Raw genomic sequence first — 101,903 nt, forward strand, 5'->3', positions numbered from 1 at the left:
CCCGCCGTAAGGGCGGAACCGTAAGCCGCCGTTACTCAAAAAACGGATATGTACCCAAAGCAAGCCCCCAGCCAACCCATTGTCGCCAAAAAACCGCCACAACATTCCCCGGTTTTATTGGGTGCACTTAGCCCAAGTCCCAGCTAATCTGCTCAAACCAAATATCCAATAAAAATGGATGTTTTTTTGACGCCAGGTCAGCAGTCGCCAGGGAGGCCTATGACAAAGGGACGTAGTGGCAGAGACAAGCGCACGCTGCCAGAGGGCACTGCAATGAGGTGGCGCCACACGTTCCAAACCCGCATTGCCGGGGTGCTGGCGCTGTTGCTGCTGGTGGTGGTGGCTGCCACCTACTTCGCGGTCAAGGCCGCCACCGGCCGCGCCGTGGAAAACCAGGCGCAGGTCCAATTGAAAACCGGCAGCCAGGTGTTCGAGCGCCTGCTGGACCTGCGTGGCCGTCGCCTGCAATACGGGCTCGACTGGCTCACCGTCGATGGGCCTTTCAAGCAAGCCGTGGCCGAGGGCAAGACCGTGCCGATCCTCGCGGCGCTGCGTCGGCATGGCACCGGTATCCGTTCCAGCGAAGTGTTTGTGTTGGGCCTCGACGGCAAAGTGGTGGTCAGCACCTTGCCGATGCTCACACGCGGCGATGCGTTCCCCTATGAAGACGCGTTGCGCAAGGCGCGGCGCAGCGGCCTGCAGATGCTGATCGTGGCCATGGACGGCCGCCCGTACTTGCTGGTGCAGGACGAAGTGCTCGACCCGATGCCCATCGCCCGGGTGATCATGGGCTTTCCCATGGACAAGCTGTTTGCCAGCGAATTGCGCTCCATGAGCAACCTGGAAGTGTCCTTCCTCAGTGTGCAGGACGGTCGTCCCGGTCCGCTGTTCAGCACCCAGCCTGACGCCTACCAGGCCACCATCATCAGTACCTTGCGCGATGCGCACCTGAACCCCGAGCCGCAGATCAATCTGTTCTACGGGCAGCGCGTGCTCAGCCAGGTGTTGCCGCTGGCCAATACCGGCGATGGCGACGAAGTGCGGGTGCTGCTGCAAAGCCCGCTGGACCACGCGCTGGAATCCTTTGCGCCGCTGGACCGGCAATTCCTGGGCATAGCGCTGGCGGTGTTGTTGGTGTCCTTGGCGGGGGCATTGTTTTTGGCGCGGCGGGTCTCGCGTCCGCTCAATGCCTTGGTGGACGCGGCCGAGCGCATTGGCGCCGGTGACTATCGGACGCCGGTGCGGGTGCGCAGCCATGATGAATTCGGCCTGCTAGCCCGGGCTTTCAATGCCATGCAAAGTGGTATCGCCGTGCGCGAGCGGCAGTTGGCGCACAACGCCCTGCATGACCCGTTGACCGGGTTGCCCAACCGCGCCCTGGCCATGGAGCGCCTGGGCAGTGCGATCAGCGCGGGCCGCCCGGTGGTGCTGCTGTACCTGGGTATTGAAAACTACCGGGTGATCAACGAAGGCTTCGGCCCCCAGGGTGTGGAAGAAATGCTGCGTGAGGCCAGCCGCTGTCTGTCCATGAGCCTGCTGGCCAGCGACACCGCCGCGCGCATCGCCGGCAGCGAGTTTTTGCTGTTGCTGGAAAACACCGAGATCGATCGCGCCGTGGCCCGTGCTGACCGCCTCTACAGCTTGCTCACCGAGCCCCAGCGCATCGGCAATGATGAGCTGCGCCATGAAGTGAGCATCGGCATCGCCGCTTACCCTGCCGATGGCCAGCAAGTGGAAGAGCTGATCAGCCGCGCCGCCATCGCCCGGCATGATGCGGCGACCTTGCCTGGTTATTTGCAGATTTATCAACAGGACCGCGACCTCGCGCACCAGCGCCAGATCACCTTGATTCGCGACCTGCGCCGCGCCGCCCTCGAAGGTGAGCTTTACCTGTGCTACCAGCCCAAGCTCGATTTGAAGCACGGCCATGTGCGCCAGGCCGAAGCCCTGCTGCGCTGGCAACACCCCACGCTGGGCCTGGTGTCGCCCGCCGAATTCATCCCGCTGGCTGAGCGCACCGGCAGCATGCGCAGCCTGACCCAGTGGGTGATCGAGGAAGCCATCCGGCAGATCGCCGAGTGGGGGCAGCGGGGCATGCATATCCAGCTGTCGGTGAATATTTCGGTGGATGACCTGGCCGACGATGACCTGGCGGTGCGTGTCACTGCACTGCTGATGCAATACGGCGTCATGGCCCAGCAGCTGATTTTCGAGATCACCGAAAGCGCCATCATGCACAACCCGCAACAGGCCCTCAGTGTGTTGGAACAGCTGCGTGGCTGTGGCATCAGCCTGTCGGTAGATGACTTCGGTACCGGCTATTCCTCCCTCGCGCAATTGCAGCGCCTGCCGGTGCAAGAGTTGAAGATCGACCAGTCATTCGTGCGCAACCTCGACAGCACCACCGGCGACGGGGTGATCGTGCGTTCCACCATCGAAATGAGCCACAACCTGGGGCTCAAGGTGGTGGCCGAAGGCGTCGAGTTCGAACCCAGCCTGAAGCTGCTCAAGCAGTGGAAGTGCGACACCGCCCAGGGCTACCTGATCAGCCGGCCATTGAATGCCATGGCGTTCGAGATGTGGATGCGCCGCGAGCGGGTGCCCATCTAGAAAACTGTTTCATCCTCCGCCAACAGCCACTTCAAAACGCCCGATGCGCTGCTTCGGGCGTTTTTCGTTGTAGTGGCCTGTTTGAGGTGCAAATAGAGCGTAAGCGCTTCATTGTGTTACTTGCGGTTGCACTAAAATACTTTGGTTGATTTTTAATCATTTAAATAACTAATTGATATTTATATATTTATTTCTATTAAATAAAAGTTAATCCTACTTGGCTCACCCTTTGCACAACACGCCGATGACGGATCACACTCATTAAAGCAGTGTGTACGCCATATAGTTGTGCCGCAAGAACGCAGGACGCTCGCAGGCGGTGCACCCCTAATCCATAACCCTTTCATGCCAAGGGTAGGCGCTCTGCTGCCCACCTTTAAGGCGCTCTATCGCCCGGAGAAAACCGCTATGTCACGAGTTGAATGGCCTGTGCGCCTGATGTTGCTGGTGAGTGCCACCGTGTTTTGCACTGCGTCACTGGCGGCGGACGATACCCCGTCGCCCAAACCGTTCGGGCACCTGAGTTGGGCCAGTGACGACGGGGCCAAGTCCCTGGATTTTGGCGGCTCGATTCGGCTCAACCATCGCTACGAAGACTGGAAAACCAGCAGCAATGACCCGGCGCGCTTGCTGTTCGACATTGCCCGTTTTGAGGTCAAGGGCAAGTGGGATCAGTTTTACCTGGACGGCGGCTACACCTTCCAGGACCGCAACCGGCGTTCGATCGAGCACGCCCTGGTGGGCTACAAATTCCAGGACGGCGATGACCTGCAACTGGGCATCGTCTACAAGCCGTTTGGCATTTACCCCTACCCGGAAAACGGCTGGACGTTCCATATCCCGTACTTCCTGGGCTATGCCGACAGCGCGGCGCCGGGCCTGAAATACAGCCACCCGTTGGGCGACTGGAACCTGCAGGCGGCGTTCTTTCCGCGCATGATCCCGGCCGACCGGCGCTACACACCGGAAGTCGGCACCTACAGCGACCTCAAGGACAACGCACTGGCCAGCCTGCACGGCCAGGACAATGAAAAGCGCAACCAGCTCGACCTGCGCCTGGCGCGGTCGTGGGGCAGCGATGGTTGGAAGAATGAATCCGGCGTGTCGCTGGCCGGCTCCCAGGTCTATAACGGCACCACCGATCGCAACGGCACCTACTGGGCTGCGGCCGCTCACACCACCTTGAGCAAGGGGCCCTGGAGCGCCCAGTTGATGGGCATTCGCTACCAGTACAACCTGCAGAACCCCGAAGGCGTGAGCGACGCCAGTGTGTTGATGGGCGCCAACGCGGCGAGCCCGGCCTACCTGGTGGCGGCCAAGGGTGATGTCGGGTTGCTGAACATCGGCTACACCGTGGACACGCCGCAGTTGGGCAAGGTCAAGAGCGTCAAGTTCTACAACGACTACAGCGTGCTGCACAAAGACCAGGCGCAATGGAACAGCTCGCAGATGGACACCCTGGGCGTGAAGCTGATGGCGGGGCCGATCATCACCTGGCTGGACCTGACCTGGGGCAAGAACGCCAACCCCTATGGCGGCGCGGAGAACGGCACCGGTTGGACCTCCACCACCTCGTCGGGCAGCAATGAGTGGTACTTCCGCACCAACGTGAACATCGGCTACTACTTCTAGTCGGATTGAAGCGTTGACCCAGGCAACATGACCTGCACATCACCTTGTAGGAGCCGGCCTGCCGGCGATAGCGGTAGGTCAGTGATTGCGTTTGTTCCTGATACACCGCCATCGCTGGCAAGCCAGCTCCTACATTTGATCTGCATCGGGCATGAAAAAAGGCGGCTACCTTCATCAGGTAGCCGCCTTTTTATTACCGCCAGTGAAGCTTAATCCGGCAGCTTGAACGCCATCACGTAGTCACCCTGCTTGGTGCCGAGGGAGCCGTGACCGCCGGCCATGACCAGCACGTACTGCTTGCCGTCCTTGCCGGTGTAGGTCATCGGGGTGGTTTGCGCGCCTGCGGGCAGGCGGCCTTCCCACAGTTGCTTGCCGTTTTTCACGTCGTAGGCACGCAGGTACTGGTCCAGGGTGCCGCTGAGGAATGCCACGCCACCGGCGGTGGTGAACGTACCGCCCAGGCTAGGCACGCCCATGGTCAGCGGGATCGGAACCGGCGAGCTGTCGCGCACGGTGCCGTTCTTGTGCATCCAGATGGTCTGGTGGGTGGTCAGGTCGACCGCTGCCACATAACCCCAGGCTGGTGCCTGGCACGGCAGGCCCATCGGCGACAGCAGCGCTTCGAGGATCACACCGTACGGCGCGCCTTTGTTCGGCTGCACACCTTCGGTTTCGCTCACGCGAGGCCCTTGTTTGGCGATGTCGGCCGCCGGGATCAGTTTCGATTTGAACGCCATGTAGCTCGGGTTCACGAACGCGATCTGGCGAACCGGGTCGACGGAAATACCGCCCCAGTCGAACACACCAAAGTTACCCGGGTAAACGATCGAGCCTTGCAGCGATGGCGGGGTGAACGGGCCGTCATAGCGCATCGACTTGAAGTCGATCCGGCAGATCAGTTGGTCGAACGGGGTCACGCCCCACATGTCGCGTTCCTTCAGGGGCGGCGGCATGAAGTTCAGGTCGGACTTCGGTTGGGTCGGGGCGGTGTGATCGCCGGCCACTGCGCCTTGCGGCACAGGAATTTCGTTGATCGGCACCACCGGTTGGCCGTTGGTACGGTCCAGCACGTAGATGCTGCCTTGCTTGGTCGAGGCCATGACCGCTTGCTTGACACCGTCAGCGGTCTTGATGTCGATCAGGGTTGGCTGGCCGCCCACGTCCATGTCCCACAGGTCATGGTGGGTGAACTGGAAGGTCCATTTCACATGGCCGGTGTCGATGTCCAGGGCGGTCAGGCCGGCGCTGTACTTCTCGGAATCCGGGGTACGGTCGCCACCGTATTGGTCGGGCATCTGGTTGCCCATCGGCAGGTACAGCGTGCCGAGTTTTTCATCCACGGCGAACATGGACCACATGTTCGGCGAGTTGCGGGTGTAGGTCTTGCCCTCGGCCAACGGAGTGGTGTCGTCCGGGTTGCCGCTGTCCCAGTTCCACACCAGCTTGCCGGTGTGCACGTCGAACGCGCGGATCACGCCGCTCGGCTCGTCGGTGGAAACGTTGTCGGTCACGTGGCCGCCGATCACCACCAGGTTCTTGGTCACGGCCGGTGGCGAGGTGGAGTAGTAACCGCCCGGGGCGAAGCTGCCAATGTTGGCACGCAGGTCGACCTGGCCTTTGTCACCGAAGTCTTCGCACATCTTGCCGGTGTCGGCGTCCAGGGCGATCAAGCGGGTGTCGGCCGTCGGCACGAAGATGCGTTTCGGGCACACGGCGCTGACAGGCGTGGCGCTTGCCGAGCCGGTTGGGCTTTGCTCGGAGGCGTACGCCGCATCATCGTGATACGACACGCCACGGCAGGTCATGTGCGCCCAGCCTTTGAAGTTCTGCGCACCTTGGGTGGTGATCTTCGGGTCGAAACGCCAGATTTCCTTGCCGGTGTCCGGGTCCAGGGCAATCACTTGGCTGTGCGGGGTGCACACGTAGAGCATGCCGTTGACCTTCAACGGGGTGTTTTCCGCCGTGGTCTCGCCCGGGTCGTTAGGGCCTGGGATGTCGCCGGTGCGGTAGGTCCAGGCTGGCACCAGTTTGCCGACGTTTTGCGGGGTGATCTGCGCCAGCGGCGAGTAACGATCACCATGGGCCGAACGGCCGTAGGCGTTCCAGTCGCCATCGGCCTGGGTCGGTGCGGCGCTGGCCATGCCCGGCACGGCGTCGCGGTCCAGTTGGCCGGTCTTGACCATTTCACCCGGGTTGGTGAATTGGCTGGCCAGGGCGGTCGCACCGGCCAATACCACGGCGATGCTCAGCGCGCCGGTGCCCAGTGGTGCAGCTTGGGTGCGCAGCAACGGACGGCGGAACCACGGCAGCAACATGACGATGCCTAGGGCGAACAGCAGTGCCAGGCGCGGCACCAACTGCCACCAGTCCAGGCCGACTTCCCACAGTGCCCACACGGTGCTGGCAAACAGCACCAGCGCGTACACGCCCAGCGCAGCGCGGTGGGTGGCCAGCAGCAACAGGCCGGTGAGGGCGATGCCGAGACCGGCCAGCAGGTAGTACAGCGACCCGCCGAGCATGCTCAGCTTGACGCCGCCCGCCAGCAAGGCCAGGCCCATGATCAGCAGCAAGACGCCTAGCAGCCTGGGCAGCAGGCGACTTGGGCTCGAGGCACCATCAGTGCTCATAGTGTGTTTCTCCGTGACGTTGGAATTATGTAACCCCGTGCTTCACTGTAGATGACGATTCGGCGCGGGCTTGGTTCAGCGTTAATTCGGTTTTTCTGGGGACAGCGGGGGTTATCCACAGGCGGGCGATTTATCCCCAGGCGCAGCGGGGTGTAAGACAGCGCTGTCTTTACGAGTAGGAATAATCGGCAAGATGGGGTCGACCGGGAGATGAAACGTTTCAGTTTGTTGCGGGCAAGGATAAAGGGAGAGGGCGCGCAGAGAAAGGGCTAATCGCAAGATGCATCATTTCAGATTTGGTAACAGTGACAGAACGTCGCTGCAAAACCAATGTGGGAGCGGGCTTGCTCGCGAATGCGGTGTGTCAGTCAATGCATGTATGACTGATCCACCGCATTCGCGAGCAAGCCCGCTCCCACAGGGGGACCGCGGTGTGGTTAGAAGGTTGTTCGAATGCCAAATTGCACGCTTCTGCCCGGCGCCGGCGCGATATCGCGCAGGATCGAACTGGCGTAACGCACAGTCTGGTTCGTCAGGTTTTCACCGTTCACAAACGCCAGCCACTGGCTGCCCCCCACGTTGAAGCGATAACCCGCGCTCGCCCCCAATGTGGTGTAGCCGTCGGTGCCACTCTCGTTATCCGGCACACGGCCTTGGCCTGCGGCATGTTCCACGTCGATACGCGCCTGCCAGCGGTCCAGCTCCCACAGCAACCCGCTGTTCAAGCGCAGGGGGGCGATGCGGGGCAAGGCTTCGCCGGTGTCCAGGTTGGTGGCGCGGGTGTAATCGCCCCACAGCTCCAAGGCGAATTTGCCGTAGGCGCTTTCACCTAGCTTCCAGTGATCCTGGGCTTCGAAGCCGGCGAAACGGGCACGCACACCTGAGTATTTGTATTCAGGAATGCCTGCAGCGTCTTCTTCGCCTTCATCGTTCAGCGTGCGGCCGGTGCCCAGCAAGCCGATGTAGTTGGAGAAGCGGCTGTAGAACACGCCAAAGCTGCCCTTGTGGGTGCCATTGTCAAAACGCAGGGCCAGGTCGCTGGACACGGCTTTCTCTTTCGACAGGTTGGCATCGCCCAACTCGTAGGTGCCGGTGGCAACGTGGGCGCCGTTGGCGTACAGCTCGTAGAACGTTGGCGCGCGCTCGGTGTAACCCAGGGTCGCGGCCAGGGACCAGACCGGCGTGAGGGTGTAGACCGCGCCCGACGACAGGCTGCCGGCGGTGAAGTCATTCGATTTGTCGGCACCGGCAAAGCGCGCGTTGCCCTTGGCATCCGGGTCGACCGTGGTGTGTTCCAGGCGCCCGCCCAGGCTGAGCTTCAGGCGTTCGGTAGCCTGCATTTCTTCAAGGATAAACAGCGCACCAGCATTGGTGTCGGTCTGCGGCACGAAGGCCTCTTCGCCCAGCGCCGAGAACTCGTTGCGGGTCACCTGGGCGCCGACCACGCCATCAAACGGGCCGATAGGTTGGTGGCGGGCTTCCACGCGGGCTTCATAGCCTTTGTTCTTGAAGATCGTGCCGGTTTCGCCGCCTTCGATTTCACGGTGCTCGTAGTCGGTGTAGCCCGCGTCGAGTTTCACCGAGGTGAACGGACCTTGCAGGTTGCGGATCTCCGAGGCAAAGGCGTAGTGATCCTGCTTCATGCGGATGCGCACATCCTGCTCGGCGGGGGAGCCGTAGTTGCTGTCGTAGTTGCTGTAGGACAGCCCGGCATAACCGTCGTCCCAGGTGTAGGAACCGCCCACCGCGCCGCCGTCCTGGCGACCGTCGCTGTTGCCCAGGCGACCGTTTTTGCCGGGGCCGTCTTCGCTCTCGGGCGCATGGCGGCTGCGGGCGTAGCCGGGGATTTTCAGGTCGTTGAATTCCCGCGCGTTGGCGTCCAGGTGCAAGGCGAAGGTGCCGTTGCCGGCTTCCAGTTTGCCGGCGCTGCTGCGGGTGGTGTCGGCGCCGCCGTAACGCAACTCACCGGCACCGTGGATGCCTTCGATGGCTTCGGTGGGGATGCGGTTGTCGAAGGTGTTGACCACGCCGCCGATGGCACTGCCGCCGTACAACAAGGCCGCCGGGCCGCGCACGATTTCGATGCGGTCGACGTTGACCGGGTCCAGCGGCACGGCGTGGTCGTAGGACAGCGACGAAGCGTCCAGCGCACCCACGCCGTTACGCAGCAGGCGGATGCGGTCGCCGTCCTGGCCACGGATGATCGGCCGGCTGGCGCCCGGGCCGAAGTACGAAGAGGACACGCCAGGCTGCTTGTTGAGGGTTTCGCCGAGGCTGCCTTTTTGTTGCAGGGTCAGGTCATCGCCTTCCAGCACGGTGGTCGGCGAGGCGAGTTGCTCGCTGCCCAGCGGGTTGCCAGTGATGACTTGGGGTTGCAGTTCCAGGGCCTGGGTATGAGAGCTGATCAACAGGGCGGCGGCAAGCGGGGACAAGCGCCACAGGGAGGAGAGGGACATCGGGACATTCCTTGGCAAATCGGCAAAAAGAGAAGGCTTAAAACGGTTTCGAGCGCGTTACTTTTCATAACAATCTGATAAGTATCGTTACAATATAACATCTCTTTTTTCGCTGAAAAGGGGAACTTTTCCCAAGGGTCTATATTCAATGGGGTGCTTCCCCCTGTACGCCCCGTCGGCTAAGGTGCGCGGCTGTATTTCCTCTTATTGCAAAAGGCCCGGCATGACCGCGACAAGCAACGACCCTCTTCACGGCGTGACCCTGCAGCACGTGCTCACCACCCTGGTGGAACACTACGAATGGTCGGGGCTGGCCGAGCGCATTGATATTCGCTGCTTCAAGAGCGATCCGAGCATCAAGTCGAGCCTGACCTTCCTGCGCAAGACCCCTTGGGCGCGGGAGAAGGTCGAAGGGCTGTACGTCAAGCTGATGCGCACCAAACGCCCGCTGGACTGAGCCCATGAAGCGGTTCGTGGCGGCTGCGGCGCTGGCCGGTTGGGTGGGGTTGGCGATCCAGCAATACCTGATCTTCTATTCACGCTGGACCAGCGGCGCCAGCCTGCTGGGCGGGCTGATCAACTTTTTCAGTTTCTTCACGGTACTGACCAACACCTTGGTGGTGGTGGTGCTGAGCTATGCGCTGGTGGATCGCGATTCAGCGGCGAAGCGCTTTTTTCTCGCCCCCAGGACCAGCAGTGGCATCGCCGTGAGCATCGTGGTGGTGAGCCTGGCCTACAACCTGTTGCTGCGGCATTTGTGGCAGCCCGAAGGCTTCCAGTTCATCGCCGACGAATTGCTCCACGACGTGATGCCGGTGCTGTTTTTACTCTACTGGTGGCGCTGCGTGCCCAAGGGCACCTTGCTGCTCAGGCACATCGGCGCCTGGGTGCTCTACCCGTTGGTGTACTTCGCGTATGTGCTGCTGCGGGGGCATTTGCTCGGGCAGTATCAGTACCCGTTCATTGATGTGGACACCTTGGGTTATCCACAGGTGTTCGTGAATGCCGGGCAGATTTTGGCGGGATTTGTGGGGATTGCGGTGGCGGTGGTGGGGCTGGATCGAGCTCTAAAACCTACACTGTAGGAGCCGGCTTGCCGGCGATCTCGGTGTGTCAGGTATACCGCCATCGCCGGCAAGCCGGCTCCTACAGGTCAGAGGTCAGGCCTGCCAGTAGCCCACGGCCTTGAGGTAGTCCTCATTGACCTTGTGGGTGTCCAGCAACACACGCCGGACCTGGCGCGACACCTTGGTTTCGGTGGCCACGAAGCTGTACAGCGACCCCCCCGGCAGCGTCAGCTTCTGCACGGTGTCCAGCAGGTCGTCCTGACCGCGAATCACCCAGATCACGTCCACATCGGCAGCGCTGCGCAGCGCCTGTTTTTCCGCCGCATTGGCGATCTCAATCACCGCCAATACAGTGCGCCCAGCGGGCAACTCTTCCAGGCGTCGGGCGATGGCGGGCAGGGCGGTTTCATCGCCGATCAGCAGGTAGCTGTCGAAGATATCCGGCACGATCATCGAACCCCGTGGCCCGCCGATGTACAGGTGCTGGCCGATCTGCACCTGGTCAGCCCAGGTGGACGCAGGGCCATCGCCGTGCAGCACGAAGTCGATGTCCAGCTCGCCGATGCTCAGGTCGTAGCGTCGGGGCGTGTAGTCGCGCATCGGCGGTTGTGGGCCGTCGCCCTTGATGGTGAAGGTCGGGCTTTCCAGGGCGGCCTGTTCCTCGGCGTTCTGCGGGAACAGCAGCTTGATGTGATCGTCGCTGCCCAGGCTGACAAACCCCGCCAGTTCCGGCCCGCCCAGGGTGATGCGGCGCATGCGTGGGGTGATGTCGACCACCCGCAGGACTTCGAGGCGGCGGCGTTTGATTTCGTGGGTCACGCGGTGGATGACTTGCGTATTCATTGGTCTTTCCCGTCGGCAATGGCTTGAGCGGTGCGATTGAGTAGCGCCGCGACACGAACGATTTCTTCCGGGCTCCAGCGCCCGTGGTGCGAGTGCAGGGCATGACGCAGGTTGTGCACCGCCTCGTGGATTTCCGGCGGCCGGTCATGGCCGCGCAACGAGCGTTTGCTCACATCGATGCGCATGCGCACGCCGTCCAGGGCCACCTGTTGCTCGCTTAAGAAGAGACGACCGGCGTCGGTGATTGTGTAGCGTTTTTTTCCGCCTTCGGCGTCGCCCTGGATCAAGTCGCTTTCTTCCAGGAAGGTCAGCGTGGGGTAGATCACGCCGGGGCTGGGGGTGTAGGCGCCGTCGAACAGGCTTTCGATGCGGCGGATCAGGTCATAGCCGTGGCAGGGCTGCTCGGCGATCAGCGCCGGCAGCAGCAGTTTCAGATCGCCGGGTGCAAATACCCGGGGGCCGCGACCGCGGCCGGCGCGCGGGTCAAAGCCGTCGCGCTGGTGAGGATGGTCTCGCATGGGTAGGCGCCTCTGTGTGTGTCTAGATATAACGTAAGATATATCTTAAAAAGCATGCAAGCGCTTCCGACAGGCGGTCAACCTCCGCGAACGACGCCACAAGGTCAGCAACCTGTGTTCTAGAGTAACGACTCAAGTGGGTTATCAAGTTGTTTTGGCCGTGCAAACATTATTGTTTTTTAATGGGTGTAATCCTATTCTTACGGATATATTCGGCACTAAAACATTCTCATTAATTAACATGTAGGGTGTGTCTTACGGCTAATTTTTAAGTTTTGGCAAAGTGCTATCTTTTTCCTCTGTGTTGTACTGATCTATGGCTACGCCATAAATGGAAACAACTGGCTTACTTTCATTTTTTTGAACTCGATACTTGTCTGGCGTTGAACAAGCCTCCGGTTTGCAATGCAAATAGTTGGAAAAACACGGTGTTTTTCAACGCTTCTAAGAACCCCTTTTAGATGACAGGTATCAACCATGTTCAAGAAACTTGCCACCGCGGTCCCGTTTGTTGCGGTCGCCCTGAGCTCCCCCCTGGCAATGGCTGCCGATGATGCGCGTTCGTCGATCAACATCAGGGCCAACATTCCGACCAAGCAGTTCCATACACAGCCTCGGGACCCGAACTTCGGTAAAGACGAAACCATGAGCTACAACCCTGTCAGCGGTGAACTCAGTTCGCTGCGGGCAACCTTCGATGTGAAAAACACCGACGGTTCGGTGCATGCCTACATCGAAGGCGGCCCGACTTCCGCTGCGCTCTATAACGGTTCGGACAGCATTGCCCTGACCAACACCTTCAATGGCGTCACCCTCACTGCCACCCCGCAGGAAGTGGTCGATGACCCTCAATCCACTCCAGGCACCCAGGCCGACCTGGTGATCACCCCGGCCCGCCCGGCCGACACTCAGAACGGCCTCTACACCGCCAGCTACACAGTGATCTTCGACGCTGTGCCGCGCGTTACCCCGTAACGCTGGTGTCATCCCCTTGGTCGCCATGACCAAGGGGCTTGAAAGGACAGGCCGGCATTTTCCTCCCTGAACGCCGGCCTGGTTCAGTCCGTACTGACGAGTATTCCGTCCATGTTTTCGATGACGCCAATTGCGGGCGCGCTTGCGCTGTTGCTGTGCGCCAGTGCCCTGGCCGCACCGGTGGCGCCCCATACTTCGCCGGGCAACCTGTTGTCCCAGTCCCAAGGCCTGCCGGATGATTTTGAACAGCACTTTTTTGATGTGCCACTGGCCGTACGAGTTGAACTGGACCAACAGTTTCTTGGCGAAGCCATGATTGTATTGAGTCGCGATGATCGCATTACCCTGCTGGAGTTCAACGATATCGGCGACAGCCCGGTATCGGCCAGCACGCGCGCCACCTGGGAGCAACTTCTGCAATCTGGCATGCCATTGGGCAGTTGCCAGCAAAGTTGTCCGCAGCAACTGTTGGCCATTCACTACAATCTGGAAAATTCCCAGGTTTCCATCCTCACCGAAAACGTCGAGCGCAACGCGCACGTCAAACAGTTTTATGACCAGCCTGAGTCCGGCAGCCTCGGTCTGATCGTCAATAACCAACTCAACCTCACCGGTGGCCAGAACGAGGAAGTTGGCGGGCGTTTCGGCCTTGAGGCCAGCTCCAGCCTTGGCAACTGGACCCAGGCGATGAACCTGCAGTTGTCCCGCGTGGGCGGCACCGACACCACGCTGTACCACGCCATGCACGAGCTCTACACCCAGCGCGAACTGGAGGGCAACTTCGTGCGCCTGGGCTATTTCACCCCAGGTGCCAACGGTCTTACCCGGCAGATCCGTACCTTTGGCGTCAACCCCGACACGGCGGTGGGGCTCATGTACGGCAGCTCCGACAGCCTGCTGATCAACAATCCCAAGCCCAGCGTGTACCCGGTGTACGTCACTGCCAGCCGCCAGGCCTCGGTGGAGATCTACCGTGCCGGCCTGCTGATCAATACCCAACCGGTCGCCGCCGGCCTGCAAACCCTTGACACCCGGCCCCTGCCCGGTGGCATCTACGAAGTGGAAGTGCGCCTGATCGAAGACGGCCTCACCACCTCCACCACCCAGGAGCTCATCTACAAACCCAACAACTGGCGCAATGCCGACGAGCGCTGGCGCTACAACACCTTCATCGGGCAAGAGACCAAGCTGCTGAGCAACTGGGACGAGCAGTCCAGCGGCTTCATGACCTATGGCGCCGGCCTCAACTACCTGGCGCACCCCCGGGTGATCCTTGGCGTCTCGACCCGCAAGGTGCGCGAACAAATGCAGTACGGCACCTCCATCGACTGGACCCTGGGCAACAGCCTCAGCCTCTATGCCAACCTTTACCAGACCCAGGACCACGGCACCGGCGTGGACCTGCAAACCCTGTACAGCTATGGCGTTGGCAGTGTGGTGTTCAGCCACAATCGCAGCTGGCTCGACACCACGCGCACCTACGAGCTGCTGCCCGACGGTACACGCATCCGCCAGCGCAACGTGTTCATCGGCCAGGCCAGCAACACTTCGCTATCGTTCAACCATCGCTTGAGCAACAAGAGCTCGATCAACTCGCGGCTGGCCTACAGCCAGGGCAACCTTCAAGGTTTCGGCCTGGATGTGGGGTGGACCGAGCGCGGCACCTTGTTGGGCAGCGACGCCAACTGGCGCCTGTCGCTGTTTGATCGGCCCGCCACTGCCAGCACCGGCGACAACCGCAACCGTGGCATCGACCTCAGCGTCAGCGTGGCCCTTGGCTCACCGCGCGAGCAGTGGGCCGCCAGCATCGGCACCCGTACCGCACGCGACGGCAGCCGCGATCACAACGGCTCGCTCACCTACACCAAGACCCTCGACGACCACCTGCTGCAAAGCGTTTCGGGCACCGCGATTGCCGACACCTACGGCGTGGGCCTGTCGGGCCGTGCGAGCTTCCAGAATGACGCGCTCTACGGCGACACTTACGTGCAACGGTCCTCGTTCAACGGTCGCCTGTCCGGTGGGCTGAACCTGGCCAGTACCGTGGCCGTCGGTGGCAGCGCCGCGGTCCTCAGCAGCCAACCCCAGGGCGGCGGGGCGGGGATGATCGTCGATGTGGACACCGACCTCGACGACATCAGCCTGCGTGCCGACGACCTCACCGGCGGCAGTTCACGCCTGCGACCGGGGCGCAACTTCGTGCCGATCACCGCCTACAAGAGCAGCACCCTGGCCTTCGACTTCGACGGTAACCACCCGCCGGCCGCCAGCATCCAGCCGGCGCGCAGCAACTACCACCTGAACAAGGGCGGGGTGGCGTACCGCAAGATCAGCGTGATGAAAACCGTGACGGTGCTCGGGCGCCTGATTGACGAAAAAGGCCAGCCGCTCAGAGGTCACCACGTAATCAACCATGCCAGCCGTGCGGTCAGTGAGGTGGACGGCTTTTTCTCCATGGAAATGACTTCCGGCGCGCCGACCCTGGAGGTGCGCCATGCCAATCAACTGATGTGCCAGTTCCGCCTGGATCCGGGTCATGTCCAGCAGGAAAGCGATGTGTTGATGATCGGGGATTTACGGTGCACGCCGGACACCTTGGCGCAAGGCCGCTCCACTCTGGCTGCGGCGGGTTGAACCATATGGGAACGCTAATGAACGTAATCACCGCCTTACGGGGCGCACGCAAAACCAAATTGTGGGTGCTGGCGTTGTGGGCCAGCCTGGCGGCTGAAAGTGTCCCGGCAGTCACCCAAGACATTACTGCTGTTTTTCGTCCGGACCCCAGCAACCCAACGGTCAACACGTTCGTCAATACCACGCCGCAATCCGGTATCTGTCCCTGGCATATTCCGACGTATTGTCAGGCGAACGGTTTATTCACTATCCGGACCTATGATTTGAGGGCCGTTGCCAATGCGCCGATCCGCGCCTTTCACACCGACCCGCGCCAGGGCGCCATGTGGAAACTGCCGACTCATTGGCGCGAGGTGGTGGTCACCCATGCCGAGACTGGGCGAAGCGAAATCGTGCAGATGCGTTTGGCCGGGTTCGGGCACCGCTGGGATGCGGTGCCTAGAGCCAGTGTGTTCAATAACCCGGTGAATGCCAATAACTGGTGGAGCAACTGGACCAATGCGCCTAGCCCTTGCCAAGGGGTTAACTACAGCGCAACCAATGGCTACTACATGGTTTTTTTCTGGCTTTTTCCCGAAAACGCCGGGGTCTGCAATCGAATACCGTCCGAAGAAATCCAGCGTTTCTCTTTCGCTCATACCGAATACGCCTATGCGATTAAAACCCCCAACCCGCTCTCCATGGCCGCCGGCGAATACACCGGCTCCATGGTCTACACGGTCGGCCCGGGGGCGGACATAGATTTTGGCGACGTGATGATCCCCAACGACAACATCCTGGCCTTCAACTTCACCCTGAGTGTTGATCACCAGTTAAAAGTCGAGGTGCCACCTGGCGGCAACGGCATCCAGCTCGAGCCACAAGAGGGCTGGCAAGCCTGGCTGAATACGGGGCGCAAACCCTCACGACTGTTCCGCGACCAGACCGTGAACCTGTGGGCCAGCTCCCAATTCAAGATGACCCTGGAATGCGCGGAGCCCATGGGCAACACCTGCAGCATGCGCAACCCGGCCGGTCATCAGGTGCCGTTCCACGTTGCTGTCAGCCTGCCGCCGGGGCTCAGGGACGGGAGCGGGCTCCCGGTCAATCGGTTGCCCTTGCGGCTGGACGGCAGCGGTACCGAGCGGTTCGAACCCTCGATGTTTATCGACCGCAAGCCCAGCACCCTGCATTTCGAAGTCAAGGCCGACGCCGTCGAGCAAATGCTTGAGCAACCCGGTAGCACCTACTCGGGGACGGCCACCGTGGTGTGGGACTCGGAAGTCTGAAGCGCTTATTTAACGAGGTTAAGTGTATGAAACGTTTATTGATGCTGTGCGCGCTGTCGCTGTTCTCCCTCGGTGCCCTGGCTGGCCCGCAGATTAATGTGGGGGTGGTGTACGACTACCTCGGCGGTGACAAAAGTACCTACATGAAACGGGTGTTCAACGGCGGCACGTCCACGGCCTTCGTCAAGGTCAATATCCTCGAAATGATCTACGACGAAGACGGCACCTACCGTGAGGTGCCCCTGCAAAACCAGGCGGGCGCCGCAGCCCGCGACGGTTTGATGGCCAGCCCCGCGCGCCTGATCGTGCCGGCCAACGGCACCCAGGGCACGCGTTTGCTGTTCATGGGCAACCGTGACAAGGAGCGTTACTTCCGCGTGCGTTTTGTACCGGTGGTGCCCCAGGCCGAGGACGACTTTGCCGTCACCGCCGCAGAGCGCGACGACTACAAGGACAGCCTGGCAGCCGGCGTGCGTGTGCTGGCCGGCTACGGCACGGTATTTTTCGTGCGGCCGAAAAACACCCGGTTCGATACCGCGATCAAGGACGACGGCACACGCTACACCCTCAACAACAACGGCAACAGCGTGGTGGTGATCGACGAGTTCAAGGACTGTGCCGCCGCTTCCCCACAAGAGTGCCGACCAACGTTGCGTCATCACATTCGCGCCGGCCATTCCTACGGGTTCGACAAGCAGCCGGGGCGCGAATACCGCTTCAGCCTGATCGAAGGCGGCGAAACCAGGAAAGTCGAGGTCAAGGGGTGAGTCTCTGGCCTATCGCGAAAGGTGAACCTATGTACAAGTTTATCGTGCTGGTGATGGTGATCATCCTGCTGGGGGTCTCGATTGCCGAGGTAGAAGCGGCCGTCGAGCGCGAGACCTTCGAGGTGTCCGTGACCATCCCCACCGCTGACTTCTATGTGCTGCCGGTGGACCCGCAACTGGTGCAGCGTGAGCAGGTGCTGGCCTACAACCCGGTCAGCTCGCAGCTGGCCACCCTGCGTGCGGCGTTCGATGTGAAAAACGTCGGCGGCGCCATCGGGGCACGACTGGATCAGGAGGCTTACCTGTTCAATGGCACCGATCGATTGGACTTGCGTGTGACCTTCAATGACGTAGTGCTCGGCCTGGTTCAAAGCGAAGTGGTGTCCACCGCCGAGGCTCGTCCCGGCAAGCGGGTGGTCCTGGAAATCGCCGCCATCAAGCCGGTGGATGACTACGGGCCCGGACACTATTTCGGCACCGTGCACATGGTGTTCGATGCGCTTGCCCCGTGAGCGGATTCACTCATCCGGGTGGCTCTCATAGACCTGCAATCGCTGCAATGCTTCCAGGGTGAGGCGCCGTGCGAGGTCATGTTCACTGGGCACTTCCTCGGTAAACCCTGCCGCGAGCAGGCGCTCGTACGTCTCGGCGCTCATCGGCTGGCCGCTGAGCACCTCGGCGTGCGGCACGTTGAGGGCGTCCGCCAGCGCCAGCAGGCGAGGCTTGAGGCGCTCGCGTTCTGCAGCGTCGGCGTTGGCCCATTGGTTCTGGGCAAACAGCAAGTCGTCGAGGGGGTCGATCAGCTCATTGGCACGGGCCAGGCTGGCCTGGAACCGTCCGGCATGGGTGGTGCGCAGGTAGCGGTCCCAGAACGGCTGCGCCAGCATGCCTTCCACCAGCCCGTCATGGGCCTCTGCGCGCATGACCGTGTCGAATGCGCTGTTGAGGTGGGTGGGGCCCACGTCGGCCGTGCTGCGGTAGTGCATGTAAGGGGTCACCCACGGCAGTTTCAGGCGGCTTTTCAAACCGGTGTGATAGGCAAGGTACACCTCCACCTCGTCCACCGTACCCGGTACGCCGTCGATCACGTCAGTGCTGAAACGCAGGCCCTGGCCGCCGTCTTGCCGGGGTTTGATGCGCTGGCGGATATCGGCCTGGGCCGCTCGGTTGAGACGGTCGAGGCGGGACTTGCCCCGCGCCAGGTGGGCCAATTTAAGCTCGCGCAACTGGCCGCGCAGGTCGCGGTCGATTTCCACCAACTGCACCTCCAGGCCCATGGCATTGAAGATATGCGCCCCGGCATCAGCGCAGGTCACCGGGTTGCTCGCCATCTGGAACAGCCGCACCCGCAGGTCGCTGTCGGCTTCCATGGCCAGCAGCATGCGCCAGACCTTGTCGGTCAGGTCGCTGCGGCCCTGCTCGTACAGCGCGGCATCCTGGTCCTCTTCAAAAAACGCTGAGGGCTCCAGGCTCTTGATGACCTCAAAAAAGCCCTGGGAGCCGTGTTCCGCTTCCACGTCATTCCATAACGCCCGCAACCAGGGATGGTGGTGCGGTTGTTCCTGCTCCAGCCAGAACCCGACATCGCCTTTTGGCGGGTAGCTGCGATAAGGGTCCAGGCCGGCTTCCAGGCGATAACTCACCAGGCGTTGTTCGGCCTCCAGGCTCAGGTGATTACGGTCCAGGCGGGCCCTTGCGAGCAGTTCGGCCTGGGGTTGCCAGGGCAAGAAATGCGGCACGCTGTGAATCGCAGTGTTTTGCACATCCAGGTAAAAGCCCCAGGGCCTGGAGCGCTCGAACAGGCCGGGGGGCCAGTTGCTGATCGCCGTGTTGCGCAGCGACAACGCTTCCAGGTGCGGCCAGCGGGTGATATCCGGTGCCTGCGTCAGCTGGCGGTTGTGTGCCAGGGACAGCTGGCGCAAATGGGTCAGACCACTGAGGTGTTCCAGGCTGTCGGCTTGCCACTGGATCGGGTTGTTCTCCAGGCTCAGGTGCGTGAGCGAGGCCATGCGCGTGATGGCGGTGGGCAGTTGGCTCAGTTGATTGTTGCGCAGGCTCAGGCTGATCAGGTGCGGGAAACTGTCGAGAAAACGCATATCGCCGTTGAGCAGTTGGGCATCGATCAAGTCCAGGTGCAGCACATGTTCGAAGTTGGCGCGCAGGCGCAAGTTGCCGAGCAGGCCGGTGAGCCGCACGCTTTGCAGGCTCAGGCGCACGCCGGTGTCGTCGGCGTCGAGGTTTTCTTCCCAGGTGCGCAGCAATGCCTTGGCCAGGTAAGCGCGCTGGTGGCCAGGGCCTGGTGGTTCGTCGGCAGGGATGGCGTTGATCCAGTTGCTCAGGTCCTCCTGCAACTCGGCCTTTTCAATCTCGCGGGCTTCGAAACGCTGCCGTTGCAGCGGGTCTTCAAGGCTGCCCAGGTAGGTGTCGATGACCGTTTGCTCGGCGTAGGGGTAAAGCGCCTTCACCCGCTGTTCCAGGGTGCCGGGGAACAGGCGGCTGCTCCATGACGGCACCGCGTGCATGGGTTTTTGCAGCAGTCGCAGGGGCTGCAGGCGTGGCTTGGGTGCAGGCTCGGCCAGTACTGTGCGTCGCGATTCGGTGCTGAGCAGGTTGCCCATCACCCAACGTTTGAGTGCCGGGCCATCGGCAAAGCGGCTGCGTTTTGCCGCGGGCAGGGCGTGGTGCACGGCGTCGAAAAAATCGCTGGCTGGCTGCAAGGGTTGGCTGTTGCCATCGTACAGCGCGTAGCGCCCGTCGGTTTTCAGTAACAGCCGTTTCTGGCTCGCCGCTTGCGGCCCGGCACTGGCGCGCAGGGTGGCGATAGGGCTGTGCTGGCGGACTTCAATTCGGCTGTCGGCCAGGCTGTCGCTGAACAGGCGCAAGGTGTCGAGCACCATTTGTTCGGTGGCCGGGCCCAACAGGTCGGGGTCGTAGAACCCTTGGAAGGCGTGAGCCCCACGGGCCTGCACCTGCAGTTCACGGGCGATGTTTTTCAGGCGCAGGGGCATGCGTTTTTCGGTGTCCATGATCGCCAGTTCATCTGCGCGTGCTTGAGCGATGACGTGTTCGACCAGGTGCCTTGGCAGGTCGGGGCAGGCCTCGCGCACGCGCAGGCCGTGTTCACTGCCGAGGTCTTCACTGTGGCGATAGAGGTAGGCAAACATCGCGCCCCGGTGCCGGACCAGTTGGTCGGCGAGACGGTTGCGCAGGGCATCGACCTGCGCCGCGCGGCCTTCGGGCAGAGTGCCGAGCAGGGTGGTCAAGTGCTGCGGGTCGAGCCCCTCTACCAGGCGTTCAGGCAAGCGGCCCTGGTTCAAGTCTTCGCGGCTGATGGCCAGGGTATGGGGGGCTTCGTGATCACCGAAACGCAGGTGGTCGCCGCTCAGATCGGCACTTTCAAACACCAGGATCGCGTGATCCTCGGGCCACCCGGGCAGTTCGCGGGCGATGTGCGGGCTCCAGTAGGTGTCGTGGTCCACCGGTTCGCCCGCACGGAGTTTTTCCGGCAACGCGGCGGCTTGCCGGTGCAGGCGAATGCGCTTGAGGGTGTCGTCCAGCAGCGGTGCCGGTTGGTCATCGGCTTGCACGGCGCGCAGGGTGCCGTGGTCGAGGCCGCTGGTGCGCAGGATCTGTTCCCCGGTCGCGGCATCGAACGGCCCGAGTGCCTGCAGGCGCCGCTCGTCACTCCAGGCGCGGGGCCCGTCATTGTGGCGGATCGGCGGCGCATACGCGTCGGGGCGTGTGGGGTGCTGGATGTGGTGGTCACCACTGGCGGCATCGAACGTGAGCGCATAGCGCGCGCCGTCCAGCGGCAGGATTTTCTGCCCGGCATGGGTATGCAGCCCCAGCGCGTCGGCACTGGACTCGGCAGACAGTTGCAGCGTTTGTTGATAAGGGCGTGGGTCGGGGTGCCACAGACGCGTCTTGCCGTTGACCTCGATGGGCTGCAGGCCGTTGACGAACGCCGATTGCGCCAGTTGGCCGCCGACGCCGAACGCCGCCAGTTGCACCACGTCGCTGACCACGCCGACGAAATGCCCGGCGGCTTCGCGTGCCTGGCCTTCGCTGAGGTCGACCACGCCCTCCACCAGTTCATCGAGCAACTGATAGGCGGTGTAGGCCAGCATCGCTTCGCCCAGCAGCGGCACGAACGGTGTGATCACCAGCAGCGCCACGTTCAGTGCGCCTTCCAGGGTTTGGCCGAGGGCGTCCCACCAGGCCCAGCGGGCGCGACGGTCGGCGTCGGCGGTGGAGACGGCAAGCGTGCGGCCGTCGTTGAGGATTTTATTCAGCGCGGCCTGGTACAGCTGTGGCCACAGGTCGCCGTCGATACGCACGGCGGCAAAGGTGGCGCGCTGCTGCACCCCGCTGAAAAATGTTGCGCGCCCGGCGTGGTCGACGAACTGGGCGAAAAAGTCACGGTAGGCCGGGGTCTTCAAGCGCTCCAGCAGGGTGCTGCGAAACGCCAGGGTGCTGGGGTAATGCTGGATCGCCCCGTGAGGGTCATGGGGGATATACAGCACCACCGGCGTAACGTCCCTGGCCAGGTCAAGGTCGGCGGCAATCATCAGGATGCCGGTCAGCAGTGTGTCTTGCAGGCGCAGCCGATAAAACTGCATGACACCGCGTTCACCCTTGACCGAGCGCTGCAGCAGTTGGAACGTTGCCGGCGGGATATCGCCCTGCAGCACTGCCAGGTGCGCGGCGTTGTCGAGGGCCGCCTGTTGGCTGGCGATGACCTCGGCTTGCAGGCCCGGCGCGTCGAGCAGGTGCTGGCGCAGGTGCCGGGCATAGTGCGCGCCGAGGTCGAGCTCGCGGCACAGCGCGATAAAGTGCGCGATGCTCATCTGCGCCTCGTGCGCCTCTATCGTGAAGTGACCGCGCGCATCCGGCCGGGTGATGTAGCGAGAATTGTCGGTGAAGGTTTCGTCCTTGGCGAAGTTCTGCAATGCGGCGTCCAGCAGCGACAGGGTGCGGCTGGTGCTGCCTTCCAGAAGCGTGCCCTTGGCGACCACCAGGAACAGGTACGTGGCGCGCACATCGAGGTCGAGCCCATAGCGTTCGCGCAACGCTTGGCTGAGCAGAGGGGTAGCGAAAGCGTAGACGTCTTGCAGGTGTTCAAGGCGTTTGTCGACCCGGTTTTGCAAGGTCCAGGCCCTGGCGTTGGCCGCCTTCAACGGGGCGTGGTCCTGGTCGGCCGTTCTTAGAAGCCTGGGCAGGTGATCCATCGATATCGAGCCCAACGCCTGGGCCCGAGGCCAGGCCGTGGTGCCCAGCCAAGTGGGCAAGTTGCGTTTGATCAGGGAGTAGTTCGGGCCGTTGGGCATGACGGATAACCTTGTGTCGTGGACAAGGCTGCCAGCCTAAAGGCGGGTGCTGCACCTCTGGCGTTACATACTTAGGCGGCACAGGGTCTGCTCGCCCGGTTGCAGGTACGGCATCAGGATCGGCGCCATGCCCTTGAGCACTTGCACTGGCAGCGCCGAGGTAAAGGTGAAGTGTTCGGCTGACTGGCCGGGCACGAAGGCTGTCAATGTGCCGAAGTGATGTTCGCCCAGGTAGAACACAAAGGTCGCGGTGCGGTTGATGGATTTCGAACTCAGCACGCGCCCGCCTGCGCCAATCGCTTCGATGCGGTTGTCACCGGTGCCGGTCTTGCCGCCCATGGCCAGCGGCGTACCGTCGGCGAGCTTGAAGCTGCCGGCCACCCGTTTGGCCGTGCCGGCATCCACCACTTGGGAGAGCGCGCCACGCAAGGCCTGGGCCACCTCCACCGGCATCACCCGCTTGCCCGGCGCCGGGTCGTTGACCACGTGGGTGTCATACGGGGTGTCGGCGGCAAAGTGCAGGGTGTCGATGCGCAGCACATGGGGCCGCACGCCGTCATTGAGGATGATCCCCATCAGTTCCGCCAGCGCGGCGGGGCGGTCGCCGGAGCTGCCGATGGCGGTAGCCAGTGACGGCACCAGGTGGTCGAAGGGGTAGCCCACGGCTTTCCAGCGCTGATGAATGTCCAGGAACGCCTCGATCTCCAGCATGGTGCGGATCCGGCTGTCTCGCGCGCTTTGGTGGCGGCTCTTGAACAGCCAGCTGTAGACCTCCTGGCGTTCGAACTGGCTGGCTTTGACGGCGTCGGTGAAGGTGGCGTCAGGATGGTTGAGCAGGTAGCCCAGCAGCCACAGGTCCAGGGGGTGCACTTTGGCGATGTAGCCTTGGTCGGGCAGGTCGTAGGTGCCGGGGCCGTAGTCCTTGTAGAGTTTTTCGAGGCGTTCGTCGGTGAGTTTGATGGGGGATTGGATACCGGTCATGTGGGCGCGCACGAACAGGTTGAAGCTTTCCTGGCTGGCGTTGGGCAACAGGTAACGGTGCACGGCGGCCAGGCGGATGGGGGTTGGGCGCAGGCTGTCGAGGAAGGTTTCCAGGCGCGCCTGGGTGTCTTTCTTCTGGTACTTCCTCCAGAACTTGCGCAGGAAGGTGGTGCCTTCGCGGTCGGCGAAACCGGCGAGGTATTCCTGACGGCGCGGGTCGCTGTCGTCCTTGAGCAAGGCGGCGCTGTTGTTTTCGCCGGCGTAGGTGACGTAGCGCACCACGTCGCGCATCAGGCGAATGAATGGCAGGTTGATCGACTCACGCAAGGCATCGCGCAGAGTCGGGCTGCGGCCGTTGTCCTGGCTACGGAAGTTGTGGAAGGTGTGCAGGCCGCCCCCGGTGAAAAAACGTTCGCCGGGGCTGGCCGAATAGGTCCGGTCGAGGGCGGCGTCGAGCATCTTGGCGAGGGATTTGTCCGGGGTCTGGATCAAGTAGTCGAGGGCCCAGCGGCTCAGGCGGTCCTGGTCATCCACGACGATTTTTTTCAGTGCTGCGGGGGGCTGGGCGGCGTACTTGTCGTGCAGCTCGGTGATGATCTGCAGGTACGTGGTGAGCACGCGCAGCTTGGCGGTGGAACCCAGTTCCAGCTTGCTGCCTTCATTGATGTCGAAGGGTTGATCGGTGTTGTCGGTTTGCACCCGTACTCGTGAGCCATCCGGGGTCAGCTCGAACAGCGTGAAGCTGTAGCGCACTTGCGCGGTGCTGGCGGGGGGTGAGCAGGCGTTCGCCGAGCAGGCCGATCTGGCGGGCGTAGTCGGGGTTAGCCAACTGCTTGAGGTAGTCGCTGACCTGGCCCTGCAACTGCGCCTGCAGGGTGGTGGTGGCGGACAGGTCCAGGCGGTCGAGGTCGTACAGCGGCCGGTCGAGCAGGGCGGCCAGGCGGCTGCGGGCCACGCTGATGCCCTTGTTGGTCTCGATCGGTTGGACGGTGGGTTGCTGCACCCAGTCGCGGTAAGTGACCTTGCTGGCGAGGGCTGCTTTCAACTGGGCTGGCTCGATCACGCCATTCTGGGCCAGCAGGCGCAGGTGGCTGTCGGTGAGCTGGGCCAGTTCGTCGCGCCCCTTGGCCAGGTAATGGGACGGGCGCCGCTGGGCGATGATCAGCGACAACACCTGGCGCAACGCCAAGCCCTGTTCAGCGTTCACCGGCCCACGCAAGGCCTGGTTGACCTGGTTGAAGTCGGCGCCGTACCACACCCGCAGGCCCTCGGCCATGCCGTGCACTTCGCCATGCCCGGGCACCGCTGACAAGGGCACGCTGTTGAGGTAGTCGCGCAGGATGTTTTTGCGTGCCGTCAGGGTATCGGGGCCGTCGTGGTAGGCGCGCACGGCGGCGGAAAACATCTGCCGCAGTTTCTCGCCGCCCGACACGGTCAAGCCGTCCGGCGAGTGGCGGTACTTTTCCAACTGGGTGGCCAGGGTGCTGCCCCCGGCGCTTTGGCCCGGCAGGTGCAGAAGCTTGGCCACTTGCGACCAGGCAGCCTTGGCAAAGCGCGGCCAATCCACCGCCGGGTTGGCCTGGGGTTGGGCGGGGTCAAGCAGGTCGCGGTTTTCGATGAACAGCAGGCTGTTGACCACCAGTGGCGGGATCGAGGCGAAGCTGTCGTACAGCTGCTGCGGGTAGTTGTACTGGTACAGCGGCACGCCACGGCAATCGGTGATCGACAGCCCGGCCTGAATCTTTTCTGCATAGGGCACAAACAGGCCTCTGGCGCTGTAGTCCATCAGTTCAGGGGAGAAGCGCGACTGGGCCTGGATCACGTAACCGCGCTTGAGCAGGCGCGGTAAAAAGGTGTCGAGGTCGCTATACCCCAGGCGACGGTCGAAGGGGCCTGCGCCCGGATAGACCATGGCGTCACTGGCGCCGGGTTCTACCTGGTAGGTGAGGTCGCGGGCCAGGCGGCTGAGTTCCTGGGCTTGCAGGCGCGAGGTGCGCATCTCTTTGGCGGCGGCGAACCCCAGGGCAATCAAGCCCATCAGCACGATCAGCCAGAACAGCCGACGGCCGTAGCGGGGCCTGGGTTTATTTTTGGGTAAAGGCGCTGTGTCCGGACTGCCTTGTACTTTCGCAGCCTTGGTCGAATCGGTTTGCCACAGTGCGCCCATAGTCGATTGATCCCTACACGCAGATTGATCGGACTTGTTAGAAGCGTAGTCGCTGGGGGCTGCCTGTGAGGGAAATGTATTTTCCCGGCCAGAATCTTCCGGATAGCTACGTCGTTCGGCGCCCTGCGTGACGTTTTGTCGCGGCAGACAGGATAGATGCTCCTGTTAAATTGAATTCAGGCAAGCAATTAACCTAAATTGCCTCGTTTTTATAGTGAAAGACCCTGACCTGGGCTTTTTATACTGCACGCCCCGCTGATCTTGCCCGGCAAGAACGGTTCGCCTATCAGGCGGCCCCGGTTTCGGCAAGGGTGCAGGCTTACCGGCCTGTTCCCCGGAAACTCAACGGACAATCCAATAACAAGATGAGGTTGTACCCCTATGCCCGTCGGCAACCCACTGCCCCCTGGCGAGACCGCTCAAGGCGGCCCGCTCAAACGCGAACTCGGCGAACGCCATATTCGTCTCATGGCCCTCGGTGCCTGCATCGGTGTCGGCCTGTTCCTCGGCTCGGCCAAGGCCATCGAAATGGCCGGCCCGGCGATCATGCTGTCGTACATCATCGGTGGCCTTGCGATCCTGGTGATCATGCGCGCCCTCGGCGAGATGGCGGTGCACAACCCCGTCGCCGGCTCGTTCAGCCGCTATGCACAAGATTATCTCGGCCCGTTGGCGGGCTTTCTCACGGGCTGGAACTACTGGTTCCTGTGGCTGGTGACCTGCGTGGCGGAGATCACCGCCGTGGCGGTGTACATGGGCGTGTGGTTTCCCGACACGCCGCGCTGGATCTGGGCCCTCGCGGCGCTGGTCAGCATGGGCACCATCAACCTCATCGCGGTCAAGGCTTTCGGCGAATTCGAATTCTGGTTCGCGCTGATCAAGATCGTCACCATCATTGCGATGGTCATCGGCGGCGTCGGCATCATCGCGTTCGGCTTTGGCAACGACGGCGTGGCGTTGGGTATTGCCAACCTGTGGAGCCATGGCGGCTTCATGCCCAACGGCGTGCAGGGCGTGTTGATGTCCTTGCAGATGGTGATGTTCGCCTACCTGGGCGTAGAGATGATCGGCCTCACCGCCGGTGAAGCGCGCAACCCGCAAAAGACCATTCCCAGTGCCATCGGCTCGGTGTTCTGGCGCATCCTGCTGTTCTACGTGGGCGCGTTGTTCGTGATCCTGTCGATCTACCCGTGGAATGAAATCGGCACCCAGGGCAGCCCGTTCGTGATGACGTTCGAGCGCCTGGGCATCAAGACCGCCGCCGGGATCATCAACTTCGTGGTGATCACCGCCGCGCTATCCTCCTGCAACGGCGGCATCTTCAGCACCGGGCGCATGCTGTATAGCCTGGCGCAGAATGGCCAGGCCCCGGCCACGTTCGCCAAGACCTCCCGCAATGGCGTGCCACGCAAGGCGCTGCTGTTGTCGATCTTTGCCTTGCTGCTGGGCGTGTTGCTCAACTACCTGGTGCCGGACCAGGTGTTCGTCTGGGTGACGTCCATCGCCACCTTCGGTGCGATCTGGACCTGGCTGATGATCCTGCTGGCCCAGCTCAAGTTCCGCAAAGGCCTGAGCCCGGCCGAGCAGGCGGGGCTCAAGTACCGCATGTGGCTGTACCCGCTCAGTTCCTACCTGGCCCTGGCGTTCCTGGTGCTGGTGGTCGGCCTGATGGCCTACTTCCCGGATACCCGCGTAGCACTCTACGTAGGGCCGGCGTTCCTGGTGCTGCTGACGGTGTTGTTCTACGTCTTCAAGCTGCAGCCGACCGGCAACGGTCGGGTTGCCCCTCAGTCGGTCTGACGTTTAATGGGCCCGTTGCGCGCCGCTCTTGGCCGCACGGGTCAGTTGGCTGATCAAGCGGTTGAGCTCGCTTTCCTTTTCCTCGTTGATGGACTGGCGCCGCTCCTGGTAATCCATGGAGCGGGTGTCGGGTATTTCCTGTTTCAGCGCTTCAAGCTTGTAGCGCGTCACATCTTCGATGGTGGCGAAGGGTTCCGGGATGCTGCGTGCCAGGTACTTGATCCAGAACTCTTCCATCAGCAGTGAGTTTTCGACGGCATTCGTCGATTTCAGGGCCGCCATGGCATTGGCGATTTGGCCCAAAGCCTGATCGGTCAGATCGTTGCCTGGCGCGTAGAGCCTTTGTTCATGCTGCAACGGCAGGTTATAGCGCTCTCTGAAGTGCAGTCGCAGGTACAGCTTGACCTCGACATCATCTGGCTCCAGTCCTTCCGTTCCGCGCTGATTGCGCAGTGAGACCAGGTGATCATCGGCCAACTCATCCAGCTTGCGCAGGTAGAACAGCCCCTCGGCCAACGCCAGCAATTCCCGATTGGCCTGGTTAGAGTTGGGAAGCTCCAGGGCCTGTTGTTGCCGGTGCAGGAGCTCCATATTGCTCAGCGCCAGAATAGCCCCGTCACCACAGGTACCGGCCAGGTAGGTATTGAGGAAAATATTTTCGCGCAGTTCGTGGGATTCAGCCATGCCATTGAGCACGCGCCACACTCGGCTGACCAAGGCTGGGCGCCGCGGTTCATTTCTATAGTCGTAACTCTGGGTCAGGTCGCCCAGTACCCGGAACACATCGTCCGGTCTTGCGCCTTGATGGTGCTGGAGTTGTTCCCACACTGCCCTGCGTTGCCCATGATCGGCAGGTGGCACGCTTTCCAGCCATGGGGAGATGTCATCCGTGGAGCGCTCCACATGCAGGATGCCCGGCATTGCGCCGCCCAAGACGGTGTTGGTGCGCTGGCGGTACTCGTTCAACCGTTGCCGGGTGGCAGCATCCAACGGGTTGCCATGCAGCATCGTGCCACGATTGGCCATGCGCATGGCGGGGTTGGTGAACAGTGACTGGGGGATCGTGGTAATACGGTTCTCTTGCAACTGCAGGCTGTGCAGGTGAGTGAGGTGTTCGGCACCGATGGGCCATTGGCTGATATCGGTCCGTTGCAGGTTGAGATTGAGCAGGTGGTGCATGGCCGAGACATCCGGCGTCAGGCCCAGCGGGTTGCCGTCCAGGGTCAGCATTTCCAGGTTGGTCAGGTTGGCCAGGCGCTGGCGTGACGCTTGGGTGAGGACGATGTGATTGTCGCTCAGGTCCAGGTTCTCCAGTTGCGTCATATCGGTAATGCTGGTGGGCAGATCGGTGAGCATGCAGTCGAGCCGCAGTGATTTGAGGCCGGTGAATTTGCCGAGGAACGCGTTGCCTGTGGCGGGAAAGCTGTCGCCGGAAATTTTCAGGTACTCGATGTGTTCGAAACCTCGCGTACCCAGGATGAAATCCGCGTCCGGCAGCGTATTGCTGCCGTCCAGTTGCAGATCGAGGGTATAGGCGTCGAGGAGCCCGCCTACATAGGCCAGACGTGTCTCCCGTCGCCAGGCGCGTCGTATCTGTAGCGCGGCATAACCGCGGCGACCCAAGTTCAACCCGAGGGGGTCATCGGCATCGATGGGATATTCGGCATTCACCCAACGCTCAAGGCCGGACTTCAAGATTTCGTATTCTTTGTTGCGCCTTTGCGCTTCCAACCACGCCTGCGACGGCTCCAGCTTCCAGGATTCAACCATTTTCCTGACGTCGGCCAAGTGCATGCTTGGATAAAGCCTACCCATCATGCTCACCGCCTCCGTTGTCTGCGTATCGCTGAATGGCCACCAGTTGCGCAGGCTGAACGGGTAGGCCGTAAAGGTGCTGTGGACGCGCATCGGCGGTTGCAACCAGTAAGGAATATGGGGCAACCCGAGCAGGTCCTTGATGGCGACACGCTGGTTGAGCGCCAGCTCGGCTATGGGCGCGCGCAGGGCGGTCGTGTCGCCACTGTCATCCAGCCCCAGGGCCTTGCGCTGGCTGTCGCTCAAGACGCGCCAGATGGCGGTCAGCAAGTCCGTGGAAGTATCGCCGCTGTCGCTGATCAATGTGTGGTCGGCGGCATAGGCCTGATAGCGACCATCGACCTGTGCCAGGACCTTGCGCTCGCTGCCTGCCAGGTGCCCGGCGCTTTCCAGCAACGGCCCGCTGGCACTGCCTTGATGAATATCCAGACGCACACTGGCCGGCCAGCCGGGCAGCAATTTGAGCGTATGCAGGATGATCTTTTCGCTGTCGGGGTTGGTCAGGGTGCTCAGGTACAAACCTTCGAACGCGCGGTTGAGGCGCACATCGTTGGCAGTCAACTTTGCTTGCTGTTGCAGGCGCAGAGGCACTTGGTCATGGGTGTTGAGTCTCTTGAGCTCCTTGGGGGTGGCGTGTTCCAGCAGGGCCTGGAGCGCACTGCCGGGCAGTTGCGGGTAATGGCGACGCAGACGAGTGTGCAGCGCGTTGCCCTCACGTTCGCTTTGGGCGTAGAGCGTATCGAAGAGCTGGGACCGCTCGCGATAGGCGTGTCCGGCGATCGTCTTCGCCAGCTTGAACAGGCGCTCGTCCTGGCTTGCGGGCAGCTCGCCGATCAACGCGCGGGTCAGTGCATCGTTGCGCACCAGAGGGGTCAAGGGTTCCAGGCTGCGGCTACGGGCCTGGGACATCCGGATCCTGTCGGGGGCGCCGGCATTGGCCGCAGGGTAGTGCGCGGTGGTACGGCCGGCGTCATCGTACAGCTCCAGTACGTGGCTGGCCGGCCACTGCGGCAGGCCGCACACCAGCAGCAATTGCAGGGAGGGGCGTGCCGTGCGCGTGGCCGAGTAGGTGGTCATGGCCTGGATGAAATGCAGGATCTGGCGCTCGATGCCGAAGCGCTTGCTGCTGTCTTTCAGCAGTGGCGGCGGTGGCAGGCCAGCGCAGTGGACCTCCCGCAGGGCACTAGGTGGCGTGTCGGTGAGTTTAAGGATGCGCGTGGCGGTGGCCTGGTCCAGGTTGAAGTCAACCGCGCCCAGGCGTGAGAACAGGTGATGGTCATCCCAGGCCATCGGGTTTTCGTTTTCCAGCCGCCAGGCACCGTGGTGGTTGTGTTCCAGCAGTGGCGTATCGACCCCGACTTTCTGCGGGTGCTTGAGCCGCCACCGGAGCACCGCCTGGTCGTAGGTCACCGGGTAGAGCGCACCGTACAACGGCATCAACTGTTGGCCTTGCCAGTCGTACAGACCCTCGGGGTTGGGCTTCAAGTCGAGGGGCAATACCAGGCTCTGTTGGTACTGCCCTAGCGAATGATCAAGCAGGCTCACCAGGCCGGCAGGGCCGCGGCGCTCGCTCATCAGATCACCCAGGGTAGTGCGCAGGCCCTGGGCGTCGCTGGCCGAGGTCATGCCCAGCGTGGTGCGTTCGTGGGGTTGCAGCACCGAGGCAATGGCCAGGTAAAAACTGTCGACGACCGGCGCCACAGGGATCGGCCCGGCATTGCGCATGTCGTAGGCTTCGTAGTGTCCGTTGCCGTAGTGCAACAGTTCGACGGTGGTGTCCTCAGGGCCGGTGTTCTGGTAGCGATCCTGCGCGGGGCCGTCGACGATCTCGGTGACCGTGAAGTGGCGCTTGAGACGCTCCTGCAGCAGGCTGGCGGTGAATTCGCGAGCCCATTGGTCGGTGTCGCGGCTGAATGCACGAGGGTGGTACAGGCCGTCAATCACGGCGTCGATCCGCAACGCGGTGCGGTGCTGCTCAAGGTGTTCGCGCACGTTGGCCGGCAAGGTCGCGTCGTTGAGGTAGGTGCTTTGCTGCGCAGGGTCCAGGGGTGTTTCTTCCAGCAACTGACTAAGGTTGGCCAGGGTCAACGGCGGGAACTGAGTGCGCAGTTTACTCAGCAAAGGGGTGGTTTCCACGCCCTCGGTGTTGGCCTTGATTGGCACAAATACCCGGGCCGGTTCATCGGCTGGGACCTGGTGCCGGGCCTGGCCGGCATAGCGGGTCAGGGCCTGGAACAAGGCAATGCGTTCCTTGTTCGCCAGGGCGCTGATCTGCACGCGCAAGCGTGCGATGCGCTGGGATTCGGTGAGCTGTGGGCTGCCTTCCTTGCCGAGGGTCGAGGTGGCGGGCTGCTGGCGGATGATCAGCTCGAACAGCGACTCCTGGGTCGCGACGTGGGTGGTCGCAGCGTCAAGGGCAATGTAGGTGCCGTCATCCTTGCGCTTGAGGTTGATCGCCCGTGTGGCATGGTCGTTGGCGGCGTGGCTTTCCAGCAGCCGGCCTTGCGGGTCGTACAGGTGGATGATTGCGTCGGCAGGCCAGGTGGGCAGTTGGGTCAACAGGCTCAAAATGGCACTGCCGGCGTAGGCCGGCAGGTTGCCGCTGCGATGAAAACCGCTGGCCAGTTGTTCGATGACCCGATCGACCTGCATACGCCGGGTCGCTTCAATCAAATTGACGGGCGGCGTCTCACCCGCCCAGATGCTATCGAGGGTGGCACGGGGAACAGCGGTGCTACGCAGCAGGTGGCGGATCTGCGCTGCGGATACCGAGGCTTCACCGTTGGGCAGCATCTGGCTGATCAATTGAGCGTCGGTGAGTTGACCGGCGCCGTGCAGGTCCAGCACCCAGGCTTGCAGCTCGGGTTTGAACACCACGGGCGCGGCAAAGCCATCGCCGTTTTTGTGCTTGATCACGAACCCCGGGGCCTTCGGGTTGGCAGTGACTTGCGCCACCACGTGCAACGCCCCGTGTTGCACCCGGGCGTAAAGCTCGCCATCGATCAAGTACAGCCCCTGAGCGTTCGGCATCTGGCCGTCGAGCAGGCGCTGATTATTGATGGCGTAAGGGCTGATGTCCGGTTTCCACAGTTCGACGGTTCCGTCGCTGCGCGACACTTTGCGCGGGTCGCCCAGACGTTGCAGCAGGCCTTCCATGCGTTGGTGATGCACACGCCCGGCGGTGGAAATCAACAGGCCGTTGATCGCCAGGTCAGCCACATCGGCCATGGCGGCGGCGAAGTCACTGGCCTGGCCCTTGGCGGCCTCATTGATACCGATGATCAGGCTGTAGGCCAGGTTGCTGAATACCACCAGCTGCATCACGCGGTTCAGGCCGGTGACACCGCCCGGCACGGGCGTCATCAGCAATTCCATGATTTCACTGGCGATCGCGGCGGCACCGTCGATCACCCCTTGCAGGTCGCGTTCCGAGCGCCGGGTGGCAAGCATGCCCAGGTTGGCCTGGTAGTGCTGGACATGGCGAAAAGTGAGCGCCTGGACCAGGCTGTGTGGGCGAGCCGGCTTGGGGTCATGGACGAAGCGGATGTGTTCCAGGGTTCTTTTCGGGAACAGACTGTGAAAGCCGTCGTAGAGATAGCCCGCTACCAGGCTCAATCCTTCCGGGCGCGGCTCTTCGCGTAGCAGGTCCCTGAACTGACTGATGTCGGTGATCGGCAACTGCCGCGAGAACCAGCCCAGATCACCGGCGTCATGGCTGGCCTTGAGGTCGTCGAGAAACTGCGCGCCGGCGCTTTTTGCATCGAGGTGATAACGCAGGGCGCCGCCGGGGCGAAACGGGAAATAGGAAATCACGCCCAGGCTGCCGATTTGGATCAGCAACAAGGGCACCGGCACACGGGTACCCGATGGGGTAAAGGGCACAGCCGGTAGCAGGGTGTAGTCGATGTCCATGCTCAGGGTGTCGAAGGGCAGCGCCGTACCTGTGCCCTCGATGGCGGCCAACAGCGCGGTGTACCGGGCCTGGGTCACGCCGCTGCTGGCGCGGTTTCGATAGGCCTCCAGCGCTTCGAATCGCAAATGGGCGCGGGCGCAGGTCTCGATCAAACCTTGCAGCTTGCCGCCAGCCCCCAGGCTATTCGCCAAACGGGTGTGCAGTTTTGCGCCCAGGTCCAGTTCGCGGCAGATGGCGATGAATTGGCTGACGCTCAATTGTTTTTCGTCGACACCGCTCAGGTAGGACGCGTCAACGTAGCTGTGGCCAGACGGTTGCGGGTTGCCGGTGCCGAAGTCGAAATTCAGGCAGGCGGCGTCCCACAACGACAGCCTGGAGACATGGACGCGATACTGCCATTCGTCCACCGCGCGACGAAAGCGCGAGGAGGGGGGAGAGCCCTCCACGCTGCTCTTGTGGGGTTCCCAGGGCAGCGGGGTGTCGATTTTTTCCAGGTAGCGGGTGTTGATGAAAAGGGTCTGCGGGTCAAGGCCGTTGAGTTTTTCACGCAGCAGCGCCAGGCCCTGGGCCTTGAAGTGTTCGACCAGGGTGGCGTTTTCCGCTTCGACGGCCTTGAGCGCCGCGATGGCTTCCCGTTGCAGGCGAATGTAATCGCGCTGTTGGGCGCGTGTCAGGCTACTCATCGACTGCGCCAGGTTCTGGCGCAGCAGCTCCAGGGCCTGCTGCAGCCCCCAGGACTGGCTGGACTGCAGGTGGCCGGACAGGCCGTTGGGGCGTTCTTGGCTAGGCATGGGGCGTTTCCTTTCACGTCGAGATGTGGAAGGAAATGGAAGCACCCGCCCGTCTGTGACGGGGGCTACCTATATAGCGCGGGGCCGGCTCAGGCGCTTGTTCAACTCCAGCCAGGCGCCCAAGGCGGCCATCAGCGCCACGCCCGCCAGCGCGGTCAGCAGTTGCACGGCCAGTGCATCACCGGCCATGGCATTGAGCATGTCGGCCAGTGGGGCGAGCAGCACACCGAGGCAGAACACTTCCAGGGAGAACCGACCCATGCGGCACACCTGCGCGGCGAGCGGGTTTTGCGTCCAACTGGCGCCCGGCAACAGCTTGGCAGTGACGTAGGCCAGGGCCAGGAAATGCAACAGGCGCACCGGGGACAGGTCGGTCTTGCTGATGGGGTAGATCAAGTCACTGATCAGCGCAGGCATCACCGCGTCGTGGAGTTCAGGCCAGCGCCACGACAGGGTCAGGATGCCGGTGATCAGCACATACACCGCAGCCGCGATAAACAGCGGCTGGCGCGCCAGCGGCCGATGATCGAGAGACTTGGCGCGCTGGCTGTGAATCGCTGCTGCCCCACCCAGCACAAACAGCAACTGCCAGGTGATCGGGTTGAAGTACCACACGCCATCCTCGATGGCTCGCAGGTTCCAGCCCATCCACGGCGCCAGCAGGTACACCGTCAGCGACACCGCGACCACCACCAGGGGCGTGCGCAGCATCAGCGGTAATACCAGCGCCAGGCTGGCCAGCAGCACGATGTACAGCGGCAGCGGGTCCATCAGGTTGGGCTTGAAGCGCAGCAGCAGTTCATCGAGCAGGGCCTGTTGCGGGTGGGTGATGAAGTGGGTCATGCCCATCTCTTGCACCAGGTCGCGGGTTTCCACGTGGCTGTTGGCGAAGAACACGATGCCCATCAGCATCGCCAGCAGAAAGATATGCACCACGTACAGCACCCAGGTGCGGCGCAGGATTTTCAGACAGGCCATCCAGTAGCCTTCGCGTTGCAGGACTTTGCCGTAGGCCAGTACCGACGCGAAGCCGGCGAGGAACACGAAGACTTCTGCAGCGTCGCTGAAACCGACGTTGCGCAGGGTGATCTGGCCGAGAGGATTGTGGGGGACGTGATCCCAGAAAATGAAGATCAACGCCAGGCCCCGAAAAAAATCGATGCGCGGGTCGCGTCCGTTCAGCATGGCAGCGGGCTCTTGAACAATAAGTTTAAAAAAGACAGGCGAATGCGCGTGTTGTCGTACGCCGCACGTCGGGCGGGCGCAGGTTGGCGGTATTTGTAAGTAATTGCAAAGGCGGGATATTACTGAATGTAAAGCCTGCCCGGCTCCGGGCAGGCCTCAGGAGGATCAGGCGGCGGCAACCTCATTGGGCTCAAAACTGTCCGCCCGCGCCATCTGCCACATGCGCGAGTAGAACTCGCCGTTCACTTCGCCAGTGAGCAATTCACCGGGCTTGAGGAACACATGCAACTGCGAGAACAGCTTGATCTCCGTCGCCGACATGCGCCGTACCAGGTGCTTGGCCGACAGTTGCGAGGGGTGATCAAGGCCGGCAGCGGCGAGCATCTCCGCCAGCGCCTTGAGCGTGCTGCGGTGGAAGTTGAACACGCGCTGGGCCTTGTCCGGCACCACCAGTGCGCGTTGGCGCAGAGGGTCTTGGGTGGCGACGCCGGTCGGGCATTTGTTGGTGTGGCACGACTGGGACTGGATGCAGCCAATGGCAAACATGAAGCCGCGTGCCGAGTTGGCCCAGTCGGCGCCGATGGCCAGGACGCTGGCGATGTCGAACGCGCTGACAATCTTGCCGCTGGCGCCGAGTTTGATCTTGTCGCGCAGGTTCAGCCCCACCAAGGTGTTGTGCACAAACAGCAGGCCTTCACGCAGCGGTACACCGATATGGTCGGTGAACTCCACCGGCGCGGCGCCAGTCCCACCTTCCTTGCCGTCGACCACGATGAAGTCCGGGAGAATGCCGGTCTCGAGCATGGCCTTGGCAATGCCCATGAATTCCCATGGGTGGCCCAGGCAGAATTTGAAGCCCACCGGTTTGCCGCCGGACAGCTCGCGCAACTGGGCGATGAAATGCATCATTTCAATCGGCGTGGAAAACGCGCTGTGGCGCGATGGCGAGATGCAGTCTTCGCCCATCAGGATGCCACGTGTCTCGGCGATTTCCTGGGTGACCTTGTGCTTGGGCAGGATGCCGCCATGGCCGGGCTTGGCGCCCTGGCTCATCTTGATTTCGATCATGCGCACCTGCGGGTCTTGGGCCTGCACGGCGAAGCGCTCCGGGTCGAAACGGCCATCGCTGGTGCGGCAGCCGAAGTAGCCGCTGCCCAGCTCCCAAGTCAGGTCGCCGCCGTTTTCGCGGTGGTAGGGGCTGATGCTGCCTTCGCCGGTGTCATGGGCAAAGTTGCCCAACTTGGCACCCTGGTTCAACGCACGAATCGCGTTGGCGCTCAGCGAGCCGAAGCTCATCGCCGAGATGTTGAATACCGACGCCGAGTAAGGCTGCTTGCACTGCGGGCCGCCGACCATCACGCGAAAGGCGCTGGGGTCGCTCAACGGCGCGGGGCGCATGGAGTGGCCGATGAACTCGAAGCCCGACTGGTACACGTCGATCAGGGTGCCGAAGGGTTTGTCGGCGCTTTCATTCTTGGCGCGTGAATACACCAGCGAACGCTGGGCCCGGGAGAAGGGCAGGGCGTCGCTGTCGGATTCGAGCAGGTACTGGCGGATTTCCGGGCGGATGGCTTCCACCAGGTAACGGATATTGCCCAGGATCGGGTAGTTGCGGCGCACCGCGTGGGGGCTTTGCAGCAGGTCGAAGATACCGATCAGGCTGAGGATGCCGGTGACCACGGTGATGGGCCACAGCCATTCATGCTGGATAAAGGGGAGGCTGGCGAGGGTGAAAATGACGCACACGGCAAAGAAGGCGTAACGGCTTAACAAGGACAGGCTCATACGGTTTTCCTTGGGTTCACTCATCAGGACCTGTAGGCGTCCGGCTTGTTGTGGCGAGGGAGCTTGCTCCCGCTGGGTTGCATAGCAACCCCAAACCAGGCGATCTCACTGCATCAAGCGCAGGGTTGCGATGGACTTGGGAGCGCTTCGCACTCCAGCGGGAGCAAGCTCCCTCGCCACATAGGCCGGCGCCTACGGGGCTCAATCAGGCGTTTTGCGCCTGAAGGAAGATCGAGAACAGCTCAGACTGGGATTTGATCCCTAGCTTGCTGTACATGTGTTTCTTATGGACTTTCACGGTTTCTACAGAGATTTCCAGCTTACGAGCGATTTCCTTGCTGGAGCAACCGCTGAGCATCAAACGGCCGACATCCAGCTCGCGTGCGGTCAACTGCGCGCCCCATTCATCGTTCTGCACGGGCGGTTGCGGCGCGCTGACCTGGTTGAGTTCATAGGGCAGGCGCTGGCGCAGCAGGCTCAGTACCCAGGGTTGGATCAGCGACAGCAGGGCAATCTGCGTCGGGTCAAAACGCTGCTTGGAACCCAGGGACAGGCACAAGGTACGCCCATCCGGCAGGTGGCAATTGAACTGGATTTCGTCGGCCACCACGTTCAGGCGGAAGTAGCGCTGGTAATACTCGGTGAGTTCGAAGTGCTCCGGTGCCACCTCGGCCAGGCGCAACAGGCCGGTATGGGCGTGCTCGCGGCTGGCGATGTAGAAGGGGTCGAGCAGGTACAGGCCGTTGAGGTAATCCTGGAACAGATGGTCGGGCGTGCCGTCCGCGCCCGGGCATTCGGCGAACACCAGGGGGCGGTGCTCGCTGCTGAACAGCAGGGCCACCCAGCTGTCGGACGGCACATACTGGTCGAGCAAGCGCACCAGTTGGGTCCAGAAATTGGCCTGGTCCAGGGCGTCTATCATTTGCCCCACCGAACGGTGCCAGGCGATGTCTTCCAGCGACATGGTCATTGATCTACCCCTATCGGGTTACCCCCGCCGCGTAATTCCCTGGCAGGGTGTGGCTGCGCATACTGCGGCACAGATAAAGAACAAGGAATACTCATGAAGGTCGAATTTGCCCAGTTGGCAGGCCGTGATAACGACACAGCTTACAACCTTGAGCGCGCCTTGGCGGCAATTGCAGCCTGCGCCGACGATACCCAACTGATCGTCTTTCCGGAAACCCACCTGACGGGCTTCCCCTCGGCTGAAACCGTCGCCGCTGTGGCCGAGCCGCTGGACGGTCCCACCGTGCAAGCCATTATCCAGGCTGCCCGCGCGCGTGATGTGGCTGTGGTGATCGGCATGATCGAGAGCGAGGGCGGCCAATTCTATAACACCACCCTGCTGATCACGCCCGAAGGCATTGCCTTGCGGTATCGCAAGACCCACCTGTGGCCTTTGGAGCGCGGCGTGGTCAGCCCCGGCGATCGTTATGCCACCTGCCTGTGGAAGGGCGTACGTGTCGGCCTGTTGATCTGCTACGACATTGAATTTCCGGAATCCGCCCGTGCTTTGGGGCAGTTGGGGGCTCAATTGCTGCTGGTCACCAACGGCAACATGGACCCCTACGGGCCGACACACCGCACCGCAATCATGGCTCGCGCCCAGGAAAACCAGGCGTTTGCGCTGATGGTCAACCGTGTGGAAGACGGCGATGGCGAATTGGTGTTTGCCGGCGGCAGTGCGCTGGTGGACCCGTTCGGCACTTTGCTGTTTGAAGCTGGGCGTGAAGAAGGGCAATTCACCGTCGAGCTGGACCTCGACCAACTGGCGGCAGCGCGCAAGGACTACCGCTACCTGGACGACCAGCGCTTGAAATTGCCGGGTGAGGTGATCGAGCGCAGCGACGGGACGCGCGAACTGTTGATCCCCAAAAACTGATTTTCAAGGCTGGTGAGATTCTGTAGTGAGCGGGCTTGCCCCGCGCTGGGCTGCGAAGCGGCCCTACATCCTGTAATCCGATTGTGTCTGAACGGACGCAGCGCGAGGCAAGCTCGCTCACTACAAAACCTGTGCCTTAAATAAGAAAAAAGATACCTGCAACACCCCTTTCAGTTCTGCCATAAATCTAATAATTGCGCGGAGAATCGCTCATGGCTCGTTTGCAACGCACCCTGTCGCTAGGGTCGGTGGTGCTGTTTGGCATCGCCTATATGACGCCGATCATTGTGCTCGGTACCTTCGGTATCCTGGCGCAATCCACGGCGGGCATGGTCCCCGCCGCTTACCTGGCCGCCCTGGTGGCGATGTTCTTCACCGCCATGAGTTACGGGCGCATGGCTTCGGTCTTCCCGGTGGCCGGTTCCGCCTACAGCTACGTGCGCAAGGCCATCAGCCCCAAGCTGGGTTTTATCGCCGGTTGGGCGGTGTTGCTCGACTACCTGTTCCTGCCCATGGCCATCTGGCTGATCGGCGCGGCTTACCTGCACTCGGCGTTCCCGGCCGTGCCGCAGTGGGTGTGGGTACTGGCCTTCATCGGCATCACCACCGTGATCAATATCATCGGCCTCAAACTGGCCAACGGCATCAACGCGCTGCTGATGCTGGTGCAGTTCCTGGTGTTGATCGCGTTCGTCGCGCTGTGCATCCACTACATCGGTGGTGATGCGAGCAAGCCACTCTGGACCATCGCCCCGTTCTTCAACGGCCAGATGCAAATGCCCTTGATCATGAGCGGTGCGGCCATCGCCTGCTATTCGTTCCTGGGTTTCGACGCGGTCAGCACCCTGACCGAAGAAACCCGCGACCCGCGCCGCACCATTCCACGGGCGATCATGCTGATCACCTTGATTGGCGGGCTGATTTTTGTCGGTGTGTCGTACTTCGTGCAGGTGGCCCACCCGTCGTTCGAATTTGTCGATGTGGATTCGGCTGCGTACGAAATCGCGCGCAATATCGGTGGCGACCTGTTTGTGTCGATCTTCCTGATTGGCCTGATCGTCGGCCAGTTCGCCTCGGGGCTGTCGGCCCAGGCCAGCGGTTCGCGGCTGTTGTTTGCCATGGGACGTGACGGCGTGTTGCCCAAGTCGTTCTTCGGCACCTTGCATGCGCGCTTCGGTACGCCGGTCAACAGCATCCTGTTGTGTGCGGTCGTGGCGTTGCTGGCGCTGAAGCTGGACGTGACCACCTCCACCTCGTTCATCAACTTCGGTGCGTTCCTGGCGTTCAGCCTGGTGAACCTGTCGGTGATCTTTCACTACTGGATCGGTGCAAAAGAGCGCGGTGTGCGTGAGCTGATCCTGTTCCTGGTGTTCCCAGTGATTGGCCTGCTTGCGGATGTGTGGCTGATGGTCAGCCTGGATCACCTGGCGATTTACCTGGGGCTTGTGTGGTTGGCGATCGGCCTGGTGTACCTGGGTGTGCTCACCCGTGGCTTCTCGCAACAGCCACCGGAAATGGACTTCCAGGAAGCCGCATAGAAGCGCCGGACCTATTCTTATTGCAATCCGTTCTCGTTTGGGTGCATGATTTATGTTACTGTGTAACACATATTTCGCACCCAGACGCCCCGGAGGCCTTATGAAAGCTGGTATCCATCCTGACTACCGCACCGTGCTGTTCCACGACACCGCCGCCGACGTGTTCTTCCTGATCGGCTCTACCGCCGACAGCGACCGCACCCACACGCACAGCGACGGCAACACTTACCCGTACATCCCGCTGGACGTGTCCAGCGCCTCGCACCCGATCTACACCGGCCAACAGCGCAAGACCCAGGCCGAAGGCCGGATTGCCGGGTTCAACAAGCGTTTTGCCTCCTTCGGTTCAAGCCCGAAAAAAGCCGACGCGTGACGGCACACCGTTTCACCTCGAAGGCCGCTCCGGTTTCTGGAGCGGCTTTTTTTATGCGTTGATATCGTAAGGCCATCATCTTGTCGAAAACCGACTAAACTACTCAGTAAACGCCAAGGAGGCAGGCCCAGACCGTAAGGAGCGCACACCGACGATCCGAGGTGTCCCATGGGAGAGTCCGTAACCTTCACCGATGCCGACCGTGCCGTGGTGCTGTTGATCGACGCCCACCCCGACGTGCTGCATAGCCTCACGCACCTGCTGCGGCTGGAACCCTTCGACCTTCACAGCGCCACCTGCGCTGCCGATGCCCTGGCCATCCTCGCCCGCCAACCCGTCGACCTGGTGATGAGCGCCGCGCGCTTGCCGGACATGGACGGCGCCACATTGCTGGCGCATATCCACCAGCACTATCCCCACACCGTACGCATCTTGCTCACCGGCGAAACCGACCTGACCCTGATCGTCAAAGCCATCAACGAAGGTGAGATCTACCGCTACCTCAGCAAGCCCTGGAAGGACGACGAACTGCTGCTGGCCCTGCGCCAATCCCTGGCCCACCAACATTCGGAGCGTGAGCGCCTGCGCCTGGAGCAATTGATCCTGCAACAGAACGAGGCCCTCAAGCAGCTCAATGCCACCTTGGAAAAACGTGTGGCATCGCGTACCAGCGAGCTGCAACAGACCGCCGACATGCTCGACCTGGCCTACGAAGAGCTCAAGCACAGCTACGCCACCGGCACCGAAGTGTTCTCGCTGTTGGCCAACCTGCGCCTGCCCCGCGCCAAGCAGACCAACCGCCAGATCATCGAGTTGGTGCGTACCTGGTGCGTGGCCCATGGCGTGGACGAGGCCAGCAATCGCGACCTGACCATGGCCGCCGCGCTCTACAACATCGGCAAGTTGAGCTGGAGCGACAGCATGATGGCTTCGCCCTCGGACCTGCTGCACAGCAGCGACCGTGAGCGTTATCGCGCCTACGCCGCCCAGAGTGAGTCGCTGCTGATGACCCTGGAACCGATGAAAGACGCCGCACGGCTGATCCGTCATCACCAGGAGCGCTGGGACGGCTCGGGCTTTCCCGACCACCTCAAGGGCGAGGCGATTCCGGCCGGTTCGCGCCTGTTGAAGCTGGCGGTGGATTTCATCGAACTGCAAAAAGGCCTGATCCTGGAACGGCAGATGAACAGCGACGAAGCGCTGCTGTACATCCGCAAATACGCCGGGCGGCTGTATGACCCGCTGATGGTCGAGGACTTTGTGCTGGTCTGCGCCACCTACCTCAACGACGTGACTCTGGGCGACCCCAACGTCAAGGTGCTGGGCACTCGCGAACTGGAGGAGGGCATGATCCTGGCGCGCAATCTCAACGCCGATAACGGTATGTTGCTGCTCAATGCCGGCAAAGTCCTGAACCTGCCCTTGGTGGACAAGCTGATCGCTTTCGAAACCATGGAAGGCGCGCGGTACAGCGTGTTCATCAAGGACACCGCCGTAACCCCAGGCTGAACACACCCTACAACTGTGGGAGCGGGCTTGCTCGCGAAAGCGGTGGATCAGTCAATGCATCTGAGACTGACACTCCGTATTCGCGAGCAAGCCAGCTCCTACATTGATTGCGGCGTTCCCAACGATCATGTGATCCTTGCGCCTTTGTGTTCAAGGTAACCTTTCATGACTTCTACCATCCGCATCGCCGCCGCCCTGCTGATCGGCAACGACGGCCAGACCCTGCTGGTGCGCAAGCGCGGTACCCAGGCTTTCATGCAGCCGGGCGGCAAGATCGATGCGGGCGAGCAACCCGCCGAAGCACTGGCCCGTGAGCTGCACGAAGAGCTGAACCTGCGGATCAATCCTGAAGATGCGCTCTACCTCGGCCACTTCTCGGCCCCGGCCGCCAACGAACCCGGCTTCACCGTACACGCGGAATTGTTCCAGGTACGGATCGACGTACCGGTAACCCCCGCTGCAGAAATCGAAGAAGTGCGCTGGATCGACCCGGCCGGTGACGGTGGCCTGCCGTTGGCGCCGCTGACGCGCGACTTGATCCTGCCGTTCTACCGCGCTTCGCTGCCCGCATGATCATTCGCACCCTGGGGGCGGGCGACGCCGAGGCCTATCGAACCTTGATGCTCGAAGCGTATGGCGCTTATCCCCAGGCCTTCACCTCCAGCGTGGCCGAGCGTGCGGCGATGCCGTTGAGCTGGTGGGAAAAGCGCCTGAGCAGCCCACTGGACTGTTTGCTGGGCGCGTTTGAAGAGGATGAACTGGCGGGCATCGTCGGCCTGGCCTTCGAGCCCCGGGAGAAAGCGCGGCACAAGGTGACGCTGTTCGGCATGTACGTCACCCGCGCGCATCAACGCAAAGGACTGGGCCGCCAGTTGGTGGAGGCGGCGCTCGATGAGGCACGCCGTTACCCGCGCCTCAAGCTGATCCAACTGACCGTCACCGCTGGCAACGATGCCGCCTTTGCGCTGTACCAGCGTTGCGGTTTCATCCAGTACGGCCTGGAGCCGCTGGCGGTGCGGGTGGGGGTGGACTACTTCGACAAGATCCACATGTGGCGCGAACTCAAGACCGACTGATATCCAACTGTAAGAACCCATTCCAATGTGGGAGCGGGCTTGCTCGCGAAAGCGGTGTGTCAGTGATGAATCTATCGACTGACACTGCGCTTTCGCGAGCAAGCCCGCTCCCACAGTTTGATCCTCACTGTTTCTAATATCAGCGCACCGCGCTGACGCCATCCAACGTTGAAAACGACGTGTCCTTGGCCGTCAGCAGGAAGTCGCGCATGTACGGTGCATCCAGCATGTCGGCACGGATCGCCGCGTACAACGTTGCAAACAACCCTTTCTCGCCCAGGCGCTTGGCCTTCACGTAGCCACGCGAGCTGTACTCATGCAGCGCCCAATGGGGCATGCCACACACGCCACGGCCGCTGGCCACCAGTTGCATCATCATCACCGACAGCTCCGACGTACGTACCTGGGCGGGTTCCACGTCGGCGGGTTCGAGGAAGCGCGTGAAGATGTCCAGGCGGTCGCGCTCCACCGGGTAGGTGATCAGGGTTTCAGTCAGCAGGTCTTCGGGCACGATGTACGCCTTGTGCGCCAACGCGTGCTGGTTGGCCACCGCCAGCATGGCTTCGTAGGTGAACAACGGCACGTAGGTGATGCCCGGCAGCTCCAGCGGGTCGGAGGTCACCACCAGGTCGAGGTCGCCACGGGCCAGTGCCGGCAGTGGAGCGAAGGCAAAGCCCGAGGCCAGGTCCAGCTCGACTTCCGGCCAGGCATCGCGGAATTGGTCGATGGTCGGCATCAGCCACTGGAAGCAGCTGTGGCATTCGATTGCCATGTGCAGGCGCCCGGCGGTGCCACCCGCCAATCGTGCGATATCCCGTTCGGCACCGCGCAGCAGGGGCAGGGTGGCGTCGGCCAATTGCAGCAGGCGCAAGCCGGCGCTGGTGAAACGCAGGGGCTTGGTCTTGCGCACGAACAGCGGCATGCCCAAACGCTCTTCCAGCTCTTTGAACTGGTGGGACAGCGCCGACTGCGTCAGGTGCAAACGCTCGGCGGCTTCCACCAGGCTGTCGGCCTCGCGCAGGGCGTGCAGGGTCTTGAGGTGGCGGATCTCGAGCACGGGGTCTCCATGAATATAATTTGTAGATAATCTGAATGGCGTGAGTTTGTCTCATGTTGACGCGCCTGTCGACAAAATGTGACCACTCGGCACTCTTCATCAAACTGTCACGGAACTGTGGCAGCGCGCTTGAACAAACTTCATCAGACTCGCGCTCTACTGGGGTTCTGCGTTTCGGTGTTTTTCATGCGCGTGTTGTTTTTACTGGCCGCTCTCTTGTTCGGCCTGCCGTCCTTTGCGGCTTCTCGATGTGACGTCAATGTTCCAACCCAAACGGTCGACTTGGAAAAGGTGAGCATCGCCTACCAGAGCATTGGCCGTGCGTCCGACCCTGCCTTGCTGCTGGTGATGGGCCTGGGCGGGCAGTTGATCCATTGGCCGGATGAGGTGGTGGTCGCCCTGTGCCAGCAAGGTTTCCGGGTGATCCGCTACGACAACCGTGATGTGGGCCTGTCCACCTGGCGCCAGGCGCCGGCCAGCGCCAACCTGACGTTTGAAGTACTGCGCTACAAGCTCGGCCTGCCGGTGGCGGCGCCGTACACGCTGACCGACATGGCCGACGACGCCCTGGGCTTGATGGACGCATTGCAGGTCCAGCAGTTCCACGTGCTGGGCGCAAGCATGGGCGGCATGATCGCCCAGCACCTGGCGGCCATGGCACCGCAGCGGGTGGAAAGCCTGACCCTGGTCATGACCAGTTCCGGCGCCGAAGGCCTGCCCGCCCCGAATGCGGCGCTGGTGCAGTTGCTGTCGCGGCGCAGCGCGCCCAATCGCGAAGTGGCATTGGAGCAACAGGCCGACCTGTTAGCCGCCCTCGGCAGCCCTTATGTGAAGGACGATCGCCAGGCGTTGCTGCACCAGGCGGCGCTGTCCTATGACCGCGCCTTCAACCCCGACGGCGTGAAGCGCCAGATCATGGCCATCCTTGCCGAGCCCAGCCGTGTGCCGCTGCTCAACCAATTGCGGGTGCCAACGCTGGTGGTACATGGCACCGCCGACCCGTTGTTGCCAGTGATGCATGGCGTACACCTGGCCGCGCATATCCAGGGCAGCCAACTGAAACTGATTCCGGGCATGGCCCATCGTTTCCAGGAGGCGTTCAAGGCGCCGCTGCTGACGGCGGTGCTGCCGTATCTCAAAGCCCACCGCGAAGATGCCGCGCACTGGGCGCAGATTGACCTGGGCGAGCCTTCGAAGGTGCTGTGACATTGGTGTATCGTGCGAGGTTTCCGGCGCGTGAATGCCAGCGAGGTTGCCTACCATGAGTACTCCCCTGAAAATCGATTTCGTCAGCGACGTGTCCTGCCCCTGGTGCATCATCGGCCTGCGCGGCCTGACCGAGGCCCTGGACCAACTGGGCGCCGAAGTGCAGGCCGAGATCCATTTCCAGCCGTTCGAGCTGAACCCCAACATGCCTGCCGAGGGGCAGAACATCGTCGAACACATCACCGAGAAATACGGCTCCACGGCCGAGCAGTCCCAGGCCAACCGCGAACGCATCCGCGACATGGGCGCCGCGTTGGGTTTTGCCTTTCGCACCGATGGCCAGAGCCGCATCTACAACACCTTCGACGCCCACCGCCTGCTGCATTGGGCCGGGCTGCAAGGTTTGCAGTACAACCTCAAGGAAGCGCTGTTCAAGGCATACTTCAGCGACGGCCAAGACCCGTCCGACCACGCCACCCTGGCGATCATTGCCGAAAGCGTCGGCCTGGACATCAAGCGCGCCGCCGAGATTCTCGCCAGCGACGAATACGCCGCCGACGTCCGTGAGCAGGAACAGCTGTGGATTTCCCGGGGTGTGAGCTCGGTGCCGACCATCGTGTTCAACGACCAGTACGCCGTCAGCGGTGGCCAGCCGGCCGAGGCGTTTGTTGGCGCCATCCGCCAGATCATCAGCGAAGCCAAAGCCTAAGGCCGGTCACTGTTTAAAATGTGGGAACGGGCGTGCTCGCGAAGGCGGTGTGTCAGTTGATGCATGTGTTGGCTGACACTGCGCCTTCGCGAGCAAGCCCGCTCCCACATTGGTCATTCACTGTTTTTAAGATAAGTGCTGGCCCGTCCCTTGCATTACCCCCTCAAAGCCCCTCCGGCAGCCGGATGGGCGCTGTTATTAGGGGGCAACACTGCCTTGAATATTCTTGACCTCGACCACAGCCTTACCGGCCAGGCACCGATTGCCCGGCGTTTGGCCAGCGGCCAGGCCACGCGCCTCGACTTGCTGGACCTGGGCCCGAAACTGCGCCTGTGGTCCACCGAAAAAACCTGGAAATCTTTCGCCGAGCGCCTGGCCAAACGGCCGCGGCCGGTGGATGCACGCCCGGAAATCCTGTTTGTTGGCTCCGGTGATTATCACCACCTCACGCCGGCGTTCCTGGCGGACCTCAAGGAACCCATCAGCCTGATCCATTTCGACAACCACCCCGACTGGGTGCGCTTTGCGCCCAAGCGCCACTGTGGTTCCTGGGTCAACCGCGCGTTGAAGATGCCGGCCGTCAAACGCATCGTCACCCTCGGCCCATGCAGCGACGACCTGCATAACCCGCAACTGCGTGGCGGCAACCTCGGCGCCCTCAAGCGCGGGCAATTGCAGCTGTTTCCGTGGCAGCATCCGCCGTCGAAAGTCTGGGGCCGCGTAGGCGATGGCGCCGGCCATCAACAGCAGGAAAACCACCTGCACTGGCGCAACCTGGCCGAGCTGGACTGGACCGCGTTTCTGGAGCAGATGATCAGCAGCCTGCCCACCGAAGCGATCTGGATCACCATCGACAAAGACGTGCTGGCCAGCGAAGACGCCGCCACCAACTGGGACCAGGGCGGCATGCGCCTGACCCACTTGCTCGAAGCCCTGCGGGCCTTGGCGGCGCGCAAGCGCATCATTGGCATCGACGTGTGCGGCGAGTTTGCCACCCCGGCATTCAGCAACGCGTTCAAGCGTTGGGAAGCCAAGTCCGACCAGCCGCCGCCCGAGCGCTGGAGCCCGGAGGATATCCAGCGTAATGCCGCGACCAATGAAGCCCTGATCGACCTGTTTGAGGAGTTGTTCCCGTGACCTTGCTCGTAGTCATGCTGGTGGCGTTTTCCATCGTGCTCGATGTGATCGGCCAGCTGTGTTTCAAGATCGGCCTGGACCGCCTGCCGGAGCTGGAAGGCGGGTTTCGCCTGAATGCGTTCTGGGGCCAAGTGTTTAATGCGCCGTTGCTGTGGGCCGGGATCGGCGCCTATGCCATTGAGTTTTTCGTGTGGCTTGAAGCCCTGTCCCGGGCGCCGTTGAGCCTGTTGTTCCCGGCGGCAGCGCTGGCCTACTGCGGCGTGGTGCTGGCGGGCAAGCTGGTGCTCAAGGAAACCGTCAGCCGGCGTCGCTGGCTGGGCACGCTGGTGATTACCTTTGGCGTGATGTTGGTGGCCATTGCAGGGAGTCAGGCATGAGTTCGCAAAATGTAGCGGCAGAGCGGCCCAGCGGCTGGCTGCACGGGCGCCTGGGCACCGTGGTGCTGTGGGCGTTGCTGATCGGTTTTGAAAGCGCCGGGCAGCTGTTTACCAAGGTGGCCGGTGACCAACTGGGGCAGATGGATTTCAACTGGCAGTGGCTGGCCGACGTGGCGCGTAACCCGGGGATCCTGGCGGCGATCGGCAGTTACATCGGTGCCTTTTTCGTGTGGATGCTGATCCTGCGGCGCAGCAGTCTGTCCCTGGCGTTTCCGCTGAGTTCGCTGGTGTTTGTGGTGGTGCTGCTGGGGTCGTGGCTGGGGCTGGGGGAACACATCAGCCTGCTGCACTGGGTGGGGGTTGCGGTAATTATCGGCGGGATCGCCTTGCTGGCTGAGGGCGAAGAGAACTGATGCACCACCCCTGTAGGAGGCCGTCTTGCCAGCGAGTGGTGAACAGGTTGGATTTTGTAGTGAGCGAGCTTGCCTCGCGCGGGGCAAGCCCGCTCACTACAAAATTAGGATCAGCCCTGGGATTTGCGGTGGGCCACCAGGAAGCCTAGGCCGTGGGACACCGGAAGCGCCTTGACGCCCGCCTCACGCTGCTGCTCGGCAATCTCCCGATGAAACGCCTTCACTTTGGTCCAGTGCATCTTCGGCCGGTAGTGGTGCTCGGCGTGGTAGCCGTTGTTCATCCAGATCAGGTTGTACAACACGCTGTAGGAACTCACGCCCCAGGCAATCGGCAGGTCCGGGTTGCCACCGAAATGTTCGTAGTAGCCATTGAGCGATGACAGGCACTGGCCCAGGTACCAGAACGGCAACAGCCACAGCACGGCCTGCCAGTTGTAGAACGCCAGGGCGATGTAGAACGCCACCGTCACGCAGATCTCCACCTTGACCCAACGAGCGTCAGCGGGGCGCTTGCGCTTCATTTCGTCATAGAACGGCTTGGGATCGTCGCGGAAAAAACTGAGGAACGTGTAGGCCCACGGGTTTTCCGGCTGGCCGTCCTTGCCGCGTTGGTAGATCGACAGCGGGTCGATGGTTTGCCCGTCCGGGCCCGGCAGGTCGGCGTTGCCACGGTGGTGGCGGTTGTGGATATCGCGGTAGAGCGTCTGGGAAAACCCGATGGTCACCGACAGCAGCAGGTCGAACCCACGGTTCATGGCGCGATGGGTGAAGTAGGCGTTGTGGATCTGGTTGTGGGAGATGCTGTTGATGCTCCACGACAGGCTCACCGCGTACACCAGCGCCAGGGGCACCAGTGCCCACCAGCTCAAGCTATGAAACGCGGCAACCAGCCAGATGACAAAAGCAAAGTGCGCCAGGCCCATGGCGATCGGGACCAGGTCCCACAGCGAATGGTGCAACAGGCGGTAAGCGGGGCGAGCCATGAAGAACGTCCTGAAAAGTGGATTCCAGGGCGTTACTGCAAGGCTCAGACCAACTTCATCGGCACTCACGAAACCCAACTGTAGGATTCGACAAGCCGGCTCCTACAGGGGAATCAGTCGAATTTGTAGCTGATAGCGGTCTGCACCTGGCCCTGGTTCACTTCGCCGGTCTGGCGAACGATGCTGCTGTCCGCCGCCGAGCCCACCAGGTGGACCCAGCTGGCGCTGGTCAGCAACGACCATTTCGCCGCCAGGGGGAACTCGAAGCTCTGGGTAAACGTCAGGTTCTGGAAGCCGCCGCTGGCGTTGTAGGGCTTGAAGCCCGAAGCGGCGGCTTCGTTGTCATCCACGCCGAAAAACGTGTTGGTCTGGCGGTCGTCGGCGAAATGCGCCATCAGGCCGCTGCTGCCAATGATCCCGCCGCCCAGCGGGTAACCCAGCTCGCCACCGACCTTGCCGAGCACGCCGCCCTGGTCGTGGCCACCGCCCACGGCCCGGCCCAACTGGGCGTAGACCCGCCAGAACTCGGCCGGCGCGTACTGCACGAACCCGCCCACCTCGGCCATGCTTGAGACGTCCCGCAGGCCGGCGAGGGCGCCGTTGGCCGTGCGGCCCGGGATGTAATTGACGTAAGGCCCGGCGCTGAACCCGTTGGTATTCAGGGCGCTCCAGGTCAAGCCATCGTCAGTGCCGAGGCTGACATTGCCCCAGTCCAGGTCGAAGTAGGGAATAGGGGTGATCTGATAGCGGCTGCCCGTGGGTTCGCGGGGCTGATAGCTGACGCCTGCGCCCACTTCACCGGTAATGCCCTCAGCCTGGGCGGCGTTTGAAAAGCCCCACAAGCCCAGCAAACCGGCGAATGCAGCACATGTGATCCTGAACATGGTCACGGTTCCTTGATTGATTACGTGCGCATGAACGCGCGAAGGGCCTTCCTGGCGCAAGCACTCATCTTGTTTGTAGCAAGCTACAAAAATTGTAGCTTGGGCGACACATATCACCACCGTTACACGGCAAACCCCCAGCCCCGCTGGCTTTCGGTCAGTTGGCACGCTCCCTGCTCTACCGGTTGGGCAAGCGCATGCAGCGCGCTCCACCTTCAAGGTAAACGCAGATGATCCACTGGCATATCGTGTGTGACTTCGACGGGACCATTACTCCCACCGATGTCATCGACAACGTCCTCCAACGCTTCGCCGGCCCCGAGTGGGAAACCATCGAGCAGGAATGGCTGGATGGGCATATCGGTTCCCGCGAATGCCTGAGCCGTCAACTGGCGCTGATCAAGGCCACACCTGCCGAACTGCTGGCCTACTTCGACAGCGTCGAGATCGATCCGGACTTCCCGGACTTCGTCGACCACGTAATGGGCCTGGGCGCGACCATCGAAGTGGTCAGCGACGGCATCGAACAAGGCATCGCGCGCATCCTGTCGCGCAACTACGTGACCTTGTTGCCGATCCTCGCCAACCGCCTGCGCCAGGTCGACCAGAACAGCTGGCGCATCGACTTCCCGTACTCCAGCGATGCCTGCCGTGCCGCGTCCGGCAACTGCAAATGCAAATCCACCCCGCGCAACAAGCGCGTGCTGGTGATCGGTGACGGCAAGTCCGACATGTGCGTGGCCTCCACCGCCGATTTCGTCTTCGCCAAAGGCAGCCTGGCTGACTACTGCGAAACCAACAACATCCCTTACGCGCGCTTCGACACCTTTGCCGAAGTGCCCGCGCTGCTGGCCAAGTTGCCTCTGGGCATCGCCGCCAACGCCACCACCTTCACTGCTGCTGACCTCTCTGTTGAAAATCAGGAACTCTTCCACCATGTCTGATATCCGTATCGCTACCGCCGAAGACCAGATTCTTCTGGATAAAGAAGCCAAGTACTGCTCCTACGGCGACACCGTTCACTACATCGAGCCACCGCGTATTTTCAGCCGTTGCGAAGGCTCCTACGTGTGGGACACCGAAGACCAGGCGTACCTCGACCTGCAAATGTGGTACTCGGCCGTTAACTTCGGCTACGCCAACCCGCGCCTGAACAACGCGCTGAAACAGCAGATCGACACCCTGCCGCAAATCGCCAGCCAGTACCTGCACAAAGGCAAGATCGAGCTGTCGGAAATGATCGCAGTCGACGCCAAGAAGAAGTTCGGCCTCGACGGTCGCGTGCACTTCAACGTCGGCGGTTCGCAGTCTATCGAAGACTCCCTGAAGGTCGTGCGTAACGCCACCAACGGCAAGAGCCTGATGTTCGCCTTCGAAGGCGGCTACCACGGCCGTACCCTCGGCGCCTCGTCGATCACCTCCAGCTACCGCTACCGTCGTCGCTACGGCCACTTCGGCGAGCGTGCGCAGTTCATCCCGTTCCCGTACCACTTCCGCGGCCCTAAAGGCATGACCAAGGAAGAATACGGCAGCCACTGCGTGCAACAATTCGCCCGTCTGTTCGAGACGGAATACAACGGCGTGTGGGACCCGAAAGTCGGTTCCAGCGAATACGCAGCGTTCTACGTCGAGCCGATCCAGGGCACCGGCGGCTACGTGATTCCGCCGATGAACTTCTACCGCGAACTCAAGCAAGTGCTGGATCAGCACGGCATCCTGATGGTGTCCGACGAAATCCAGATGGGCTTCTACCGTACCGGCAAACTGTGGTCGATCGAACACTTCGACGTACAACCGGATGTGATCGTCTTCGGTAAAGCACTGACCAACGGCCTGAACCCACTGGGCGGCATCTGGGCCCGTGAAGAGCTGATCAACCCGAAGATCTTCCCACCAGGTTCCACCCACTCCACCTTCGCCTCCAACCCACTGGGGACGGCGGTAGGCCTGGAAATGTTCAAGATGACCAACGAAGTCGACTACGGCGCGATGGTCATGGCCAAGGGCAAATACTTCCTGGAAGGCCTGCAAGACCTGCAGAAACGTTTCCCGATCATCGGCGACGTCGACGGCCTGGGCCTGGCCCTGCGCTGCGAAATCTGCGGCCCGGATGGCTTCACGCCAGACAAGGCGACCCTGGACTACATGGTTGAAGAAGGCATGAAGGGCGACATGGTGGTTGATGGCCAGAAACTCGGCCTGATCCTCGACGTCGGCGGTTACTACAAAAACGTGATCACCCTGGCACCGTCCCTGGAAATCAGCTACCCGGAAATCGACCTGGGCCTGAAGCTCCTGGAGCAACTGCTGGTGCGAGCAACCAAACGGTGAACAGCCTCGAGATCGACCTCGGTGAAGGTGATGCCGGCTTCGTTCTCGGTGAAGGTCCGGTCGGGATCCTGTTGATCCACGGCCTGACCGGCACCCCGACGGAATTGCGCCAGGTCGCCAAAGGCCTGGCCAAGGCGGGTAACTGCACGGTGTACGTGCCGACGCTGGCCGGGCATTGCGGGGGCAACAGCGACCTGCAGGCCACCGGCTGGCTGGACTGGTACGAAGGCGTGCGCAAGACCTTCGCACAGGTCAAGCAACGCCACGCGCAGGTGTTCGTCGGTGGCTTGTCCATGGGCGCGGTAATGTCGATGTACGTGGCCGCCGAACACCCCGGGCAGGTTGCCGGGTTGCTGATGTATTCCACCACCTTGAAGTACGACGGCTGGAGCATTCACAAGCTGGCGTTCCTGACGCCGTTGCTGATGAAGATTCCGTTCGGCGTGCACATCTGCCGCTTCGAAGAGAAGCCGCCGTACGGCATTAAGAACGAGCGTCTGCGGGCGATCGTCGAACGGCAGATGAAGGAAGGGCACAGCAGCGAGGCGGGCTTGTTGACCATGGAAGGCATCACGGTGCGCGAGTTGCACCGCATGAACGCCGTGGTCAAGAAGCGCATGCCCGAGGTCAAGGTACCGGCGCTGGTGCTGCATTCCATCGAGGATGACATCACCAGCCGCTGGAACGCCGATTACGTGGAACGCCACCTCGGCGGCCCCGTGACCAAGATCCTGCTGGACAACTGTTACCACATGATCACCGTCGACCTGCAGTACCGTCGTGTGATCGAGTTGAGTGCCGAGTTTGTCGAGCAGCACACCCATGCCATCGAGGCGCCCGAAGATTATCGACAGCGGGCGTAAGCCTAAGGAACAGACGTGATTACCGCCCAAGCCTTCCCGACCATCCGGGCTATCCAGCGCAGTGCCTGGAATGACTGTTTTCCCGGTGCCCTGGAGGACTGGGACTATTACGTGGCCGTGGAAAACGCCGCGATCGATGATTTTCAGTGGCGTTACCTGGCTGTTTACGATGATGGTGTGCTGGTTGCTGTCGCCGCCGCCTTCATCACTCATTATCGACTCGACACCACGGTGTCGGGTGCCGGCAAGCGCTTGACCGAGCGCCTGGAGCGACTGTGGCCGGGTGTTTTGCAGTTGGGCTTGTATGCCATCGGTTCGCCGGTGGCCGAGCGTTGCGACGCGGGGGTGGCCAGCCACGTCCCGAGCGAACGCCGCCCGCAGCTGCTCAAGCATTTGCTGCAGGCTGCACGCCAAGACGCCGACGAGTTCGGCATCGGCTTGGTGGCGGTCAAGGATGCGCCGACCAAAGACCCCGACTGGGCAGACAGCTGCCGCGCCGCAGGCTTTCAAAGCATGCCGAGCCTGCCCACCGGACTGTTGCCGCTGCCTTACGGGTCGGTGGACGCCTACCTGGGGTCGCTGGGCAAATCCACCCGCAAGGACCTGCGCCGCAAGTTGCGCGCACCTGGGCCGCGCGTGGAATGGCGGCGCAACATCGACGACGTGTTGCCTGAGGTCATGCGCCTCTACGAAGCGACCCTGACGCGCGCCGAATTGCAGTTCGAACGCTTGCCCGCCAGCTACTTCACCGGCGTGCTCGAACGCCTTGATGAGCGCGCGGTCTGTGTACTTTACTGGGTGGATGACAGCCTGGTGGCGTTCAACCTGGTGCTGGTGGATGAGCACCGCTTGATCGACAAGTTCTTCGGGCACGACGTGGCGTTCACCCGTGAGTACAACCTGTACTTCCGCAGCTGGCTGACCAACGTCGACTACTGTATCCAGAACAATATCGCGTTGTACGAGTGCGGGCAGGCCGGGTATGCCAGTAAGCTGCGCCTGGGTTGCGAGTTCCAGGGCAACAGCATGTTCTTCCGCCACCGCAATCGGTTGGTCAATGGGCTGCTCAAAGTAGTGAAAATGTTTTTCCGACCGGATCGTTCCGACCCTGCCATGGCTGCTGCGATAAGCGAAACCTGATGATCACCAAGACCCGCCAGAAAGCCCGCCCCTTTGCCATCTCGCGCTGGAGCGTCCAGCGCAAGCTGGTGCTGGCGTTCTGGCTGGTCAGCGTTATTCCCACCATGATCGCGGCCGAGCTGGCCGCCACCACGTTGTCGCAGATTTTCGACAGCAACGTGCGGATCTGGCTGCAAGAATCGACCAAGATCGTCAAGGACGAGATTGGCGACATCCTTCACGACAACGCGCGCATGGCCAAGCTGTTCTTGCGCTACACCAGCCCGCCCTCGTCCAAACAGGCTGCTCGGCATGATCGGCTCACCGCCGACATTGCCGATGCCACGGACATCGACGTGGTGGCGCTGATTCGCGTCAGCGATCACAAGGTGGTGTTCAGCACGGCCGCCGATGACATCGTCAAGCAGATCAACCTGACCAGCAACGCGGTGTTGCAGACGGTGCAAGTGGCCGGCGTCAGTACGGGGTTGGTGGTCTCGACCTTCGAGACCAATCGCGATGGCGAGGATTACCTGCTGCTGGTCGCCACCTACCTGGACAGCAGCTTCCTCACCAGCGTGGCCGATGTGCATTCCCTGGACCTGCGTCTCTACCTGGCCAACCCCTCGGGCTTCTCCGAGATTTTCTCGACCCAGCGTTTCGAAGATCATCCCTCGCGCATCCCCAAGGGGGTTGAAGCGGCGTTGCGCAGCACCAAGCAACCCAGTGAGCAATTCACCAGCAAGTACAGCGGGTTGTACTGGCCGATCTTCAACGATGCCGGTGAGCTGCAAGGTGTGATTTTCAGTGGTTTGCTGCGCCATACCAGCCTGGTGGGGCTGGTGAACCAGAGCAATCTGTTCGTGCTGATTTTCCTGCTCAGTTCGGCACTGTCCCTGGCGGCGGGGGTGCTGGTGTCGCGGCGCCTGACCAAGCCGTTGCGGGATTTGTCCCAGGGCGTGAATGCGGTGATCTCGGGCAACTATGAACACCGCGTGCTGGTGAGCGGCGGCGATGAGCTGGCGCAGTTGAGCAGCACGTTCAACCACATGACCGAGCGCCTGGGCGAGTTGCATCACCTGGAAGCCCAACTGCGCCGGCGTGACCGCCTGCATGCCTTGGGCGAAGTCGCCATGGGCCTGGCCCATGAGATCCGCAACCCGTTGGGCATCATCAAGACCGCCACGCAACTGCTGCACCGGCGCGCCGATCTGGCGGAAACCGACAAGCGCCATTTGGAATACGTGATCAGCGAGGTCAGCCGTATCAACGACCTGATCACCGAGTTCCTCGATTTCGCCAAGCCCAACCCACCGTTGCGCACGCTGCAGGCGGCACGCCCGGTGGTGGAAGAGATCCTCGGCTTCTGCGGCCCGGAGCTGTCTACCCATAACATCGATGCACAGATCGATGACCAGGCGCCCGGCGCGACGATCTACGCCGATGCCAAGCAGCTCAAGCAGGCCTGCCTGAACCTGATCCTCAACGCCATCGACGCCATGCCTGAAGGCGGGCGCCTGACGCTGGGCATCCGCAGCGACGACGACAACACGATCATCAGCATTGCCGACACCGGCCAAGGGATCCCGGCGGACATGATCGAGCGCATCTTCACACCGTTTGTCACTACCAAGGCCTCGGGCACTGGCCTGGGCCTGGCCAAAGTCTATTCGATCATGGAAAGTCACGACGGCAGCATCGAATGTGCCAGTGAGAAAGATGCCGGCGCCACGTTCAGCCTGTACATTCCGGCTAACGGCGAAGACGACGGGGATGATGAGGAAGGTCATGACGCATAACGTATTGGTGGTCGACGACGAACCCAAGCTGTGTGACTTGTTGTCGTCGGCCCTGAGCCAGAGCGGCATCCAGGTGTTTACCGCAGGCAACGGCCTGCATGCGCTCAAGGTGCTGGAACAGGAAGACATCGACCTGGTGATCAGTGACTGGCGCATGCCGGGCATGGACGGGCCGGCGCTGCTGGCCGAGATCAAGGTGCGCTACCCGCACTTGCCGGTGATTGTGATGACGGCCTACAGCACGGTGAAAAACGCCGTGCAGTCGATGCGTAACGGTGCGTATGACTACATCGCCAAGCCGTTCGACATCGATGAACTGGACATCACCGTGGCCAAGGCCTTGCAGTTTCGCGACATCATGCGCGACAACGCCCGCCTGCGCGCCGAGCTGGATGAACATGCCCAGTTCGACAGCCTGGTGGGTGACAGCCCCGCGTTTCGCAAAGTGTTGCAGGCGGTGGATTCGGTACGCGACAGCAACGCCACCATCCTGCTGACCGGCGAAAGCGGAACCGGCAAGGAAATGGTCGCGCGCGCCATCCACAAGCACGGCAGTCGCGCCGACAAACCCTTTGTCGCGGTCAACTGCGCCGCGATCCCGGAAGGCCTGCTGGAAAGCGAAATGTTCGGCCACCGCAAAGGCGCGTTCACCGGCGCCGTGGCGGACCGGGTAGGGCGCTTCATGCAGGCTGACAAAGGCACACTGTTTCTCGACGAAGTGGGCGACATGCCCCTGGCGTTGCAGGCCAAGATCCTGCGCGCGCTGCAAGAGCGGGTGATCGAACCGGTGGGCGACCCGCGTGAGCGCAAGGTCGATGTGCGCGTGATCGCCGCCACCAACAAGAATTTGCTGGACGCGGTCGCCAATAAAGAGTTTCGCGAAGACCTGTATTACCGCCTCAACGTGTTCCCGATCCCGCTGCCTGCCCTGCGTGAGCGCGTGGAAGACATCGCGCCCCTGGCCCGCCACTTCGCCCAGACCCTGAGCGCCACGGCCGGCAAGCGCATCACCGGTTTCAGTGCCGAGGCGTTGCAAGCGATGGCGGCCTACAGCTGGCCGGGCAATATCCGTGAGCTGCAGAACTGTGTGGAACGGGCGACCATTGTGGCGGCATCGCCGGTGATCGAGGACATTGACCTGCCGGGTTATCTGTTCGCTTCCAAACCGAGCGAAGGCGGGGTGGCAACGATCCTCAGTGACGGCCCGGGGATTCCCCAGGACCTCGACGCGGCGCTGGCTGAGGTGGAAAAGGCTTACATCCTGGCAGCCTTGCAGGAGAGCAATGGGGTGCAGGCGGCGGCAGCGGCGAAAATCGGGATATCGGAGCGAAGCTTCTGGTATCGCCTGAAGAAGCTGGGCATCCAGGTCGACAAAATAGTCCGCTGACACCCTGAGGTCCAAATGTGGGAGCGGGCTTGCTCGCGAAAGCGGTGTGTCAGTCAAATAGGGTCCAACTGAACCTCCGCATTCGCGAGCAAGCCCGCTCCCACAGTTTTGATTACATTGGGTCAGGCGTGGACGCGTACCCACACGCTGACCAGCACGGTCGCGGCCATCAACCATGCTACTGCTGCGACGGCCAAAGACGCCTCCAGCCGCATCCGGTCGACCATCACATACAGCGTCGCCAAATACACAAAGTACGGAATGATCGACCACATCCCGAACAGGATCGTGGTCTTCAGGTCGTCCACCGAACGGCCCTTGCCGACGATGTAATGGGCGATCAGCGCGAAGGTCGGGAACAGCGGCACCAGGCCTGCGATGTAGTAGTTCTTGGTCTTGGCCAGCGCGGCCAGGATCAGCACGACCGCTGCGCCCAGGGCAGCCTTGAGTAACAGATCCATCAGTGGCTCAACCCGTATTTCTTGACCTTGTCGAACAGCGTGGTCTTGGCCATCCCGAGTTCCAGGCTGGCCTGGGTCAGGTTGCCGCCGCTGCGTTGCAGTGCATCGTTGAGCAGGTTGCGTTCGAACGCCTCCACCGCTTCGGTAAACGCCAAGCCGTGGTTGCCACTGCCGGTGCCGCTTTTCTTGAAGGCGGGCAGGCCCAGGGCGAAGCGTTCGGCGACGTTGCGCAGCTCACGTACGTTGCCCGGCCAGTCGTGGCTCATCAGGCTCGACAGGGTCTGGTTGTCCAGTTCCGGCGCGGTGCGGTCGAAGCGCAGGGACGACTGCTGCAGAAAGTGCTCGAACAGTTGCAGGATGTCTTCGCGGCGCTCGCGCAGGGGCGGCAGTTCCAGGGTGACCACGTTGAGGCGGTAGTACAGGTCGCTGCGGAACTGGTTGGCGCGGCTCAGCTCATCGAGGTCGGACTTGGTGGCGGCGATCACCCGGCAATCCACCGCAACGCTCTGGTTCGACCCCAGGCGTTCGAGGGTGCGCTCCTGCAAGACCCGCAGCAGTTTGATCTGCAGGTTGATCGGCATGCTTTCCACTTCATCGAGGAACAGCGTGCCCTCGTGGGCGTGCTCGATCTTGCCGATGCGACGCTTGCCGGCGCCGGTGAAGGCGTTGGCCTCGTGGCCGAAGATCTCGCTTTCAAACAGGTTTTCCGGCAAACCGCCGCAGTTCAGTGCCACGAACTGGTGAGTGTGGCGTCGGCTGAAATCATGCAGGCACCGCGCAACCAATTCCTTGCCGGTACCGGTCTCACCTTCGATCAGCACGTTGGCCGAGGTGTCGGCGACGTTGGCGATCAGTTCGCGCAGGTTCTGCATGGCCGGCGAGCGCCCGATGATGCGACCTTCCAGGGAGTCGCGTTCGGCCAGTTGGCGGCGCAGCGACCAGACTTCCCGGGCCAGGCCACGTTGCTCCAGGGCACGGCGGACCACATCCACCAGACGCTCGGGGGAAAAGGGTTTTTCCATGAAGTCGTAGGCGCCGTTGCGCATGGCGCCGACGGCCATGGAAATGTCGCCGTGCCCGGTGATCAACACCACCGGCAGGCTTTTATCCAGGGCCTTGAGGCGCGTCAGCAGTTCCAGGCCGTCGATGCCCGGCAGGCGGATGTCGCTGATGACGATGCCGGCAAAGTTTTCGCCGATGCGCTTGAGCGCTTCCTCGGCGCTGCCCACACCCACGCTGGGAATATCTTCCAGCGCCAGGGCTTGCTGGCAGCCGAGCAGCACATGGGGGTCGTCTTCGACGATCAGGACGGTGAGGTCTTTAGGATCTGTTTTCATGTCGACTCAGCTTTTTGAGTGCCCGCCAACGGCAGGCACAAGACAAAGGCAGTACCACCACTGGCCGGGTGTTCCACGGCAAGGTTGCCGCCGGTGGCCGCCGCGAGGCTGGCGGAAAGGGTCAGGCCCAGCCCCAGGCCTTGCTCGCCGGGCTTGGTGGTGAAGAACGGTTCGAACAAATGCTTGCGCGCCTCGGGGTCGATGCCGTGGCCGTTGTCGCGCACCTGCAGGCGATATTTGCCGTCGCTGCTGCTGCCTTCGAGCCACAACTGCGGCGCCGGTTGTGCCTGCATGGCGTCCAGGGCGTTGCCGATCAGGTTGACCAGGATCTGCTCCAGGCGCGTCTGATCGATTTGCAGTTGGGCGTTGGCGAAGTCGCGGTGCAGGGTCAGCGGCAAGCTGTCCAGGCGCGCACCAAGCACCTGGAAGGCAGCCTCCACGGCCTTGGCGAGGCTGGCTTCGCCCTGGTCATCACCGCGCCGGGCAAAGGAGCGCAGGCTGGCGGTGATGCGGCCCATGCGGTCGATCAGTTCGTTGATGGTCTTGAGGTTGGCGCTGGCGGTGTCCAAGGCGCCACGCTCGAGGAAGCGCACCGTGTTGCCAGACAAAGTGCGCAGCGCGGCCAGTGGCTGGTTCAGTTCGTGGGCGATGCTGGTGGACATCTGACCGATGGCAGCCAGTTTGCCAGCCTGTACCAGCTCATCCTGGGCGCGGCGCAGGGTCTCTTCGGCCTGGCGCCGTTCGCGGATCTGGCCCTTGAGTCGTTCGTTGCTGGCGCGCAGGTCGGCGGTGCGTTCGGCAATCCGACGTTCGAGCTGGCTGTTGGCTTCCTGCAAGGCTTCCCGCGCGGCGAGGCGGGTGGCGATGACTTTGCGCCGCTCGTTCCAGGCAATCAGCAGGAATGCGACCAGGCCAAAGGCCACGGCCACCAGGATGCCCTGGTTGATGGCGGCCCGGCGCAGGTCATTGAGCGGGGTGAGCAGGGTGAAATTCCACGGTGTGTCATTGAGCGGGCGAGTTTGTGCCAGGTAGCTGACTTCGTGCTCGTCGTTGACCACTTCACTGTTGGCCGGGAAGGTCAGTTTTTCGGTGCCTTCGTTCAGGCGCTCGCGGGCCAGGGGCTCAAGCTCGTTCAGCGTCGCCCAGTAATATTGCAGGCTGTGGGCCAGGCGTTCCTTGGTGTCGTCGCTCAGCGGGCGCACAGCCTTGAGGCGGCGGGCCGGGTCGCTGGACAGAATGATGATGCCGTTCTCGTCGCTCACGAAGGCTTCGAGGCGTGCGCGCTGCCAGCGTTCTTCAAGGGCTTCGAGGCGCACCTTGACCACGGCGACGCCGATGATCTTGCCGTGCTCTTCCAGGCCATGGGCCAGGTAGTAGCCGGGTTCGCCGTTGGTGCTGCCGATGCCGTAGAAACGGCCGGGTTGGCCGCGCACGGCATTCTGGAAATAGGCGCGAAAGGACAGGTCTTCACCTTGGTAACTGTCGGCATCGCGCCAGTTACTGGTGGCCAGCACACGGCCGGTGGTGTCCATCACGTAGATGGCCCGACTGCGACTGCGTCGATTCAGGCCTTCGAGGTAATCGTTGACGGTCTTGCGGGTTTCCTGATTCGGGTCGGCCAGCAGCGTCGACACGCTGGATTCCAGTTCCAGCAGGCTGGGCAGGTAGGTGTATTTGCTCAGTTCGCTTTCGACGGTACGGGCGTGCAGCTCCAGCTGGCGTTCGCCGTTGTCGCTGAGGGTGCGGATGCCATAGTACTCACTGACCCAGAAGCCGATATAACCCAAGCCGATCATCAGGGCGATGATCAACGGCGGCAGGAACAGTTGGCGAATCAGACGAGGCTTCACGGCAAGTGATGGCGGCGCGGCGCGATAGGGGTTGGGGTCGCATTTCATCACAGATGCCTTGGGTCAACCAGAGCTTACCGGCCTGCGCGGGCCCTGTGGGAGCGGGCTTGCTCGCGAAGGCGGTGTGTCAGTCAAAGATGCAGTGGCTGATGTACCGCTTTCGCGAGCAAGCCCGCTCCCACAATTGGCCCGGCTTTTACAGTGGAAGCTTTGTAGGGCTTAGTGCTGCAGGATTTTCTCGAGGAAGTGCTGCGCGCGTTCGGAACGGGCGCTGATGTCGCCGAAGAACTCTTCTTTCGGGCAGTCCTCGATGATCTTGCCGGCGTCCATGAAGATCACGCGGTCGGCCACTTTACGGGCGAAGCCCATTTCGTGAGTCACGCACATCATGGTCATGCCTTCGTGGGCCAGCTGCACCATCACGTCGAGCACTTCGTTCACCATCTCCGGGTCCAGCGCCGAGGTCGGTTCGTCGAACAGCATGACGATCGGGTCCATGGCCAGGGCGCGGGCGATCGCCACACGTTGTTGCTGGCCGCCGGACAGCTGGCCCGGGTGCTTGTGGGCATGGGCCGACAGGCCGACGCGGTCGAGCAGTTGCAGGCCTTTCTTGGTGGCCTCTTCCTTGCTGCGACCCAGCACCTTGATCTGCGCGATGGTCAGGTTTTCGGTGATGGTCAGGTGCGGGAACAGCTCGAAGTGCTGGAACACCATGCCCACGCGCGAACGCAGTTTCGGCAAGTCTGTCTTCGGGTCGGCAATGGAGGTGCCGTCGACCACGATGTCGCCTTTCTGGAACGGTTCCAGCGCGTTGACGCACTTGATCAGGGTGGACTTACCCGAGCCCGACGGCCCGCACACCACGATCACTTCGCCTTTTTTAACCTCGGTGCTGCAATCGGTCAGCACCTGGAAGTCGCCATACCACTTGTTGATGTTCTTGATAGAGATCATACGGCAAACCTTTTTTGCAGACGCTTGACCAGCAGCGAGGCGGAAAAGCTGATGATGAAGTAGACGACACCGGCGAAGATCAGGAACTCGTTGGAGCGGCCGATGATGTCGCCGTTGGAGCGGGCGGAGTTGAGGAAGTCCACCAGGCCCACGGTGTAGACCAGCGAGGTGTCCTGGAACAGGATGATCGACTGTTGCAGCAGCAACGGGGTCATCTTGCGGAACGCCTGGGGCAGGATGATCAGGCGCATGGTCTGGCCATAGGTCATGCCCATGGCCTGTGCCGCCGCCATCTGGCCTTTAGGGATCGACTGCACGCCGGCCCGCACGATTTCACAGAAGTACGCGGCTTCGAACATCATGAAGGCCACGACGCAGGAGGTGAACGCGCCGATCGGGGTGTCTTCGCCGGTGATCCAGCGCAGCACGAACGGCACCGCCAGGTAGAACCAGGTGATCACCAGCAGCAGCGGGATCGAGCGGAAGTAGTTCACGTAGGCGCCGGCCACGCGGGACAGCAGTTTGCTGGACGACAGGCGCATCAGCGCCAGGACCGTACCAAGGGCAATACCGCCGACCACGCCCATGACCATCAACTGCAAGGTCATGACCATGCCGTTCCACAGGCCCGGGATGGCGGGGATGATGCCGCTGAAATCGAAGTCCATTATTTACCCCCCACGGAGATCAGGCCGGGCACGGCGACTTTCTTCTCGACCAGGCGCATGAGCAGCATCAGGCTCATGTTCAGGGTGAAGTAGATCAGCGTGGCCAGGGTGAAGGCTTCAAACAGGTTGGCCGAGAACTCGGCGGTCTGCTTGGTCTGCGCCAGCAATTCCATCAGGCCGATCAAGGACGCCACGGAGGAGTTCTTGAAGACGTTGAGGAATTCCGAGGTGAGCGGCGGAATGATGATCCGGTAGGCCTGGGGCAGCAGCACGTTCCAGTAGATCTGCGGCAGCTTGAAGCCCATGGCCCGCGCGGCGGATTCCTGGCCCCGTGGCAGCGCCTGGATACCGGTGCGTACTTGCTCACAGACGCGAGCGGCGGTGAACAGGCCCAGGCACACGACAACGCTCAGGTAGGCCGAGGTGGTCGGGTTCAGGTCTTGTTTGTACCAGTCCTGCAGGTTCTGCGGCAGCATGTCCGGTACCAGGAAGTACCAGATGAACAGCTGAACCAGCAGCGGCACGTTACGAAACAGTTCCACGTAGCAGGTCGCGATGCCCGATACGATGCGGTTTGGCACGGTGCGCATGACGCCCAGAATGGACCCCAGCAGCAAGGCGATAATCCATGCCACGACAGCGATGGCGATGGTCCAGCCCAGGCCGGCGATGTACCAGTCGAGATAAGTCTCGCTGCCAACGCCGGTGGACTTGAAGAACACGCCCCAGTCCCAGTTGTAATTCATTAGGGTCTCCCCTCGAGATCGATCGATGTACAAGCACCCGCTTGGGGAAGATCCTTTCCCGCCTGACGGTGAACGCCAGGCACACGCGATCGGCTCGAAAACCGCCAGGTCGAGTGTTCCACATTAAAGCCAGCAGGTAGTAACAGACGCCTGAGGGAGGGTTGGCTCCCTCAGGAGATAAGCTTAGTCAGGTATCAGATTTTTACGTCAGGCGCTGGCTTGTCGCTTGGGTTGGCGATCAGCTCCTTCACCTTGTCGCTCATCGGGAAGTTCAGGTTCAGGCCTTTTGGTGGGATCGGGCTCTCGAACCACTTGCTGTAGATCTTGTTGATCTCGCCGGATTTGTACAGGGCGACGATGGCGTCATCGACAGCTTTCTTGAATGCTGGGTCGTCTTTACGCACCATGCACGCGTAGGCTTCGAAGGACTGCGGAGTACCGGTGATGACCCAGTCGTCCGGCTTCTTGGCCTTGGCTTCTTCACCGGCCAGCAGGGCGTCGTCCATCATGAAGGCAACGGCACGGCCGCTTTCCAGCATGTTGAAGGATTCACCGTGGTCTTTGGCGGAGATGACGTTCATGCCCATTTGCTTGTCAGCGTTCATCGCCTTGATGATGCGCTCGGACGTGGTGCCCGCGGTGGTCACGACGTTCTTGCCTTTCAGGTCGGCAAAGTCAGCGTAGGACGGCTTGCCATCAGCGTCTTTCTTGACCAGCAGACGGGTGCCGATTTCGAAGATGTTGACGGTGAAATCAACTTGCTGGGCGCGTTCGGCGTTGTTGGTGGTGGAACCACACTCAACGTCCGCAGTGCCGTTCTGGATCAACGGGATGCGGGTCTGCGAGGTCACCAGGTTGTATTTAACCTTGAGGTCGGGCTTGTTCAGGTCTTTTTTCAGTTGTTCAACGATGGCCAACTGAATGTCGTGGGAGTAGCCCACGGGTTTGCCCGAACCATCCGCGATGTAGGAAAACGGAATGGAGCTGTCGCGGTGCGCGAGGGTGATGGTGCCGGAGTCGTTGATTTTCTTCAGTGTGCCGGTGAGTTCGGCGGCGAAAACTGGAGTGCTGATCAGAGCAGCAGCGATAGCTGCGCCCAGGATATGGGGAACGATGCGCATCAATACTTCCTCGACATTTGTTTTTTTTATGAAGCCGGCTAAACGGCTCTCTTGTACAGCGAATGCCCATGACGGCTCCTGAGGCGTCTCAGGCAATCGTCAGGGAGTGTAGAGCATGAGTCGTGCCATACCCGAAACAAACAGTTAACTATCTGATTTATATGTAGATTAACTTTGTGTGACGGGGGATTTTTAAGCGAGGGATCCGGCAAACCGAATCGGGGGGAGGGCGGCGTTCGGAAAACCGAATGGTGCGCAGGGTGTCTCAGGCGTGGCTTTTGTGTGGGAGCTGGCTTGCCTGCGATACAGGCACCTCGGTTGTCTGAAGAGACCGAGGTGATGCCATCGCTGGCAAGCCAGCTCCTACAGGGGCGGGTTAGAAGGTGTAGTCGGCGGAAACGACGGCTGCGCGGCCATCGCCTGGCACGGCCCAGCCGTTGTTGCGGATGCGGGTCAGGTAGTCCTTGTCGAACAGGTTATTGACGTTCAACTGCAGGTTCAGCTGCTTGTTGACCTTATAGCCGAGCATCGCGCGCTGCACCGCATAGCCGGGCGCCGTCGGTGCCCCGGCGGCGCTGACCAGGTACTGCTTGGATTGCGCGGTGATGCCGTAGCCCACCTGGAAGTCGTAGGGCAGGTCGTACACCGTCCACAGGCTGGCTGCGTGTTTGGGCGTGAAGGGCAGAGGCTCGCCTTTCTGCGCGTCGAAGCCGGTGTTGGCCAGGGTAAAGTCGCTGGCGCTGCGCAGGACGCGGGTGTCGAGGTAGGTGTAGTTGGCGAAGACCTTCCAGCGATCGGTGATCGCGCCGCTCAGGCCCAGTGCCACGCCGTCTGCCCGGGCTTTACCGTCGAGGGACTGCGTACCGCTCAGGTTGGTGGGGTCGGGGTCGGCCACTTTGTAGTTGGTGCGGTCGTTGCGGAAGATCGCGCCGGTGACCGACAGGGCATTGTCGAGGAAGTCCCACTTGGTACCGATTTCATAGCTGACGGCGGTTTCCGGGGCGACGTTGCAGTTGTTGGTGGCGATGCTGGAGCTTTTGGCCGGGGTGAAGCAGCCACCGTTCACGCTCGCTTGGGACGGGGTCTTGCTGTTGCCGTAGGCGACATAGAAGCTGCCGTTCTCCACTGGCTTGTAGACCAGCGCCAGGCGGTAGGAGGTCAGGTCGTCGGCTTGGCCGTAGCGCTGGCCCGGGGTTTCCACGCCCGAGGTCGAGTAGGCGTTGGTCACCGAACTGCCGGCGTTGTGCTCGTAGCGCAGGCCGCCGTTGATTTCCCACTGCGGGTTCAGCTTGAGCGTGTCGAAGGCGTAGGCCGCACGGTTGTTCAGCGCGCCGTCGACGTGGGCCGCGCGGGTGAAGTTGACCGGGCCAGCCCAGTAGGAGTTCGGGTCGCTGAAGCTGACCGGCGGCGGCACGATCGCGGTGCCGTTGCTGTTAGTCAGCCATTTGCCGGTATCCGCCTCGTATTCCTCACGGCTGATGGCGATGCCGGTCACCAGGGTGTGGTCGATGAAGCCGGTGCTGAAGCGGCTGGTGACGTCGGTCTGGTTGGTGAACATCTTGTTCTGGGTATTGCGCTCGTTACCCAGCGAGCCGCCGCTTGGCTGGAAGAAACCCGGGTTCAAACCCGCAGCGCACGGGGCGCCAGTGATCTGGGTGCCGCTGGCCAGGCAACCGGCCTGCGCGCCTTCTGGACCGGAGGCGCGCAAATCTTGGCGCACGCGCTCGACGCGGGTGAAGTTGCGCACCGACACGGCGTCATTGAAATCGTGTTCGAGCTTCAGGCTGAACGCGTCCGAGGTGATCTGCTGGTCGTTGATGTTGTGGTAGCCGTAGAAGTCGCTCCAACCCACGCCCGGCATGGGTTTGCCGTTGTAGATGGGGATGCCGTATTGCGGGGTGTTGTTGTCTTTCTGGTGCTCGTAACTGACGGTGACGCGCGTTGGTGTGCCCAGGCCGAACGCAATGGAGGGCGCAATGCCCCAGCGTTCGTAATCTTCATAATCGCGCCCCGGCACGTCGTTACCATGGGCCATGAGGTTGAGCCGGAACGCGGTGGTGTCGTTGAGCATCTGGTTGGTATCAAGCGTGGTGCGCTTGTAGTTGTCGGTGCCGATGCCGGCACTGATGGTGGTTTTGTCACGCAACTCCGGGGTCTTGCTCACCAGGTTGATGGTGCCGCCGACCGCGCCCGAGCCTGAATACACCGAGCTTGCGCCGCTGACGACTTCCACCTGTTCCAGGTTGAACGGGTCGGTGCGGCTGTATTGCGCACTGTCGCGCACGCCGTCCACGTAGATATCACCGCTGGCAGAAAAACCGCGCAGGTTGATGCTGTCGCCATAGCCGCTGCCGCCTTCGCCGGCGCCGAAGGTGATGCCCGGCACGGTGCTGAGCACATCGCGCAGGGTCAGCAGGTTCTGGTCATGAATGACTTCCTTGGGAACGACCGTGATGGTCTGCGGCGTATCGCGCAGCGCTTCGGTGTACTTGGGGGATGAAGGCGCCACAGGGTTGTAGGCGCTCTGACTCGGGGCCTGGCCCTCAATGCTCGTCGCGCCTAGCTGAATGACGCCTGTGTCATCGGTTGCGGTCTCCGCCGCGTAACTGAATCCTCCTTGCGCAGCCACTGCCAAACCCACAGCCGACGCGAGCAAATGCCGCGATGAGAGGGGGGCAGAACTGATCCCGGTAGCCATTGAATAGTCTCTTGTTGGTAGAAGTGAGAGGCGATCGTAATTGATAGCGGATCTCAAATGTAATACTTTGTAACGAAATGATTCATGAAATTTCAGTCAGTTTTATCAGCCTGTGAGAAGTGCCAATGCAGAGTGGGCAGACAGAAATTGCGGACAACCCGCGTGCGTATGTGCGCTGGGTCATGCATGCCGCGCAGCTGGGGGACGTGGATGCGCAGGCAACCCTGGCCCAGTTGTTGCTCGATGGCCGTGGCGTGCAGAAAGACCCGACATTGGCGCTGAGCTGGTTTCGAATCGCTGCCCGCCAACGTCACCCGATGGCGATCAACATGGTCGGACGTTGCCTGGAGAACGGCTGGGGTTGCGTGATCGACCTGGCCGATGCGGCGCAGCATTACCGGCAGGCCGCCGACTTGGGGCTGGATTGGGGGCTCTACAACTACGGCCAATTGCTGAGCCGTGGTCGTGGCGTGGAGCAAGACCTGGCGGCCGCATACGAACAGTTCCGCCTGGCCGCCGCCAAGGGGCACGCCAAGTCGATGAACCTGCTGGGACGCTTTCATCATGAAGGTGTTGTGGTGCCCAAGGATGTGCCACTGGCGCGGCAGTGGTACCTGCGCGCCGCCGAGGCCGGGGATTTTCGCGGCCAATACAACCATGCTGCAGAGCTGGCCCAGGCGGGCGATGAAGAACAGGCGTGCGTATGGCTCGAGCGCGCCTTGAACACGGCGACCCCGGGCTTCCTAGAAGCGGCTTACCCTGTTTTGCTCGCGTCGGCCTCCAGCGCCATCCGTGAGATGGGGCTGCGTTACCAACAACAATCAGACACCCAATAAAAAGCCCCCGGACCTTTCGATACGGGGGCTTTGTTTGGCTGCGGTGATCAGGCTGCCTGGGTCTTGCCGCGATTCTGCTCAACCTGTGACAGATAGCGCTGCACGTTCTCCTGCTCGTCCGGCGTGGTGAACAGACCGAGCTTGGTGCGGCGCCACAGCACATCGTGAGCCTGGGTGGCCCATTCTTCGGCGCACAGGTAGTCGACTTCACGGGTGTACAGGCCGCCACCCAGGTGATCGCCCAAATCGGCCAACGATTGCACACCTTCCAGCAGGCGCCAGGTGCGGCTGCCGTAGGTGGTGGACCAGCGGCGGGCGATCTCGCTCGGCACCCAGTCGAACTTGCTGCGAATGGCGTCGGCCAATGCCTCTGGCGTGGTCATGTTCTCGCCGCCGGGCAGACTGGCTTTGGCGGTCCAGCTCGGACGCATCTGCGTGAAGTAGGGGGCCAGTTGCGCCATCGCCGACTCGGCGAGTTTGCGGTAGGTGGTCAGCTTGCCGCCGAACACCGACAGGATCGGTGCTTCACCCGTGCCGCCAGACAGCGCCAGGGTGTAGTCGCGGGTGATGGCCGACGGGTTGTCCGATTCGTCGTTGCACAGCGGGCGCACGCCGGAGTAGGTGTGCACGATGTCGTCACGGCTCAGCTGTTTCTTGAAGTGCGCGTTGACCACCTTGAGCATGTAGTCGGTTTCACCTTCGGTAATCGCGACTTTTGCCGGGTCGCCGGTGTATTCGCGGTCGGTGGTGCCGATGATGGTCAGGTGGTTGAGGTACGGAATGGTGAAAACGATGCGTTGGTCTTCGTTCTGCAGGATGTGCGCGTGAGCGCCTTCGTACAGCTTCGGTACGATCAGGTGGCTGCCCTGGATCAAGCGGATGCCGTAAGGCGAGTCCAGCTTCAAGTCGTCCTTGATGAACTTGGCGACCCATGGGCCGGCCGCGTTCACCAGCGCACGGGCGCGGATCGAGAACAGGCTGCCGTCGGCGCGCTCCATGTTCATTTCCCACAGGCCTTTGCTGCGGTGAGCGCTCACGCAGCGGGTCTGAGTGTGGATGTGCGCGCCTTTTTCACGGGCGGCCATGGCGTTCAACACGACGAGTCGCGCGTCATCGACCCAGCAATCGGAGTATTCGAAGCCTTTGGTGATTTCGCTTTTGAGCGGGCTGTCCGCGCCGAACTTGAGGCTCTTGGAACCCGCGAGTTTTTCGCGTTTGCCGAGATGGTCGTACAGGAACAGGCCGGCGCGGATCATCCACGCCGGGCGAAGGTGCGGGCGGTGTGGCAGCACGAAACGCATCTGCTTGACGATGTGCGGCGCCTTGGCCAGCAGCACTTCACGTTCGGCCAGGGCTTCGCGCACCAGGCGGAATTCGTAATGTTCGAGGTAGCGCAAGCCGCCGTGGATCAGCTTGCTGCTGGCCGACGAGGTGTGGCTGGCCAAGTCGTCCTTTTCGCAAAGGAATACCGACAACCCGCGACCGGCTGCGTCTGCTGCAATGCCGACGCCATTGATCCCGCCACCGATAACGGCAACGTCATAGACTTCGGCAAGCGGTGGAGCAGGCAAGGTGGAAGGGTTCATCGGCTGGCCTCGCGATCTTTTTCGTCTTGGAATTCGAACATTAATGTTCATTTGCGAAAATGGTAGCTGATAAACGCGCGCGCAGCCACCTGCCTTCGATTGAAAAAACTCATCGAAAGACCGAGAAAGGAAAATTTGTGAACAAAAAGTGAGGGTGATGTGGGGTCAGGCAGGCCGCCATCGCGGGCAAGCCCGGCTCCCACATTGAAATGCGATTACCTGTGGGAGCCGGGCTTGCCCGCGATGGCGTCAGAACAGGCGCTAGACGACTTCCAGCCGAACCTTGTGCTGATTCAACAGCTGCACCAGCGCCGGCACTGGCTGCTGATCGGTCACCAGGCAATCCACCAGACTGATCGGCCCCAGGCGAATCATGGCATTGCGCCCGAATTTGCTGGAGTCCGCCGCCAGGATCACCTGGCGTGCATTGGCGATGATCGCCTGGGAAACGCGCACTTCCTGATAATCGAAGTCCAGCAGGCTGCCGTCCTCATCGATGCCGCTGATGCCCACCAGCGCAAAGTCGACCTTGAACTGGTTGATGAAGTCCACACTGGCCTGGCCCACCACACCGCCGTCACGGCGCACGTTACCGCCGGTCAGCAGCACATCGAAGTCATCCTTGGCACTGAGCATGGTGGCGACGTTGAGGTTGTTGGTGATGATTTTCAGGTGACTATGGTTCAGCAGCGCACGAGCGATGGATTCAGTGGTGGTGCCGATATTGATGAACAGCGAGGCGTGATCGGGGATCTGGGCGGCGATGGCTTCGCCGATGCGTTGTTTCTCGTCGCGCATCTGGTTGGCACGCATGGCGTACGCGGTGTTCTCGACGCTGGAGTCATAGGCCGCGCCGCCGTGGTAGCGGCGCAGCAGATTGGCGTCCGCCAGCTGGTTGATATCGCGGCGGATGGTTTGCGGGGTGACAACGAACAGCTGCGCCATTTCTTCGATGCTGACGTAACCGCGTTCGCGGACCAGCTCGAGGATTTGTTGTTGGCGGGGAGGCAGATTCATGGGGCGTCCTTTGGGCTGCCATACAAAAGTGGCCCATGATGACGCAGGAATCCGCTCCCTGCCAGTTACAACCAGACGTTGGCTTATTCAGCGCCTTCGTGAGGCTCCCAGTCACGGGTGCGGCTGACCGCTTTCTGCCAGCCGGCGTACAGCTTCTCTTTTTCCTTTTCTTCGAGCTGAGGCTCGAATTCGCGCTCGATCACGGCCTTGCCGCGCAATTCTTCCAGGCTGCCCCAGAAACCGCACGCCAAGCCCGCCAGATAAGCCGCGCCGAGTGCCGTGGTCTCACGCATTTGCGGGCGCTCGACCTGGGTGCCGAGGATGTCGGCCTGGAACTGCATCAGGAAGTTGTTGGCCACTGCACCACCGTCCACGCGCAGGGCTTTGAGGCGCTCGCCGGAATCCTGTTGCATGGCGTCGAGCACGTCGCGGGTCTGGTAGGCAATCGACTCCAGGGCCGCACGAATAATGTGATCCACGCGTACGCCACGGGTCAGGCCGAACAACGCGCCACGGGCGTACGGGTCCCAGTAGGGCGCCCCCAGGCCAGTAAACGCAGGCACCAGGTACACGCCGTTGCTGTCCTTGACCTTGCCGGCGAAGTATTCGGTGTCGTGGGCATCGTTGATGATTTTCAGCTCATCACGCAGCCACTGCACGGTGGAGCCGCCGTTGAACACGGCGCCTTCCAGGGCGTAGGCCACTTCGCCACGTGGGCCGCAGGCGATGGTGGTGAGCATGCCGTGCTTGGATTTCACCGCCTTGTCGCCGGTGTTCATCAGCAGGAAGCAACCGGTGCCGTAGGTGTTTTTGGCCTGGCCGGCTTCGACACACATCTGGCCGAACAGGGCGGCTTGTTGGTCGCCGGCGATACCGCCGATGGCAATACCGCTTTTGGTGCGGCCGTAGATTTCCGAGGACGACTTCACTTCCGGCAGCATCTCGCGCGGAATGTCGAGAATCTCCAGCATCTTCGCATCCCACTCCAGGGTGTGGATGTTGAAGAGCATGGTGCGCGAGGCGTTGGTGTAGTCGGTGACGTGAGTCTTGCCGCCAGTAAATTTCCAGATCAACCAGCTGTCGACGGTACCGAACAGCAGTTCGCCAGCGCGTGCGCGCTCGCGGCTGCCTTCGACGTTGTCGAGGATCCACTTGAGCTTGGTGCCGGAGAAGTAGGGGTCGGTGACCAGGCCCGTGGTGTCGCTGATGTACTGCTCGTGGCCGTCGCGCTTGAGCTGCTGGCAGATCTCGGTGCTGCGGCGGCACTGCCAGACGATGGCGTTGTAGATTGGGCGGCCGGTGACCTTATCCCACACCACGGTGGTTTCGCGCTGGTTGGTGATACCGATGGCAGCCACTTGGTCATGGTGCAGGCCCGCTTGGGCCAGGGCCTCGACCATCACGGCGCTTTGGGTAGCGAAGATTTCCATCGGGTCATGTTCGACCCAACCGGCTTGCGGGTAATGCTGGGCGAATTCGCGCTGGGCGGTGCAAACCACGTTGGCATCGCGATCAAAGATGATCGCGCGCGAGCTGGTGGTGCCTTGGTCAAGGGCGATGATGTAGTTCTTATTCTGAAGATCGGTCATGTCGAATGCCTTGGAAAATAAGAAAATCGGTAATCAGCCTGGGCCACAAAAAGGGCAGGTGCGTCCAGGCTGGCGCTATCAGGAAATACGGGTCTTGCCGTTGACAGCCGTGTCAGGTGTTTCTTCAGCTATAGCAGGTGCGGCGCTCGGCAGGTGGCGGGCAATCAGCCCGCGATAGGCCGCAGCACCGAGGCATGCGCCAACAATTGGCGCGAAAATCGGAACCAGGAAGTAAGGAATATCGCGGCCACCCGTGAAGGCCATTTCACCCCAGCCTGCGAAAAAGGTCATCAGCTTCGGCCCGAAATCCCGTGCAGGGTTCATGGCGAAGCCGGTCAGCGGGCCCATGGCGCTGCCAATCACGGCGATCAGCAAGCCAATCAACAGGGGCGCCAAGGGGCCGCGCGGCAGGCCGTTGTTATCGTCGGTCAGGGCCATGATCACGCCCATCAGGATCGCGGTAATCACCACTTCTACCAGGAAGGCCTGGGCCGTGCTCAGCAGTGGGTGAGGGTAGGTGGAGAAGACAGAGGCCAGTTCCAGGCTCGCTTGCGTGCCGCGAACCATATGGTGGGTTTGTTCGTAATCGAAAAACAGATTGCTGTAGAGGGTGTAGACCAACGCGGCGGAGCAGAAGGCGCCGGCGACTTGGGCAAGGATATAGAAGGGCAGTTTGCGCTTTTCGAAGTCGGCGAAAATACACAGGGCAATACTGACGGCAGGGTTGAGGTGCGCCCCGGAAATACCGGCGCTCAGGTAGATCGCCATGCTGACGCCCACCCCCCAGATGATGCTGATTTCCCACAACCCGAAGCTGGCACCCGCAACCTTGAGCGCAGCGACACATCCTGTACCGAAGAAGATCAGAAGCGCAGTCCCCAGGAACTCGGCCATGCATTGGCTCGAAAGTGAAGGCTGTTGAAGAGCAGTCGTCATGGAAAACCTCAGTTGTTGTTCTTGTCTGGCGCACAACCTCAACGGGTTGTTGCGCGATTTTCACCGTGGCAAGGATCCCCATCCCGGTCGCGGCTTACTGCTCGAGTGCTGTAGGTCTATTCCTACAGTATTCGGAAACGAAAAAATATAGACAAGAATGACGGCTGTCAAAGGTCGAAAGTGAACCGTCAGTCACTTTCAAACTATTGGTCTGGTGAATGATCACGCTTGTCACATTGCCCGTGCACCTTAAAGGTGGGCGGACTAGAGCCTTTTATGTGGCCTTGGCCTAGAATTGGCCATCTGTTTGCCACGCCCGGAGACGTCATGACCCCCGCATTGGACCTGTTGAAAAAAGTTCGCGCCGAACATCGTATCCACAGTTACGAGCACGATCCCAAGGCCGCGTCATATGGCCTGGAGGCCGCAGAGAAATTGGGGTTGGATCCGGCGCAGGTGTTCAAGACCTTGTTGGCCAGCAGCGAGAAAGGTGAGTTGCTGGTGGCCGTGGTGCCGGTCGTCGGAAGCCTGGACTTGAAAGCGCTGGCCCATGCAGCGGGGGTAAAAAAAGTCGAGATGGCTGACCCGGCAGCGGCGCAGCGTTCTACCGGTTATTTGTTGGGCGGTATCAGCCCGCTGGGGCAGAAGAAGCGCTTGCGTACTTTTATCGATGAGACGGCGCAGCCGTTCGCGACGATTTTTGTGAGTGCGGGCAGAAGGGGGTTGGAAGTTGAATTGCCAGCGGCTGTGCTGGCGGAGCACACCCAGGCCAAATTCGCGCCGATTGGCCGGGCTTGAATCACCGCTTTTGAAGCCAATGCAAAACCAATGTGGGAGCGGGCTTGCTCGCGAATGCGGAGTGTCAGTCAACGAATTTTTTTCTGATACACCGCATTCGCGAGCAAGCCCGCTCCCACAAAAGCCGGCGCCTACATTTTTGATCCTGTGTGGTCAGTGGGCCGGGCTGTACCGCCGCACGCCTGATTCGGACTGCGGAATCTGCGCCGCCGTGCTGCCCGAAGCCTGGAACAACACCAGGTGTTCGGCGGCAACACGAATCCCCACATCAGCCCCGACCTGATGGTCGGCATGGCTTGGGAAGATCGATTCCAATTGCGCGCCCGTTGGCAATTGCAGGCGATACAGGGTCGATGCACCGAGGAATGTCTTGCCGACGATCCGTGCTTTCAATGCACTGTCCGGCGCGTAGACGATGTCATCCGGGCGCAGCAACACATCCACCGCACCACCGGTAGGCCAGGTGTAGGCACGATTACCGCGCAGGTCACCCAGTTCGGTACTCACCGACTCCGGCGAACTCAATTGGCCACGAATGAAGTAACCCTGGCCGATAAAGCTGGCAACGTAAGGCGTCTGCGGTTCGTGGTAGAGGTTGTAGGGCGTGTCCCATTGCTCCAGGCGGCCCTCTTTGAACACGCCTACTTGATCGCTGACGGCAAACGCTTCTTCCTGGTCATGGGTCACCAGAATCGCACTGGTGCCCCGTGCCTTGAGAATGTCGCGCACTTCGTGGCTGAGCTTGCGGCGCAGTTCGCCATCAAGGTTGGAGAACGGTTCGTCCAGCAGCAACAATGCCGGCTCTGGCGCCAGGGCGCGGGCGAGGGCGACACGCTGTTGCTGACCACCGGAAAGCTCGTGGGGAAAACGCTTGCCCAGGTTCTTCAGGTTCACCAGTTCCAGCAGTTCGGCCACCACGCGATCTTTTTGCGGGTGCTTGCGAATGCCGAAGGCGATGTTGTCGGCCACGCTCAGATGAGGAAACAACGCGTAGTCCTGAAACACCATGCCGATACGACGTTTCTCCGGTGCCAGGGTGAAACCGGCGCTGGAGATCACTTCGCCCGCCAGGCTGATTTCCCCTTCGTGCACCGGTTCAAACCCGGCAATCGCCCGCAGCGTAGTGGTCTTGCCACAGCCCGAAGAGCCCAGCAGGCAACCGATGTCGCCAGCGTTGAGGTGCAGGTTGAGGTTCTGCACCACCCGTTGATCTTGATAGCCGCATGCCAGATTGCGCAGGTTCAGCAGTAAGGGCTGGCTCATGCGTGGTGGTACGACGGCGGCACGAGAAACTCCAGCAAGGCTTTCTGTGCATGCAGGCGGTTTTCAGCCTGGTCCCAGGCGACTGAACGCGAGTCGTCAAGCAGGTCGAGGCTGATTTCTTCGCCACGGTGCGCAGGCAGGCAATGCATGAACAGCACGTCTGGCGCGGCCAGGTCGAGCAGGGCGCGGGTGACCTGATACGGAGCGAACAAGGCCAGGCGCTTGGCGGTTTCGTCTTCCTGGCCCATGGAGGTCCAGACGTCGGTGCTTACCAGGTGCGCGCCGATCGCGGCGTCGCGCGGGTCACGCACGAGGGTCACGCGGTCGCCGGCCTGCGCCAGGAAGCGCGCGTCGGGCTCGTAACCTTCCGGGCAGGCGACACGCAGTTTGAAGTCGAACTGGATCGCCGCTTCTATATAGCTGTTGCACATGTTGTTGCCGTCGCCGATCCAGGCCACGGTCTTGCCCTGGATCGAGCCACGGTGTTCAAGGAAGGTTTGCATGTCGGCCAGCAACTGGCACGGGTGCAGGTCATCGGACAGGCCGTTGATCACCGGCACGCGGGAGTGGGCGGCAAATTCGGTGACGGTGCTGTGGGCGAAGGTACGGATCATCACCGCATCAAGCATGCTCGACAGGACGATGGCGCTGTCGGCGACCGGTTCGCCACGGCCCAATTGGGTATCGCGCGAGGACAGGAAGATGGCTTGGCCACCCAACTGGATCATGCCGGCTTCGAACGACACGCGGGTGCGGGTCGAGGACTTCTCGAAAATCATCCCGAGCACACGGTTTTTCAAAGGCTCGAACAGTACGCCGCGGTTACGCAGGTCTTTAAGCTCAATGCCTCGACGGATCACGCTGACCAGCTCTTCGGGCGTGCAATCCATCAGGGAGAGAAAGTGCCTTGCGCTCATCATTAACTACCTTTTTGCAACAGACCGCAGATACTCAAAGCCTTGTTTATTGTGACAACGGGCGAGACCTGCGGCGAAAGCCGCACGGGGCGACGAAATAGGGGAAGGCGCGATCTTATAATTAAATGTCGCGTCTTACCAATAGGGCTACGGTTTTTAAGGGTGTTCAAGAAGGGCGCCAGAGCGCTTTTGAAGACGATTTCCAGACAGCAGCGGGCCATTTGTACACTGGCGCCGAGACCTTTTGCAATGTGTGGGGGCGGGCCCAGACCAGGCCGTGTCGGTTTCAGGGGCTGTGCGCCGGGTTCTGAAACATTTGCTCACGCTTGCCCATGGTTTGGCCTGATGGGCTTGGATTCACGGGGCGAACGATACTGGTGCCTGCTGCTGTCGCGGCCCATAGTGCAATCAAAGCCCTGATAAAGAGACTGGCCATGACCAAGACTCTCCACCACCGTGCCTGCCACCTGTGCGAAGCCATTTGCGGCCTGACCCTGGAAACCACCGAGGCCGACGATGGCAGCCTGGCGATCACTTCGATCAAGGGTGATGCGTTGGACACCTTCAGCCGTGGTCATATCTGCCCCAAGGCTGTGGCGCTGCAAGATATCCAGAACGACCCCGACCGCCTGCACCAGCCTATGCTGCGTGAGGGCAGCGAATGGCGACCGATCCCGTGGGACGAAGCCTTCTCGCTGGTCGCCGAACGGCTGGCAGGCATCCAGGCTCGGCATGGGCAAAACGCCGTGGCGGTGTACCAGGGCAACCCCAGCGTGCATAACTACGGGCTGATGACCCACAGCAACTATTTCCTGGGCCAGCTCAAGACGCGTAACCGCTTTTCCGCGACGTCGGTGGACCAGTTGCCCCACCACCTCACCAGCTACCTCATGTACGGGCACGGTTTGCTGCTACCGATCCCGGACATTGATCACACTGACTTCATGCTGATCCTGGGCGGCAACCCGCTGGCGTCCAACGGCAGCATCATGACCGTGCCCGACGTGGAGAAGCGCCTGAAGGCCATCCAGGCCCGGGGCGGTAAAGTGGTGGTGGTTGACCCGCGACGCAGCGAAACGGCGGCGATGGCTGATCAGCATCTGTTCGTACGCCCAGGCGGCGATGCGGCGCTGTTGTTCGGCGTGCTCAATACGCTGTTTGCCGAAAACTTGACCCGTGCCACGCACTTGCCGGTTGTGGGCCTGGATGAGGTGCGCCAGGCGATCGCCGGGTTCACTGCCGAGGCCATGAGCCGCCAATGCGCGGTGCCGGCCGAGCAGATCCGCCAGCTGGCGCGTGACTTTGCGGGTGCGGATAAGGCCGTGTGTTACGGGCGCATGGGGGTATCGACCCAGGCGTTCGGCACGTTGTGTCACTGGCTGGTGCAATTGATCAACCTCGTGACAGGAAATCTGGATCGAGTGGGCGGCGCCTTGTGCACCACGCCAGCGGTGGACTTGGTTGCGTCCACGGGGGGCGGGCATTTCAATCGTTGGCAGAGCCGGGTTTCCGGGCGCCCTGAGTACGGTGGCGAATTGCCCGTGTCGGCCCTGGCCGAAGAAATGCTTACCGGAGGTGAAGGGCAAATCCGTGCGCTGGTGACGGTGGCCGGTAACCCGGTGTTGTCGACGCCCAATGGCCGTCAGCTGGAACAGGCGTTGGACGGTTTGGAGTTCATGGTCAGCGTCGATCTGTATATCAACGAGACCACCCGTTATGCCGACCTGATACTGCCGTCCACCTCGGCGCTGGAAAACGATCACTACGACACCACCTTCAATATGTTCGCCGTGCGCAACGTCACGCGTTTTAACCGGGCGATCTTGCCCAAGCCCGAAGGTGCGCTGCATGACTGGGAGATCTTTGTCGGCTTGGCCCAGGCGTTCGCGGCGCGCACCGGTGCCACGCTCAAGCCGACCATGGCGCCGGCCCAGATGATCGACTTCGGCCTGCGTGCTGGGGTTTATGGCGATGCTTCCGAGCACAAGCTGTCGGTGGCGAGGTTGGCGGATCATCCCCATGGTGTGGATTTGGGGCCACTAAAGGCCAATCTCGTTGCGCGGTTGAAAACCGCCGATGGCCACATCCAGGCTGCACCGGCGGTAATTCTTGCGGATCTGGCGCGGTTTGCAGCGCAGCCGGTGCCCCAGGTGGGCGAACTGCTTCTGATCGGCCGCCGTCATGTGCGCAGCAATAATTCGTGGATGCATAACTATCACCGACTGGTGAAGGGCAAGCCGCGCCATCAATTGCTGATGCACCCCGACGACCTGGCGAGCCGGCAGTTGGCTGATGGGCAGCGTGTGCGGGTGAGTTCGCGTATCGGCATGATCGAGGTGGAAGTGGTGGCCAGCCAGGACATGATGCCCGGCGTGGTCAGTCTACCCCATGGCTGGGGCCACGGCCGGCCAGGGGTGCAGATGACGATTGCCAGTGGGCAGCCGGGGGCGAGCGCGAATGACTTGACCGACGAGCGGCAATTGGACGAATTGTCCGGAAATGCCGCGCTGAACGGGGTTCCCGTGCAGGTGGCGGCCGCATAAGGAGCCTGAGCACCACGCTGGGATTTTGCGTTACAATGCGCCACCGTGCCGACCTGTGAGTCGCAAAGTTCCAGCCGAGGTGTTCCATGGATATCATCGAAACGATCAAAGAGCAGATTGCCAACAACACCATTCTGCTTTACATGAAGGGCGCGCCAAACGCTCCTCAGTGCGGTTTCTCCGCGAAGGCTTCCCAGGCCATCATGGCGTGTGGCGAGAAATTCGCTTACGTGGATATCCTGCAGAACCCTGAAATCCGCGCCAACCTGCCGAAATACGCCAACTGGCCAACGTTCCCACAACTGTGGGTCGCCGGTGAGCTGGTCGGCGGCAGCGACATCATCGTTGAGATGGCGGCCGATGGCTCGCTGCAAGCGCTGATCAAGGAAGCAGCGGCCAACGCCGCCGCCAAGACCGACGCGTAATCTGTGTAGGAGCCGGCTTGCCGGCGATAGCGTCTTGAGCCAAGCGGTGATTTTGAAGGCGCCATCGCCGGCAAGCCGGGCTCCTACAAAATCCGCGGTCAATAAAAAGCCCCGCTTCTCGTAAGAGAGCGGGGCTTTTTTATACCTGAGCGTTTGGGCTTATTCGCCCATCTGCGATTGCAGGTAGTTTTCCAGGCTGACTTTGTCGATCAGGCCCAGCTGGGTTTCCAGCCAGTCGATGTGTTCTTCCTGGTCTTCCAGGATGTCTTCCAGCAGTTCGCGGCTGCCGAAATCACCCTTGGTTTCGCAATGAGCAATAGCGGCTTTCAGGTCGCTGTGGCTCTTGTGCTCGAACTTCAGGTCGCTGCTGATCATTTCCTGGGTGTGCTCGCCGATGTTCAGCTTGCCCAGGTCTTGCACGTTCGGCAGGCCTTCGAGGAACAGGATGCGCTTGATCAGCGCGTCGGCGTCCTTCATGGCCTTGATGGATTCTTTGTATTCACGCTTGCCCAGCTTTTCCAGGCCCCAATCGTCATACATGCGCGCATGCAGAAAGTACTGATTGATCGCGACCAGTTCATTGGCAAGGATTTTGTTGAGTTGCTGGATGACTGAGATGTCGCCTTTCATGACTGGGGTCCTGCCCTGTAATAGCTGTGTATAAGGCGGAGTTTGAGCGGCGAAATCCTTAGTGTCAAACCTAAGTTATTGAATAATAAATGAAAATTAATCGGAATAAGAATGTTTGTGTTCCGCGTCTTGACGCTAACTAATTGAATTGCGGGCATAAAAAAACCGGACACTAAGTCCGGTTCTTTAAAACACGCTCAATTAAGCGTGTGTAAATTCTGCTGAATAGGGGATCGCGGCCTGGGCTGTTTGCAGCTGCGTCAGGGTTTCCCGTACCACTTGCTTGGCAAGGCAAGCACATTTGCCGCACTGGCTGGCAACGCCAGTGGTTTCACGCACTTCCTTGTAGCTGCAGCAACCTTCATAGATTGCTTCGCGGATTTGTCCGTCGGTGACGCCAGTACACAGGCACACATACATAAGGGAGAACCGTCGCGGTTTAAGGCTTAAGTGCGATGGATCTTAATGTTAACGAGAATGATTGTCAAAGTAGAATCGTAGGGTATTCACCGGTGCTGCCTGTGCGCTGACGAACGGTTTTTTCAGTGTATGATGGTCGGTATTCACGAAGCGTGACGGCGTCACAGGGTTGTCGTTTACACACGGCAGACTGGGAAGCTGTCCTTTTACTTCAATCGTCACCCTCACATCAGGAGATACCCAATGAGCGTACTCGTCGGCAAACAAGCCCCGGATTTCGACGTACCTGCCGTCCTCGGCAATGGCGAAATCGTAGACAGCTTCAAACTGTCTGAAGCCATCAAAGGCAAATACGGCCTGGTGTTCTTCTACCCACTGGACTTCACTTTCGTCTGCCCTTCGGAGCTGATCGCTCTGGACCACCGCATGGACGATTTCAAGGCGCGCAACGTTGAAGTGGTCGCCGTTTCCATCGACTCCCATTTCACCCACAACGCCTGGCGCAACACTGCCATCAACGATGGCGGCATCGGCAAAGTCAAATACACCATGGCTGCCGACATGAAGCACGACATCGCCAAGGCCTACGACGTTGAATCCGAAGGCGGCGTGGCGTTCCGTGGCGCATTCCTGATCGACGACAAAGGCGTGGTTCGCTCCCAGATCATCAACGACCTGCCACTGGGCCGTAACATGGAAGAGCTGATCCGTCTGGTTGACGCCCTGCAATTCCACGAAGAGCACGGTGAAGTCTGCCCAGCCAACTGGAAAAAAGGCGACAAAGGCATGAACGCTTCGCCAGAAGGCGTTGCGGCTTACCTGACCGAGAACGCTGGCAAGCTGTAAGCCACGTTAACGGTACAAAAAAACCGGCCTGAGAAGGCCGGTTTTTTTATGCGCGGGAAACGATTTCAATCGTTGAAATCTTCCCAGCCGCCCATGTCTTTCCAGCGGTTGACGATGCCGCAGAACAGCTCCGCCGTCTTCTCGGTGTCGTAGCGAGCAGAGTGGGCCTCACGCCCGTCAAAGTCGATACCGGCTGCCTGGCAGGCTTTTGCCAACACAGTCTGGCCATACGCCAGGCCGGCGAGGGTCGCCGTGTCAAAGCTGGAGAAGGGGTGGAACGGGTTGCGCTTCATGTCCAACCGCGCCACGGCGGCGTTCAGGAAGCCCAGGTCGAAGCTGCTGTTGTGACCCACCAGGATCGCGCGTTTGCAGCCATTGGCCTTCAACGCCTTGCGCACGCCACGGAAGATGTCGGTCAGCGCCGCTTCTTCGCTCACGGCCATGCGCAGTGGGTGATCGAGCTTGATCCCGGTGAACTCCAAGGCGGCGGCCTCGATATTCGCACCTTCGAACGGCTCGACGCGGAAGAAGTGGGTATGTTCCGGGAACACAAAGCCCTGTTCGTCCATGCCGATGGTGGTCGCAGCGATTTCCAGCAGGGCGTCAGTTGCGCTGTTGAAACCACCGGTCTCTACGTCGATGACAACCGGCAGATAGCCGCGAAACCGCTCGGCCATCGGGTGGCGCGAACCGCCACCACTGTGCTCGTGTTCGTCGTCGTAATGATCTTCACTCACTTGCTTTCCTCCAGCAGGCGCCAGCGCAGTGTTTCACCGGCGCGCAGCGGGATGACAGTCAGCTCGCCAAACGGCAGGCTGGCAGGGGCGGTCCAGTCTTCACGAACCAGGGTGATGCGGTCGGTGTTCGCCGGCAGGCCGTAGAAACGCGGGCCGTTGAGGCTGGCAAACCCTTCGAGTTTGTCCAGCGCATTACGTTGTTCGAATGCTTCGGCGTACAGCTCGATGGCCGCAAACGCCGTGTAGCAACCGGCACAACCGCACGCGGCCTCCTTGGCGTGCTGGGCGTGGGGCGCCGAGTCGGTGCCGAGGAAGAACTTCGGATTGCCGCTGGTCGCGGCATCCAGCAGCGCCACCTGATGGGTGTTGCGCTTGAGAATCGGCAGGCAATAGAAGTGCGGCCGAATCCCGCCCACCAGCATGTGGTTGCGGTTATAGAGCAGGTGATGCGCGGTGATGGTTGCGCCAACGTTGGCCGAAGCCTCGTTGACGAACTGCACGGCATCGGCCGTGGTGATGTGCTCAAACACCACCTTCAGGGTCGGGAACAGCTCGACCACACGGCGCATGTGCTCATCGATGAAGATCTTTTCACGATCGAACACGTCGACGTCGCCACGGGTGACTTCACCGTGGATCAACAGCGGCATGCCCACTTCGGCCATGGCCTCGATCGCCGGCAGGATCTTGTCGATACTGGTTACGCCGGAGTCGGAGTTGGTGGTCGCGCCTGCCGGGTACAGCTTGGCGGCATGCACGAAACCACTGGCCTTGGCTTCACGAATCTCTTCGGGCTGGGTGCGGTCGGTGAGGTAGAGCACCATCAACGGTTCGAAGCGGCTGCCGGCCGGTCGTGCAGCGAGGATACGCTGGCGATAGGCATCGGCTTGCTCGGCGTTACGCACCGGAGGTACCAGGTTAGGCATGATGATGGCGCGGCCAAACGTGCGCGCTACATCGGCCACGGTGTGGGGTAACGCAGCACCATCGCGAAGATGAATATGCCAGTCGTCGGGACGCAGCAGGGTCAGGCGGTCGGACATTGGGGATTCCAGGCGGGTCAATCTGGTGGGAATGCTACCGGAAAAGACTCTATCAGGCACTCGCTATCAAGTTTTGCGGGATGCATCCGATAGCCTTTTGTATGCCTTATCGATGTATGACGCTTTGAAGTGTTGTAGAAACCAGTGGAGCCTCCCGTGCGCCAGCATTATCTAGCCCTGCTCAGTGTGTTCGCCAGCCTGCCTGCGATGGCCCTCACGTTCCAGACACGTCTGGAGAACATTGAGTGGAAGGTGGAAGGCGACCAGTTCGAGTGCCGCCTGACCCAGCCGATCACGGATTTCGGTTCGGGTGAGTTCGTGCGCCGGGCCGGCGAGCAGGCGACGTTTCGTCTGAAAGCCTATAACGGCTGGCTGGGGGCTGGCTCGGCCACGCTGTTGGCCGCTGCTGCACCGTGGCAACCAGGGCGCGGTGATATTAACCTTGGCGCCGTACGCGCGGGCAGTGGCGATGTGCTGTTCAACAGCTCCCAGGCCCAGGCCGGGCGATTGTTCACCGGCTTGCTTGAAGGTCGCAGCCCCACCGTTCGGCATTACGGACGAGAAGGGGGCTATTCTGAAATTCGTCTGTTACCGGTGAAATTCAGCAAGGCCTACAACGACTACCAGTTGTGCACCACCAAGCTGTTGCCGATGAATTATGACCAGGTCAAGCAGACCGAAGTCGGGTTCCCCGGGGGAGGCATCGAGCTGGATGCGGCCGCCAAGAAGAAACTGGATGTGATACTCGCGTTCATGAAAGCCGACCCCACGGTCAACCATGTTGAGTTGAATGGTCATTCGGACAACAGCGGCAATCGACTGACCAACCGCGACGTTTCGCGCCGTCGCGGGCTGGCGGTGATGGACTATCTAAAGGCCAACGGCATCCAGGAATCGCAGATCACCCTGCGCTTTCATGGCGAAAGCTACCCGTTGGCACCGAACACCAACGCGGCAAACCGGGCCCGCAATCGCCGCGTCAACATTCAGCTTGAGCGCGTGGCAGCCCCCGAGAAACCGGCGCCCACGGCCACCGGCCCGAGCAACCCGGCGCACACGTCGTAAGGTGCGACCATCGGTCGCCCGCTCGACATAATCTGTCGCTTTATCTTCATTTGCTGTCGCGCCTCTGTAAATCCACGGTTTTGGTCGGTAGAATCGACGCCTTTCCGTACAACCCCGTGGAGTGATGGCATGGCCGACGTAAACAAGGTCGTTCTCGCGTATTCCGGCGGCCTGGACACTTCGGTGATCCTCAAGTGGCTGCAGGATACTTATAACTGTGAAGTGGTGACCTTCACCGCTGACCTGGGTCAGGGCGAAGAGGTCGAACCTGCACGTGCCAAGGCGCAAGCCATGGGCGTGAAAGAGATCTACATTGACGACCTGCGCGAAGAGTTCGTCCGCGATTTCGTTTTCCCGATGTTTCGCGCCAACACCGTCTACGAAGGCGAGTACCTGCTGGGTACTTCCATCGCACGTCCGCTGATCGCCAAGCGCCTGATCGAAATCGCCAACGAAACCGGCGCCGACGCCATTTCCCATGGCGCTACCGGCAAAGGCAACGACCAGGTACGTTTCGAACTGGGCGCCTACGCCCTCAAGCCAGGCGTGAAAGTGATTGCTCCATGGCGTGAGTGGGACCTGCTGTCCCGTGAAAAGCTGATGGATTATGCTGAAAAGCACGCCATCCCGATCGAGCGCCACGGCAAGAAGAAGTCCCCGTACTCGATGGACGCCAACCTGCTGCACATCTCCTATGAAGGCGGCGTGCTGGAAGACACCTGGACCGAGCACGAAGAAGACATGTGGCGTTGGACCGTCTCCCCGGAGAACGCTCCAGACAAGCCGCAGTACCTGGAACTGACCTATCGCAACGGCGACATCGTCGCGCTGGATGGCGTCGAAATGACTCCGGCCACCGTACTGGCGACCCTGAACCGTATCGGCGGCGAACACGGCATCGGCCGTCTCGACATCGTCGAGAACCGTTACGTGGGCATGAAGTCCCGTGGCTGCTACGAAACCCCAGGCGGCACCATCATGCTGCGCGCCCACCGCGCCATTGAGTCCATCACCTTGGACCGCGAAGTGGCTCACCTCAAAGACGAACTGATGCCCAAGTACGCCAGCCTGATCTACACCGGCTACTGGTGGAGCCCAGAGCGTCTGATGCTGCAACAGATGATCGACGCATCCCAGGTCCACGTGAACGGCGTTGTGCGCCTGAAGCTGTACAAGGGCAACGTGATCGTCACCGGCCGCAAGTCCGATGAGTCGCTGTTCGACGCCAACATCGCCACCTTCGAAGAAGATGGCGGCGCCTACAACCAGGCGGACGCAGCGGGCTTTATCAAGTTGAATGCACTGCGCATGCGCATTGCGGCCAACAAGGGTCGCTCGTTGTTCTGAGTGTTCCGCGCGTTATAAAAAATGGCCCCTTGTTCAAGGGGCCATTTTTTTTTGCCCGTTTTGAAAGGGTTCTTGGCGTTTAAATATGTTTAATTTGTGTTGATGTTTTGGAGGAGAAAAAATGTTCGATAGATAGCCTTGATTGATCGTAAGGTTTATTTGGATAGGAATGATTTTTTTACACCTGTATAGGAACTGGTCTTACAGAAAATTCACTCATGAAGTACAGCGAAGCCGCTGTGTGCTGAATAGTCTGTAGGAATTTAGGGTGTAATTAAATATGTTAAATGGAACTAAAACAGTCGAATTATTTCAGCCTGCTTCTCTGTTGGAAGGCCACAAGCAAGGGGCATTTCCTGAAAGTAATGTGCGGAACGTTTACCTCGGCCCCCTTGGGCCTTGGTTATTTCACTCAAGATATGTAAGTCCCCGGAAAGGTCTGAAAGCCTCCATAAAACTCGATACATCCGCGTTGGCGTTTTTTTGTAGGGTATTTCCTTTATCGTTGTGGGTTGGGTCTCTGCTTGTTGTTGCTAGGGGGGGAGCACTATGCCAACTAGGAAACGACTAGGCTATTGTGCTTGCTCTAAATAATTCGAACAGCGAAATTGGACTTTCTCATGAATAAAGTGCTGATCGTGGATGATCATCCTGTCATTCGACTTGCTGTGCGCATGCTAATGGAGCGTCATGGTTATGAGGTCGTTGCAGAGACGGATAACGGTGTCGATGCGCTGCAACTTGCCCGGGAACATATGCCGGATATCGTCATCCTGGATATCGGAATTCCCAAACTCGATGGCCTGGAAGTTATCTGCCGGCTGTCTTCCACCAAGCAACCCGCCCCCTTCAAGGTGCTGGTGCTGACATCCCAGGCGCCGGGGCATTTTTCCATGCGTTGCATGCAGGCAGGCGCGGCAGGTTATGTGTGCAAGCAGCAGGATTTGACCGAACTGCTGAGTGCTATCAAGGCAGTACTGTCCGGCTACAGCTACTTCCCCAACCAGGCCTTGAACTCGGTGCGTTCAACCATTGGCAACGCCAGTGAGGCGGACATGGTCGAGCGTCTTTCAGGGCGGGAAATGATGGTGTTGCAGCAGCTGGCGCGAGGCAAAACCAACAAGGAGATTGCCGACGGCATGTTCCTCAGCAACAAGACCGTCAGTACCTACAAGACTCGCCTGTTACTCAAGCTCAACGCTCGTTCCCTGGTGGACTTGATCGAACTGGCCCAGCGCAACGGCCTGGTTTAGAGGAGAAGCGATACAGCGTTGGTATCCAGCTTAGCCGGCACAAAAAAGCCTCCGTCAGGGAGGCTTCCGGTCGTCAACGGATTGATCAGAGGTCGAAGTCGTAGTCGGCCAGTTGTTTTTGCAAGCGTCGCTCTTCCAGAAGATTGTCGATGGTGCGGCGTTTGCTCAAATTGGTCTTGGCCACCTCTACAACAGGTGCTTCCCCATCATCGTCCGACTCCGCAACGAGGTCGTCTTCTACATCGAGTTGTTCTTTGCCAGTGCTCATAAGGTTAACTCCAGGCTAAGACTGCCGTTGGCGCTCCTTATAACGATAATCCATGAATGGGTAAAAAAGATTTTTTCAATCGATTCATCGAAAAAAACAATGATCACTCAATCGTCGGACGTTTTCTCCTTGTATTCACACAAGTCTTCAATGCGACAGCTGCCGCAACGCGGCTTGCGCGCCTGGCAAACATAGCGCCCGTGCAGGATCAGCCAATGATGTGAATCGAGCAGGTACGGCTTGGGCACGAACTTCATCAACTGTTTTTCGACTTCTACCACATTCTTGCCGCAGGCAATGCCGGTGCGGTTGCTGACACGGAATATATGGGTATCCACTGCCATGGTCAGTTGCCGAAATGCAGTGTTCAGTACAACGTTGGCCGTTTTTCGACCGACTCCGGGCAGCGCCTCCAGTGCTTCGCGAGTCTGTGGCACTTCGCCTCCATGGAGCTCCACCAGCAGGCGACAGGTCTCGATGACGTTCTTGGCCTTGCTGTTGTACAGACCGATGGTCTTGATGTATTCCGATAACCCTTCCACACCCAGGGCGTAGATCGCCTCTGGCGTATTGGCCACCGGATACAGTTTGGCGGTGGCCTTGTTGACACCAACGTCCGTGGATTGGGCTGACAGGATCACCGCAATCAGCAATTCGAACGGCGTTGAGTAGGCCAGTTCGGTCTTGGGCTCAGGGTTGTCTTCATGAAGCCGGCGGAATATTTCCAGGCGTTTTGCGGCGTTCATCGGGTGGGCGATTCCTTGCAGGGGGCAGCGTAATTTTTTAATGGGAATGCAGGTCTTGCAGGATAAACCATCGCCGGCGCCTCCTGCAGTGCCTGTCGCGGGTCAGGCGGTTGTGTGGGTGTCCACCCGCAACTGCGCTTCTTCGAGCTTCTGTTGCGCGGCCTCCAGTGCCTGCGCGCTGATCCCTGGTTGGCGTTGCAGCTTGCTGACTTCAGCCCGTGCATAAGCCAGCGCTGTTTTCAGCTGGCGCAACTGGGCATCGATAGGGCGTTTTTCCACACGCTGCAGATCGGGCCTGGGTTGTTCACTTTCTGCTTCTGCCTCATGCAAGGTTTGTTCTGCACTGGACAGTGCCGCACTCAAGGTTGCCAGTTGTTGCTCGTCAGCGTTCAGGTCCTGAGCTTTTTTCAACTCGGCTCGACGCATGGCCAACTGTATTTTGGCGCGTTTGAGTGCTGGATCCTTTTGCGCCGGCAAGGCCACCGGGTGGCTGGTTTCCAGCGTTGCGAGCGCCCGCTCCGCTGCTTCGAACTGCTGTTGCAACACGATCAACTGCGACTGTTGCTCAAACGTCGGCGGGTGGCCGAATGCTTTCAAGGATTTGTGCAACTGGGCGCGACTCATTGCAACCGCGATTTTGGCCTTCTTGACCGCTGCATCCTGGGCGGCCTGAGTCGTATCAGCCTGCATGGGGGCAGCCGTTGCTGGGCGGTTGGCCCGAGCCAGGCGTTCGGCGAGCCTATGCGCTTCTTCCCGCTGCAACCGTGCAGCGCGTTGTTCATAGCGCCGTCTGGCGCGATCGCGCTTGAGGCTGCGCTCATGCAGCTCGTGAGCGTGGGTTGCCAGGCCGCCTACGATCGGCAATACGTTGGTTGCAGGGCGCATCTCAATGCAATCGACGGGGCAGGGCGCGACGCACAGGTCGCACCCGGTGCATTCATCGGCGATAACGGTATGCATCAGCTTGGCCGCACCGACAATCGCGTCCACCGGGCAGGCCTGGATGCATTTGGTGCAGCCGATGCACTCGGCTTCACGGATATAGGCAACCTGCGCAGGCGCCTCGCCACGGCGGGTGTCCAGTTCCAGCACTGGCACCTGGAGCAACTGCGCCAGGCCGGTGATGGTTTCCAGCCCCCCGGGCGGGCACTTGTTGATCGCCTCGCCAAGCGCGATACCCTCGGCGTATGGCTTGCAGCCCGGGTGCCCGCACTTGCCGCATTGGGTCTGTGGCAGCAGCGCGTCGATACGTTGAATCAGGTTCATGGGGTGATCATTGGCATGCCGGTCAAGCGAACGGGCGGGTAGTGGATGTGTAAGAGCCCGGCCTGCTTGCGATGGCGTCCTTGAGAACGCCATCGCCGGCAAGCCGGGCTCCTACAGTAGACCTGTTTCGCTCATCGTAGGCCCATGGCTTACTTGATGCGTTGGCCCGGCTTGGCACCGCTGTCAGGGCTCAACAGGTAGATTTCTTCGCCGCCTGGGCCGGCGGCCATCACCATGCCTTCGGAGATGCCGAACTTCATCTTCCGAGGCTTGAGGTTGGCGATCATCATGGTCAAGCGACCATCAAGCTTGGACGGGTCCGGGTAGGCACTCTTGATCCCGGAGAACACGTTGCGTTGCTCGCCTCCCAGGTCCAGCGTCAGGCGCAACAGCTTGTCGGCACCTTCCACGGCCTCGGCCTTGACGATCAGCGCCACGCGCAGGTCCACGGCAGCAAAGGCATCAAACTCGATTTCCGGGGAAATCGGGTCCTTGGCCAGTTCGCCATTGCCTGCAGGCGCGGATTCGCCGGTGTCGGTCTGGCTGGCAACCAGGTCTTCCTTCGAAGCGTCGGTCATGGCCTGCACCTTCACCGGGTCGATACGGGTCATCAGTGGCTTGAACTCATTCAACTGGTGATTGCTGAGCAATGTGGCGTGGTCGTTCCAGGTCAGCGGCGCGACGTTCAGGAACGCCTCGGCATCGGCGGCCAGCAACGGCAGTACCGGCTTGAGGAAGATCACCAGCTGGCGGAACAGGTTGACGCCCGTGGCGCAGATCGCCTGGACTTCCGCCTGCTTGCCTTCCTGCTTGTTCAGCGACCACGGTGCCTTGTCGGCGATCCAGGCGTTGGCACGGTCGGCCAGGCCCATGATCTCGCGCATGGCGCGGGCAAAGTCGCGGGCTTCATAGGCGTCGGCGATGCTCGGCGCGGCGGCCAGGAACGCGTCGGTCAGTTCTGGCGCGGCGTTTTCGGCCACCAGCACACCGGCGTTGCCCTTGTGGATGAAGCCGGCGCAGCGGCTGGCAATGTTGACCACTTTACCGACCAGGTCCGAGTTGACCTTCTGTACGAAGTCTTCCAGGTTCAGGTCGAGGTCATCCACGCCACGGCCCAGCTTGGAAGCGTAGTAATAGCGCAGGTATTCCGGCGACAGGTGATCCAGGTAGGTGCGCGCCTTGATAAAGGTGCCACGGGACTTGGACATCTTCTGGCCGTTGACGGTCAGGTAGCCGTGCACGGCAATACCGGTCGGTTTGCGGTAGCCCGAACCTTCGAGCATCGCCGGCCAGAACAGGGCGTGGAAGTTGACGATGTCCTTGCCGATGAAGTGGTACAGCTCGGCGGTGGAATCCTTGTTCCAGAACGCATCGAAGTCCAGCTCTGGCGTGCGATCACACAGGTTCTTGAAGCTGGCCATGTAGCCGATCGGCGCGTCCAGCCACACGTAGAAGTACTTGCCCGGCTCGCCCGGGATCTCGAAGCCGAAGTACGGCGCATCGCGGGAGATGTCCCACTGCTGCAGGCCGCTGTCGAGCCATTCGGCGAGTTTGTTGGCTACAGCGTCCTGCAAGGTGCCACTGCGAGTCCAGGCTTGCAGCATGGCCTGGAAGTCCGGGAGCTTGAAGAAGAAGTGCTGGGAATCCTTGAGCACCGGGGTGGCACCGGAAATCGCCGACTTCGGGTTCTTCAGTTCAGTGGGTGCGTAGGTAGCACCGCATTTCTCGCAGTTGTCGCCGTACTGGTCTTCGGTGCCGCATTTCGGGCAAGTGCCCTTGATGAAGCGGTCGGCCAGGAACATTTTCTTTTCCGGGTCGAAATACTGAGTCACCGACCGCTGGTCGATATGCCCGGCTTCTTTCAACCGCAGGTAGATCTGGCTCGACAGCTCGCGGTTTTCTTCGGAGTGGGTCGAGTGGAAGTTGTCGAAATCCACCAGGAACTCGGCAAAGTCGGCGCTGTGTTCAGCCTGCACGTTGGCGATCAGTTGTTCCGGGGTGATGCCTTCCTTTTCGGCGCGTAACATGATGGCCGAACCGTGGGCGTCGTCCGCGCAGACATAAATGCATTGATTGCCGCGATGCTTCTGGAAGCGCACCCACATATCGGTCTGGATGTACTCAAGCATATGGCCAAGATGGATGGAACCATTGGCATAGGGCAGGGCGCTGGTGACGAGGATCTTGCGTGGCTCGGACATGGGGCTCGGCTACTTGATGAAACGGAGGTCGGCCACTATAAAGCGCCGGGAAATATATTTCACCCCGTGGCGCTGTTTCAGCCTCTTTCGAGACTGCGAAAGCATGCCGTTAACCGGCGGGAACGGTTAGGATAGCCGCCTGTTTCAGTCAGTCTTTTTTCGGGAGTAGCCCATGAGCGCCGTCAATCGCGCAGCGGTGGAAGCCGTTCTTCGCCAGTACACCGACCCCTATTTGAACCAGGACCCGGTCAGTGCCGGTTGTGTACGGGCCATCGAGGTCCAGGGCGACCAGGTCTCGGTCCAGTTGGAACTGGGCTATGCCGCCGGTCTGTTCAAGAGCGGCTGGGCGCAGATGTTGCAGATGGCCATCGAAGGTCTCGACGGCGTAGCGTCCGCCAAGGTCGACATTCAATGCGTGATTGCCCCGCACAAGGCCCAGGCGCAGATCCCTGGCCTGGCCAACGTCAAGAACGTGGTCGCGGTGGCGTCCGGCAAGGGCGGTGTGGGTAAATCCACTACTGCCGCCAACCTGGCCCTGGCCCTGGCCCGTGAAGGCGCGCGCGTAGGCATTCTCGACGCTGACATTTACGGCCCGAGCCAAGGCGTGATGTTCGGCATTGCCGAGGGTACTCGGCCCAAGGTCAAGGACCAGAAGTGGTTCGTGCCGATCGAGTCCCTGGGCGTGGAGGTCATGTCCATGGCCTTCCTCACCGATGACAACACACCGATGGTCTGGCGCGGGCCGATGGTTTCCGGCGCACTGCTGCAACTGGTGACCCAGACCGCCTGGGGCGACCTGGACTACCTGGTGATCGACATGCCGCCAGGCACCGGTGATATCCAGCTGACCCTGGCGCAGAAAGTCCCGGTGGCCGGTTCTGTGATTGTCACTACGCCCCAGGACCTGGCGCTGCTGGACGCGAAGAAAGGCGTGGAGATGTTCCGCAAAGTCAACATCCCGGTGCTGGGCGTCGTGGAGAACATGGCGGTACATATCTGCTCCAACTGCGGCCATGCCGAGCATTTGTTCGGCGAAGGCGGTGGCGAGAAATTGGCCACTCAATACGGCGTGGAATTGCTGGCCTCGCTGCCATTGTCGATGCTGATTCGCGAGCAGGCCGACGGCGGTAAGCCTACGGTGGTTGCAGAGCCGGATAGCCAGATCGCGATGATCTATCAGGAATTGGCCCGCCACGTGGGCGCGCGGATCGTCCTGCAGGAAGCCGCTGCGCCAGCGATGCCGACCATTACGGTCAGCGACGACTGAGCCGTTGGTGGGAAAAAGAGCCTCGACGTGTCGGGGCTTTTTCTTGTCTGGAGGGTCGATGGAAGGCGGCAGTTACGCTTTTACGCAATTGCTCGTGTAAGCATTCGCTTACTTTTTCGTAAGTGATTGGTTTTTTTACCCGCCTTGGCCGTCTTGAATTGGTGAGAGTGTTTTTTATCTTATTGATATTAAAAGGTTATTTTGTTCGATTTGATCAGGGTCAATGGTAGTCCGTGCGCTTGGATCCCGTTGAACTTACATGGGAACTCTTTAAGATCAGCCCTGTGTCCACGGATTGACACAGCCATCAAGGAACGATGGTTCAAGGAACGTCGCAGGATGCGATTCATCAGGATGATGAAAAGGAATACAGGGACTAGGGAAAAAATGTGGGCGGGTCATACCGCCCCTTTTTTTGCCTGTAGAAAAGTAAAACCGGCTACGCAGAAACGCAAAAAGGCCCGCAAGGGGCCTTTTTAGTGGGCGGCAGCGCGATCAGCGCTCGAGGTCTGCAATCTTACCTTTTTTGCCATCCCACTCCGCAGCATCCGGCATCGGATCCTTGCGTTCAGTGATATTCGGCCAGATTTCCGCCAGCTCGACGTTCAACTGAATAAATTCCTGCATCTCTGCCGGGACTTCGTCCTCGGAGAAAATGGCGACGGCCGGGCATTCTGGCTCACACAGGGCGCAGTCGATGCACTCGTCCGGGTGGATAACCAGGAAGTTCGGGCCTTCGTAGAAGCAGTCCACCGGACATACTTCCACGCAGTCGGTGTACTTGCACTTGATGCAGTTGTCGGTGACGACGAAGGTCATTTCTAATTCTCTCCTCAGGCGGCGGCAGCGAAACCCTTTGTGGCAGGGCTCGCGAGGTTCGGGAGCGATAGTCTGCAGGCCAGGCTAATAGCCTGCAGCATCCCAAACCGCGCGAGAGTCTACCAGCTTGCAAGCGTCAGCGTTATATCCGAACCTTCAGTGCATATAACATTTCGAGCGCTTTGCGCGGCGTCAAGTCATCCACGTCAAGCTTGGCCAACTCTTCCAGTACCGGGTGGGGCAGGCTGGCGAACATATCGCTCTGGTGCGGAGCGGCAGGTTTGCTGGCGGCCTTGGCAGAGCTGGCGACCACGGTTTCATGGGGCAGGGCCGTGGTTTCCAGGCGGCTGAGGTGCTCGCGAGCGCGCAGGATCACATCGTTTGGCACACCGGCCAATTGGGCCACGGCCAGGCCATAGCTCTGGCTGGCCGGCCCTGGCAGTACGTGGTGCAGGAACACGATGCGTTCGTTGTGCTCGGTGGCGTTCAGGTGCACGTTGGCCACCAGTGGCTCGCTTTCCGGCAGTACAGTCAGCTCGAAGTAGTGGGTAGCGAACAACGTATAGGCACGCAGGTGTGCCAATCGCTCGGCCGCCGCCCACGCCAGGGACAGACCGTCGAAGGTGCTGGTGCCGCGACCCACTTCGTCCATCAGCACCAGGCTGCGCTCGGTCGCGTTGTGCAGGATGTTGGCGGTTTCGCTCATTTCCACCATAAAGGTCGAACGGCCACCGGCCAAGTCATCACTGGAGCCGATCCGCGTGAAAATGCGGTCCACCAGCGACAATTCGCAACTGGCAGCCGGTACGAAACTGCCGATGTGTGCCAGCAACACGATCAACGCGGTCTGGCGCATGTAGGTGGATTTACCGCCCATGTTCGGACCGGTGATCACCAGCATGCGAGTATCGTCGTCCAGCGACAGGTCGTTGGCGACGAACGGTGTGGTCAACACCTGTTCCACCACCGGGTGGCGCCCCTGCACGATGCGCATGCACGGCTCGCTCACGAAGCGCGGGCAGTTCAGGTCAAGGTTCAGGGCACGTTCAGCCAGGTTGCTCAGTACATCCAGTTCGGCCAGGGCGGCGGCGGTGTCCTGCAGCGGGGCCAACTGGCTGATCAGGTCTTCCAGCAGGTTCTCATACAGCATCTTTTCCCGAGCCAGGGCACGACTCTTGGCCGAGAGTGCCTTGTCTTCGAACTCTTTGAGTTCCGGGGTGATAAAGCGCTCGGCACCTTTAAGCGTTTGGCGACGTTGATAGTCGATCGGCGCCGACTCGGCCTGTTTGCTTGGCAATTCGATGAAGTAGCCGTGCACGCGGTTGTAGCCGACTTTCAGGTTGGCCAGGCCGGTGCGGGCTTTTTCACGGGCTTCCAGGTCGATCAGGAACTGCCCGGCGTTTTCGCTCAGGGCCTGCAGCTCGTCCAACTCACTGTCGTAACCGGTCTTGAGTACACCGCCGTCACGGATGATCGCCGGCGGGTTGTCGATGATGGCTTTTTCCAGCAGCGCCGCCAGTTCCGGGTAGGTGCTGGCGATCACGGCGAGTTGTTGCAGGTGCGGCGTGTCCAGTTCGGTCATCGCGGCCTGCAATTGCGGCAGGGCACCGAGGGCATCGCGCAGGCGTGCCAAGTCGCGAGGGCGAGCGTTACGCAGGCCGATTCGCGCCAGGATGCGCTCGATGTCGCCGATTTCCTTCAACTGCGGCTGCAGTTTCTCGAAGCGGTATCCGTCCAGCAGGCAGGTAATAGAAGACTGACGTGCCTGTAGCACGCTCAAATCCCGCAGTGGGCGGTTCAGCCAACGGGTCAGCAAGCGGCTGCCCATGGCGGTCTGGCAACGGTCGACCACCGATTGCAGGGTGTTATCACGACCGCCGGCCAGGTTGGTGTCCAGTTCCAGGTTGCGACGGCTCGCGCCATCCAGCACCACGGTATCGTCAAGGCGTTCATGACGCAGGCTGCGCAAATGCGGCAGGGCGGTGCGCTGGGTTTCCTTGGCATAGCTGAGCAGGCAACCGGCAGCGCCGATGGCCAGTGTGAGGGTTTCACAACCGAAGCCTTTAAGGTCTTGCACGGAGAATTGCTGACACAGACTTTTCAGCGCCGAATCACGCTCGAAATCCCACGGCGCACGACGCTTGGTCCCACGGCGTTTTTCTGCCGGCAAGTCCTTCGGCCAATCATCCGGGATCAACAGCTCTACCGGATTGATGCGCTCCAGCTCCGCCAGCAGGTTTTCCCAGCCCTTGATCTCCAGCACACTGAAATTGCCACTGGTGATATCCAGCACCGACAGGCCGAACAGACGCTCATCGCCCAGTACAGCAGCGATCAGGTTGTCGCGACGCTCATCCAGCAGCGCCTCATCACTCACCGTCCCCGGCGTAATAATGCGCACCACCTGACGTTCCACCGGCCCCTTGCTCGTCGCCGGGTCACCGATCTGCTCACAAATCACCACCGACTCGCCCAGCTTCACCAGCTTGACCAGGTAACCTTCCAGCGAGTGGTAAGGAATGCCACACATCGGAATCGACTGCCCCGCCGACTGCCCGCGCGCGGTCAGGGTGATGTCCAGCAACTTGGCGGCCTTCTTCGCGTCTTCATAGAAGATCTCGTAGAAGTCGCCCATGCGATAGAACATCAACTGATCAGGGTGCTGGTTCTTGAGGCGCCAGTACTGCTGCATCATCGGGGTGTGGGAGGACAGATCTGAAGTGGCTTTACTCATTGGGTCGTAGGCAAATTCGTTGAAAGGAGTGGGGCAAAGGTGGGGCATTCGGCCCTGCGATTTTGCGATGGCGGCAAGGTTAACACGCGAGGTCGTGGCTACGCAGTTCACAAACGGATAGGTATCCCGGCAGGGTAAATGCATGAAATATGCAATTTTGCATTTGCCAACCCCTAAATCCCCCGTCATCATCCCCGTTATGCAAAAACGCAACGTTTCAACCGTATTAAGAGTACTGCTGGACCGCGACCGGATCTCCCCCACGGAGCTTCACCGGCGTACCGGCGTGCCTCAATCCACGCTGTCACGGATCCTCAGCGGCAAGATCGTTGATCCGTCGGACAAGCATATTTCCCGCATCGCCGAGTACTTCCGCGTGAGCACCGATCAACTACGCGGGCGCGTGGCGGTGGGCGTTTCGCGGGAGGAGGGGCGTGACCCGATGCATTCCGAACTCAAGGACATAAGCCTGTGGGACGACGACACACCCGTTAATGATGACGAGGTGTCGATCCCCTTTTTGCGCGAGGTTGAATTGGCTGCTGGATCAGGAAGATTCGTCATCGAGGAAAGCGAGAAAGCCAGCCTGCGGTTCGGCAAACGCAGCCTTCGCCACAACGGTGTGCAGTTCGACCAGGCCAAGTGCGTGACGGTCCGTGGCAACAGCATGTTGCCGGTGCTGCGTGACGGCGCCACCGTCGGGGTGAATGCCGGCAAGAGCGGCATCGGCGACATTGTCGATGGCGACTTGTATGCCATCAATCACAATGGCCAGTTGCGGGTGAAACAGCTCTACCGCCTGCCTTCCGGGATTCGCCTGCGCAGTTTTAATCGCGATGAGCACCCGGACGAGGACTATAGCTTCCAGGATATCCAGGATGAGCAGATCAGCATCCTCGGCCATGTATTCTGGTGGGGCATGTACGCCCGATAAATTCCTGCTGTAAGACAAGGCCCGCCCACGAGCGGGCTTTTTTTCGTCTGCAAAAAAACCACCAACCCCGCTGCCTACAAAGCTGAAAATGCATTCATGCATTTCATCAGGAAAAATAAATGCATTTGTGCATTGACTGTATATGCATACATGCATATTCTTCATCTCAAGCCAGCCAACAAGGCCTGGTGGAGGCGGCAAGGATGCTGCCAAGGAAGACAAGGAAGGCACGCAACACCGGCAAGGACGCCATCGAAGCGATGGCAGGGATGCCAGGTAACACCGGCAAGGATGCCGACGCTCTTTAGTTTCACCAGCGCTTCAAGAACAGGCAGCGATGAACCGGCCTCATAACGGTTCAGAGGGTTGGCAACTGACCCGGGTGTGCAGCGTAAAGCACCAGAAGCAGTTATCCGGCAGACAGGGATCGTGGTCGGAAAAACATCGAGGAAAGGTCCGTACCGCGCCAGTAGCGCCGAAAGACCGAGGACATCATTACTGAAAAGCCCGGGCAACCGGGCTTTTTGGAATGCCTACCCCTACATGGATTTACCAAGGAAGCCGGCCCATTGCCGGCATTGCTCAGCCAGGAGGCGTGACATGACAAACGAGCAGCAAGCGTTAGCGGAAATGCCTATCTGGCTGGTGATCGCACTGGCCCTGATCGGCGGTGTATCTGGCGAAATGTGGCGCGCCGACAAGGAGGGCGCCCGTGGCTGGTCGCTGGTACGGCGCCTGGCCTTGCGATCCGGAGCGTGCATGGTCTGCGGGGTTTCAGCCTTGATGCTGTGCTACGCCGCCGGCATGTCGATCTGGACGGCGGGCGCCATTGGGTGCCTCACCGCCATGGCCGGCGCGGATGTCGCCATCGGCCTTTATGAACGCTGGGCGGCCAAGCGTATCGGGGTCAACGAGGCCCCGACGTCTCGCCCGGATCAGCAGTAACCCGCTGCAAGGACGCGACCCAATGACACTTATTGAAAAACCTTCCCAGCTTCCCGAGGCCATCGTGGAGGCGGTGAAGAGTGCTCTCCCACAGCTGCGCGTAGGCAACCACTTGGATGTTCAAGGCCCTGGCGTCTTGATCAGCCTCGAACGCAACGGCCCCGGCCTGCGCTCCCTGGCAGGGCGCAAGGCCCATGCGCTCACGGTTTTACTCAAGGTCAGCGTAACCACCGGCTCAGCCCCTTTCGACGCCTGCGACCTGGCCAGCCAACTGATGGACCTGGCCCTGGATAACCGCTGGGGCCTACCGCCAGACCAATGCGACTTGCCCACAAACATTGTTGCGGCGCCGTCGACTTCATCCAATTCAGAAACGGACTACGACACCTGGACCGTGTCCTTCACCCAAACCCTTTACCTCGGCCCGTCGCTGCTCGAAGACCCCACCGGCACACCGCTGTTTGCCCGCACCTGGGAAGTCTCGAACATCGATGATCCAGACCAATATCGCCCCCTGCAGGAGTAGTCCATGTTCGATGCACTGCTACGCATGCAGCTGGGGCCGATCGTCGAGCGCCTGGCCGAAATGGAAGCCCAGCTCGAAGACCTCTACCGTCGCGCCGAGAGCTTCTGCCGCATTGGTGTCTGCCAGGAAGTGGACGCTGCCAGTAATACCTGCAAGGTCAGCCACGGCGAGTTGCTCACCCCGGCCATTCGGTTCTTCAACCCCAGCGCGGGGGCGCAGACCGAAACCCGTATTCCGTCAGTCGGTGAACAATGCCTGTTGCTCAACTACGGCGGCGGGGAAGGGGGCTCGCAGTCCGTGGCCTTGTTCGGCCTCAACAGTAGTCTCTTTCCACCCGTCTCCAGTGTGGCCTCGCTGACACGCCGTCGCCATCAGGACGGCACTCAAAGCGATTACGACGATGCCAGCCACACCTTTAATTGGGTCAATGGCCCCACCACGTTCAGCGGCTCCCGCGAACAGGTCGAGGTCAAGGTCGGTGCCGCCAGCCTGACGATGACGGCCCAGAGCATCACCCTGCAACTCGGCGCCAGCGGTGTGTTGCTGGATGCGGCCGGCGTGCATTTGAGCGGCCCGGTAGTGGATCACCAGGGCCGCGTGATCAGCAGCGCATAAGGATTTGCGATGATCGGAATCGATAGGAACACCGGAGCAGCCGTCGATGACTGGCTGCAATTTGTGCAGCGTGCCACCCGAGCGCTGACCACCCCCGTGGGCACGCGTCAGAAGCGGCCTTTGTACGGCTCGCTCATCCCCCAACTGCTCGGCCAGAACCTGGGCGACGACTTGCTGATTCTCGCCCAGAGCCATGCCGCCCAGGCGTTCTATAACGCCCAGAACGGCATCGCCGATTTTCAACCCCAGGTCATCGTCGCCACTCGCCAGGGCGCCGGTTTGTTGCTGCGTTTTGCCGGCACCTGGAAAAACCGCCAACAGTCTTTCGAGGTCGTGACATGAGCATGCTGATCCCTGGCCAGAACCAACTGGCAGAACCGGCGATCATCGCTGTCGATGAGTTCGAACCTTTATTGGCCGAGTTCAAAGCCTTCGTCGTCGATTACGTCGCCACCCGTGCGCCGCAAAGTGCGGCCAAACTCAAGGTCAGTCTCGACAACGAAAGCGAACTGCTGACTCTGGCCCTGGAAGCGTTTTGCGTGCGCCTGCAAACCCACGAGCGCAAATACAACGCCCGCATCAAACAGATGCTGGCGTGGTGGGCCACCGGCAGCAACCTGGATGCCCGCCTGGCCGACATGGGCCTGGAGCGGCAGGTACTCGACCCCGGCGACCCGGCCGCCTTCCCGCCGGTGCCGCCGATTCTTGAGAGCGACGACGACGCCCGCCTGCGTTATTACCTGGCGCCCCATGCGCCGGCAGCGGGCTCGCGCATGCAGTATCGCCGTGAAGTCTTCACCCTCGGCGAACGGCCGTCGGTCAAGGTGCAAGGCGCCACGCCGGGTGTGGTCACCGTCAGCTACACCTTCGAACCGGATGGTTATGCGGCTCAGGTCAAGGACGGCAATGGCAGGCGCACTGCCCCCGGTGAGGTGATGGTCACTGTGCTTTCACGGGAGGGCGATGGCAGCGCTTCTGCCGATTTGCTTGACGGTGTACGGCGACATTTCGCACGGCCCGATGTGCGACCGGAGACCGATCGGGTCACCGTTCAGGGCGCGCAGATTCAACGTTACAAGATTCGCGTGGTGGCCATGATCAACGCCGGCCCCGATTCGGGATTGACCCAAGTCGCTGCGCAAAAACTGCTGCAAACCTACGCCGACTCTTGCCACCGCCTGGAGGGCCGTGTCGATCCAAGCTGGATCGACTACGCCATCCACAGCGCCGGTGCCGCCCAACTGCAGATTCTCGAACCTCTGGAACCGATCATCAGCAGCGCGTTCCAGGCCCCCTATTGCACGGGCGTCGAAGTGGAGGTGCGCACGCTATGAGTGAGCCTAAAGCGAGCCTGTTGCCTGCCAACAGCTCACCGCTGGAAAAGGCGCTGGACCTGGGCTTTGGCCAGTTGCTGGAGCGAGTGACTCCACCGTTCCCGCAATTGATGGACCCGGATCGCACGCCGGCGGCGTTCCTGCCCTACCTGGCGGCAGACCGCGCGGTGAACGAATGGAGTTCCACGGCCCCCGAGACCGAGAAACGCCTGACCGTCAAACTCGCCTGGCCCACCGCTCGCCAGGCTGGCACGCGACAGGCTTTGGAAAACGCGGCCAAAGGTCTGCAACTCACCCCAGAGGTGCGTGCCTGGTACGAACAAACACCGCCTGGCGTGCCCTACAGCTTTTCCGTACGGGCCTACACCGAATTGCCCTACAGCGAAATCATCGACGCCCGACTCGACCGCCGCCTGGCTGACGCCAAGAGCGAGCGCGACATTTTGTCGATCTCCGTAGGCCTGAGTGCTTCGGGCCGTCACTCCATCGGCGCCGCCACGTTGTGCGGCGAACTGACCACGATCTACCCCAACGTGCTGGCAGGAGTCGAGGCCACGGGCCGCGCTTTTATGGCGGCCGGGCTCTACACCGTCGAAACCACCACCCTTTATCCACAGGAGCACTAAATGGCTGACTATTACACCCTGCTCACGAATGCGGGGATCGCCTACGAAACCGCCTGCAAGGCGGCGGGCGTGCCGATCAAACTGGCGCAGATCTCCGTCGGCGACGGCAACGGCGCCGTCTACAACCCGGATGCCAACGCAAAAGCGCTGAAACGCGAAGTCTGGCGCGGGCCGTTGAATGCACTGTTTCAAGACGAAAAAAACGCCAACTGGCTGATGGCCGAAGTCACCATTCCTTCGGATGTTGGTGGCTGGTATGTGCGCGAGGCTGGGCTGTGGACCGACACCGGTATTTTGTATGCCATCGTGAAATACCCGGAGTCGTACAAGCCGGTGTTGGCCACGTCGGGCTCGGGGAAAGAGTTTTACATTCGCTCGATTTTTGAAACGAGCAATGCCTCGATTGTCACGTTGTTGATTGATGACACGGTGGTGAAGGCGACTCGAGCTTGGGTGATGGATTACCTGAAGCAGGGGACGTATTCCAAGGCTGAGATTGAGACGCTGATTGCTCAATCTTCGGCGCTGCCCGTGGGGTCGATGGTGGCGTTTCCGGTGGATAAGGTGCCGGTTGGGTTCCTGGAAATTGACGGTAGCGTGAAGAGTGCTGCGGCTTATCCCGATTTGGCGAAGTTCTTGGGGACTGCGTTCAATAAAGGGGATGAGGGGGTTGGGAATTTTCGACTGCCGGAGTCGCGTGGGGAGTTTTTGCGTGGGTGGGATCATGGG

At 61.1% G+C, this 101,903-nt stretch carries 79 protein-coding genes and 2 pseudogenes; 44 read left to right on the forward strand and 37 right to left on the reverse strand.

The genetic code is table 11. From position 1 onward, the window contains the following. The first annotated feature begins 273 nt into the window (after positions 1 to 273). Together HX803_RS17005 and HX803_RS17010 are read left to right on the forward strand one after the other, a co-directional pair. Positions 274 to 2,610 carry a bifunctional diguanylate cyclase/phosphodiesterase gene (locus HX803_RS17005; protein ID WP_178921978.1) on the forward strand — a complete coding sequence of 779 codons (2,337 nt, stop codon included), beginning with the start codon at positions 274 to 276 and terminating at the stop codon, positions 2,608 to 2,610. A gap of 408 nt (positions 2,611 to 3,018) precedes the next feature. After that, positions 3,019 to 4,242: a hypothetical protein gene (locus tag HX803_RS17010; protein WP_178921980.1), complete on the forward strand. Its 1,224-nt coding sequence runs from the start codon at positions 3,019 to 3,021 to the stop codon at positions 4,240 to 4,242. A gap of 209 nt (positions 4,243 to 4,451) precedes the next feature. On the opposite strand, the gene HX803_RS17015 is transcribed toward HX803_RS17010, so the two are convergent. After that, positions 4,452 to 6,869, reverse strand: a complete 2,418-nt coding sequence (locus HX803_RS17015; protein WP_178921982.1) for a glucose/quinate/shikimate family membrane-bound PQQ-dependent dehydrogenase — start codon at positions 6,867 to 6,869, stop codon at positions 4,452 to 4,454. Between the two features lie 437 nt (positions 6,870 to 7,306). Continuing rightward, positions 7,307 to 9,325: a TonB-dependent receptor gene (locus HX803_RS17020; RefSeq protein WP_178921984.1), complete on the reverse strand. Its 2,019-nt coding sequence runs from the start codon at positions 9,323 to 9,325 to the stop codon at positions 7,307 to 7,309. 223 nt (positions 9,326 to 9,548) lie between these two features. On the opposite strand from HX803_RS17020, the gene HX803_RS17025 reads away from it, so the two are divergent. Both HX803_RS17025 and HX803_RS17030 read left to right on the forward strand, forming a co-directional pair. Then, positions 9,549 to 9,782 carry a VF530 family DNA-binding protein gene (locus HX803_RS17025; protein ID WP_003188882.1) on the forward strand — a complete coding sequence of 78 codons (234 nt, stop codon included), beginning with the start codon at positions 9,549 to 9,551 and terminating at the stop codon, positions 9,780 to 9,782. 4 nt (positions 9,783 to 9,786) lie between these two features. Beyond that, positions 9,787 to 10,410, forward strand: a complete 624-nt coding sequence (locus HX803_RS17030; protein ID WP_178921986.1) for a Pr6Pr family membrane protein — start codon at positions 9,787 to 9,789, stop codon at positions 10,408 to 10,410. 75 nt (positions 10,411 to 10,485) lie between these two features. Here HX803_RS17030 and HX803_RS17035 read toward each other — a convergent pair whose 3' ends face one another. Continuing rightward, positions 10,486 to 11,235: a siderophore-interacting protein gene (locus HX803_RS17035; protein WP_178921988.1), complete on the reverse strand. Its 750-nt coding sequence runs from the start codon at positions 11,233 to 11,235 to the stop codon at positions 10,486 to 10,488. Then, the gene (locus HX803_RS17040) at positions 11,232 to 11,753 is read right to left on the reverse strand and encodes a PadR family transcriptional regulator (RefSeq protein WP_178921990.1); all 522 of its coding nucleotides are present in this window, start codon (positions 11,751 to 11,753) and stop codon (positions 11,232 to 11,234) included. The genes HX803_RS17035 and HX803_RS17040 overlap by 4 nt, the downstream gene beginning before the upstream one ends. Before the next feature lie 477 nt (positions 11,754 to 12,230). On the opposite strand from HX803_RS17040, the gene HX803_RS17045 reads away from it, so the two are divergent. The 5 genes from HX803_RS17045 to HX803_RS17065 all read left to right on the forward strand — a co-directional run bounded on the left by HX803_RS17045 (position 12,231) and on the right by HX803_RS17065 (position 17,909). Further along, positions 12,231 to 12,728, forward strand: a complete 498-nt coding sequence (locus HX803_RS17045) for a CS1 type fimbrial major subunit (protein ID WP_178921992.1) — start codon at positions 12,231 to 12,233, stop codon at positions 12,726 to 12,728. Positions 12,729 to 12,839: 111 nt separating this feature from the next. Then, the gene (locus HX803_RS17050; protein WP_178921994.1) at positions 12,840 to 15,362 is read left to right on the forward strand and encodes a CS1-pili formation C-terminal domain-containing protein; all 2,523 of its coding nucleotides are present in this window, start codon (positions 12,840 to 12,842) and stop codon (positions 15,360 to 15,362) included. 17 nt (positions 15,363 to 15,379) lie between these two features. Continuing rightward, entirely contained in the window at positions 15,380 to 16,630 is a 1,251-nt protein-coding gene (locus HX803_RS17055) for a hypothetical protein (RefSeq protein WP_218647086.1), read from the forward strand. Between the two features lie 26 nt (positions 16,631 to 16,656). After that, entirely contained in the window at positions 16,657 to 17,397 is a 741-nt protein-coding gene (locus tag HX803_RS17060) for a molecular chaperone (RefSeq protein ID WP_178921996.1), read from the forward strand. Between the two features lie 29 nt (positions 17,398 to 17,426). After that, on the forward strand, positions 17,427 to 17,909 hold the full coding sequence (locus tag HX803_RS17065) for a CS1 type fimbrial major subunit (protein WP_178921998.1): 483 nt from the start codon (positions 17,427 to 17,429) through the stop codon (positions 17,907 to 17,909). 6 nt (positions 17,910 to 17,915) lie between these two features. Here HX803_RS17065 and HX803_RS17070 read toward each other — a convergent pair whose 3' ends face one another. Both HX803_RS17070 and HX803_RS17075 read right to left on the reverse strand, forming a co-directional pair. Next, positions 17,916 to 22,724, reverse strand: a complete 4,809-nt coding sequence (locus tag HX803_RS17070) for an NEL-type E3 ubiquitin ligase domain-containing protein (protein ID WP_178921999.1) — start codon at positions 22,722 to 22,724, stop codon at positions 17,916 to 17,918. A 63-nt stretch (positions 22,725 to 22,787) separates the two neighbouring features. Beyond that, positions 22,788 to 25,872: pseudogene (locus HX803_RS17075) on the reverse strand (transglycosylase domain-containing protein). 381 nt (positions 25,873 to 26,253) lie between these two features. Between HX803_RS17075 and HX803_RS17080 the strand changes: the two are divergent. Next, positions 26,254 to 27,672, forward strand: a complete 1,419-nt coding sequence (locus tag HX803_RS17080) for an amino acid permease (RefSeq protein ID WP_178922001.1) — start codon at positions 26,254 to 26,256, stop codon at positions 27,670 to 27,672. 3 nt (positions 27,673 to 27,675) lie between these two features. Here the strand turns inward: HX803_RS17080 and HX803_RS17085 are convergent, their stop codons facing one another. From HX803_RS17085 to HX803_RS17100, 4 genes are all read right to left on the reverse strand, one after another. Further along, positions 27,676 to 34,191 carry an NEL-type E3 ubiquitin ligase domain-containing protein gene (locus HX803_RS17085; RefSeq protein WP_178922003.1) on the reverse strand — a complete coding sequence of 2,172 codons (6,516 nt, stop codon included), beginning with the start codon at positions 34,189 to 34,191 and terminating at the stop codon, positions 27,676 to 27,678. 69 nt (positions 34,192 to 34,260) lie between these two features. Continuing rightward, positions 34,261 to 35,376 (reverse strand): OpgC family protein, encoded by a 1,116-nt coding sequence (locus tag HX803_RS17090; RefSeq protein ID WP_178922004.1) that lies wholly within the window; start codon positions 35,374 to 35,376, stop codon positions 34,261 to 34,263. A gap of 165 nt (positions 35,377 to 35,541) precedes the next feature. Beyond that, positions 35,542 to 37,161, reverse strand: a complete 1,620-nt coding sequence (locus HX803_RS17095; RefSeq protein ID WP_178922006.1) for an FMN-binding glutamate synthase family protein — start codon at positions 37,159 to 37,161, stop codon at positions 35,542 to 35,544. Between the two features lie 205 nt (positions 37,162 to 37,366). Further along, positions 37,367 to 38,131 carry a LuxR C-terminal-related transcriptional regulator gene (locus HX803_RS17100; RefSeq protein ID WP_178922008.1) on the reverse strand — a complete coding sequence of 255 codons (765 nt, stop codon included), beginning with the start codon at positions 38,129 to 38,131 and terminating at the stop codon, positions 37,367 to 37,369. Positions 38,132 to 38,224: 93 nt separating this feature from the next. Here HX803_RS17100 and HX803_RS17105 point away from each other — a divergent pair, with 93 nt between their 5' ends. The 6 genes from HX803_RS17105 to HX803_RS17130 all read left to right on the forward strand — a co-directional run bounded on the left by HX803_RS17105 (position 38,225) and on the right by HX803_RS17130 (position 43,542). Further along, positions 38,225 to 39,046, forward strand: coding sequence for a carbon-nitrogen hydrolase family protein (locus tag HX803_RS17105; protein WP_178922010.1), 822 nt, complete (start codon positions 38,225 to 38,227; stop codon positions 39,044 to 39,046). A gap of 212 nt (positions 39,047 to 39,258) precedes the next feature. Further along, the gene (locus HX803_RS17110; RefSeq protein WP_178922012.1) at positions 39,259 to 40,584 is read left to right on the forward strand and encodes an APC family permease; all 1,326 of its coding nucleotides are present in this window, start codon (positions 39,259 to 39,261) and stop codon (positions 40,582 to 40,584) included. A gap of 100 nt (positions 40,585 to 40,684) precedes the next feature. Next, positions 40,685 to 40,957, forward strand: a complete 273-nt coding sequence (locus HX803_RS17115; protein ID WP_176994891.1) for a type B 50S ribosomal protein L31 — start codon at positions 40,685 to 40,687, stop codon at positions 40,955 to 40,957. Between the two features lie 168 nt (positions 40,958 to 41,125). Next, on the forward strand, positions 41,126 to 42,466 hold the full coding sequence (locus HX803_RS17120; protein ID WP_178922014.1) for an HD domain-containing phosphohydrolase: 1,341 nt from the start codon (positions 41,126 to 41,128) through the stop codon (positions 42,464 to 42,466). 165 nt (positions 42,467 to 42,631) lie between these two features. Beyond that, positions 42,632 to 43,039 carry an NUDIX domain-containing protein gene (locus HX803_RS17125; RefSeq protein ID WP_178922016.1) on the forward strand — a complete coding sequence of 136 codons (408 nt, stop codon included), beginning with the start codon at positions 42,632 to 42,634 and terminating at the stop codon, positions 43,037 to 43,039. Further along, on the forward strand, positions 43,036 to 43,542 hold the full coding sequence (locus HX803_RS17130; RefSeq protein ID WP_178922017.1) for a GNAT family N-acetyltransferase: 507 nt from the start codon (positions 43,036 to 43,038) through the stop codon (positions 43,540 to 43,542). The genes HX803_RS17125 and HX803_RS17130 overlap by 4 nt, the downstream gene beginning before the upstream one ends. Before the next feature lie 139 nt (positions 43,543 to 43,681). Here HX803_RS17130 and metR read toward each other — a convergent pair whose 3' ends face one another. Continuing rightward, complete coding sequence (metR, locus tag HX803_RS17135; RefSeq protein ID WP_178922019.1) at positions 43,682 to 44,599, reverse strand: transcriptional regulator MetR; 918 nt, start codon at positions 44,597 to 44,599, stop codon at positions 43,682 to 43,684. A 186-nt stretch (positions 44,600 to 44,785) separates the two neighbouring features. Here metR and HX803_RS17140 point away from each other — a divergent pair, with 186 nt between their 5' ends. From HX803_RS17140 to HX803_RS17160, 5 genes are all read left to right on the forward strand, one after another. After that, positions 44,786 to 45,805 carry an alpha/beta fold hydrolase gene (locus tag HX803_RS17140; RefSeq protein WP_178922021.1) on the forward strand — a complete coding sequence of 340 codons (1,020 nt, stop codon included), beginning with the start codon at positions 44,786 to 44,788 and terminating at the stop codon, positions 45,803 to 45,805. 55 nt (positions 45,806 to 45,860) lie between these two features. Continuing rightward, complete coding sequence (locus tag HX803_RS17145) at positions 45,861 to 46,514, forward strand: DsbA family oxidoreductase (RefSeq protein ID WP_178922023.1); 654 nt, start codon at positions 45,861 to 45,863, stop codon at positions 46,512 to 46,514. 216 nt (positions 46,515 to 46,730) lie between these two features. Continuing rightward, positions 46,731 to 47,651, forward strand: a complete 921-nt coding sequence (locus HX803_RS17150; protein ID WP_176994884.1) for an arginase family protein — start codon at positions 46,731 to 46,733, stop codon at positions 47,649 to 47,651. Further along, positions 47,648 to 48,028, forward strand: coding sequence for a transporter (locus HX803_RS17155; RefSeq protein ID WP_176994883.1), 381 nt, complete (start codon positions 47,648 to 47,650; stop codon positions 48,026 to 48,028). The genes HX803_RS17150 and HX803_RS17155 overlap by 4 nt, the downstream gene beginning before the upstream one ends. Then, complete coding sequence (locus HX803_RS17160; RefSeq protein WP_176994882.1) at positions 48,025 to 48,441, forward strand: EamA family transporter; 417 nt, start codon at positions 48,025 to 48,027, stop codon at positions 48,439 to 48,441. Before HX803_RS17155 ends, HX803_RS17160 begins: the two co-directional genes overlap by 4 nt. A 110-nt stretch (positions 48,442 to 48,551) precedes the next feature. Here the strand turns inward: HX803_RS17160 and HX803_RS17165 are convergent, their stop codons facing one another. Beyond that, positions 48,552 to 49,424: a fatty acid desaturase gene (locus tag HX803_RS17165; RefSeq protein WP_178922025.1), complete on the reverse strand. Its 873-nt coding sequence runs from the start codon at positions 49,422 to 49,424 to the stop codon at positions 48,552 to 48,554. Between the two features lie 113 nt (positions 49,425 to 49,537). Further along, complete coding sequence (locus HX803_RS17170; RefSeq protein WP_178922027.1) at positions 49,538 to 50,308, reverse strand: MipA/OmpV family protein; 771 nt, start codon at positions 50,306 to 50,308, stop codon at positions 49,538 to 49,540. A 230-nt stretch (positions 50,309 to 50,538) separates the two neighbouring features. Here HX803_RS17170 and HX803_RS17175 point away from each other — a divergent pair, with 230 nt between their 5' ends. Genes HX803_RS17175 through HX803_RS17200 form a run of 6 tightly spaced genes read left to right on the forward strand, consistent with a single transcriptional unit; the run spans position 50,539 to position 57,807 of the window. Continuing rightward, positions 50,539 to 51,252, forward strand: a complete 714-nt coding sequence (locus HX803_RS17175; protein ID WP_178922030.1) for an MtnX-like HAD-IB family phosphatase — start codon at positions 50,539 to 50,541, stop codon at positions 51,250 to 51,252. Further along, positions 51,245 to 52,639, forward strand: coding sequence for an aspartate aminotransferase family protein (locus HX803_RS17180; protein ID WP_176994878.1), 1,395 nt, complete (start codon positions 51,245 to 51,247; stop codon positions 52,637 to 52,639). The genes HX803_RS17175 and HX803_RS17180 overlap by 8 nt, the downstream gene beginning before the upstream one ends. Further along, positions 52,636 to 53,502: a carboxylesterase gene (locus tag HX803_RS17185; protein WP_178922032.1), complete on the forward strand. Its 867-nt coding sequence runs from the start codon at positions 52,636 to 52,638 to the stop codon at positions 53,500 to 53,502. Before HX803_RS17180 ends, HX803_RS17185 begins: the two co-directional genes overlap by 4 nt. A 15-nt stretch (positions 53,503 to 53,517) precedes the next feature. Then, entirely contained in the window at positions 53,518 to 54,642 is a 1,125-nt protein-coding gene (locus HX803_RS17190) for a GNAT family N-acetyltransferase (RefSeq protein WP_178922034.1), read from the forward strand. Further along, entirely contained in the window at positions 54,642 to 56,420 is a 1,779-nt protein-coding gene (locus HX803_RS17195) for a HAMP domain-containing sensor histidine kinase (protein WP_178922036.1), read from the forward strand. Before HX803_RS17190 ends, HX803_RS17195 begins: the two co-directional genes overlap by 1 nt. Beyond that, on the forward strand, positions 56,410 to 57,807 hold the full coding sequence (locus HX803_RS17200) for a sigma-54 dependent transcriptional regulator (protein ID WP_178922038.1): 1,398 nt from the start codon (positions 56,410 to 56,412) through the stop codon (positions 57,805 to 57,807). The genes HX803_RS17195 and HX803_RS17200 overlap by 11 nt, the downstream gene beginning before the upstream one ends. 122 nt (positions 57,808 to 57,929) lie before the next feature. Here the strand turns inward: HX803_RS17200 and HX803_RS17205 are convergent, their stop codons facing one another. The 8 genes from HX803_RS17205 to HX803_RS17240 all read right to left on the reverse strand — a co-directional run bounded on the left by HX803_RS17205 (position 57,930) and on the right by HX803_RS17240 (position 67,453). Next, positions 57,930 to 58,268, reverse strand: coding sequence for a GlpM family protein (locus HX803_RS17205; protein ID WP_056858829.1), 339 nt, complete (start codon positions 58,266 to 58,268; stop codon positions 57,930 to 57,932). Beyond that, positions 58,268 to 59,605 carry a sigma-54 dependent transcriptional regulator gene (locus tag HX803_RS17210; RefSeq protein WP_178922040.1) on the reverse strand — a complete coding sequence of 446 codons (1,338 nt, stop codon included), beginning with the start codon at positions 59,603 to 59,605 and terminating at the stop codon, positions 58,268 to 58,270. Before HX803_RS17210 ends, HX803_RS17205 begins: the two co-directional genes overlap by 1 nt. Further along, positions 59,602 to 61,503 carry a sensor histidine kinase gene (locus tag HX803_RS17215; protein WP_178922042.1) on the reverse strand — a complete coding sequence of 634 codons (1,902 nt, stop codon included), beginning with the start codon at positions 61,501 to 61,503 and terminating at the stop codon, positions 59,602 to 59,604. The genes HX803_RS17210 and HX803_RS17215 overlap by 4 nt, the downstream gene beginning before the upstream one ends. 171 nt (positions 61,504 to 61,674) lie before the next feature. Next, entirely contained in the window at positions 61,675 to 62,409 is a 735-nt protein-coding gene (locus HX803_RS17220; RefSeq protein WP_016970736.1) for an amino acid ABC transporter ATP-binding protein, read from the reverse strand. Beyond that, on the reverse strand, positions 62,406 to 63,077 hold the full coding sequence (locus HX803_RS17225) for an amino acid ABC transporter permease (RefSeq protein ID WP_010212763.1): 672 nt from the start codon (positions 63,075 to 63,077) through the stop codon (positions 62,406 to 62,408). The genes HX803_RS17220 and HX803_RS17225 overlap by 4 nt, the downstream gene beginning before the upstream one ends. After that, the gene (locus HX803_RS17230) at positions 63,077 to 63,823 is read right to left on the reverse strand and encodes an amino acid ABC transporter permease (RefSeq protein WP_010212762.1); all 747 of its coding nucleotides are present in this window, start codon (positions 63,821 to 63,823) and stop codon (positions 63,077 to 63,079) included. The genes HX803_RS17225 and HX803_RS17230 overlap by 1 nt, the downstream gene beginning before the upstream one ends. Positions 63,824 to 64,017: 194 nt before the next feature. Continuing rightward, a complete protein-coding gene (locus HX803_RS17235; RefSeq protein ID WP_178922044.1) occupies positions 64,018 to 64,944 on the reverse strand; it encodes a glutamate/aspartate ABC transporter substrate-binding protein in 927 nt (308 codons plus the stop codon). Positions 64,945 to 65,320: 376 nt separating this feature from the next. Then, a complete protein-coding gene (locus HX803_RS17240; protein ID WP_372339921.1) occupies positions 65,321 to 67,453 on the reverse strand; it encodes a TonB-dependent receptor in 2,133 nt (710 codons plus the stop codon). Positions 67,454 to 67,767: 314 nt separating this feature from the next. Between HX803_RS17240 and HX803_RS17245 the strand changes: the two genes are divergently transcribed. Then, positions 67,768 to 68,478 (forward strand): tetratricopeptide repeat protein, encoded by a 711-nt coding sequence (locus HX803_RS17245; RefSeq protein WP_178922048.1) that lies wholly within the window; start codon positions 67,768 to 67,770, stop codon positions 68,476 to 68,478. 47 nt (positions 68,479 to 68,525) lie between these two features. Here the strand turns inward: HX803_RS17245 and glpD are convergent, their stop codons facing one another. From glpD to HX803_RS17265, 4 genes are all read right to left on the reverse strand, one after another. Then, positions 68,526 to 70,064, reverse strand: a complete 1,539-nt coding sequence (gene glpD / locus HX803_RS17250) for a glycerol-3-phosphate dehydrogenase (protein WP_178922050.1) — start codon at positions 70,062 to 70,064, stop codon at positions 68,526 to 68,528. A 261-nt stretch (positions 70,065 to 70,325) separates the two neighbouring features. Beyond that, entirely contained in the window at positions 70,326 to 71,081 is a 756-nt protein-coding gene (locus HX803_RS17255) for a DeoR/GlpR family transcriptional regulator (protein ID WP_178922052.1), read from the reverse strand. 83 nt (positions 71,082 to 71,164) lie between these two features. Continuing rightward, positions 71,165 to 72,670, reverse strand: a complete 1,506-nt coding sequence (glpK, locus tag HX803_RS17260) for a glycerol kinase GlpK (protein ID WP_176994864.1) — start codon at positions 72,668 to 72,670, stop codon at positions 71,165 to 71,167. A gap of 78 nt (positions 72,671 to 72,748) precedes the next feature. Then, positions 72,749 to 73,606: an MIP/aquaporin family protein gene (locus HX803_RS17265; protein WP_178922054.1), complete on the reverse strand. Its 858-nt coding sequence runs from the start codon at positions 73,604 to 73,606 to the stop codon at positions 72,749 to 72,751. 327 nt (positions 73,607 to 73,933) lie between these two features. Between HX803_RS17265 and ybaK the strand changes: the two genes are divergently transcribed. After that, positions 73,934 to 74,404: a Cys-tRNA(Pro) deacylase gene (gene ybaK / locus HX803_RS17270; RefSeq protein ID WP_057021816.1), complete on the forward strand. Its 471-nt coding sequence runs from the start codon at positions 73,934 to 73,936 to the stop codon at positions 74,402 to 74,404. Positions 74,405 to 74,557: 153 nt separating this feature from the next. Here ybaK and HX803_RS17275 read toward each other — a convergent pair whose 3' ends face one another. Then, the gene (locus HX803_RS17275) at positions 74,558 to 75,667 is read right to left on the reverse strand and encodes an ABC transporter ATP-binding protein (protein WP_178922056.1); all 1,110 of its coding nucleotides are present in this window, start codon (positions 75,665 to 75,667) and stop codon (positions 74,558 to 74,560) included. Beyond that, positions 75,664 to 76,584 carry an ornithine carbamoyltransferase gene (argF, locus tag HX803_RS17280; RefSeq protein WP_178922058.1) on the reverse strand — a complete coding sequence of 307 codons (921 nt, stop codon included), beginning with the start codon at positions 76,582 to 76,584 and terminating at the stop codon, positions 75,664 to 75,666. Before argF ends, HX803_RS17275 begins: the two co-directional genes overlap by 4 nt. A 434-nt stretch (positions 76,585 to 77,018) precedes the next feature. On the opposite strand from argF, the gene HX803_RS17285 reads away from it, so the two are divergent. After that, on the forward strand, positions 77,019 to 79,127 hold the full coding sequence (locus HX803_RS17285; RefSeq protein WP_178922060.1) for a molybdopterin oxidoreductase family protein: 2,109 nt from the start codon (positions 77,019 to 77,021) through the stop codon (positions 79,125 to 79,127). Positions 79,128 to 79,213: 86 nt separating this feature from the next. Then, positions 79,214 to 79,552, forward strand: coding sequence for a Grx4 family monothiol glutaredoxin (gene grxD / locus HX803_RS17290; protein WP_065906770.1), 339 nt, complete (start codon positions 79,214 to 79,216; stop codon positions 79,550 to 79,552). A gap of 159 nt (positions 79,553 to 79,711) precedes the next feature. On the opposite strand, the gene bfr is transcribed toward grxD, so the two are convergent. Then, positions 79,712 to 80,182, reverse strand: coding sequence for a bacterioferritin (gene bfr / locus HX803_RS17295; RefSeq protein ID WP_159956755.1), 471 nt, complete (start codon positions 80,180 to 80,182; stop codon positions 79,712 to 79,714). A 201-nt stretch (positions 80,183 to 80,383) separates the two neighbouring features. After that, positions 80,384 to 80,602 (reverse strand): bacterioferritin-associated ferredoxin, encoded by a 219-nt coding sequence (locus tag HX803_RS17300; protein WP_003208706.1) that lies wholly within the window; start codon positions 80,600 to 80,602, stop codon positions 80,384 to 80,386. 243 nt (positions 80,603 to 80,845) lie between these two features. Here HX803_RS17300 and HX803_RS17305 point away from each other — a divergent pair, with 243 nt between their 5' ends. Next, a complete protein-coding gene (locus HX803_RS17305) occupies positions 80,846 to 81,448 on the forward strand; it encodes a peroxiredoxin (protein WP_003172097.1) in 603 nt (200 codons plus the stop codon). 65 nt (positions 81,449 to 81,513) lie between these two features. Here HX803_RS17305 and rnt read toward each other — a convergent pair whose 3' ends face one another. Then, the gene (rnt, locus tag HX803_RS17310) at positions 81,514 to 82,185 is read right to left on the reverse strand and encodes a ribonuclease T (RefSeq protein WP_016970751.1); all 672 of its coding nucleotides are present in this window, start codon (positions 82,183 to 82,185) and stop codon (positions 81,514 to 81,516) included. Next, the gene (gene pyrC, locus HX803_RS17315; RefSeq protein ID WP_178922062.1) at positions 82,182 to 83,228 is read right to left on the reverse strand and encodes a dihydroorotase; all 1,047 of its coding nucleotides are present in this window, start codon (positions 83,226 to 83,228) and stop codon (positions 82,182 to 82,184) included. Before pyrC ends, rnt begins: the two co-directional genes overlap by 4 nt. A 156-nt stretch (positions 83,229 to 83,384) precedes the next feature. On the opposite strand from pyrC, the gene HX803_RS17320 reads away from it, so the two are divergent. The 3 genes from HX803_RS17320 (at position 83,385) to HX803_RS17330 (ending at position 86,893) form a co-directional block, all read left to right on the forward strand. After that, complete coding sequence (locus HX803_RS17320) at positions 83,385 to 84,293, forward strand: OmpA family protein (protein WP_178922064.1); 909 nt, start codon at positions 83,385 to 83,387, stop codon at positions 84,291 to 84,293. A gap of 129 nt (positions 84,294 to 84,422) precedes the next feature. Beyond that, the gene (locus HX803_RS17325) at positions 84,423 to 85,640 is read left to right on the forward strand and encodes an argininosuccinate synthase (protein WP_025856870.1); all 1,218 of its coding nucleotides are present in this window, start codon (positions 84,423 to 84,425) and stop codon (positions 85,638 to 85,640) included. A gap of 620 nt (positions 85,641 to 86,260) precedes the next feature. Continuing rightward, the gene (locus tag HX803_RS17330; protein ID WP_178922066.1) at positions 86,261 to 86,893 is read left to right on the forward strand and encodes a response regulator transcription factor; all 633 of its coding nucleotides are present in this window, start codon (positions 86,261 to 86,263) and stop codon (positions 86,891 to 86,893) included. A gap of 85 nt (positions 86,894 to 86,978) precedes the next feature. Here the strand turns inward: HX803_RS17330 and HX803_RS17335 are convergent, their stop codons facing one another. From HX803_RS17335 to metG, 4 genes and pseudogenes are all read right to left on the reverse strand, one after another. Then, positions 86,979 to 87,161 carry a PA3496 family putative envelope integrity protein gene (locus HX803_RS17335; RefSeq protein WP_178922068.1) on the reverse strand — a complete coding sequence of 61 codons (183 nt, stop codon included), beginning with the start codon at positions 87,159 to 87,161 and terminating at the stop codon, positions 86,979 to 86,981. 107 nt (positions 87,162 to 87,268) lie between these two features. After that, entirely contained in the window at positions 87,269 to 87,907 is a 639-nt protein-coding gene (gene nth, locus HX803_RS17340; RefSeq protein ID WP_178922070.1) for an endonuclease III, read from the reverse strand. 879 nt (positions 87,908 to 88,786) lie between these two features. Then, a pseudogene (gene rsxB, locus HX803_RS33155) lies at positions 88,787 to 89,161 on the reverse strand (electron transport complex subunit RsxB); the annotation flags it as partial. Positions 89,162 to 89,322: 161 nt separating this feature from the next. After that, entirely contained in the window at positions 89,323 to 91,374 is a 2,052-nt protein-coding gene (gene metG, locus HX803_RS17350) for a methionine--tRNA ligase (protein WP_178922073.1), read from the reverse strand. Positions 91,375 to 91,546: 172 nt separating this feature from the next. Between metG and apbC the strand changes: the two genes are divergently transcribed. After that, positions 91,547 to 92,641, forward strand: a complete 1,095-nt coding sequence (gene apbC / locus HX803_RS17355; RefSeq protein WP_178922075.1) for an iron-sulfur cluster carrier protein ApbC — start codon at positions 91,547 to 91,549, stop codon at positions 92,639 to 92,641. A 495-nt stretch (positions 92,642 to 93,136) separates the two neighbouring features. On the opposite strand, the gene fdxA is transcribed toward apbC, so the two are convergent. Continuing rightward, positions 93,137 to 93,460, reverse strand: coding sequence for a ferredoxin FdxA (fdxA, locus tag HX803_RS17360; protein WP_003208688.1), 324 nt, complete (start codon positions 93,458 to 93,460; stop codon positions 93,137 to 93,139). A 142-nt stretch (positions 93,461 to 93,602) separates the two neighbouring features. Then, positions 93,603 to 96,194: a DNA mismatch repair protein MutS gene (mutS, locus tag HX803_RS17365; RefSeq protein ID WP_178922077.1), complete on the reverse strand. Its 2,592-nt coding sequence runs from the start codon at positions 96,192 to 96,194 to the stop codon at positions 93,603 to 93,605. Between the two features lie 199 nt (positions 96,195 to 96,393). Here mutS and HX803_RS17370 point away from each other — a divergent pair, with 199 nt between their 5' ends. From HX803_RS17370 to HX803_RS17405, 8 genes are all read left to right on the forward strand, one after another. After that, positions 96,394 to 97,128: an XRE family transcriptional regulator gene (locus HX803_RS17370; protein ID WP_218647087.1), complete on the forward strand. Its 735-nt coding sequence runs from the start codon at positions 96,394 to 96,396 to the stop codon at positions 97,126 to 97,128. A gap of 600 nt (positions 97,129 to 97,728) precedes the next feature. Further along, positions 97,729 to 98,073 carry a phage holin family protein gene (locus tag HX803_RS17375; RefSeq protein WP_131697366.1) on the forward strand — a complete coding sequence of 115 codons (345 nt, stop codon included), beginning with the start codon at positions 97,729 to 97,731 and terminating at the stop codon, positions 98,071 to 98,073. A gap of 22 nt (positions 98,074 to 98,095) precedes the next feature. Continuing rightward, positions 98,096 to 98,599, forward strand: coding sequence for a hypothetical protein (locus HX803_RS17380; protein ID WP_178922080.1), 504 nt, complete (start codon positions 98,096 to 98,098; stop codon positions 98,597 to 98,599). 3 nt (positions 98,600 to 98,602) lie between these two features. Beyond that, positions 98,603 to 99,214: a phage baseplate assembly protein V gene (locus HX803_RS17385; RefSeq protein WP_178922082.1), complete on the forward strand. Its 612-nt coding sequence runs from the start codon at positions 98,603 to 98,605 to the stop codon at positions 99,212 to 99,214. A gap of 9 nt (positions 99,215 to 99,223) precedes the next feature. Then, entirely contained in the window at positions 99,224 to 99,556 is a 333-nt protein-coding gene (locus tag HX803_RS17390) for a phage baseplate protein (protein ID WP_071492667.1), read from the forward strand. Further along, on the forward strand, positions 99,553 to 100,548 hold the full coding sequence (locus HX803_RS17395; RefSeq protein WP_178922084.1) for a baseplate J/gp47 family protein: 996 nt from the start codon (positions 99,553 to 99,555) through the stop codon (positions 100,546 to 100,548). The genes HX803_RS17390 and HX803_RS17395 overlap by 4 nt, the downstream gene beginning before the upstream one ends. Beyond that, on the forward strand, positions 100,545 to 101,174 hold the full coding sequence (locus HX803_RS17400; protein WP_178922086.1) for a phage tail protein I: 630 nt from the start codon (positions 100,545 to 100,547) through the stop codon (positions 101,172 to 101,174). The genes HX803_RS17395 and HX803_RS17400 overlap by 4 nt, the downstream gene beginning before the upstream one ends. Further along, a partial coding sequence (locus tag HX803_RS17405) for a phage tail protein (RefSeq protein WP_178922088.1) occupies positions 101,175 to 101,903 on the forward strand: 729 nt, incomplete at its 3' end. It abuts the gene before it with no gap.

The sequence above is a fragment of the Pseudomonas sp. P7548 genome (assembly GCF_013386585.1).
Classification (GTDB): Bacteria; Pseudomonadota; Gammaproteobacteria; order Pseudomonadales; family Pseudomonadaceae; genus Aquipseudomonas.

What these genes read in the sequence shown, in the direction of transcription:
- HX803_RS17005 (WP_178921978.1), top strand. Translation starts at nt 274, where the DNA reads ATGAGGTGGCGCCACACGTTCCAAACCCGCATTGCCGGGGTGCTGGCG.
- HX803_RS17010 (WP_178921980.1), top strand. Translation starts at nt 3,019, where the DNA reads ATGTCACGAGTTGAATGGCCTGTGCGCCTGATGTTGCTGGTGAGTGCC.
- HX803_RS17015 (WP_178921982.1), bottom strand. Translation starts at nt 6,869, where the DNA reads ATGAGCACTGATGGTGCCTCGAGCCCAAGTCGCCTGCTGCCCAGGCTG.
- HX803_RS17020 (WP_178921984.1), bottom strand. Translation starts at nt 9,325, where the DNA reads ATGTCCCTCTCCTCCCTGTGGCGCTTGTCCCCGCTTGCCGCCGCCCTG.
- HX803_RS17025 (WP_003188882.1), top strand. Translation starts at nt 9,549, where the DNA reads ATGACCGCGACAAGCAACGACCCTCTTCACGGCGTGACCCTGCAGCAC.
- HX803_RS17030 (WP_178921986.1), top strand. Translation starts at nt 9,787, where the DNA reads ATGAAGCGGTTCGTGGCGGCTGCGGCGCTGGCCGGTTGGGTGGGGTTG.
- HX803_RS17035 (WP_178921988.1), bottom strand. Translation starts at nt 11,235, where the DNA reads ATGAATACGCAAGTCATCCACCGCGTGACCCACGAAATCAAACGCCGC.
- HX803_RS17040 (WP_178921990.1), bottom strand. Translation starts at nt 11,753, where the DNA reads ATGCGAGACCATCCTCACCAGCGCGACGGCTTTGACCCGCGCGCCGGC.
- HX803_RS17045 (WP_178921992.1), top strand. Translation starts at nt 12,231, where the DNA reads ATGTTCAAGAAACTTGCCACCGCGGTCCCGTTTGTTGCGGTCGCCCTG.
- HX803_RS17050 (WP_178921994.1), top strand. Translation starts at nt 12,840, where the DNA reads ATGTTTTCGATGACGCCAATTGCGGGCGCGCTTGCGCTGTTGCTGTGC.
- HX803_RS17055 (WP_218647086.1), top strand. Translation starts at nt 15,380, where the DNA reads ATGAACGTAATCACCGCCTTACGGGGCGCACGCAAAACCAAATTGTGG.
- HX803_RS17060 (WP_178921996.1), top strand. Translation starts at nt 16,657, where the DNA reads ATGAAACGTTTATTGATGCTGTGCGCGCTGTCGCTGTTCTCCCTCGGT.
- HX803_RS17065 (WP_178921998.1), top strand. Translation starts at nt 17,427, where the DNA reads ATGTACAAGTTTATCGTGCTGGTGATGGTGATCATCCTGCTGGGGGTC.
- HX803_RS17070 (WP_178921999.1), bottom strand. Translation starts at nt 22,724, where the DNA reads ATGCCCAACGGCCCGAACTACTCCCTGATCAAACGCAACTTGCCCACT.
- HX803_RS17080 (WP_178922001.1), top strand. Translation starts at nt 26,254, where the DNA reads ATGCCCGTCGGCAACCCACTGCCCCCTGGCGAGACCGCTCAAGGCGGC.
- HX803_RS17085 (WP_178922003.1), bottom strand. Translation starts at nt 34,191, where the DNA reads ATGCCTAGCCAAGAACGCCCCAACGGCCTGTCCGGCCACCTGCAGTCC.
- HX803_RS17090 (WP_178922004.1), bottom strand. Translation starts at nt 35,376, where the DNA reads ATGCTGAACGGACGCGACCCGCGCATCGATTTTTTTCGGGGCCTGGCG.
- HX803_RS17095 (WP_178922006.1), bottom strand. Translation starts at nt 37,161, where the DNA reads ATGAGCCTGTCCTTGTTAAGCCGTTACGCCTTCTTTGCCGTGTGCGTC.
- HX803_RS17100 (WP_178922008.1), bottom strand. Translation starts at nt 38,131, where the DNA reads ATGACCATGTCGCTGGAAGACATCGCCTGGCACCGTTCGGTGGGGCAA.
- HX803_RS17105 (WP_178922010.1), top strand. Translation starts at nt 38,225, where the DNA reads ATGAAGGTCGAATTTGCCCAGTTGGCAGGCCGTGATAACGACACAGCT.
- HX803_RS17110 (WP_178922012.1), top strand. Translation starts at nt 39,259, where the DNA reads ATGGCTCGTTTGCAACGCACCCTGTCGCTAGGGTCGGTGGTGCTGTTT.
- HX803_RS17115 (WP_176994891.1), top strand. Translation starts at nt 40,685, where the DNA reads ATGAAAGCTGGTATCCATCCTGACTACCGCACCGTGCTGTTCCACGAC.
- HX803_RS17120 (WP_178922014.1), top strand. Translation starts at nt 41,126, where the DNA reads ATGGGAGAGTCCGTAACCTTCACCGATGCCGACCGTGCCGTGGTGCTG.
- HX803_RS17125 (WP_178922016.1), top strand. Translation starts at nt 42,632, where the DNA reads ATGACTTCTACCATCCGCATCGCCGCCGCCCTGCTGATCGGCAACGAC.
- HX803_RS17130 (WP_178922017.1), top strand. Translation starts at nt 43,036, where the DNA reads ATGATCATTCGCACCCTGGGGGCGGGCGACGCCGAGGCCTATCGAACC.
- HX803_RS17140 (WP_178922021.1), top strand. Translation starts at nt 44,786, where the DNA reads ATGCGCGTGTTGTTTTTACTGGCCGCTCTCTTGTTCGGCCTGCCGTCC.
- HX803_RS17145 (WP_178922023.1), top strand. Translation starts at nt 45,861, where the DNA reads ATGAGTACTCCCCTGAAAATCGATTTCGTCAGCGACGTGTCCTGCCCC.
- HX803_RS17160 (WP_176994882.1), top strand. Translation starts at nt 48,025, where the DNA reads ATGAGTTCGCAAAATGTAGCGGCAGAGCGGCCCAGCGGCTGGCTGCAC.
- HX803_RS17165 (WP_178922025.1), bottom strand. Translation starts at nt 49,424, where the DNA reads ATGGCTCGCCCCGCTTACCGCCTGTTGCACCATTCGCTGTGGGACCTG.
- HX803_RS17170 (WP_178922027.1), bottom strand. Translation starts at nt 50,308, where the DNA reads ATGTTCAGGATCACATGTGCTGCATTCGCCGGTTTGCTGGGCTTGTGG.
- HX803_RS17175 (WP_178922030.1), top strand. Translation starts at nt 50,539, where the DNA reads ATGATCCACTGGCATATCGTGTGTGACTTCGACGGGACCATTACTCCC.
- HX803_RS17180 (WP_176994878.1), top strand. Translation starts at nt 51,245, where the DNA reads ATGTCTGATATCCGTATCGCTACCGCCGAAGACCAGATTCTTCTGGAT.
- HX803_RS17195 (WP_178922036.1), top strand. Translation starts at nt 54,642, where the DNA reads ATGATCACCAAGACCCGCCAGAAAGCCCGCCCCTTTGCCATCTCGCGC.
- HX803_RS17200 (WP_178922038.1), top strand. Translation starts at nt 56,410, where the DNA reads ATGACGCATAACGTATTGGTGGTCGACGACGAACCCAAGCTGTGTGAC.
- HX803_RS17205 (WP_056858829.1), bottom strand. Translation starts at nt 58,268, where the DNA reads ATGGATCTGTTACTCAAGGCTGCCCTGGGCGCAGCGGTCGTGCTGATC.
- HX803_RS17210 (WP_178922040.1), bottom strand. Translation starts at nt 59,605, where the DNA reads ATGAAAACAGATCCTAAAGACCTCACCGTCCTGATCGTCGAAGACGAC.
- HX803_RS17215 (WP_178922042.1), bottom strand. Translation starts at nt 61,503, where the DNA reads ATGAAATGCGACCCCAACCCCTATCGCGCCGCGCCGCCATCACTTGCC.
- HX803_RS17220 (WP_016970736.1), bottom strand. Translation starts at nt 62,409, where the DNA reads ATGATCTCTATCAAGAACATCAACAAGTGGTATGGCGACTTCCAGGTG.
- HX803_RS17225 (WP_010212763.1), bottom strand. Translation starts at nt 63,077, where the DNA reads ATGGACTTCGATTTCAGCGGCATCATCCCCGCCATCCCGGGCCTGTGG.
- HX803_RS17230 (WP_010212762.1), bottom strand. Translation starts at nt 63,823, where the DNA reads ATGAATTACAACTGGGACTGGGGCGTGTTCTTCAAGTCCACCGGCGTT.
- HX803_RS17235 (WP_178922044.1), bottom strand. Translation starts at nt 64,944, where the DNA reads ATGCGCATCGTTCCCCATATCCTGGGCGCAGCTATCGCTGCTGCTCTG.
- HX803_RS17245 (WP_178922048.1), top strand. Translation starts at nt 67,768, where the DNA reads ATGCAGAGTGGGCAGACAGAAATTGCGGACAACCCGCGTGCGTATGTG.
- glpD (WP_178922050.1), bottom strand. Translation starts at nt 70,064, where the DNA reads ATGAACCCTTCCACCTTGCCTGCTCCACCGCTTGCCGAAGTCTATGAC.
- HX803_RS17255 (WP_178922052.1), bottom strand. Translation starts at nt 71,081, where the DNA reads ATGAATCTGCCTCCCCGCCAACAACAAATCCTCGAGCTGGTCCGCGAA.
- glpK (WP_176994864.1), bottom strand. Translation starts at nt 72,670, where the DNA reads ATGACCGATCTTCAGAATAAGAACTACATCATCGCCCTTGACCAAGGC.
- HX803_RS17265 (WP_178922054.1), bottom strand. Translation starts at nt 73,606, where the DNA reads ATGACGACTGCTCTTCAACAGCCTTCACTTTCGAGCCAATGCATGGCC.
- ybaK (WP_057021816.1), top strand. Translation starts at nt 73,934, where the DNA reads ATGACCCCCGCATTGGACCTGTTGAAAAAAGTTCGCGCCGAACATCGT.
- HX803_RS17275 (WP_178922056.1), bottom strand. Translation starts at nt 75,667, where the DNA reads ATGAGCCAGCCCTTACTGCTGAACCTGCGCAATCTGGCATGCGGCTAT.
- argF (WP_178922058.1), bottom strand. Translation starts at nt 76,584, where the DNA reads ATGAGCGCAAGGCACTTTCTCTCCCTGATGGATTGCACGCCCGAAGAG.
- HX803_RS17285 (WP_178922060.1), top strand. Translation starts at nt 77,019, where the DNA reads ATGACCAAGACTCTCCACCACCGTGCCTGCCACCTGTGCGAAGCCATT.
- grxD (WP_065906770.1), top strand. Translation starts at nt 79,214, where the DNA reads ATGGATATCATCGAAACGATCAAAGAGCAGATTGCCAACAACACCATT.
- bfr (WP_159956755.1), bottom strand. Translation starts at nt 80,182, where the DNA reads ATGAAAGGCGACATCTCAGTCATCCAGCAACTCAACAAAATCCTTGCC.
- HX803_RS17300 (WP_003208706.1), bottom strand. Translation starts at nt 80,602, where the DNA reads ATGTATGTGTGCCTGTGTACTGGCGTCACCGACGGACAAATCCGCGAA.
- HX803_RS17305 (WP_003172097.1), top strand. Translation starts at nt 80,846, where the DNA reads ATGAGCGTACTCGTCGGCAAACAAGCCCCGGATTTCGACGTACCTGCC.
- pyrC (WP_178922062.1), bottom strand. Translation starts at nt 83,228, where the DNA reads ATGTCCGACCGCCTGACCCTGCTGCGTCCCGACGACTGGCATATTCAT.
- HX803_RS17325 (WP_025856870.1), top strand. Translation starts at nt 84,423, where the DNA reads ATGGCCGACGTAAACAAGGTCGTTCTCGCGTATTCCGGCGGCCTGGAC.
- HX803_RS17330 (WP_178922066.1), top strand. Translation starts at nt 86,261, where the DNA reads ATGAATAAAGTGCTGATCGTGGATGATCATCCTGTCATTCGACTTGCT.
- HX803_RS17335 (WP_178922068.1), bottom strand. Translation starts at nt 87,161, where the DNA reads ATGAGCACTGGCAAAGAACAACTCGATGTAGAAGACGACCTCGTTGCG.
- nth (WP_178922070.1), bottom strand. Translation starts at nt 87,907, where the DNA reads ATGAACGCCGCAAAACGCCTGGAAATATTCCGCCGGCTTCATGAAGAC.
- metG (WP_178922073.1), bottom strand. Translation starts at nt 91,374, where the DNA reads ATGTCCGAGCCACGCAAGATCCTCGTCACCAGCGCCCTGCCCTATGCC.
- apbC (WP_178922075.1), top strand. Translation starts at nt 91,547, where the DNA reads ATGAGCGCCGTCAATCGCGCAGCGGTGGAAGCCGTTCTTCGCCAGTAC.
- fdxA (WP_003208688.1), bottom strand. Translation starts at nt 93,460, where the DNA reads ATGACCTTCGTCGTCACCGACAACTGCATCAAGTGCAAGTACACCGAC.
- mutS (WP_178922077.1), bottom strand. Translation starts at nt 96,194, where the DNA reads ATGAGTAAAGCCACTTCAGATCTGTCCTCCCACACCCCGATGATGCAG.
- HX803_RS17370 (WP_218647087.1), top strand. Translation starts at nt 96,394, where the DNA reads ATGCAAAAACGCAACGTTTCAACCGTATTAAGAGTACTGCTGGACCGC.
- HX803_RS17375 (WP_131697366.1), top strand. Translation starts at nt 97,729, where the DNA reads ATGACAAACGAGCAGCAAGCGTTAGCGGAAATGCCTATCTGGCTGGTG.
- HX803_RS17380 (WP_178922080.1), top strand. Translation starts at nt 98,096, where the DNA reads ATGACACTTATTGAAAAACCTTCCCAGCTTCCCGAGGCCATCGTGGAG.
- HX803_RS17385 (WP_178922082.1), top strand. Translation starts at nt 98,603, where the DNA reads ATGTTCGATGCACTGCTACGCATGCAGCTGGGGCCGATCGTCGAGCGC.
- HX803_RS17390 (WP_071492667.1), top strand. Translation starts at nt 99,224, where the DNA reads ATGATCGGAATCGATAGGAACACCGGAGCAGCCGTCGATGACTGGCTG.
- HX803_RS17395 (WP_178922084.1), top strand. Translation starts at nt 99,553, where the DNA reads ATGAGCATGCTGATCCCTGGCCAGAACCAACTGGCAGAACCGGCGATC.
- HX803_RS17400 (WP_178922086.1), top strand. Translation starts at nt 100,545, where the DNA reads ATGAGTGAGCCTAAAGCGAGCCTGTTGCCTGCCAACAGCTCACCGCTG.